The sequence below is a fragment of the Leisingera sp. CC-HEC093 genome (assembly GCF_059429195.1).
Genome location: NZ_JCAIJR010000001.1, coordinates 389,986 through 503,068, shown reverse-complemented (window position 1 = coordinate 503,068; position 113,083 = coordinate 389,986). Strand labels below are relative to the sequence as shown.

99 protein-coding genes, 1 tRNA gene, 1 other RNA gene and 1 riboswitch (2 of these 102 running past the window's edge) are annotated in these 113,083 nt (G+C 65.0%); of the genes, 44 read left to right on the top strand and 57 right to left on the bottom strand.

What is annotated here, in order from left to right; translation table 11 throughout:
* Positions 1-1,394 carry the 3' portion of an ATP-binding protein gene (locus AC5STB_RS02445; RefSeq protein ID WP_495441399.1) on the top strand. 745 nt of this gene lie to the left of the window's left edge, so only the last 1,394 of its 2,139 coding nucleotides appear in the window; the start codon falls outside the window, past its left edge; its stop codon occupies positions 1,392-1,394.
* A gap of 27 nt (positions 1,395-1,421) precedes the next feature.
* Here the strand turns inward: AC5STB_RS02445 and AC5STB_RS02440 are convergent, their stop codons facing one another.
* Positions 1,422-2,309 (bottom strand): LysR substrate-binding domain-containing protein, encoded by an 888-nt coding sequence (locus tag AC5STB_RS02440; protein ID WP_495441398.1) that lies wholly within the window; start codon positions 2,307-2,309, stop codon positions 1,422-1,424.
* Between the two features lie 137 nt (positions 2,310-2,446).
* Between AC5STB_RS02440 and AC5STB_RS02435 the strand changes: the two genes are divergently transcribed.
* Both AC5STB_RS02435 and ltaE read left to right on the top strand, forming a co-directional pair.
* Positions 2,447-3,124 (top strand): hypothetical protein, encoded by a 678-nt coding sequence (locus AC5STB_RS02435; protein WP_495441397.1) that lies wholly within the window; start codon positions 2,447-2,449, stop codon positions 3,122-3,124.
* Entirely contained in the window at positions 3,121-4,170 is a 1,050-nt protein-coding gene (gene ltaE / locus AC5STB_RS02430; RefSeq protein WP_495441396.1) for a low-specificity L-threonine aldolase, read from the top strand. Before AC5STB_RS02435 ends, ltaE begins: the two co-directional genes overlap by 4 nt.
* A gap of 23 nt (positions 4,171-4,193) precedes the next feature.
* On the opposite strand, the gene recR is transcribed toward ltaE, so the two are convergent.
* Positions 4,194-4,793, bottom strand: a complete 600-nt coding sequence (recR, locus tag AC5STB_RS02425) for a recombination mediator RecR (protein WP_495441395.1) — start codon at positions 4,791-4,793, stop codon at positions 4,194-4,196.
* Between the two features lie 135 nt (positions 4,794-4,928).
* Between recR and AC5STB_RS02420 the strand changes: the two genes are divergently transcribed.
* Positions 4,929-5,432, top strand: coding sequence for a GNAT family N-acetyltransferase (locus AC5STB_RS02420; protein ID WP_495441394.1), 504 nt, complete (start codon positions 4,929-4,931; stop codon positions 5,430-5,432).
* Between the two features lie 59 nt (positions 5,433-5,491).
* On the opposite strand, the gene AC5STB_RS02415 is transcribed toward AC5STB_RS02420, so the two are convergent.
* The 3 genes from AC5STB_RS02415 to AC5STB_RS02405 all read right to left on the bottom strand — a co-directional run bounded on the left by AC5STB_RS02415 (position 5,492) and on the right by AC5STB_RS02405 (position 8,011).
* Positions 5,492-5,836, bottom strand: a complete 345-nt coding sequence (locus AC5STB_RS02415; protein ID WP_495441393.1) for a YbaB/EbfC family nucleoid-associated protein — start codon at positions 5,834-5,836, stop codon at positions 5,492-5,494.
* 10 nt (positions 5,837-5,846) lie between these two features.
* Complete coding sequence (locus tag AC5STB_RS02410) at positions 5,847-6,104, bottom strand: hypothetical protein (RefSeq protein ID WP_495441392.1); 258 nt, start codon at positions 6,102-6,104, stop codon at positions 5,847-5,849.
* A gap of 116 nt (positions 6,105-6,220) precedes the next feature.
* Entirely contained in the window at positions 6,221-8,011 is a 1,791-nt protein-coding gene (locus AC5STB_RS02405; protein WP_495441391.1) for a DNA polymerase III subunit gamma/tau, read from the bottom strand.
* 196 nt (positions 8,012-8,207) lie between these two features.
* Between AC5STB_RS02405 and AC5STB_RS02400 the strand changes: the two genes are divergently transcribed.
* Complete coding sequence (locus tag AC5STB_RS02400; RefSeq protein WP_495441390.1) at positions 8,208-8,768, top strand: protein-tyrosine phosphatase family protein; 561 nt, start codon at positions 8,208-8,210, stop codon at positions 8,766-8,768.
* A gap of 97 nt (positions 8,769-8,865) precedes the next feature.
* Here the strand turns inward: AC5STB_RS02400 and AC5STB_RS02395 are convergent, their stop codons facing one another.
* Both AC5STB_RS02395 and AC5STB_RS02390 read right to left on the bottom strand, forming a co-directional pair.
* Positions 8,866-9,270: a hypothetical protein gene (locus AC5STB_RS02395; protein WP_495441389.1), complete on the bottom strand. Its 405-nt coding sequence runs from the start codon at positions 9,268-9,270 to the stop codon at positions 8,866-8,868.
* Between the two features lie 109 nt (positions 9,271-9,379).
* A riboswitch (cobalamin riboswitch) is annotated at positions 9,380-9,597 on the bottom strand.
* Between the two features lie 18 nt (positions 9,598-9,615).
* A complete protein-coding gene (locus AC5STB_RS02390; protein WP_495441388.1) occupies positions 9,616-10,236 on the bottom strand; it encodes a TetR/AcrR family transcriptional regulator in 621 nt (206 codons plus the stop codon).
* A gap of 70 nt (positions 10,237-10,306) precedes the next feature.
* Between AC5STB_RS02390 and AC5STB_RS02385 the strand changes: the two genes are divergently transcribed.
* Positions 10,307-11,185 carry an alpha/beta hydrolase family protein gene (locus AC5STB_RS02385; RefSeq protein WP_495441387.1) on the top strand — a complete coding sequence of 293 codons (879 nt, stop codon included), beginning with the start codon at positions 10,307-10,309 and terminating at the stop codon, positions 11,183-11,185.
* Positions 11,186-11,205: 20 nt separating this feature from the next.
* Here the strand turns inward: AC5STB_RS02385 and AC5STB_RS02380 are convergent, their stop codons facing one another.
* The gene (locus tag AC5STB_RS02380; protein ID WP_495441385.1) at positions 11,206-11,673 is read right to left on the bottom strand and encodes an SRPBCC family protein; all 468 of its coding nucleotides are present in this window, start codon (positions 11,671-11,673) and stop codon (positions 11,206-11,208) included.
* Positions 11,674-11,742: 69 nt separating this feature from the next.
* Positions 11,743-12,726 carry an NAD(+) diphosphatase gene (nudC, locus tag AC5STB_RS02375; RefSeq protein ID WP_495441384.1) on the bottom strand — a complete coding sequence of 328 codons (984 nt, stop codon included), beginning with the start codon at positions 12,724-12,726 and terminating at the stop codon, positions 11,743-11,745.
* Positions 12,727-13,062: 336 nt separating this feature from the next.
* On the opposite strand from nudC, the gene AC5STB_RS02370 reads away from it, so the two are divergent.
* Together AC5STB_RS02370 and ffs are read left to right on the top strand one after the other, a co-directional pair.
* Complete coding sequence (locus tag AC5STB_RS02370) at positions 13,063-14,916, top strand: 5'-nucleotidase C-terminal domain-containing protein (protein WP_495441383.1); 1,854 nt, start codon at positions 13,063-13,065, stop codon at positions 14,914-14,916.
* Positions 14,917-14,979: 63 nt separating this feature from the next.
* Positions 14,980-15,078, top strand: an RNA gene (gene ffs, locus AC5STB_RS02365) — signal recognition particle sRNA small type.
* 179 nt (positions 15,079-15,257) lie between these two features.
* On the opposite strand, the gene AC5STB_RS02360 is transcribed toward ffs, so the two are convergent.
* A complete protein-coding gene (locus AC5STB_RS02360; protein ID WP_495441382.1) occupies positions 15,258-16,091 on the bottom strand; it encodes a prephenate dehydratase in 834 nt (277 codons plus the stop codon).
* A gap of 118 nt (positions 16,092-16,209) precedes the next feature.
* On the opposite strand from AC5STB_RS02360, the gene AC5STB_RS02355 reads away from it, so the two are divergent.
* On the top strand, positions 16,210-16,716 hold the full coding sequence (locus AC5STB_RS02355; RefSeq protein ID WP_495441381.1) for a c-type cytochrome: 507 nt from the start codon (positions 16,210-16,212) through the stop codon (positions 16,714-16,716).
* An 85-nt stretch (positions 16,717-16,801) separates the two neighbouring features.
* Here AC5STB_RS02355 and AC5STB_RS02350 read toward each other — a convergent pair whose 3' ends face one another.
* On the bottom strand, positions 16,802-17,038 hold the full coding sequence (locus tag AC5STB_RS02350; RefSeq protein ID WP_495441380.1) for a putative hemolysin: 237 nt from the start codon (positions 17,036-17,038) through the stop codon (positions 16,802-16,804).
* A 218-nt stretch (positions 17,039-17,256) separates the two neighbouring features.
* Here AC5STB_RS02350 and AC5STB_RS02345 point away from each other — a divergent pair, with 218 nt between their 5' ends.
* The 4 genes from AC5STB_RS02345 to AC5STB_RS02330 all read left to right on the top strand — a co-directional run bounded on the left by AC5STB_RS02345 (position 17,257) and on the right by AC5STB_RS02330 (position 23,125).
* Positions 17,257-19,170 (top strand): extracellular solute-binding protein, encoded by a 1,914-nt coding sequence (locus tag AC5STB_RS02345; RefSeq protein WP_495441379.1) that lies wholly within the window; start codon positions 17,257-17,259, stop codon positions 19,168-19,170.
* A 9-nt stretch (positions 19,171-19,179) separates the two neighbouring features.
* The gene (locus AC5STB_RS02340; RefSeq protein ID WP_495441378.1) at positions 19,180-20,265 is read left to right on the top strand and encodes a microcin C ABC transporter permease YejB; all 1,086 of its coding nucleotides are present in this window, start codon (positions 19,180-19,182) and stop codon (positions 20,263-20,265) included.
* A gap of 3 nt (positions 20,266-20,268) precedes the next feature.
* Entirely contained in the window at positions 20,269-21,375 is a 1,107-nt protein-coding gene (locus AC5STB_RS02335; protein ID WP_495441377.1) for an ABC transporter permease, read from the top strand.
* Positions 21,376-21,535: 160 nt separating this feature from the next.
* Positions 21,536-23,125 (top strand): ABC transporter ATP-binding protein, encoded by a 1,590-nt coding sequence (locus AC5STB_RS02330; RefSeq protein ID WP_495441376.1) that lies wholly within the window; start codon positions 21,536-21,538, stop codon positions 23,123-23,125.
* 223 nt (positions 23,126-23,348) lie between these two features.
* On the opposite strand, the gene hemN is transcribed toward AC5STB_RS02330, so the two are convergent.
* Positions 23,349-24,704 (bottom strand): oxygen-independent coproporphyrinogen III oxidase, encoded by a 1,356-nt coding sequence (hemN, locus tag AC5STB_RS02325; protein ID WP_495441375.1) that lies wholly within the window; start codon positions 24,702-24,704, stop codon positions 23,349-23,351.
* A 62-nt stretch (positions 24,705-24,766) separates the two neighbouring features.
* Here hemN and fnrL point away from each other — a divergent pair, with 62 nt between their 5' ends.
* Entirely contained in the window at positions 24,767-25,507 is a 741-nt protein-coding gene (fnrL, locus tag AC5STB_RS02320) for a transcriptional regulator FnrL (RefSeq protein ID WP_495441374.1), read from the top strand.
* 22 nt (positions 25,508-25,529) lie between these two features.
* Here the strand turns inward: fnrL and AC5STB_RS02315 are convergent, their stop codons facing one another.
* The gene (locus tag AC5STB_RS02315) at positions 25,530-26,402 is read right to left on the bottom strand and encodes a LysR family transcriptional regulator (protein WP_495441373.1); all 873 of its coding nucleotides are present in this window, start codon (positions 26,400-26,402) and stop codon (positions 25,530-25,532) included.
* 117 nt (positions 26,403-26,519) lie between these two features.
* On the opposite strand from AC5STB_RS02315, the gene glyA reads away from it, so the two are divergent.
* The gene (gene glyA, locus AC5STB_RS02310; RefSeq protein ID WP_495441372.1) at positions 26,520-27,839 is read left to right on the top strand and encodes a serine hydroxymethyltransferase; all 1,320 of its coding nucleotides are present in this window, start codon (positions 26,520-26,522) and stop codon (positions 27,837-27,839) included.
* A 228-nt stretch (positions 27,840-28,067) separates the two neighbouring features.
* Entirely contained in the window at positions 28,068-28,325 is a 258-nt protein-coding gene (locus tag AC5STB_RS02305) for a GlsB/YeaQ/YmgE family stress response membrane protein (protein WP_495441371.1), read from the top strand.
* Between the two features lie 69 nt (positions 28,326-28,394).
* Here the strand turns inward: AC5STB_RS02305 and AC5STB_RS02300 are convergent, their stop codons facing one another.
* Positions 28,395-29,234 (bottom strand): universal stress protein, encoded by an 840-nt coding sequence (locus AC5STB_RS02300; protein WP_495441370.1) that lies wholly within the window; start codon positions 29,232-29,234, stop codon positions 28,395-28,397.
* Positions 29,235-29,439: 205 nt separating this feature from the next.
* On the opposite strand from AC5STB_RS02300, the gene ccoN reads away from it, so the two are divergent.
* Genes ccoN through ccoP form a run of 4 tightly spaced genes read left to right on the top strand, consistent with a single transcriptional unit; the run spans position 29,440 to position 32,883 of the window.
* Positions 29,440-31,050 carry a cytochrome-c oxidase, cbb3-type subunit I gene (gene ccoN / locus AC5STB_RS02295; protein WP_495441369.1) on the top strand — a complete coding sequence of 537 codons (1,611 nt, stop codon included), beginning with the start codon at positions 29,440-29,442 and terminating at the stop codon, positions 31,048-31,050.
* A 14-nt stretch (positions 31,051-31,064) separates the two neighbouring features.
* On the top strand, positions 31,065-31,793 hold the full coding sequence (gene ccoO / locus AC5STB_RS02290; protein WP_495441368.1) for a cytochrome-c oxidase, cbb3-type subunit II: 729 nt from the start codon (positions 31,065-31,067) through the stop codon (positions 31,791-31,793).
* Positions 31,794-31,804: 11 nt separating this feature from the next.
* Positions 31,805-32,017: a cbb3-type cytochrome oxidase subunit 3 gene (locus AC5STB_RS02285; protein WP_495441367.1), complete on the top strand. Its 213-nt coding sequence runs from the start codon at positions 31,805-31,807 to the stop codon at positions 32,015-32,017.
* On the top strand, positions 32,014-32,883 hold the full coding sequence (ccoP, locus tag AC5STB_RS02280) for a cytochrome-c oxidase, cbb3-type subunit III (RefSeq protein ID WP_495441366.1): 870 nt from the start codon (positions 32,014-32,016) through the stop codon (positions 32,881-32,883). Before AC5STB_RS02285 ends, ccoP begins: the two co-directional genes overlap by 4 nt.
* A gap of 78 nt (positions 32,884-32,961) precedes the next feature.
* On the opposite strand, the gene AC5STB_RS02275 is transcribed toward ccoP, so the two are convergent.
* From AC5STB_RS02275 to AC5STB_RS02265, 3 genes are all read right to left on the bottom strand, one after another.
* On the bottom strand, positions 32,962-33,525 hold the full coding sequence (locus AC5STB_RS02275; protein ID WP_495441365.1) for an outer membrane protein: 564 nt from the start codon (positions 33,523-33,525) through the stop codon (positions 32,962-32,964).
* A 400-nt stretch (positions 33,526-33,925) separates the two neighbouring features.
* Positions 33,926-34,618 carry a DUF2270 domain-containing protein gene (locus tag AC5STB_RS02270; protein ID WP_495441364.1) on the bottom strand — a complete coding sequence of 231 codons (693 nt, stop codon included), beginning with the start codon at positions 34,616-34,618 and terminating at the stop codon, positions 33,926-33,928.
* A gap of 236 nt (positions 34,619-34,854) precedes the next feature.
* A complete protein-coding gene (locus AC5STB_RS02265; RefSeq protein WP_495441363.1) occupies positions 34,855-35,055 on the bottom strand; it encodes a hypothetical protein in 201 nt (66 codons plus the stop codon).
* A 98-nt stretch (positions 35,056-35,153) separates the two neighbouring features.
* Here AC5STB_RS02265 and AC5STB_RS02260 point away from each other — a divergent pair, with 98 nt between their 5' ends.
* Positions 35,154-36,026 carry a LysR family transcriptional regulator gene (locus tag AC5STB_RS02260; RefSeq protein WP_495441362.1) on the top strand — a complete coding sequence of 291 codons (873 nt, stop codon included), beginning with the start codon at positions 35,154-35,156 and terminating at the stop codon, positions 36,024-36,026.
* 47 nt (positions 36,027-36,073) lie between these two features.
* Here AC5STB_RS02260 and AC5STB_RS02255 read toward each other — a convergent pair.
* The 6 genes from AC5STB_RS02255 to AC5STB_RS02230 all read right to left on the bottom strand — a co-directional run bounded on the left by AC5STB_RS02255 (position 36,074) and on the right by AC5STB_RS02230 (position 45,563).
* A tRNA-Gln gene (locus AC5STB_RS02255) sits at positions 36,074-36,148 on the bottom strand.
* Positions 36,149-36,438: 290 nt separating this feature from the next.
* Positions 36,439-38,370: an acyl CoA:acetate/3-ketoacid CoA transferase gene (locus AC5STB_RS02250; protein ID WP_495441361.1), complete on the bottom strand. Its 1,932-nt coding sequence runs from the start codon at positions 38,368-38,370 to the stop codon at positions 36,439-36,441.
* A 225-nt stretch (positions 38,371-38,595) separates the two neighbouring features.
* Positions 38,596-40,629: a peroxidase family protein gene (locus AC5STB_RS02245; protein ID WP_495441360.1), complete on the bottom strand. Its 2,034-nt coding sequence runs from the start codon at positions 40,627-40,629 to the stop codon at positions 38,596-38,598.
* A 233-nt stretch (positions 40,630-40,862) separates the two neighbouring features.
* On the bottom strand, positions 40,863-43,229 hold the full coding sequence (locus AC5STB_RS02240; RefSeq protein ID WP_495441359.1) for a hybrid sensor histidine kinase/response regulator: 2,367 nt from the start codon (positions 43,227-43,229) through the stop codon (positions 40,863-40,865).
* 25 nt (positions 43,230-43,254) lie between these two features.
* On the bottom strand, positions 43,255-44,256 hold the full coding sequence (locus AC5STB_RS02235; RefSeq protein ID WP_495441358.1) for a cytochrome-c peroxidase: 1,002 nt from the start codon (positions 44,254-44,256) through the stop codon (positions 43,255-43,257).
* A 68-nt stretch (positions 44,257-44,324) separates the two neighbouring features.
* On the bottom strand, positions 44,325-45,563 hold the full coding sequence (locus tag AC5STB_RS02230) for an NnrS family protein (protein WP_495441357.1): 1,239 nt from the start codon (positions 45,561-45,563) through the stop codon (positions 44,325-44,327).
* Positions 45,564-45,809: 246 nt separating this feature from the next.
* On the opposite strand from AC5STB_RS02230, the gene AC5STB_RS02225 reads away from it, so the two are divergent.
* Positions 45,810-46,505, top strand: coding sequence for a Crp/Fnr family transcriptional regulator (locus AC5STB_RS02225; protein ID WP_495441356.1), 696 nt, complete (start codon positions 45,810-45,812; stop codon positions 46,503-46,505).
* 200 nt (positions 46,506-46,705) lie between these two features.
* On the opposite strand, the gene AC5STB_RS02220 is transcribed toward AC5STB_RS02225, so the two are convergent.
* The 4 genes from AC5STB_RS02220 to AC5STB_RS02205 form a co-directional block, all read right to left on the bottom strand.
* Positions 46,706-46,900, bottom strand: a complete 195-nt coding sequence (locus AC5STB_RS02220) for a hypothetical protein (protein WP_495441355.1) — start codon at positions 46,898-46,900, stop codon at positions 46,706-46,708.
* Between the two features lie 108 nt (positions 46,901-47,008).
* Entirely contained in the window at positions 47,009-47,257 is a 249-nt protein-coding gene (locus AC5STB_RS02215; protein ID WP_495441354.1) for a DUF982 domain-containing protein, read from the bottom strand.
* A gap of 141 nt (positions 47,258-47,398) precedes the next feature.
* The gene (locus AC5STB_RS02210) at positions 47,399-47,605 is read right to left on the bottom strand and encodes a cold-shock protein (RefSeq protein WP_495441353.1); all 207 of its coding nucleotides are present in this window, start codon (positions 47,603-47,605) and stop codon (positions 47,399-47,401) included.
* Between the two features lie 174 nt (positions 47,606-47,779).
* Positions 47,780-47,992, bottom strand: coding sequence for a hypothetical protein (locus tag AC5STB_RS02205; RefSeq protein ID WP_495441352.1), 213 nt, complete (start codon positions 47,990-47,992; stop codon positions 47,780-47,782).
* Positions 47,993-48,116: 124 nt separating this feature from the next.
* Between AC5STB_RS02205 and AC5STB_RS02200 the strand changes: the two genes are divergently transcribed.
* Genes AC5STB_RS02200 through AC5STB_RS02175 form a run of 6 tightly spaced genes read left to right on the top strand, consistent with a single transcriptional unit; the run spans position 48,117 to position 53,002 of the window.
* Complete coding sequence (locus tag AC5STB_RS02200; RefSeq protein WP_495441351.1) at positions 48,117-48,569, top strand: c-type cytochrome; 453 nt, start codon at positions 48,117-48,119, stop codon at positions 48,567-48,569.
* A 13-nt stretch (positions 48,570-48,582) separates the two neighbouring features.
* Complete coding sequence (locus AC5STB_RS02195) at positions 48,583-49,926, top strand: cbb3-type cytochrome c oxidase subunit I (RefSeq protein ID WP_495441350.1); 1,344 nt, start codon at positions 48,583-48,585, stop codon at positions 49,924-49,926.
* 3 nt (positions 49,927-49,929) lie between these two features.
* Positions 49,930-50,724, top strand: a complete 795-nt coding sequence (locus AC5STB_RS02190; RefSeq protein WP_495441349.1) for a CbbQ/NirQ/NorQ/GpvN family protein — start codon at positions 49,930-49,932, stop codon at positions 50,722-50,724.
* 4 nt (positions 50,725-50,728) lie between these two features.
* Positions 50,729-52,606 (top strand): nitric oxide reductase activation protein NorD, encoded by a 1,878-nt coding sequence (locus tag AC5STB_RS02185; RefSeq protein WP_495441348.1) that lies wholly within the window; start codon positions 50,729-50,731, stop codon positions 52,604-52,606.
* 1 nt (position 52,607) lies between these two features.
* The gene (locus AC5STB_RS02180; protein ID WP_495441347.1) at positions 52,608-52,781 is read left to right on the top strand and encodes a hypothetical protein; all 174 of its coding nucleotides are present in this window, start codon (positions 52,608-52,610) and stop codon (positions 52,779-52,781) included.
* Complete coding sequence (locus AC5STB_RS02175; RefSeq protein WP_495441346.1) at positions 52,778-53,002, top strand: NnrT protein; 225 nt, start codon at positions 52,778-52,780, stop codon at positions 53,000-53,002. Before AC5STB_RS02180 ends, AC5STB_RS02175 begins: the two co-directional genes overlap by 4 nt.
* 122 nt (positions 53,003-53,124) lie before the next feature.
* On the opposite strand, the gene AC5STB_RS02170 is transcribed toward AC5STB_RS02175, so the two are convergent.
* Positions 53,125-53,373, bottom strand: coding sequence for an EF-hand domain-containing protein (locus AC5STB_RS02170; RefSeq protein WP_495441345.1), 249 nt, complete (start codon positions 53,371-53,373; stop codon positions 53,125-53,127).
* Positions 53,374-53,690: 317 nt separating this feature from the next.
* Here AC5STB_RS02170 and AC5STB_RS02165 point away from each other — a divergent pair, with 317 nt between their 5' ends.
* A complete protein-coding gene (locus tag AC5STB_RS02165) occupies positions 53,691-54,815 on the top strand; it encodes a GNAT family N-acetyltransferase (RefSeq protein WP_495441344.1) in 1,125 nt (374 codons plus the stop codon).
* Between the two features lie 89 nt (positions 54,816-54,904).
* On the opposite strand, the gene AC5STB_RS02160 is transcribed toward AC5STB_RS02165, so the two are convergent.
* The 8 genes from AC5STB_RS02160 to AC5STB_RS02125 all read right to left on the bottom strand — a co-directional run bounded on the left by AC5STB_RS02160 (position 54,905) and on the right by AC5STB_RS02125 (position 62,764).
* On the bottom strand, positions 54,905-56,047 hold the full coding sequence (locus AC5STB_RS02160) for a M56 family metallopeptidase (protein WP_495441343.1): 1,143 nt from the start codon (positions 56,045-56,047) through the stop codon (positions 54,905-54,907).
* Positions 56,037-56,453, bottom strand: coding sequence for a BlaI/MecI/CopY family transcriptional regulator (locus AC5STB_RS02155; protein WP_495441342.1), 417 nt, complete (start codon positions 56,451-56,453; stop codon positions 56,037-56,039). Before AC5STB_RS02155 ends, AC5STB_RS02160 begins: the two co-directional genes overlap by 11 nt.
* Before the next feature lie 298 nt (positions 56,454-56,751).
* Positions 56,752-57,030, bottom strand: a complete 279-nt coding sequence (locus tag AC5STB_RS02150) for a DUF2160 domain-containing protein (RefSeq protein WP_495441341.1) — start codon at positions 57,028-57,030, stop codon at positions 56,752-56,754.
* Positions 57,030-57,827, bottom strand: coding sequence for a carbohydrate ABC transporter permease (locus tag AC5STB_RS02145; RefSeq protein WP_495441340.1), 798 nt, complete (start codon positions 57,825-57,827; stop codon positions 57,030-57,032). The genes AC5STB_RS02150 and AC5STB_RS02145 overlap by 1 nt, the downstream gene beginning before the upstream one ends.
* Before the next feature lie 13 nt (positions 57,828-57,840).
* Positions 57,841-58,704 (bottom strand): carbohydrate ABC transporter permease, encoded by an 864-nt coding sequence (locus AC5STB_RS02140; protein WP_495441339.1) that lies wholly within the window; start codon positions 58,702-58,704, stop codon positions 57,841-57,843.
* Positions 58,704-59,804, bottom strand: coding sequence for an ABC transporter ATP-binding protein (locus AC5STB_RS02135; RefSeq protein ID WP_495441338.1), 1,101 nt, complete (start codon positions 59,802-59,804; stop codon positions 58,704-58,706). The genes AC5STB_RS02140 and AC5STB_RS02135 overlap by 1 nt, the downstream gene beginning before the upstream one ends.
* A gap of 7 nt (positions 59,805-59,811) precedes the next feature.
* A complete protein-coding gene (locus AC5STB_RS02130; RefSeq protein WP_495441337.1) occupies positions 59,812-60,876 on the bottom strand; it encodes an ABC transporter ATP-binding protein in 1,065 nt (354 codons plus the stop codon).
* Positions 60,877-61,030: 154 nt separating this feature from the next.
* The gene (locus AC5STB_RS02125) at positions 61,031-62,764 is read right to left on the bottom strand and encodes an ABC transporter substrate-binding protein (protein ID WP_495441336.1); all 1,734 of its coding nucleotides are present in this window, start codon (positions 62,762-62,764) and stop codon (positions 61,031-61,033) included.
* A 278-nt stretch (positions 62,765-63,042) separates the two neighbouring features.
* Between AC5STB_RS02125 and AC5STB_RS02120 the strand changes: the two genes are divergently transcribed.
* On the top strand, positions 63,043-64,161 hold the full coding sequence (locus AC5STB_RS02120; RefSeq protein ID WP_495441335.1) for a THUMP domain-containing class I SAM-dependent RNA methyltransferase: 1,119 nt from the start codon (positions 63,043-63,045) through the stop codon (positions 64,159-64,161).
* 98 nt (positions 64,162-64,259) lie between these two features.
* Positions 64,260-65,060: a TIGR03084 family metal-binding protein gene (locus tag AC5STB_RS02115; protein WP_495441334.1), complete on the top strand. Its 801-nt coding sequence runs from the start codon at positions 64,260-64,262 to the stop codon at positions 65,058-65,060.
* A 63-nt stretch (positions 65,061-65,123) separates the two neighbouring features.
* Here the strand turns inward: AC5STB_RS02115 and AC5STB_RS02110 are convergent, their stop codons facing one another.
* Positions 65,124-65,972: a 2-dehydro-3-deoxygalactonokinase gene (locus AC5STB_RS02110; protein ID WP_495441333.1), complete on the bottom strand. Its 849-nt coding sequence runs from the start codon at positions 65,970-65,972 to the stop codon at positions 65,124-65,126.
* Positions 65,973-66,751: 779 nt separating this feature from the next.
* On the opposite strand from AC5STB_RS02110, the gene AC5STB_RS02105 reads away from it, so the two are divergent.
* The 3 genes from AC5STB_RS02105 (at position 66,752) to AC5STB_RS02095 (ending at position 69,808) form a co-directional block, all read left to right on the top strand.
* Complete coding sequence (locus tag AC5STB_RS02105; RefSeq protein WP_495441332.1) at positions 66,752-67,453, top strand: sugar transferase; 702 nt, start codon at positions 66,752-66,754, stop codon at positions 67,451-67,453.
* A 158-nt stretch (positions 67,454-67,611) separates the two neighbouring features.
* Complete coding sequence (locus tag AC5STB_RS02100; RefSeq protein WP_495441331.1) at positions 67,612-68,445, top strand: CpsD/CapB family tyrosine-protein kinase; 834 nt, start codon at positions 67,612-67,614, stop codon at positions 68,443-68,445.
* Positions 68,446-68,563: 118 nt separating this feature from the next.
* Positions 68,564-69,808: a GumC domain-containing protein gene (locus AC5STB_RS02095; RefSeq protein ID WP_495441330.1), complete on the top strand. Its 1,245-nt coding sequence runs from the start codon at positions 68,564-68,566 to the stop codon at positions 69,806-69,808.
* 65 nt (positions 69,809-69,873) lie between these two features.
* Here the strand turns inward: AC5STB_RS02095 and AC5STB_RS02090 are convergent, their stop codons facing one another.
* Entirely contained in the window at positions 69,874-71,244 is a 1,371-nt protein-coding gene (locus AC5STB_RS02090) for an oligosaccharide flippase family protein (protein ID WP_495441329.1), read from the bottom strand.
* A gap of 236 nt (positions 71,245-71,480) precedes the next feature.
* On the opposite strand from AC5STB_RS02090, the gene AC5STB_RS02085 reads away from it, so the two are divergent.
* Positions 71,481-72,689 (top strand): glycosyltransferase, encoded by a 1,209-nt coding sequence (locus AC5STB_RS02085; RefSeq protein ID WP_495441328.1) that lies wholly within the window; start codon positions 71,481-71,483, stop codon positions 72,687-72,689.
* A 165-nt stretch (positions 72,690-72,854) separates the two neighbouring features.
* Here the strand turns inward: AC5STB_RS02085 and AC5STB_RS02080 are convergent, their stop codons facing one another.
* From AC5STB_RS02080 to AC5STB_RS02045, 8 genes are all read right to left on the bottom strand, one after another.
* The gene (locus tag AC5STB_RS02080) at positions 72,855-73,691 is read right to left on the bottom strand and encodes a glycosyltransferase family 2 protein (RefSeq protein WP_495441327.1); all 837 of its coding nucleotides are present in this window, start codon (positions 73,689-73,691) and stop codon (positions 72,855-72,857) included.
* A complete protein-coding gene (locus AC5STB_RS02075; RefSeq protein WP_495441326.1) occupies positions 73,688-76,192 on the bottom strand; it encodes a hypothetical protein in 2,505 nt (834 codons plus the stop codon). Before AC5STB_RS02075 ends, AC5STB_RS02080 begins: the two co-directional genes overlap by 4 nt.
* Complete coding sequence (locus AC5STB_RS02070) at positions 76,189-77,127, bottom strand: hypothetical protein (protein ID WP_495441325.1); 939 nt, start codon at positions 77,125-77,127, stop codon at positions 76,189-76,191. The genes AC5STB_RS02075 and AC5STB_RS02070 overlap by 4 nt, the downstream gene beginning before the upstream one ends.
* Complete coding sequence (locus tag AC5STB_RS02065) at positions 77,124-77,813, bottom strand: 4'-phosphopantetheinyl transferase family protein (protein WP_495441324.1); 690 nt, start codon at positions 77,811-77,813, stop codon at positions 77,124-77,126. The genes AC5STB_RS02070 and AC5STB_RS02065 overlap by 4 nt, the downstream gene beginning before the upstream one ends.
* Positions 77,810-82,375, bottom strand: coding sequence for a MupA/Atu3671 family FMN-dependent luciferase-like monooxygenase (locus tag AC5STB_RS02060; RefSeq protein ID WP_495441323.1), 4,566 nt, complete (start codon positions 82,373-82,375; stop codon positions 77,810-77,812). Before AC5STB_RS02060 ends, AC5STB_RS02065 begins: the two co-directional genes overlap by 4 nt.
* The gene (locus tag AC5STB_RS02055) at positions 82,372-83,388 is read right to left on the bottom strand and encodes a glycosyltransferase family 2 protein (RefSeq protein ID WP_495441322.1); all 1,017 of its coding nucleotides are present in this window, start codon (positions 83,386-83,388) and stop codon (positions 82,372-82,374) included. The genes AC5STB_RS02060 and AC5STB_RS02055 overlap by 4 nt, the downstream gene beginning before the upstream one ends.
* Before the next feature lie 5 nt (positions 83,389-83,393).
* Complete coding sequence (locus tag AC5STB_RS02050) at positions 83,394-89,846, bottom strand: type I polyketide synthase (protein WP_495441321.1); 6,453 nt, start codon at positions 89,844-89,846, stop codon at positions 83,394-83,396.
* A gap of 261 nt (positions 89,847-90,107) precedes the next feature.
* The gene (locus AC5STB_RS02045; RefSeq protein WP_495441320.1) at positions 90,108-91,571 is read right to left on the bottom strand and encodes a hypothetical protein; all 1,464 of its coding nucleotides are present in this window, start codon (positions 91,569-91,571) and stop codon (positions 90,108-90,110) included.
* A gap of 192 nt (positions 91,572-91,763) precedes the next feature.
* Between AC5STB_RS02045 and AC5STB_RS02040 the strand changes: the two genes are divergently transcribed.
* On the top strand, positions 91,764-92,516 hold the full coding sequence (locus tag AC5STB_RS02040) for a WecB/TagA/CpsF family glycosyltransferase (RefSeq protein ID WP_495441319.1): 753 nt from the start codon (positions 91,764-91,766) through the stop codon (positions 92,514-92,516).
* Positions 92,517-92,681: 165 nt separating this feature from the next.
* Here AC5STB_RS02040 and AC5STB_RS02035 read toward each other — a convergent pair whose 3' ends face one another.
* The 4 genes from AC5STB_RS02035 to AC5STB_RS02020 form a co-directional block, all read right to left on the bottom strand.
* The gene (locus tag AC5STB_RS02035; protein ID WP_495441318.1) at positions 92,682-93,632 is read right to left on the bottom strand and encodes a glycosyltransferase family 2 protein; all 951 of its coding nucleotides are present in this window, start codon (positions 93,630-93,632) and stop codon (positions 92,682-92,684) included.
* Positions 93,629-94,666: a glycosyltransferase family 2 protein gene (locus AC5STB_RS02030; protein WP_495441317.1), complete on the bottom strand. Its 1,038-nt coding sequence runs from the start codon at positions 94,664-94,666 to the stop codon at positions 93,629-93,631. The genes AC5STB_RS02035 and AC5STB_RS02030 overlap by 4 nt, the downstream gene beginning before the upstream one ends.
* A gap of 91 nt (positions 94,667-94,757) precedes the next feature.
* Entirely contained in the window at positions 94,758-98,384 is a 3,627-nt protein-coding gene (locus tag AC5STB_RS02025; RefSeq protein WP_495441316.1) for a translocation/assembly module TamB domain-containing protein, read from the bottom strand.
* A complete protein-coding gene (locus AC5STB_RS02020) occupies positions 98,381-100,183 on the bottom strand; it encodes an autotransporter assembly complex protein TamA (protein ID WP_495441315.1) in 1,803 nt (600 codons plus the stop codon). The genes AC5STB_RS02025 and AC5STB_RS02020 overlap by 4 nt, the downstream gene beginning before the upstream one ends.
* A gap of 474 nt (positions 100,184-100,657) precedes the next feature.
* Here AC5STB_RS02020 and AC5STB_RS02015 point away from each other — a divergent pair, with 474 nt between their 5' ends.
* Both AC5STB_RS02015 and AC5STB_RS02010 read left to right on the top strand, forming a co-directional pair.
* Positions 100,658-100,924: a hypothetical protein gene (locus AC5STB_RS02015; RefSeq protein WP_495441314.1), complete on the top strand. Its 267-nt coding sequence runs from the start codon at positions 100,658-100,660 to the stop codon at positions 100,922-100,924.
* A 66-nt stretch (positions 100,925-100,990) separates the two neighbouring features.
* The gene (locus AC5STB_RS02010; RefSeq protein WP_495441313.1) at positions 100,991-101,599 is read left to right on the top strand and encodes a hypothetical protein; all 609 of its coding nucleotides are present in this window, start codon (positions 100,991-100,993) and stop codon (positions 101,597-101,599) included.
* 52 nt (positions 101,600-101,651) lie between these two features.
* On the opposite strand, the gene AC5STB_RS02005 is transcribed toward AC5STB_RS02010, so the two are convergent.
* From AC5STB_RS02005 to AC5STB_RS01995, 3 genes are all read right to left on the bottom strand, one after another.
* Positions 101,652-102,635 carry a type I glyceraldehyde-3-phosphate dehydrogenase gene (locus tag AC5STB_RS02005; RefSeq protein WP_495441312.1) on the bottom strand — a complete coding sequence of 328 codons (984 nt, stop codon included), beginning with the start codon at positions 102,633-102,635 and terminating at the stop codon, positions 101,652-101,654.
* A 121-nt stretch (positions 102,636-102,756) separates the two neighbouring features.
* Positions 102,757-103,068: a hypothetical protein gene (locus AC5STB_RS02000; protein WP_495441311.1), complete on the bottom strand. Its 312-nt coding sequence runs from the start codon at positions 103,066-103,068 to the stop codon at positions 102,757-102,759.
* Positions 103,069-103,137: 69 nt separating this feature from the next.
* The gene (locus AC5STB_RS01995; RefSeq protein WP_495441310.1) at positions 103,138-103,914 is read right to left on the bottom strand and encodes an IclR family transcriptional regulator domain-containing protein; all 777 of its coding nucleotides are present in this window, start codon (positions 103,912-103,914) and stop codon (positions 103,138-103,140) included.
* A gap of 213 nt (positions 103,915-104,127) precedes the next feature.
* On the opposite strand from AC5STB_RS01995, the gene AC5STB_RS01990 reads away from it, so the two are divergent.
* From AC5STB_RS01990 to AC5STB_RS01980, 3 genes are all read left to right on the top strand, one after another.
* Positions 104,128-105,576, top strand: a complete 1,449-nt coding sequence (locus AC5STB_RS01990; RefSeq protein ID WP_495441309.1) for a glutamine synthetase family protein — start codon at positions 104,128-104,130, stop codon at positions 105,574-105,576.
* 189 nt (positions 105,577-105,765) lie between these two features.
* Positions 105,766-106,125 carry a glycine cleavage system protein GcvH gene (gcvH, locus tag AC5STB_RS01985; RefSeq protein WP_495441308.1) on the top strand — a complete coding sequence of 120 codons (360 nt, stop codon included), beginning with the start codon at positions 105,766-105,768 and terminating at the stop codon, positions 106,123-106,125.
* Between the two features lie 133 nt (positions 106,126-106,258).
* Positions 106,259-106,975 carry a flavodoxin family protein gene (locus AC5STB_RS01980; protein ID WP_495441307.1) on the top strand — a complete coding sequence of 239 codons (717 nt, stop codon included), beginning with the start codon at positions 106,259-106,261 and terminating at the stop codon, positions 106,973-106,975.
* 12 nt (positions 106,976-106,987) lie between these two features.
* On the opposite strand, the gene AC5STB_RS01975 is transcribed toward AC5STB_RS01980, so the two are convergent.
* The 3 genes from AC5STB_RS01975 to truA all read right to left on the bottom strand — a co-directional run bounded on the left by AC5STB_RS01975 (position 106,988) and on the right by truA (position 109,713).
* The gene (locus tag AC5STB_RS01975; RefSeq protein ID WP_495441306.1) at positions 106,988-107,923 is read right to left on the bottom strand and encodes a 2-hydroxyacid dehydrogenase; all 936 of its coding nucleotides are present in this window, start codon (positions 107,921-107,923) and stop codon (positions 106,988-106,990) included.
* A gap of 80 nt (positions 107,924-108,003) precedes the next feature.
* Positions 108,004-108,738, bottom strand: coding sequence for an NYN domain-containing protein (locus AC5STB_RS01970; RefSeq protein WP_495441305.1), 735 nt, complete (start codon positions 108,736-108,738; stop codon positions 108,004-108,006).
* Positions 108,739-108,945: 207 nt separating this feature from the next.
* The gene (truA, locus tag AC5STB_RS01965) at positions 108,946-109,713 is read right to left on the bottom strand and encodes a tRNA pseudouridine(38-40) synthase TruA (RefSeq protein ID WP_495441304.1); all 768 of its coding nucleotides are present in this window, start codon (positions 109,711-109,713) and stop codon (positions 108,946-108,948) included.
* A gap of 112 nt (positions 109,714-109,825) precedes the next feature.
* Between truA and AC5STB_RS01960 the strand changes: the two genes are divergently transcribed.
* Genes AC5STB_RS01960 through AC5STB_RS01950 form a run of 3 tightly spaced genes read left to right on the top strand, consistent with a single transcriptional unit; the run spans position 109,826 to position 112,679 of the window.
* Complete coding sequence (locus AC5STB_RS01960) at positions 109,826-111,241, top strand: YcjX family GTP-binding protein (RefSeq protein ID WP_495441303.1); 1,416 nt, start codon at positions 109,826-109,828, stop codon at positions 111,239-111,241.
* A complete protein-coding gene (locus tag AC5STB_RS01955; RefSeq protein WP_495441302.1) occupies positions 111,238-111,693 on the top strand; it encodes a GNAT family N-acetyltransferase in 456 nt (151 codons plus the stop codon). Before AC5STB_RS01960 ends, AC5STB_RS01955 begins: the two co-directional genes overlap by 4 nt.
* Positions 111,690-112,679 (top strand): YcjF family protein, encoded by a 990-nt coding sequence (locus AC5STB_RS01950; RefSeq protein ID WP_495441301.1) that lies wholly within the window; start codon positions 111,690-111,692, stop codon positions 112,677-112,679. The genes AC5STB_RS01955 and AC5STB_RS01950 overlap by 4 nt, the downstream gene beginning before the upstream one ends.
* Before the next feature lie 26 nt (positions 112,680-112,705).
* Here AC5STB_RS01950 and AC5STB_RS01945 read toward each other — a convergent pair whose 3' ends face one another.
* Positions 112,706-113,083, bottom strand: the 3' portion of a protein-coding gene (locus tag AC5STB_RS01945) for a group III truncated hemoglobin (RefSeq protein ID WP_495441300.1). Its footprint extends 45 nt past the window's final position; 378 of the gene's 423 nt are visible here — the last part of the coding sequence; its start codon lies beyond the right edge, outside the window; the stop codon is at positions 112,706-112,708.

The window sequence follows — 113,083 nt, the reverse complement described above, 5'->3', positions numbered from 1 at the left end:
AGGGCGAACGGTTTCTGGTGCCGGAGGGGCTGCAGCAGGCGTTTCCCGCGCAGGAGCAGTTCCGCGAACAGGGCCTGCAGTCCTACCTCGGCGTGCCGCTGCGGGATGCTGAGGGGCAGATGATCGGTCATTTCGCGCTGCAGCACAGCCGCGAGATCCGACTGGACCCGGCGGGCAGCAGCTTGCTGGACGTGTTTGCCGAACGGATCGCGCTGGAGCTGCGCCGCCGCAGGGCGGAGCGGCGGCGGCGGCAGGCAGAGCAGGCGCTGCTGCTGCGGCACAAGAGCGAAAGCCTGGGGCTGCTGGCGGGCACCATCGCCCACGAGTTCAACAACCTGCTGGCCTCGATGCAGGGGCGCAGCGAGCTGGCGCTGGCGCAGCTGGGGGCGGCGCATCCGGCGCAGGCGCATGTGGCGGCGGTGGAGGAGGGGCTGCAGGCCTCGGCCCGGCTGATGCGGCAGCTGCTGGGCTATGCCCGGGGCGGCGGCAACCCGCGGCCGGAGGCCTGCGATCTGAACCGCATCGTGCGGGATGCGCTGGCGCTGGTGCCGGTGGAGTGCCGGCTGGGCAAGGCGGTGGTGCTGGACCTGGCGGAGGGCGACCTGACTGCGCAAGTGGACCCGGCGCAGGCGGGCCAGCTGCTGATGCAGGCGGTGCTGAATGCGGTGGAGGCAATCGGCCCGGGTGCGGGCACTGTCACGGTCTCCACCCGGCGCATCAGCCTGACCTCGGCAGATCGGCGGCGTCTGCTGAAGGGACGCAGGATGGCCGCAGGCCCCTGCCTGCTGCTGGAGGTGCGCGATACCGGCGGCGGCATGGGCCGCGAGACACTGGCCCGCATTTTCGATCCCTTCTTCACCACCAAGCCCGGCGGCCGCGGCCTGGGGCTGGCGGCGGCGCTGGGGATTATCAGCCGCCACCGCGGCGGGCTGGCAGTGGAAAGCCGCAAAGGCGGCGGCAGCACTTTCCGGTTCTACTTCCCGGCCTGCCCGGCAGCGGCGGCACCGGCTGCCCGGCCGGCGGCAGTGCCGCGCCGGGACCAGGGGCGGCGCATCCTGGTGGTCGATGACGAGGACACCGTGCGCCGGGCCGTGGCTGGCCTGCTGCAGCTGCGCGGCTGCGAGGTGGCCCAGGCGGACGGCTATGACGCGGCGCTGGCGCTGCTGCAGGCGCAGGGGCCATTTGACGGCGCGGTGATCGACATGAGCATGCCGGGGCGCAGCGGCTGGGAGACGCTGGCGCGGCTATTGGACATGCAGCCGGGCCTGAATGCGGTGATGATGAGCGGCTTTGCCTTCAGCGCCTCTGACGCCGGGTTTCCCGAGCTGGAGGGCGTGCAGGTGCTGGACAAGCCCTTTACCCGCGAAAAGCTGTACAAGGCGTTATTCCGTTAACGGGGCTGGCGCGCGGCGAAGCGGCGCCTATGCGGCGGTCGCCTGTTGCAGCAGCCAGGCCCGGACCCGCTCAATTCGGCTGGTGCCGGCCTTGGCCTGCGGGGTCAGCAGGTAATAGGCGCTGGCGGGGGTGCAGCGGTGCAAATGGGCCAGGGCCAGCGTGCCGTCTGCCAGTTCGCGTTTCACCAGCAGCTCTGGCAGGATGGCAACGCCATGGCCGTATTTCACGGCGTCGATCAGCATTTCGAACTGGCTGAACAGCGGCCCGGCGGGGCGGGCGGGCAGATCCTGCCCCTGATCCTCATACCAGATCTGCCAGCTGAGCGGGCGGGTGCTGTGCTGCAGCGCCGGATGGTCCAGCAGGCCGGCGGCGTCCTGCAGCGGTGCGGCCAGCAGGCTGGGCGCGGCCACCGCCACCAGAGTTTCCGGCATCAGGAGGTCGGCGCGGAAGCCGGGCCAGGGCGGATCGCCCTGCACAATGGCCAGATCCACCAAGCTGGCATCCACCTGCGCATTGTCCAGATAGGTGATGGTGTTGACCGTCAGCCGCGGCAGTGCCTGCGCCAGCTGCGCCAAGCGCGGCATCAGCCAGCGGCTGCCCAGCGTCGGATAGGTGCCGATATTGAGCGCGCCGTAGGGATTGTCGCGGGTGCGCAGCCGGTAAAACGTGGCCTCCAGCGCCTCCAGCTGCGGTGACAGCTCCTGCAGCAGCATCTCTCCCGCGCCGGTCAGCTGCACCCGCTGGCGTTCGCGCTTGAACAGGGTCTGGCCGCTCTGCGCCTCCAGCCCCTGGATCTGGCGGCTGAAGGCGCTTTGCGACAGGTTCATCGCGCGGGCGCCTTGTGCAAAGCTGCCGCAGCGGGCGGCAGCCTCGAAACACAGGAGGGCGGAGATGGGCGGGATCTTGCGGCGCATGGGGGTACTTTGCTGCATGTTGCGTTTTATGCAACATCCATTGCGGAAACCCGGCTTTATTTGCGGCCAGGGGCCTGCAACCATGGCGCTAGATGCATCACCATTCACGATCAGCACGAAATTTGGGAGCACGCGGCATGACATTTGCACCGCAGATCAACGACGCCGATACCAGGGCCGTGACCCGGGCCATGCAAACCATGCCCGACTCGGCTTCGGTGGCGGAGTTTGTGCCCGGGCCGGGCATCCAGCGGTTGGAGCTGAGGTTCGACATCCGGCTGCTGCAGGAGGCGCTGGAGGAATGCCTGCGCCGCGAGGATTTCATGGGCGGCATGCAGGACCAGGGGGTTGCCGCGCTGCCGCTGACCCAGCGCCCGGGGCAGACGGAATGGACCGCCAATGATTTGTCGGGCCGCTACTGGCTGCGCGCGGATGACCGCTATGCCGAGGAGCCGCGCGAGGACCTGGTGCCGGAGGCGGAGTTCTCGGAGTTCAATCCGAAGTTCGCGGGCACCTATTTCGAGCATGTTCATGCACAACTGGCCAAGCGCTTTCCCATCGGGCGCACACGGGTGCTGTCCAAGGGCGTGTACAACTGCAACTCCTGGCACCGCGACCCGGAGCCGCGGCTGCATATCCCGGTGCTCACGAACCCCGGGTCGCTGTTTATCGTGAATCATCACGTCACCCACTTGCCAGCGGACGGATCGGTCTATTTCACTGACACCCGCGGCTACCACACCGCGTTGAACGGCGGCGAAACCCGGCGTGTCCACATCGTGGCGGCGCTGGCTTATGAGCAGGTGACGGAATGAGCCAATACACGGGGCTGGCAGGGGCGGGGGCTGATACGGTCCTCTGCGACCTGCGCAGCGATACAGTGACGCGGCCCGATGCGGGCATGCTGCAGGCGATGGCCGCGGCTGAGCTGGGCGACGACGTCTTTGGCGAAGACCCTTCGGTGAACCGGCTGGAGGCCGTGCTGGCCGAACGTCTGGGCAAGGAGGCGGGCCTGTTTGTGCCCACTGGCACGATGAGCAATTTCACCGCCATGCTGGCCCATTGCCAGCGCGGCGAGGAAGTGATCTGCGGGCGCGGATATCATGTTTACGCCTATGAGGCCGCGGGCGCATCGGTGCTGGGCGGGATTGCGCTGTGCCCGGTGGCGGTGCGGGCGGACGGGGCGCTGGACCCGGCAGAGATCCGGGAGGCGGTGCGCGAGGATGATCCGCATTTGCCAATCAGCCGCCTGTTGTCGCTGGAAAACACCCATAACGGGCTGGCGGTGCCATTGGCGGATATGGCCGCGGCGGCAGAGGCCGGGCGGGCCGCAGGGCTGGCCGTGCATCTGGACGGAGCGCGGTTCTTCAATGCCATTACCGCGCTGGGATGCGCGGAGACCGATCTGGGTGGTCTGGCCGATACGGTCTCGGTCTGCCTGTCCAAGGGGCTGGGCACACCTGCGGGATCAGTGCTGACAGGGCCTGCGGATCTGGTCGCCAAGGCGCGGCGCTGGCGCAAGATGCTGGGCGGCGGCATGCGGCAGGCGGGGGTACTGGCGGCGGCCGGGCTTTACGCGCTGGAGCACAACGCGGGGCGGTTCGCGGAGGATCACGCGCGGGCCGCGGAACTGGCCGGGGTGCTGCGGGGCTTGGGCGCGGGCGGGGTCTCTCAGGCGACCAATATGGTGTTCTTCACGCCGGGCGGCGGGTGCCATGATGACCTGCGGGCGCATCTGGCGGCGCAAGGCGTGGTGATCGGCGGCGGCAGTTCCGGCGCAATCCGTATGGTGCTGCACAAGGATGTGGATGACGCTGCGCTGGCGCGCGCGGTGCAGGGTCTGGAAAGCTTCTTCGGCTGACAGGCTGAGGGAGGGCCGCGCCGTCAGATTTCCTTGCGCGCGCTAAGAGCTGCGGAGATGGTGCCGTCGTCGAGGTAGTCCAGCTCGCCGCCGATCGGCACGCCCTGCGCCAGCGAGGTCAGTTTCACCTGCCCCTGCAGCTGATCGGCGATGTAATGCGCCGTGGTCTGGCCGTCGATAGTGGCATTCAGGGCCAGAATCACCTCGCGGATGCCTTCGGTGGCGACCCGGTCCAACAGCCGCGGAATGCGCAGATCCTCTGGCCCCACCGCGTCCAGCGCCGACAGGGTACCGCCCAGAACGTGGTATCGGCCCTTGAACACGCCCGCGCGTTCCATCGCCCAGAGGTCGGCCACATCCTCGACCACGCACAGCTCGCCGTTGCCGCGCACCTCATCGGTGCAGATCGGGCAGATCTCGCTGGTGCCGACATTGCCGCAGTTGAGGCATTCGCGCGCGGTTGCCGCCACCTCGCCCATCACGTCGGCCAGGGGCGTCAGCAGCAGCGCCCGCTTGCGGATCAGATGCAGCACCGCGCGGCGCGCCGAGCGCGGCCCCAGCCCCGGCAGCTTGGCCATCAGGGCAATCAGGTCTTCGATGTCGGTGGTGGAGTTCTTGATCATGCCCATGGCCCTTTTCTGGCTTTTATATAGGCCATCCGGAACAGGAGAGCGCAAGGGCCGGGCGGCAAAATGTTCGGGGTTTGTTTTGCTGTGCGCACGGGGGTATGGCTTAGCAGGGCCGGAGGAGGGATCGCGATGGAACGCAGCATGGGGCAAGAGGGAAACAGGAACACTCCGCTGCGGTTTGCCCGGCTGACGGAGGTGCCGCTCCTGGAGATTGCCCGCCATATGAGCGACCCGCGGATGGCGGAGCATATGCCGCTGCTGACCGGGAGCTGGGACGCAGCGTCAGCCAGGGATTTTGTCGCGGCCAAGGAAGCCTGCTGGCAGCGCGACGGGCTGGGCCATTGGGCCTTCTTGCGCGGTCAGGAATATCTCGGCTGGGGCGGGTTCCAGAAAGAGGGGAGCGAGTGGGATTTCGGTCTGGTGCTGCGGGCGGACCGCTTCGGCCTTGGCCCTGCCATCGCCCGCAAGGCGCTGGACTTTGCCCGCGCGGACGCACGCATTCCCTATGTCACCTTTCTGCTGCCGCCGACACGGCAGCATCTGCGCCCGCTGAAGCGGCTGGGGGCGGTGCAGACCGGGGAAGTGCAGTACGAGGGGCAGCGTTTCTTGAAGTTCCGGCTGGAAACGGGCTGAGCCGGAAACAAAAAAGGCGGCTCCTGACGGGCCGCCTTTTGCAGGGATCAGCGTGCCGATCAGAACGGCAGCTTGATGTCCTTGGGCAGGCCCATGCTTTCGGTCAGCTTGGCCATTTCTTCCTGTGCCTTCTCTGACGCCTTGGCTTGGGCGTCCTTGATGGCTGCCAGGATCAGGTCCTCAACCACTTCCTTGTCATCGCCGTTGAAGATCGAGGGATCGATGTCCAGGCCCTTGAGGTCGCCCTTGGCGGACGCGGTTGCCTTGACCAGGCCTGCGCCGGCCTCGCCGGTCACCATGACGTTGTGCAGGTCTTCCTGCATCTGCGCCATCTTGGTCTGCAGTTCCTGTGCCGATTTCATCATCTTGGCCATGTCGCCAAGACCGCCGAGGCCTTTGAGCATCTGTATTCTCCTAAGTGCGGGGGCGCAGGGCGCCGTAAGTCATCCCCGCACATATCGCAATTGCAAGCGCGATGAACAAGTGGGGGGAGGCTGTGCAGTCTTCGATTATGCCCAAGGCCTTCTTATCATCAAAGAAAAGCTCATGGTTATCCACGGCGATGACAAACGCCAGCGCGCCCCACAGAGCGCCGGCGATTGCAAGCAGCACGCGCTGTTTGCGGCAAAGCGCGAATCCGGCAAGGGCGAAGAGGGCCAATGCAGCAGGCATGGAGGACAGCCGCAGAAGCACATCCCACGCGTTTTCATAAGTTTCGCCCGTAGCCCCGCAAGTGTTTGCGGATGCGGTTGCCGGCACCGTGAACAGAAGGGCCGTCAGGCCGATCTTTACCCGTCCTCGAACGGGTCCCATTCGTCCTCCACCTCGGGCAGGGCCTCGGCGGCAACTTCGGCGGCCAGTTCCTCGGGCGTGCGGATGCGGGTGATCTTGGCCTTGGGGAAGCTTTCCAGCACCGCCTGCACCAGCGGATGGGCGGTGGCTTTTTCCCGCAGGGCGTTCTCTGCGGCGTTCTCCCGCTCACTGATCGTTTCGCCGCCGCCTTCGCTGACGATGGTGAAAAACCAATTGTGGTGGGTCCAGGCCTTAAGCTGTTCGCTCAGCCGTTTGGTCAGGTCGCGAGGCGCGTCGCTGGTCAATTCAAAGGTAATCTGCCCAGGCTTGTAGGCGGCCAAACGCAGGTAGCTTTTCACGTATTCCAGCAGCAGTCCGTCCCGCTTTTCGCGGATCAGCTCCACCACATACTCGAAGGTCGGATAACGGGCCAGGGCAGGGCTGGTCTGCGGTGCCAGCGCCGCCACCGTGCCGCCCCCGCCATGGGCCACGGGCGCGCCGCCTTGCGGTGCGGCCCCTGCAGAGGCGCCGCTGCCAAGCGCCGGCGCGCCCATGCCCTGCATCGGCATGCCGCCGCCGGAACCGCCCGGACCGGGCGGCGGCGGAGGGGGGGTGTCCTGCAGCTTGCGGATCAATTCCTCAGGGCTTGGCAGGTCGGCCACATGGGTCAGGCGGATCACTGCCATTTCCGCGGCCATCATCGCGTTCGGTGCGGCGGCCACTTCCTCCAGCGCCTTCAGCAGCATCTGCCACATCCGGGTAAGGACGCGCATCGCCAGCGCCTCTGCCATCGCCTGGCCGCGGGCGCGTTCATCCGGGCTGACGGTGGGGTCTTCGGCTGCGTTCGGGGTGATCTTCACGACCGAAACCCAATGGGTGATCTCCGCCAGATCGCGCAGCACAGCCAGCGGATCAGCGCCTTCGGCATACTGGCCGCTGAGTTCGGTGAGGGCTGCCGCCGCATCGCCGCGCAGGATCATGTCCATCAGGTCCAGCACCCGGCCGCGGTCGGCAAGGCCCAGCATGGCGCGAACTTGGTCGGCGGTGGTCTCACCCGCGCCGTGGGAAATCGCCTGGTCCAGCAGCGAGGTCGCATCGCGGGCGGAGCCTTCTGCAGCACGGGTGATGAGCGCCAGCGCGTCCTCGGCGATTTCGGCATTTTCGGCAGTGGCGATCTTGCGGAGGAGGGCGATCATCACCTCCGGCTCGATCCGGCGCAAATCAAAGCGCTGGCAGCGCGACAGCACCGTCACCGGCACCTTGCGGATCTCGGTGGTGGCGAAGATGAACTTCACATGCGCGGGCGGCTCCTCCAGCGTCTTCAGCAGCGCGTTGAACGCGCTGGTCGACAGCATGTGGACCTCGTCGATGATGTAGATCTTGTAGCGGGCCGAGGCGGCGCGGTACTGTACCGAGTCGATGATTTCGCGGATGTCATTGACACCGGTGCGCGAGGCCGCGTCCATTTCCATCACGTCCACATGGCGGCCTTCCATGATCGCCGTGCAATGCTCGCATTTGCCGCAAGGGTCGGTGGTGGGGCCGCCCTGGCCGTCCTCGCCCACGCAGTTCATGCCCTTGGCGATGATCCGGGCGGTGGTGGTCTTACCGGTGCCGCGGATGCCCGTCATGATGAAGGCCTGGGCTATGCGGTCGGCGGCAAAGGCGTTTTTCAGCGTCCGCACCATGGCGTCCTGGCCCACCAGATCGGCAAAGGTCTCGGGCCGGTATTTGCGGGCCAGAACCTGGTATTGGGATTGGGTGGTGCCGCTGGGGGTATCGTTCATGATGTCTCGTGCCGGATTCGATGTGCGGGGCGTCCCGCGTTGCGCGCAGGGTATTGAAGCGCAGCCCGTTCGTCCACCGCAGATGGCAGCATTCCCGGTGCTGCAAAAGCGCTTTGGCTTTGCGCGGTTAGCGGCTAGGCTGAGGGGAGGGGAAAATGCGGGGAAAGTGCAGGAGCGCGGCGGCCAGGGAGGCGGTATGCGGACTGAAGACACTCCGAAGCCTGCCATGCAGGAGACTGCGGTGCAGGCCGGCCTGACCATCCATGCGCTGTCAGCAGGCGGCGGCATTCTGGCGCTGTGCCGGCTGCCGGGCGGCGCGGGCGATTACCGCAACGACCTGATCCAAATCTATCAATGGAAGCCGGGGCTGGTGATTTCGATGACCACGGAGGCCGAACATGTGGCCGCCGGGGCGCCGCGGCTGGGCGTCGATCTCCAAAGCATGGCCTGCCGCTGGCTGCATCTGCCGGTGCCGGACTTTCAGGTGCCGCCGCCGGCGGTGAACGCGAAATGGGCGGCCGCCAGCAAATCGGCGCGGCAGGCGCTGGCGGGCGGCGGCCGGGTGCTGGTGCATTGCCGGGGCGGCTGCGGGCGGTCCGGCATGGCGGTGCTGCGGCTGATGATTGAATGCGGCGAGGATCCGGCAGAGGCGCTGGCGCGGCTGCGGTCGGTGCGCCCCTGCGCGGTGGAGACTGAGGACCAGCTGGACTGGGCCTGTTCGCAGCAGGGCGGCCGCCAGAGAAGCATCAGAGACTAGATATCAGACCGCCCGGCCGGGAGGCCGGTCAGCGCCTGTCCCGCCCCCAAGGGGCGGGCGCTGCCCTCCAGGCGTGCCCGGAACGGCTGATGTCAGATCACAGTGCCAGCATCTGCTCGGCCTTCTGCGCCTCTTCCGTTTTCGGCAGCGCTTCCATCAACGCGCAGGGGCGGGCGTCCAGGCTTGAGGCGGCAAAGCCGGTGCCGCCGCGGCTGAGGATCGCATCGGCAAACCGGTCCAGCCCGTCACGCGGCGCCTCTTCCCCCACGCCGCAGAACAGCCGGATGCGGTCATGGCTGGCTGCGAATTGCGCCGGGCAGCTGCGCGGGCAGCCGTCCAGCGCGGTGGTGCCGGTGATTTCGAAATCTCCCTGGGTCAGCGGTTTGGCCTTGGTCATCGCCTCGGCCAGCTTGGCGATCATCCGCTCTGCCGCGGGGCAGGGCCGCCCCAGGTATTTGCAATCCGTTGCCGCATAGAAATGCGTCTTGTCCGTCCACATCATGTTTGCGCCCTCCGCGCGTGGTGCGGGGGTTTTGGGGACAGGAGTTCGGATGATATGCGGGAGAATCCCGCGGTGCCATCAGACCCTGTCCGGACACCCCGCCCGGGTTCGAGTTTCACGTTCGATGGCAGGTCTCCTGACTTGCGGGTCGCCGCTTTCCCGATCCTTCCCGGCCCATTCGGGCCAGTGGCTCTATCGGGGTCGCTCGCCGCTTACAGTTGCGGGGGCAGTCTCGGACTAGGCCAGCTTGCGCGGGCCGCACCGTGTTCCCTTTTCATCCCGGACACAAGATTCTGTAGCACGGGAACCATCGCCACTAGCGGTAGCGGCTGGGTGCCCGAGTCGTCAATTGTTTTTCTGCACCTGCAAGGCCGCGGGCGCGGGCGCGTGCAACTGCAGGTGCAAGCCCCGGATCACATCTGAATCGCGCCGCACCCGGGCCAGCTGCCAGCCGCCCTGCAAAAGGATATAGAAATTCTCGGCGGCCGCGCGGGCCTCGTGTTCGGGCAGGCCCAGGCGCTGGGCGTGGGCCGCGGTCTCAGTGATCCAGCCTTCGAACAGCCGGGCGGCGTGCTGGTGAAAACTCTCGTTCTCCGGCCCTTCGAACAGGGTGGCAGAGACCGGGCAGCCACTCCACTTGCCTTGCTTGTCGAACAGTTTTGCCAGCTTGAAGCAGACCGTCTTGGCACCTTCGTGGAAGCTGGGCGCGGGGCTGAAGGAGACGGCAAGCAGCTCCAGCATCTGTTCCGAGGCCCACTCTGCCGCGGCCAGGGCCAGGTCGGATTTTCCGTTCGGGAAATGGTGATAGAGCGAGCCTTTGGGCGCCTCCGCCGCGGCCAGCAGTTCCGCCAGCCCGGTGCCGCTGTAGCCCTTGTTGCGGAACAGGCCGGCTGCCGCGCGCAGCAGCCGCTCGCGGGTCGGGGCAGGGCTGTCCGGGCTGGGCTGGGGTGTCGTCACGTCAGTCATGGCGACAGGTTGACAGTATTAGACCGATTGGTCCAGAGGTGGAATAGACCAATCGGTCTAGGAGGGTGCCATGCTCGACAGCCATGCAGGACACACCGCGGATATCCGGGTGCAAGAGCTGCGCTTTGCTGCCGGCGATGCAGAGCTGGCCGGGCGGCTGTACCATCCGGCAGGGCCTGCCAGGGCAGCAGTGGTGCTGAATGGCGCAACCGGGGTGCCGCAGGGCTATTACCGGCATTTCGCACGCTGGCTGGCGGCAGAGCGGCAAATGGCCTGCCTGACCTATGACTATCGGGATTTCGGGGATTCGGCGCGTATGCACCCGCGCCGGTCAAAGGCCTTGATGGCCGACTGGGCGCTGGCGGATCAGCCGGCCGCGCGGAAAGAAATGCAGCGGCGCTATGCGGGCCTGCCGCTGCAGGTGATTGGCCATTCGCTGGGGGCAATGCTGATGCCCCTGCAGGATGGCCTGACGGACGTCGCCCGCATGATCGTGGTTGCGGGCGGCTTGGTGCATCACCACGATCATCCCTGGTCCTACCGCGCGCTGGCGCTGGCCTTCTGGTTCGGCCATGTGCCGGCGCTGGTTCGTGCTTTGGGCTATCTGCCCGGGCGCGCGGTGGGGTTCGGGGCCGACTTGCCGGCGGGTGTCTACTGGCAGTGGCGGCGCTGGTGCACCGTGCCGGGCAGCTACCTGCAGGAAACCGGTCGCGGCCTGCCGCAGCCGCGCTGGGCAGAGACCGGCATCCCGGTAGACCTCTTTGCAATGGCGGATGACGACGTGGTGCCGCCCGCAGCGGTGTGGCGGCTGGGCGATGTCTATGGAAATGTTCCGCAGCAGCGGGTGGTGCTGGATCCGAAACAAACGGGCCTGCGGAAGATCGGCCATCTGGGTGCCTTTGCCCGTGCCAATGCCGCGGTGTGGCCGCGGCTGGTGCCGCAGGCCTAGCCGCGGCCGGAAGGTGCGTTTCAGGCGGGGCGGCTCAGCCGTTCTTCGGTGATGCGGGCGTAATCAGCCAGGCGCAGCCTGAAGCGGCGGTTCAGATTGCTGCGCGCCAGTTTCAGCGATTGCACCATCAGGCGCCCGGTCAGGCTGGTCGGGGCAAGTTTCAGCTGCACCGTCATCCGGGTGCGCTGCGGCGACAGCGCCAGCAAGTCGACCGCCATCTGCCCGTCAAGCCCGCTGCCGCTGCCGGCCAGGATCATTCCGGTGTCCGGCGTGTAAGCGGCCAGCGTCAGCGCGATACTGCGCTGTTTGCCGCGAAAGCTGAAGGACAGATCCCAAGCCAGCCCGCCCGCGGGATCGGCAGCGTCGCCGGTGCGCTGCAATTCGATGCCGCGCCGCAGGGCGGAGCGTTCCAGCGCGCCGAAATCGGAGATCGCCCGGAACACCTCGGCAATCGGGGCCTCGATATCTTCGCTGCTCTGAAATTCCATCTTTGCCTGCCTCACTTGCCGTGCCGGTGCGTTGCCGGGCTGCTGCGCCTTTCGCTGACCATATGCGCCTTAGTCCAGCGTGTCCGCAAGCCAGTTCTTGATCAAAAACTGCGCAATTGCCCCTTCGCGCGCGGGCTTCAGGACCGGGTGCTCTCCGGCAAAGACCGTCATCATCTCCTGCCGGCTGACCCACAGCGCGTCTTCGATCTCTGCCGGGTCGACGGTGATCTCGCGGCTCAGCGCCTCGCCGGCGCAGCCGAACATCAGCGACATCGGAAAGGCCCAGGGCTGGCTCGACAGGTAGCTGACCGCGCCGACCTCAACGCCGGTTTCCTCCTGCACCTCGCGGCGCACTGCGGCCTCCAGCGTCTCGCCGGGCTCCACGAACCCCGCAAGCAGCGAATACATACCCTCCGGCCAGCCGGGGGAGCGGCCCATCAGAACGCTGTCGCCATGGGTGACCAGCATGATCACCACCGGATCGGTGCGCGGGAAATGCGGGGCCTTGCAGGACGGGCAAACCCGCTGCCAGCCTGCCTGCACCATATTGCTGGGCGCACCGCAGCAGGCGCAGAACCGGTGGCTGCGGTGCCAGGCCAGCATGGCCTTGGCGGTGGCGGCCATCTCCGCCTCCAGCGGGGTGAGGCGGGTCATCACCCGGCGCAGCTCGGCAAACACATGGTCTTGCGGCAGGTCCGGATGCTGCTGCTCGCTGGCGTCGGCAAAACTGTTGAGCGCGTCCTGGTCCAGGCCCTCAGGCTGCCAGCCGCTGATATCGCAGGCAAAGCAGGGCGCGCCGCCGGCGCCAAGACCCAGAAACAGCGCCTCCTCTCTGCGGGGGGCAGCCAGCGGATGCGCCGGACCGGTCCAGGCCAGGCCGCAAGGAAGGCCCGCGTCGGTTTCGCGCCGGGTCAGCGGCTTGCCGCGCCACAGCAGCAGCACTTGGGCCTCAGGGCTGGACCAAGCGGTGTCCAGTGCAGCTGCGTCGCTGCGCAGCTGCGCGGCCCGCTCCAGCCCGCCGCCGCCGAAGGTCACCTGTTCTGCGCGTTTCATGGCAGCTCTCCTATGGCTGGCGGCCGGGCGGCCGGGCTCAATGCTTGGTCTGGGGCAATGCATGACAGTGTGCCGCAGCCGTTGCCAGCAACCGGCCGCGATCCGCACTTGCCTGTCGCTGCGCGGCCACACCTGCGCCGCTGCGCCGCGGTCATTTTACAGCAGAACAGGGGCGAAGCAGGGCTTGGCCTGTTCCGCTCTGCGAAAAAGTTAAGACGCAGCGAAAAGGGTTCTTTGCAAATCGTTAAAACGCTGATTCAAATGGCTGCAACAAAGAATGGCGCTGAATGGCGCCGGAGGGAGTGGCGGGCAGGCGGTGGCAGCTGAAATTCGGACATGACCGGCGGGGCAGGGATCTCGGAGCCACGGGCGGCCGGGGCAGTGCATGTGCTGGCCACCACGGACCTGCACTGCAATCTGCTGAGCTATGATTACTACGCCAACCGGCCGGACCCGGCTATCGGGCTGTCGCGGGTCGCAACCCTGATCGCGCAGGCACGCGGCCATGCGGCGCGCGAGGGGGCCGCGGCGCTGCTGGTCGACAATGGCGACGGCTTCCTGGGGGCGCCGCTGGGGGACATCCTGCCGGGCGCGGCGGGGCTGCATCCGCTGGTGCGTGCCTTTCAGGTTCTGAAATATGATGCGGCGGGCCTCGGCAACCATGACTTTGATTTCGGACTGAAGGCGCTGGCAGAGGTGCTGCAGCACTCACCCTGTCCGGTGCTGTGCTCCAACCTGACGGCGGCGCAGCCCGGGCTGCAGCTGCCGTTTGCGCCTGCCGCGGTGCTGGAACGGCAGATTCCGGCCTGCCCGGACCTGCCGCCGGTGCGGATCGGGCTGCTTTCGGTGCTGCCGCCGCAGACGCTGACCTGGAGCCGCCGGGTGCTGGCGGGGCAGCTGCAGGCGGCGGGCATCGTCGAGGCGGCGGCAGCGCAGGCGCGGCAGCTGAAGGCGCAGGGCTGCGACCTGGTGCTGGCTCTGGCGCATACCGGGCTGGCGGCCGCGGGCGGGGAGAGCAGCGAGAATGCGCTGGATCAGCTGGACGCGCTGGAAGATATCGATGCCCTGATCGGCGGCCACACCCATCTGACTCTGCCGGATCCGCAGCATGACTTTGCCAAGCCTGTCGTGATGCCGGGGGCGCATGGTTCGCATCTGGGGGTGATCCGGCTGGAGCTGGAGTACCGCGGCAGCGCCTGGCACCCGGCCGGCGGCCGCGCCAGCCTGCTGCCAGTGGCGCTGCACACCCCGTCCGGTGATGTGCAGCCGCTGGCGGCTGAGGACCCGGCCCTGACCGCGGCGCTGGCAGAGGATCACACGCGCACGCTTGCGAGAATGGAGGAGCCCGCGGGCAGCAGCCTGGTGGCGATGCATTCCTATTTCACCTTCTTTGCGCCGGACCGCGGCCTGGCGCTGGTCGGCAGCGCCCAGGCCGCAGCGGCGCGGGTGCTGCTGCAGGGGACCGCAGCGGAAGGGCTGCCGCTCTTGTCGGCGGCGGCCCCCTGCAAGTTCGGCGGCCGCTCCGGCCCTCATTTCTATACCGACATTGCCGCCGGAGGGCTGTGCAACCGCAACATCGCCGATCTGCAGATCTTTCCCAACGAACTGCGGGTGGTCCTGGTGACCGGCGCGCAGCTGCGGGACTGGCTGGAAATGTCTGCCGGGCTGTTCAACCGGATCCTGCCAGGCAGTTCCGGCCGGCCGCTGGCCGACCCGCAGCGGGCCGGGCATAATTTCGACGTGATCTTCGGCCTCCGCTACCAGATCGACCTGACCCGGCCGCCGCGGTTCTCAGCCTCCGGAGAGCGGCTCAGCCCGGAGGCCTGCCGGATCGCAGACCTCAGCTGGAACGGCAAGCCAGTCGCGCCGGATGACCGCTTTGCGGTTGCGGTCAACAGCTACCGGGCCAGCGGCGGCGGCCGGTTCCGGATGCTGGAGGCAGCAAAAGAGCTGCCGCTGCCGCCCGTTCGCATCCGTCAGGCGATCCGCGATTACATCGCCGGACGGCTGCCGCCGGAGCCGCTGGCAGAGATGCCGTACCCGTGGCAGCTGGCACCGGTGCCAGGGGCCAGCGCGGTGGCCGTGACAGGCCCCGGCGCGGCCGGGCACATGGCAGAGCTGCCCGCGGGGCTGGCGACACCCCGCGGCTTCAGCAGCGGCGGGTTCTGGGAACTGGACTTGCAGCTTTGATCATCTGAAGACTGTGCCGGAGCGGCCCTTGCCAATCCCGGCAGCGGTCCTTATATCGGGATTCGAGAGGTTGGCGCGGGCAGGCGCCTCGCCAACCTGGTCAGGTCCGGAAGGAAGCAGCCACAACGAGCCCCGCTTGGGTCGATGTCCAGCCTCTCACTTAACTCCCCGCCGAACAGAACAAAAACGGGATGTCTCCCGCCCGCTTCGGCGCATTCAAAGAATGCACCGCGCCGTTGGGCCGCGCGGCGGGGGGCCGATCTTCATCTGGCTGAAAATATCCTGGGGTGAATTGGCCGCAAGGCCAAGAGGGGCAACGCCCCTTCCTGCCTGTGTCCGGTTCAGAACCGGCCGTTGTCCGCGGGGTAGACGCCGAGGATTTCGACATTGGTGGTGAAATAGCTCAGTTCATCCATCGCCAGCTGCACATTGGCGTCGTCCGGGTGGCCCTCGATGTCGGCATAGAACTGGGTCGCGGTGAACGAGCCGTCCACCATATAGCTTTCCAGCTTGGTCATGTTGATGCCGTTGGTGGCAAACCCGCCCATCGCCTTATACAGCGCGGCGGGGATGTTGCGCACCTGAAAGACAAAGCTGGTGATCATGTTGTGGGCGCCGCGGCGGGTGTAATCGGGTTCCTGAGCCATGATCAGGAAGCGGGTGGTGTTGTCGCCGTTGTCCTCAATATGGCGGGCCAGCACCTCCAGCCCGTAGATCTCGCCCGCCAGCTCGCTGGCCAGCGCAGCGGAGTGGATGTCGCCCGCTTCGGCCACATCCCGCGCGGCGCGGGCGTTGTCGGGGCTGACGCGGCCGCGGATGCCGTGCTCGCGCAGGAAGGTGCCGCATTGCGGCAGCAGCACCAGGTGCGAATGCGCCTCGCGGATGTCTTCCAGTTTCGCCCCCGGCACCGCCAAGAGGTTGATATGCACCCGCACAAACGCTTCGTCGATGATGTGCAGCCCGCTGTGCGGCAGCAGCCGGTGGCTGTCGGCCACACGCCCGTAGGTGGAGTTCTCCACCGGCAGCATCGCCTGCTCCGCCGCGCCGCTGCGCACCGCCTCCAGAATGTCCTCGAACGTGCGGCAGGCCAGCACCTCCAGGCCGGGGCGGGCGATGCGGCAGGCCTCGTGGCTGTAGGAGCCGAGCTCCCCCTGAATGGCGATTTTGCGGCTCATGGGTGTGTTCCCCGTGCAAAACTTCAAGAAATGGGCGTTTCGTCGCGCTGTCTATACCTTGCCACTTGGGAGGGGAAGCCTTAGACACCCCGTCAGACAGCTAAATGGACTCGCGATCATGTTTGACACGATGACCCTCACCAAAGCGACCGCAGGCCTCTGCGGCGCGTTCCTGGTATTCCTTCTGGGCAAATGGGGCGCAGAAGTACTGTATCACATGGACAGCCACGGTGAGGCTTCCTATGTGATCGAAGTCGCCTCGGCCGACGCCGCCGCCAGCGACGAGCCGGAAGTCAGCTTCGAAGAGCTGATGGCCTCCGCCGACGCCGCCAAAGGCGCCAAAGTATTCAAGAAGTGCTCTGCCTGCCACAAGCTGGAAGACGGCGCCAACGCCACCGGCCCGTACCTGTACGGCGTGGTTGGCCGGGACATCGCCGCTGCACCTGGCTTTGGTTATTCCGGTGCGCTGACCGGCCTGGAAGGCAACTGGACCCCGGAAGAGCTGGACGCCTTCCTGACCAAGCCGTCGGCCTATGCGTCGGGCACCACCATGTCGTTCGCCGGTCTGAAAAAGCAGAAGGACCGGGTGAACCTCATCGCCTATCTGGACAGCCTGGACAACTAAGCCCGGCCGCTGTCCCAGCTATCCAACTGAAAAAGCCGCTGCGATATGCAGCGGCTTTTTTGATGTTCGCATGAGCGGTCCCGGGTCAGGCCGGGTTGTTCTCGCGGTAATAGGCCAGCGCATCGCGCTCTGTGCCGTCGGGCAGGATGCAGACGCCGATGGTGCCCGCCTTGCCGCTGCGCAGCACGTAGCTGCCGCCGGTTTGCACGCAGTAGGCCTCTTCCGGGCTGGTGTAGACCACTTCCTCTTCCTGCTGGGCGCAGGCGCTGAGCGCGGCGGCCCCGGCAACCGCAAGAACGGCAAATTTCATTGACTTCAGCATCGGCAGACTCCCTCGTTTTATAACGCAATAGTGATCTGAGGCTTGCAGGTAACTTAATTTCGCGCAAGCGCGGCTGTGTGCAGGCCTTTGTTTCGGCTGCTTTATGCCCAGATCGGGCGGCTGATCACCCAATCTCAACTTGAATGTTACCGCCCCCGGACATTAGCTTGGGGCCGGATAACCCGGGCCACAGTTCCGGGCATAGGAGGTCATGGCAGATGAACACCGTCAAAGCTGCGGCGCGCGTGCGCGCGAAGGACAGAGTGAACCCGCTGCAGGCCGCCGCCGCGCTGGCCCTGGGGCTGATCCTGGCGCTGGCCGCCGCGACGCTGGCAAGGGCGGAAGAGACCATCATCAAGGCGCATGGCTTTGCCGAATTCGGGGAGCTGAAATACCCCGAAGGCTTTGCCCGTTTCGATTACGTGAACCCGGAGGCGCCCAAGGGCGGCGAGCTGTCGATTTCCGCGGTCGGCACCTTTGACAGCATGAACCCCTATACGCGCAAGGGCCGCGCAGGGGCGCTGTCCTCGGCCCAGTTCGAAAGCTTGCTGGTGGAATCCTATGACGAGCCGGGCTCCTACTACGGCCTGATTGCCGAAAGCTTGGAGTACCCCGAAAGCCAGGACTGGGTGATCTTCAACCTGCGCCCGGAGGCGAAGTTTTCCGACGGCAGCCCGGTCACCGCCGAGGATGTGGTGTTCTCCCACAACATCCTGCTGGAGCAGGGGCTGAAATCCTATGCTGAGGCCGTGCGCAAACGCATCCCCAAGGCAGAGGCGCTGGGGCCGCATCGGGTTAAATTTTACTTCTCGCCCGATTTCCCGCGCCGCGCGATGATCACCCAGGTCGGCGGCACCTCGGTGTTTTCCAAGGCCTGGTTCGAGGCCGACCCCGAAAACCGCCGCATCGACCAGCCCCGCTTGGATCCGGGCATCGGCTCCGGGCCTTATGTGCTGGAAAGCGCTGATGTGAACCAGCGCATCGTCTACAAGCGCAACCCGGACTACTGGGGCAAGGACCTGAACGTGAACATCGGCCGCCACAACTATGACCGCATCCGGGTTGAGTATTTCGGCGATGATGTTGCCGCGATGGAGGGCTTCAAGGCAGGGGTCTACACTCTGCGCCCCGAAAACAACTCCAAGAACTGGGCCACAAATTATGAATTCGCCGCGGTCGAAAAGGGCCAGGTGATCAAGGGCGAATTTCCCGACGGCAACGTCCCGGCCGCCAGCGGCTTTGTGATGAACCTGCTGAAACCCAAGTTTCAGGACATCCGCGTGCGCGAGGCGATGCAGCTGGCGTTCAATTTCGAATGGACCAACGAAAGCCTGCAGTACGGGTTGTTCCGGCATCGCTCCTCCTTCTGGCAGGATTCGCCGCTGGCTGCCGAAGGCTTGCCCGAGGGGCTGGAAAAGGAGGTGCTGGAGGCGCTGGGAGACCAGATCGATCCGTCGATCCTGACGTCAGAACCGGTGATGGCACATGCCTCCAAGGCGTCGCGCCCCGGCGACCGCAAGAACCTGCGCCGGGCGATGAAGCTCTTGGACGAGGCCGGCTGGGCCGTGGGCGATGACGGCATGCGCCGGAACGCGGACGGTGAGCCGCTGAAGATCGAGTTCCTGGCCGACAGCCCGACCATCGAACGCATTGTGCAGCCCTACGCCGCCAACCTGCGCACTATGGGGGTTGATGCGGTGCTGAACCGGGTCGACTACGCCCAGTACACCAGCCGCCGCCGCGAGAAGGAGTTCGACATGATCTCCTCCGCCTATCCGATGTCGCTGGAACCTTCGACCGGGCTTTACCAGTACTTTGGCTCCGAGGCGCATGAATATTCGGTGTTCAACCCGGCAGGCCTGGCTGATCCGGCGGTGGATGCGCTGATCGGCAATATCGTCGATGTCAAGACCCAGGAAGAACTGCGCGCCAACGCGCGCGCGCTTGACCGGGTGCTGCGGGCCAAGCGCTTTGTGGTGCCGACCTGGTATCTGGATGTGAACTGGATTGCCTATTGGGACATGTACCGCCAGCCCGACAACCTGCCGCCGTATGACACCGGTCTTCTGGACCTGTGGTGGATTGATGCTGAGCGCGAGGCGGAGCTCAAATCCGCCGGCGCGCTGCGGTAAGGAACGGACATGGCAGCCTATATCTTCCGGCGCCTGCTGCTGGTAATCCCGACGCTGTTCGGCATTCTGGTGGTGAATTTTGCCCTGGTGCAGTTTGTGCCCGGCGGCCCCGTCGAACAGATCATCGCCCAGCTTGAGGGCGGCGGCGACGTGTTCGAGGGCTTTGCCGGCGGCGGCGGCGACACCGGCACCGAGGCGATCAGCGCCAATGAGAATTACGCCGGCCGCCAGGGCCTGCCGCCGGAGCTGATCAAGGAGCTGGAACAGCAGTTCGGCCTCGACAAGCCGCCCCTGGAACGCTTTCTGACCATGCTCGGCAACTACGCCCGCTTTGATTTCGGTGAGAGCTATTTCCGCAAGATCGATGTCACCGATCTGGTGCTGGAAAAGATGCCGGTTTCGATCTCGCTCGGCCTGTGGTCAACGCTGATCGCCTATCTGATCTCGATCCCGATGGGCATCCGCAAGGCGATGCGCGACGGCTCGCCCTTTGACACCTGGACCAGCGGCGTGATCATCGCCGCCTATGCGATCCCCGGCTTCCTCTTTGCCATCATGCTTCTGGTGCTCTTTGCCGGCGGCTCTTACTGGCAGATATTCCCCTTGCGCGGCCTGACCTCGGACAACTGGGAAAGCCTCAGCCTGTTCGGCAAGATCATGGACTATTTCTGGCACATCGCCCTGCCGGTCACCGCTTCCACCATCGCGGCCTTTGCGACCCTGACGCTGCTGACCAAGAACTCCTTCCTCGACGAGATCAAGAAGCAATACGTGATGACCGCCCGCGCCAAGGGCCTCAGCGAGAACCGCGTGCTCTACGGCCATGTGTTCCGCAACGCGATGCTGATCGTGATTGCGGGCTTCCCGGCGGTGTTCATCGGCGTGTTCTTCGCAGGCTCCCTGATCATCGAGACGATCTTCTCGCTCGACGGCCTGGGGCGTCTGGGGTTTGAGGCTGCAGTGGCGCGCGATTACCCGGTGATGTTCGGCACCATGTATATCTTCGGCCTGATGGGGCTGGTGGTCGGCATCATCTCCGACCTGATGTATGTGGCGGTGGATCCGCGCATCGACTTTGAAAAGCGGGAGGGCTGATCCATGGCGCTCTCCCCCTTGAACCAGCGCCGCTGGCGCAACTTCTGCCGCAACCGCCGCGCCTTCTGGTCGCTGTGGATCTTCGCGGTGCTGTTCGGCCTGTCGCTGTTTGCCGAGTTCATTGCCAACGACAAGCCGATCCTGGTCAGCTACCGCGGCGAACTCCACGCGCCAGTGTTCAACTTCTATCCTGAGACCGCCTTTGGCGGCGATTTCCAGACAGAGGCAGTCTATAGCGACCCGGAGGTCGAATGCCTGATCCGTTCCGGCGGAGTGGAAGACTGCTTTGACGAGCCGGACACCATCCTGGAAGAGATCGCCGCAGGCACCTATGCGGCGGAGGGTTTCCAGGAAGGCTGGACCCTGTGGCCGCCGATCCCCTACAGCTTTGACAGCACCGTGGACCGTCCCGGTGCGGCGCCGCTGCCGCCCGGCGGGCTGAACCTTCTGGGCACCGATGATACCAAGCGCGACGTGCTGGCGCGGGTGATCTACGGCTTCCGCCTATCGATCCTGTTCACCCTGATGGTGACCGGCGCTGCCAGCCTGATCGGCATTCTGGCAGGTGCGGTGCAGGGCTATTTCGGCGGCCTGACGGACCTTGTCTTCCAGCGGGTGATTGAGGTCTGGGGTTCGGTGAACTCGCTCTATGTCATCATCATCATGTTTGCGATCCTGGGCCGCAGCTTCTGGCTGTTGGTGTTCCTGATGGTGCTGTTCGGCTGGACCGCGCTGGTCGGCGTGGTCAGGGCTGAGTTCCTGCGCGCCCGCAACCTGGAGTACGTCCGCGCCGCCAAGGCGCTGGGGGTCGGCAACCTGACGATCATGTTCCGCCACATGCTGCCCAATGCAATGGTGGCGACGCTGACCATGCTGCCGTTCATCATCACCGGCACCATCGGTCTGCTGGCGGGCTTGGACTTCCTCGGCTTCGGCCTGCCGTCCTCGGCGCCAAGCTTGGGGGAGCTGACGCTGCAGGCCAAGCAGAACCTGGAGGCACCGTGGCTTGCCTTTACCGCCTTTTTCACCTTTGCCATCATGCTGTCGCTCTTGATCTTCATCTTTGAGGGCGTGCGCGATGCCTTTGACCCGCGGAAGACGTTTTCATGAGGATGTCCGATTATACTGAGGCATACCGCCCGGCGGAACGCCGGGCAGTGCCCGTCCGCCCCCACGGGCGGGCACTTCGTTTCCGCCCCCACGGGCGGGCACTTCGTTTCCGCCCTCGGACGGGCTCTGCCCTAATCGTAGTGTCGCTAGGGGAAGAATAATGACCAAAACCTCCCCCCTCCTGAACGTCCAGAACCTCCGCGTCTCCTTCCGCCAGGACGGCAAGGTGACAGAGGCCGTGCGCGGCGTCTCCTTCTCCGTCGGCCGCGGTGAAACCGTGGCACTGGTGGGCGAGTCCGGCTCCGGCAAATCGGTCTCGGCGCTCTCCACCGTGTCCCTTCTCGGCGACAGCGCCATGGTTGAGGGTTCGGTCACCTATGACGGCACCGAAATGGTCGGCGCCAGCGAGCGCCACCTGATGCAGGTGCGCGGCAATGACATCAGCTTCATCTTCCAGGAGCCGATGACCTCGCTCAATCCGCTGCACACCATCGAACGGCAGCTGGAGGAATCCCTGGCGCTGCACCAGGGGCTGACCGGCAAGGCCGCCCGCGCGCGCATCCTGGAACTGATGGAGAAGGTCGGCATCCGCGATGCGGAAAACCGGCTCACCTCCTATCCGCATCAGCTTTCGGGCGGACAGCGGCAGCGGGTGATGATCGCCATGGCGCTGGCCAACAAACCTGACATCCTGATTGCCGATGAGCCGACAACCGCGCTGGACGTGACCATCCAGGCGCAGATCCTCGACCTTCTGGCGGAGCTCAAGGAAAGCGAGGGCATGGGGCTGTTGTTCATCACCCATGACCTCGGCATCGTGCGCCGCATCGCCGACCGGGTCTGCGTGATGAAAAGCGGCGAGATCGTCGAGGAAGGCCCGGCGGCAGAAATCTTTGCCAACCCGCAGCACCCCTATACGCAGAAACTGCTGGCGGCAGAGCCGTCCGGCCAGCCGCAGCCGGTGCCGGAAAATGCAGAGGAATTGGTCTCGGCCAGGGACCTTAAGGTCTGGTTCCCGATCCAGCGCGGCCTGCTGAAACGCACCGTCGGGTATGTGAAGGCGGTGAACCCGATGTCGGTCTCCGTGCGGGCAGGCGAAACCCTGGGCATTGTGGGCGAGAGCGGTTCCGGCAAGACCACGCTGGCGCTGGCCATCATGCGGCTGATCGCGTCTGAGGGCGCGGTCACATTTCAGGGCCAGGACCTGCGCAAATGGTCCACCCGCGACCTGCGCGCTTTGCGCAAGGATATGCAGATCGTGTTCCAGGATCCGTTCGGCTCGCTCAGTCCGCGGATGACATGCGCCCAGATCATCTCGGAGGGGCTGGCGATCCACAAGGTCGACCAGCACCGCGATACCCGCGAACTGGTGGCAGAGGTGATGATGGAAGTGGGCCTGGACCCCGCGGCCATGGACCGCTACCCGCATGAGTTCTCAGGCGGCCAGCGCCAGCGCATCGCCATCGCCCGCGCCATGGTGCTGCGCCCCAAGCTGGTGGTGCTGGATGAGCCGACCTCGGCACTGGACATGACGGTGCAGGTGCAGATTGTCGAGCTGCTGCGCGATCTGCAGACGCGCTATGGCCTTGCCTATCTGTTCATCAGCCACGACCTCAACGTGGTGCGGGCGATGTCGCACAAGGTGGTGGTGATGAACCAGGGCGACGTGGTGGAAACCGGCGCGGCAGAGGACCTGTTCGCCAATCCGCAACAGGACTACACCCGCAGGCTGCTGGCCGCGGCGGGTTAGACTGTCCTGGGTTAACCCTCTGGCAGGCTTTGCAGCATCTATGCGTCCGCAGCCTGCGCAACGCCCAGAAGTTGCGGCAGCCAGTTTGACCAAATGTTTCGCGCGCGAAACATTGCGGCAGAGGTGCTGACCTATTCTCCTTTGGCCGGAAAACAGCGGAACGCTCCCGCGCCCGCAGGTGCCCCGCCCAACGGGAGAGTTCCGCCGCCGCCGCTAAGACGTGTCAGATCGCGGTGCTGTGGCCTGCCTGACTGAGGTCATAGGCATCAAAGCTGCGGGCGATCATCCGGGTCAGCGGGCGCGCCTCTTCGCGGATGTCCAGCCCTTTGGCGGTAACCGACAGCATGCCGGGGAAGGCGGCGTCCGCCTTGGCGAACATCTGCTGCAGCTGGTCTTCGGTCACGGCAAAACGCGACAGGATTTCCTCGCGGCAGATCCGGAAATCGCACATCAGCGCCTCGATCAGCCGCGCCCGCAGCAGGTCCTGGCCGCCAAAAGCATGGCCGCGGGCGGTAGCGAAATGGCCATCGCGGATGGCACGGACATAGGCTGAGGTGGCGGGCGCGTTCTGCGCGTACCCTTGCGGGAATCGCGAGATTGCCGAGGCGCCGATGCCGATCAGCACCTTTGCCGGATCATCGGTGTAGCCCTGGAAATTGCGCCGCAGGCGCCCGGTCTGCTGCGCCACTGCCAGCCCGTCGTGGGGCCGCGCGAAATGGTCGATGCCAATCTCCCGGTAGCCGTCCCACAGGAACAGCTGGCGGGCGGTCTCGAACAGCTCTAGCCGCGCCTCCGGGGTGGGCAGCGCAGCGGAGCGGATCATGGTTTGCCGCCCAGCCATCCAGGGCACATGGGCATAGCCATAGACCGCCACCCGGTCCGGTGTCAGCGACAACAGCTTCTGCACGCTTTCGGTCATGATGGGGGGCGTCTGATGCGGCAGGCCGTAGAGAATATCGGCATTGAGGCTGGTGATCCCATGCGCGCGCAGCTGGTCAATGGCGGTGCGCGTGGTCTCGAAGCTCTGGATGCGGCCGATTGCCTGCTGGATGGTGCTGTCGAAATCCTGCACCCCGACCGAGGCGCGGTTCATGCCGGCCTCTGCCAGCGCATCCAGCCTCCGGTCCCCGATCTCGTTCGGGTCGATCTCAACTGAGAACTCCGCCCGCGGCGCCAGCGGTATGGCTTCTGTGATTGCGCCCGCCAGATCGCGGATCAGATCCGCGCTCAGCAGGGTCGGAGTGCCGCCGCCCCAATGCAGGCGGGACAGGGTGATGCCCTCGGGCAGCTGTGCCTTCAGCACTGCAATCTCGGCCTTCAGAACCTGGACATAGGCCTCCACCGGTGCGTCGGAATGGGTGCCTTGCGTGCGGCAGGCGCAGAACCAGCACAATCTGCGGCAGAAAGGCACATGCATATAGAGCGAGATGCGGCTGCCGGGGGAAATCTTTGAAATCCAACTGGAAAACTGCGCGGAATCAGTCTCTTTGCCAAAGTGCGGCGCGGCGGGATAGCTGGTATAGCGCGGCACTTTGGCGTCAAACAAACCCAGTTCGGCCAATTGAGCTTTCTGTTCCATTCAATTAGCGTTATGGGAACCCGCGAACCTGAGCCTTGACCCAGATCAAACCGGACCAACCAATGAACGCCCCCGTACTATCCCATTCCAGATGCGGTGATTGCCCGATCCGCCACCGGGCTGTCTGTGCGCGCTGCAACGCGGACGAGCTGGAAGAGCTGGACGCGATCAAATACTACCGCACTTATGAGGCGGGCCAGCCGATCATCTGGTCCGGCGATGTGATGAATTTCGTGGGTTCCGTGGTCTCGGGCATCGCCTCCCTGACCCAAACGATGGAGGACGGGCGCACCCAGATGGTGGGCCTCTTGCTGCCCAGTGATTTTGTCGGCCGCCCGGGCCGCGAGGGCGCGGCCTATGATGTTGCGGCGACCACCGACGTGGTGATGTGCTGCTTCCGCAAGAAGCCGTTTGAAGAGCTGATGGAGCGCACACCGCATATCGCGCACCGTTTGCTGGAAATGACCCTGGATGAGCTGGACGCGGCGCGCGAGTGGATGCTGGTGCTGGGCCGCAAGACCGCGCGCGAGAAGATCGCCAGCCTGCTGGTCATCATTGCCCGCCGCGATGCCACGCTGACGCCGGGCGGGGCCACCAACCGGATGGTGTTCGACCTGCCGCTGACGCGGGAGGCAATGGCCGACTATCTGGGCCTGACGCTGGAAACCGTGAGCCGCCAGATCTCGGCGCTCAGGCGGGACGGCATCATTGAGCTGGAAGGCAAGCGGCATGTGACCGTGCCTGACATGCGCCGCCTGATGGAAGAGGCCGGCGACGACAGCGACGGCGGCTTCCTGGGCTGAGCCCGCCGTTCACCTGCGCCAGCTAACTGTTTTCTGCCAGCCAGCGCGCCACCCGCGCGGCCGGGCTGCGCGGGCCGGAGGGGCGCAGGCTCCACAGCCGCAATGCACGTGGCAGGCTGGCCTTCTGTGCAAATGGCGCCACAAGCCTGCCGCTGGCCAGCAAGGGCGCAATCAGCGCCTGATGGCCGATCAGCACGCCTGCACCGTTGACGGCTTCCTCCACCGCCAGCGAGTAAAGCGAGTATTCCGGCCCCCTCAAATGCAGGGGTGAGCCGGGGTAGGCGGCCTGCAGCCAATGCTCCCAATCCTGCGCCCAGACCGCGTCTGACAGGCAGGGCACATTCTGCAGGTCTGCGGGCGTGTGCAGCTGCTCTGCCAACGCGGGCGCGCAGACCGGGAAGATCACGTCCTGCTCAATCACATCTCCCTGCTCGCCGCCGTAAAAAAGGCACAGGTCATAGGGCGTGCGCTTGAGGTTCGGCGGGGCCTCCGCGGCGGTGACCGACACCACCATCTCCGGCATTGCGGCGCGTAAGCCGGGCAGGCGGGGCGACAGCCAGAACTGCGCAATCGCGGGCAGGGTGGCGATATGGACGGTGCTGGGCTGGGCCTCTTCCCGCAGGAGGCGGGTGGCGGCGTTGATCTGGTCAAAGGCCGCGGTGAACTCCGGCAGCACCCGCGCGCCAAGCGCCGTCAGCGTCACCTGTTTCGGGCGGCGGACAAACAGCGGTGCCTGCAGCGCGTCCTCCAGCGATTTGATCTGGGCAGAGACCGCGCCGGGGGTGACCCCCAGTTCCTGCGCGGCAGCGGCAAAGCCGCCGAGCCGGGCGGCGGCCTCGAACGCGCGCAAGGCGGTGAGCGGCAGGGATTGGGCAGGGGGCGGGGAAACAGCCATGGTTTAGCCTTAATTTTTCTAGCCCTAGTTTTCTGGAAAACTGGTTTGCGGGCAAGGGGGCATCAGCGCTTTGATGGGGGCAGAGAGAAACCCGCCACCGCGTGAAGGAGACAGACCATGACAGAGCTTGCCCGCCGCAATTGGGTGCCCGCCGCCTGCGAGGACTACGTGCAGACCGTGGCCGCCAGAACAGCCGGTGCCGCCAGCGCGGAAACCGCCGCGCGGCTGACCGCGCTGGCAGAGCGCAACGCGGAAATCCATGACCGCGACTGTTTCAACCTGAACCCGGCCACCAATGTGATGAACCCGGCGGCAGAGGCGCTCTTGGCCACCGGTCTCGGCAGCCGCCCGTCGCTGGGTTATCCCGGCGACAAGTACGAGATGGGGCTGGAGGCCATCGAGGAGATCGAGGTGATCGCAGCGGAGCTGGCCGCCAAAGTGTTCAAGGCGCGCTATGCGGAGATCCGGGTGGGCTCGGGTGCGCTGGCGAACCTTTACGGCTTTATGGCGCTGGCCAAGCCGGGGGATGCCATCATCGCGCCGCCTGCGGCGGTGGGCGGCCACGTCACCCATCACGCGGGCGGCTGTGCGGGTCTTTACGGGCTGCGGACCCATCCGGCACCGGTGGACGGCGATGGCTATACGGTCGATCTGGACGCTTTGCGTGAACTGGCGCTCAAGGTTCGGCCCAAGCTGATCACCATCGGCGGCAGCCTCAACCTGTTTCCGCACCCGGTGGCAGAGGTGCGCGCGATTGCCGATGAGGCCGGGGCTAAGGTGCTGTTCGACGCCGCCCACCAGTGCGGCATGATCGCGGGCGGCCACTGGGCCAATCCGCTGGAACAGGGCGCGCATCTGATGACGATGAGCACCTACAAGAGCCTGGGCGGCCCGGCGGGCGGGCTGATCGTTACCAATGACGCAGGAATAGCCGAGCGCCTGGATGCCATCGCCTTTCCCGGAATGACTGCGAACTTTGATGCGGCGAAATCGGCGGCGCTGGCGATGAGCCTGCTGGACTGGGTGGAGCACGGCGCGGACTATGCCCGCGCGATGGCGGATCTGTCGCTTGCGCTGGCGCAGGAACTGGCGGGGCAGGGGCTGCCGGTCTTTGCGGCCGCAAGGGGCATGACCCAGTCGCATCAGTTTGCGCTGGAGGCTGCGGAGTTTGGCGGCGGCCAGGCAGCGTCGAAACATCTGCGCAAGGCGGGCTTCCTGGCCTGCGGCATCGGCCTGCCCATTGCTGAGGTCCCGGGCGACATGAACGGGCTGCGCATCGGCACCCCTGAGCTGGTGCGCCGCGGTGTCACGGTGGCACATGCGCCCAAACTGGCGGATCTGATCGCCCGCGCCTTGCGGGCGGAGGACCCGGCGGCGATGGCGGCAGAGACCGCGGCGTTCCGCGCTGGCTTCCAGGGCATGCACTACGTCCGCTGAGGAAAAGGGGTGCTCCCGCACCCGCGCGTTCCCGGCTGTGCCGGACCCGCTGGCGGCTTTGGGCCAGGCTCGGCGCGCAGCGCCGAGCCTGGCCCAACGGGAGGAGGTCTTTCGCAGGAAAGGCTGGCGACGGGCGGGAGCCGCCTTGCTTGCGGAACCTGACGGCAGCGGGTGACCCGGCGCTGCAGCTGTGCTCTATTGGTGCTGTCAAAACAATCGGAGGCGGCAATGCAGTTTGGAAGTCTGATCGGGATGCTGATCATCGGGGCGCTGGCCGGGTGGCTGTCGGGCAAGATCATGCAGGGGCGCGGCTTTGGCATCCTTGGCAATATCATCGTCGGCGTGGTGGGCGCCTTTCTGGCAGGTATGATCTTTCCGGCGCTGGGGTTTGCTGCGGGCGGCGGTTTCTTCTGGTCGCTGATCCACGCCACCATCGGCGCGGTGATTCTGCTGTTCCTGATCGGGCTGATCCGCAAGGCTGGCTGAGGCCCGGCCCGCTGGCATGAAAAAGGCGCCCCGAGGGGCGCCTTTTTTGATCGGCAAGCCTGGCTGTGCCTAGTGGGCCATCAGTACCGGCACAGCGGCCTGTTCCAGCATATTGCGGGTGGCACCGCCGAGAATGGCCTCGCGGAAGCGGGAGTGGCCGTAGGCCCCCATCACGATCATGTCGGCGGCGGTGTCGGCAGCGTGGCGGTTCAGCACGTCCGACACCCGGGTCAGGGTCTTGCTGAGAACGTCGATTTCGCAATTCACCCCGTGGCGGGCCAGCATCTGCGCCAGCATGCCGCCGGGATCCGAGCGTTCGGGCCCGTGCTGCGGCGGGTCGATCACCGCAATGCGGACCAGATCGGCACCGGTCAGGAAGGGCATCGCGCGGCGGATTGCCGTCATCGCTTCGATGCTTTCGTTCCAGGCCACCAGCACGGTCTGGGGCTGCTTAAGCGGCGCAGCCTTGTCCGGCACCACCAGCACCGGCGCGCGGCCTTCGAACAATGCGGCTTCGACGATCGGTTCCGCCTCGGCGCGCTTGCCTGCCCCATAGGGCTGGCCCAGCACGACCAGGTCGGAGAACCGCGCCTGGCGCGCCACGTGGCGGCCGATGTCGGCAATCTGCGCAACGCCGCTGTCGGTGCCATAGGTCACGCCCGCCTGCTTCAGGGTCTCTTCGGCCCGGGCTTGGACCGCTTCTGCCTCTTCCTGCGCGCGGGCCAAAGTTTCCTGCAGCACCATGGCATTGGCACCGGCATAGTAGTATCCTGTCTGGGTGCGGTCGACACCAAGGCAGAGCGCATCGGCATGGGCGCTGAATGCCTCTGACAGGGCCGCAATTTGCGCCAAAGGCGCCGCTGCGGTGTCCGCAGCTGTCAGGACGGTAAGCAAGGACTTGTAGGACATTGACACCTCTCGGCGGAAAGCGCACCGCAGGCCCGGACGGCAAGGATGCTTTGAGTTTCACTGCACGGGAAGAAGTGTCACATGTTGCCGGGATTTGTCTTGATGCAGATCAAGGCAGCGAAGAGGCGCGTTTTGCATGAAGGGCGCGGTCTAATAACGTCCCCGTATCCGCAGGATTCGCGGGGGCATGGCAAAGGGACGCAAGATGTCTAATTATATCAAGCTGATAGCGCTTGGTCTGGTCACGCTGTTTGCGATGATCGGCACCAACTACGCGCGGGATCTGGCTTACCAGGTACACGCGATCATCGTGATGATCGTGGCTGGCGGCCTGTTCCTGTACACTTTGCGCGGCACCGGCGAGCCAAAACGGGCAGTCGCCGGTGTGGAAAATGAGTATTTTGACAGCGTGATCCGCGCTGGCGCAATCGCAACCGCCTTCTGGGGTGTGGTGGGGTTCCTGGCGGGGACCTTCATCGCGTTTCAGCTGGCGTTTCCGGTGCTGAATTTCGAATGGGCTCAGGGTCTTGCCAATTTCGGCCGCCTGCGCCCGCTGCATACCTCGGCGGTGATTTTTGCCTTTGGCGGCAACGCGCTGATCGCCACCTCCTTCTACGTGGTGCAGCGGACCTCTGCGGCGCGCCTGTGGGGCGGCAACCTGGCATGGTTCGTGTTCTGGGGCTATCAGCTGTTCATCGTGCTGGCGGCAACCGGTTACCTCTTCGGCTCGACCCAGTCCAAGGAATACGCGGAGCCGGAATGGCATGTTGATCTGTGGCTGACCATTGTCTGGGTCGCCTATCTGGCCGTGTTCCTGGGCACCGTGATCAAGCGCAAGGAGCCGCATATCTATGTGGCGAACTGGTTCTACCTGTCCTTCATCGTCACCGTGGCGATGCTGCATCTGGTCAACAACATGACCATTCCGGTCTCCATTTGGGGCTCCAAATCGGTCATCGTGTGGCCGGGCGTGCAGGATGCGATGATCCAGTGGTGGTACGGCCACAACGCTGTGGGCTTCTTCCTGACCGCGGGCTTCCTGGGCATGATGTACTACTTCATCCCCAAGCAGGCCGAGCGTCCGGTGTTCTCTTACAAGCTGTCGATCATCCACTTCTGGGCGCTGATCTTCCTGTATATCTGGGCCGGTCCGCACCACCTGCACTACACCGCGCTGCCTGACTGGGCCTCGACCCTGGGCATGGTGATGTCGGTGATCCTGTGGATGCCGTCCTGGGGCGGCATGATCAACGGCCTGATGACCCTGTCGGGCGCCTGGGACAAGCTGCGCACCGACCCGGTGATCCGGATGATGGTGATCTCTGTCGGCTTCTACGGCATGTCCACCTTTGAGGGCCCGATGATGTCGATCCGCGCAGTGAACTCGCTGTCGCACTACACTGACTGGACCATTGGCCACGTGCACTCCGGCGCGCTCGGCTGGAACGGCATGATCACCTTTGGTGCGCTGTATTATCTGGTGCCGGTGCTGTGGAAGCGGGAACGCCTGTATTCGCTGTCGCTGGTGTCCTGGCACTTCTGGCTCGCCACCATCGGTATCGTGCTTTATGCCGCGTCGATGTGGGTGACCGGCATCATGGAGGGCCTGATGTGGCGTGAAGTGGATGCCAACGGCTTCCTGGTGAACTCCTTTGCCGACACCGTGGCAGCGAAGTTCCCGATGTATGTTGTGCGCGGTCTAGGCGGGGTGATGTTCCTCACCGGCTCGATCATCATGTGCTACAACCTGTGGATGACTGTCCGTAAGGCGCCGGCCAAAGAAGCCAGCCTGACGGTCCCGGTCCCGGCTGAATAAGGAGCCAGGCAGCTATGTCTATTCTCGACAAACATAAGATCCTCGAGACCAACGCGACCCTGCTGCTGATCTGCAGTTTCCTGGTCGTGACCATCGGCGGCCTGGTGCAGATCGCACCGCTGTTCTACCTGGAAAACACCATCGAGAAGGTTGAGGGCATGCGTCCCTACACCCCGCTCGAGATGACGGGCCGCGAGGTCTACATCCGGGAAGGCTGCTATGTCTGCCACAGCCAGATGATCCGCCCGATGCGCGACGAGGTGGAGCGGTACGGCCATTACTCGCTGGCGGCGGAGTCGATGTATGACCGCCCGTTCCAGTGGGGGTCCAAGCGGACCGGGCCGGATCTGGCCCGTGTCGGCGGCCGCTACTCGGACGAGTGGCACGCAGACCACCTGCGCGATCCGCAGTCGGTGGTGCCGGAATCGGTGATGCCGAAATACGGCTTCCTCGAAGACAAGATGATCGACGGCAAGTATATCGGCGACATCATGGCCACCAACGCGCTGCTGGGCACGCCCTACACGGAGGGCATGATCGAGGCCGCCCAGGCTGACTTCCGCGCCCAGGCCGATCCGGACAGCGACTATGACGGTCTGCTGGAACGCTATGGCGAGGACATCAACGTGCGCAACTTCGACGGCAATCCGGGCATCTCCGAGGCCGACGCGCTGATCGCCTATCTGCAGATGCTGGGCACGCTGGTCGACTTTTCGACCTTCACCCCGGACGCGAGCCGCTGAGGGAGGCAGAGATGGAATTCTATACACTCCTCAGAGAGTTCGCGGACAGCTGGATGCTGCTGTTCCTGTTTACCTTCTTCATCGGTGTTGTGGTCTGGGCGTTCCGCCCGGGCAGCACCAAGGTTTACAAGGACACCGCAAACATCCCGTTCCGGCATGATGACGCACCCGCGCCCAGCAAGGGCGCCGGCCAACCCGCCGCGGATAAGGAGGCGAGGGCATGAGCAAGAAATCGCAAAAGTTCGAGAACGATCCCAACACCACCGGCCATGAGTGGGACGGGATTGAGGAATTCGACAACCCGATGCCGCGCTGGTGGCTGTGGACCTTCTATGCCACCATCATCTGGGGCGTGCTGTACACCATCGCCTATCCGGCCTGGCCGCTGATCAACGGCGCCACCGCCGGGGTGCTGGGCTGGTCGACCCGTGCCGATGTGGCGGCTGAGATCACCGCGGTCGAAGAAGCCAATGCGCCCGTCAACGCCAAGCTGGAAGCGGCCGAGCTGACCGCCATTGCGGAAGACCCGGAGCTGGGTTCCTACGCGGTGTCCGCCGGTTCCGCTGTGTTCAAGACCTGGTGCGCCCAGTGCCACGGGTCCGGTGCGGCCGGCGCCAAGGGCTATCCCAACCTGCTGGACGACGACTGGCTCTGGGGCGGCTCGGTGGAGGATATCCACGCGACCATCGCCCATGGCATCCGCAACGAGGACAGCGACGAAGCGCGCTATTCCGAGATGCCTGCCTTTGGCCGCGACGAGCTGCTTGAGAAGGAAGAAATTTCCCAAGTGGTCAACTACGTGATGTCGCTGTCGGGCGAGGCGCAGGATGCCTCACAGGTTGAAGCGGGGTCCGTGGTCTTTGCCGACAACTGCGTCTCCTGCCACGCTGAGGACGGCACCGGCGACCGCGCCCAGGGCGCGCCGAACCTGGCCGATGCGATCTGGCTGTATGGCGGAGATTACGCGACGCTGACCGAGACGGTGACCAATTCGCGCTATGGCGTGATGCCGGCCTGGAACACCCGCCTGACTGAGGCAGAGATCCGTGCGGTGTCCTCCTATGTCCACCAGCTGGGCGGCGGCGAATAAGCTTCGGATAACCTGAAACAGCAAAGGGGCCGCGGTGTGCGGCCCCTTTACGTCTGACCATGTTCGCGCCCTGGGGGGTCAGAACCTGAACATGGCCCGGACATGCAAGGTGCCGAAATCGACATCGTTGCCATCGATGCCGAAGTCGTCAAACTTGTGGTACTGGTATTCGCCGCCGATCACCCACTGGTCGTTGATCTGGTGGTCGTAGCCGAAACCGATGACATAGCCGGGGTCATCGAAGTCGATGTCGTCCACGCCTGACAGCCCGTCAAAGTTGGTGTAGGCAAAGCCGAGGCTTCCGTAGAGCAGCCCATTGCCCAGATCATAACCGGCACGGAGTTTCAGCCGGGCAATCCCGTCGAAGTCGCCGGAGGCGCCGCCGGATTCAATCGACAGGTCGGAGAAGTCGTATTGCAGTTCGGGGCCGATCGCCCATTCGCCCACTTCCCACAAATAGCCGATTGTGAAACCGCCCACAGCGCCATCGGTGTCGAGATCTGTGAGAGTGTCGAGATCGATGTCCCCGGAGCCGTAACCGATCTGGCCGCCCACATAGGCGCCTTCCCAGTCGCCGGCAAACGCGGACGTTGCCATGGCGGCGGACAGGACGAACAAGGCGGAGAAACATTTGCACTTCATAACACAGATACCTTTCAACAGAAGGAGCCGGAGAGCAGGCCGCGGCACTCGTAAAACAAGATAACTCAGCTTCTGCACAGGAAAGGGCTGAGGGGGCAGAGAGCGGTTTATCCGCTTGCGGCAGGCGGTGTTTTGCCGTTCGGCAGCAGGGATGCGCTGTTTTCCGCTCAATCCGCCCTTTGACTGTCCCGCAGCGGGCAGGGGGCGCAGGTTTTCCGCGCCGGGCCTGCCGCAACCAGGGGGCGGCCTTGCGGAGTGGATATTTCGCCTCGCGCCTCTTGAAGCCGGAGGTGGTGCGATCTCATTTCCGTGGCGGACGCGCCTGTTGCAGCTTGCGGCCCGGTTCTGGCCGGCCGGGCGGGGCGGCTCGCAGGCCTGAGCAGCCCCGGGGCTGCGGGCTTCAGCCCATCGAAGTCATTGAGGTGCGCTTGCGGGCGCGGGCGGCGTCCGTTGTGGCGCTCCACCAGGCGATGCCGCCCCACAGCGCCACGTAGAAGGCGCCGGTTGCCAGCACCAGCTCGCCGGGGAAGGGACCGATGTCGGCCCGGTCCAGGGCCTGCTGCCAGCTGGCCACGCCGGTTGGATGCACCGCCAGCTTACCCCCATAGGCCATCGACTGGATCAGCAGGATCCAGAAGTAGTTGCGCCGGATCCGCCGCCCGACCGCGGTCATCACGCCGACATGGTATTCCGGGCGCAGGTAATCGGCGGCCAGCACGTCCTGCCAGTGTTCTTCCAGATGCAGGTCGCCCTCAACCAGCATGGGGGTGTAAAAATGCGTCTCCAGCCAGCGGGCGCGGGCGCGGAACACGTTGAAATAGCGGTAGCGCCGGGCCTCCAGCATCAGGAAGAAGATGATCAGCACCCCGACCAGGATCAGCGGCAGCGGCGAGGCCTCGGGCGAGGAGTAAGAGATGGATAGCGCCACCCCCAGTGTCACAACCGACCAGTTGGTGGTGGTGTCGAGCCGGGTGCGCCAGACCGTGCTGCGGTAAATTTCGCCGCGGTAGAGATGCGCAAGCGCGCCGACTTCCTCCGCCGTCAGCGGCGCGCGGGCGCTGCCTGCAGTCTGTTCGCGCTGGGGTATGTCCATGGGATGAGCGTAGGTTTTTTCCCGCATCCGGGCAAATTATTTACGCAAGTTTGATCCGCATCAAATTTTGCCGCCGGCAGGCAGGGTAATACTGCAGAGGAAAGAGTTTGCTGCTTAGCCAATACCCCCTCCTGGGCAGCAAGAAATCCCGCGAGGCCGACGTGCAGGCCGGACGGGCCATGCGCCGGTTTTCCGATCTGTTCGCGCGTTTCATGGAAAACCGGCGCTTTTTTCCGTCAAATCTTCTGCGGGTCGATGCAGCGGGTCCGCGGCGGCCGGCTGCGCAGCCAGGCGGCGAGCCTGGCCAGCAGTCCCGGTTTGCGGAATGGCGCCTGATAGGCGCGCGGCAGCGGTTTGGCCGGCGGCAAATCGCGCAGCCGCACGCAGTCCTGCCGGGCTGCGGTCACCATTGAGCGGGCATAGATGTCAATCAGCATGTCGGGGCCTCCTGTTCTGGCGTGTGATGCAGACTGTTGCCCGATGACGCGATTCCTGCGAGTTAATTAGAATTGGATTGTGTAAGGCAGAGTAACATATGGATTGGTTGCACATGCCGCCGCTTGCGGCGCTGAGGGCTTTTTCTGCTTTCGCAGAAACAGGCGGTGTGGTGCAAGCGGGGAAAGCGCTGAATGTCAGTCACGCTGCCATTAGCCAGCAATTGAGAGCGCTGGAGGCGTATTTGGGCGCGGCCCTTCTGGACCGCAGCGGCCGGGCACTGGCGCTGACGCTTGAGGGAGAACGGCTGGCACGGGCGCTGCATCTCGGGTTCGGCGCGATAGAACAGGCGGTGCAGGAGATTTCCGGCACCGGTGCAGCCCGGCCGCTGCATGTGTCCTGCACCCCGGCCTTTGCCGCCCACTGGCTGATGCCGCGGCTGCCGCAGTTTCAGATGGAGCATCCGGGGCTGGCAATGGTGCTGGACCCGTCAGCAGCCCTTGTCGAGCTGAAGCCAGGCGGTGTTGATTTGGCGCTGCGCTACGGAGACGGCAATTGGCCGGGGCTGGACGCGGAAATGCTGTTGCAATCGCCCAGGGTGGTGATCGCCGCCCCCAGCCTGCTGCAGCGGCGGGTGGTGGCGGCACCGGAGGATTTGCTGGATTTGCCCTGGCTGGAGGAGCTGGGGACCACTGAGGCAACCAGCTGGCTGCAGTCGCGCGGTGTGCAGGAGGGCATGACAGGGCCGCGCAGCCAGCTGCCCGGCAACCTGCTGATGCAGGCGGTGCGCGAAGGCCAGGGGGTGGCGATGACTGTGCGCGAGTTCGTGCTGGAGGACTTACGCAGCGGCAGGCTTCAGCAGCTGTTCGCAGAGCAGGACGCCCGCGGCTACTATATCGTGACCCGGCCTGAACAGCTGCGCCCGGATGCCCGGCGCTTTGCCGCTTGGCTGCAGCGGCAGGTCAGAGAGTGACGCTTTGCCAGTCCGAAGGCGATCGGTTGAATGTTGTGAAAGGCCGATGGCTGGGGTGGTAGGATTCGAACCTACGGTACACGGTACCAAAAACCGCTGCCTTACCACTTGGCTACACCCCATCGGTGAGGCGCTGTCTAAAGTTTGTTGCGGGGGGGTGCAAGAGGGTTTTTGAAAAAAAATGCAGTTCTTCTTACAGCGGCCCCGGAATTCCTCCCGCGCCGCCTGCCGGGGAGGCGGGAAGGGTGCCGGGTCACGACGAAAAACGACGCTGTTTCAATATGATGACCGGTTCAGGAGGCGGTTCTTACGGGGGGCGGGGAGGCCCGGAAATGCGCCGCCTAAGGGGAGGCAGATGGCCGCTGGGAAGGCGCGGAACGGCGGCGCGGGGCCGGCCATTCCGGTGCCGGTTTCAGGAACCCCATATCGCCTGATGCGCTTCCTCGCCGCTTTCGAAGATGTGCGGCTGCACACTGCGGCTGGCAAGCTCGCCCTGCATCTTCAGGCGCATGAAGGCACTGGTGGTGTAATGGGCGATCGAGGCCGAGTACGTTTCCAGCGTCCGGCCGACTGAGGCAGCGTAATCGTCCTGCAGGTCCTCGGCGATGCGGAAGCCGTTCTGGTTCATTACCATGCTGACGTCACGGCCGCTTCGGGCAAAGGCCTCCCGCAGCACACGGTCCAGATCCTCGACGTCCTGTTTCTTGCGGACGCTCCAGCCCTCGAGGTTGAGGAACATGGTGTGGCGGGCGGAGTCATAGGTGACCCGTTCGGAGAGGTTCAAATTCAACAGGTCGTTCATCAGTCCCATCGGCTCATCCCGGAAGATGCGCGCGTCCATCAGGGCGACGTTTTCGATGATCGGCTTGAACTCCATCTGGTCGAGGATGTCGCGCTGCAGGTCGATGCCCGGGGCGATTTCGATCAGCTCCAGCCCCTTGGGTGTCAGCTGCAGCACGCAGCGTTCGGTCACGTAAAGCACCGGTTGCGAGCGCTGCGAGGCGTAGGGGCCGGAGAAGGTGATCTGCTCGATGAGGCGGACAAACTTCTTGTTGCGGCCCTCCTGAACGATGCGCAGCTCGCCGTTTTCCACTGCCACTTTCAGCCCTCCTGCGGTGAAAGTGCCGGCAAAGACCACGGCGCGGGAGTTCTGGGAGATGTTGATAAAGCCGCCGCAGCCATTGAGGCGGCCGCCGAAGCGGGATGCGTTAACGCTGCCTTCGGCGTCGCATTCGGCCATGCCGAGGCAGGTGAGGTCCAGCCCGCCGCCGTCGTAGAAATCGAACATCTGGTTTTGGTCAATGATGGCATCTGCGTTGGCGGAGGAGCCGAAGCTGGAGCCGCCTGCCAGCACCCCGCCGACCGCTCCAGCCTCGGTGGTGAGGGTGATGTAGGGGGTGGCCTTTTCCTCGTTTGCTACCGCCGCGACGCCGTCGGGCGCGCCGACGCCGAGGTTCACAGCGCCGTTGGGCGGCAGCTCAAATGCGGCGCGGCGGGCGATGATCTTGCGCTGGTCCAGCGGCATCTTGGCGATGCCCTCCACTGGCACCCGGATTTCGCCGGAGAGTGCGGGATTGTGCTGCACGCCATAGTTCATCCGGTGCATTTCCGGATCGTTCGCCAGGCAGACGCAATCCACCAGCAGGCCGGGGATTTTCACGTCCTTGGGTTTGATCGAGCCGTCCTCGACGATCCGCTCCACCTGGGCGATCACGATGCCGCCGTTGTTATGGGCCGCCATCGCCTGGGCCAGGCAGTCCAGCGTCAGCGCCTCGCGCTCCATGCTGATGTTGCCGGAGCGGTCGGCGCTGGTGCCGCGGATAAAGGCGACATCGATCTTGGTGGCCTTGTAGAACAGCCATTCCTCGCCATCGACCTCGTGATAGCGGACGATGTCCTCCTCCGTCACCTTGTTGACCTTGCCGCCGCCGTGGCGCGGGTCGACATAGGTGTGCAGGCCGACCTTAGAGAACAGGCCGGGCTGGCCTGCTGCACAGGCGCGGTAGAGCTGTGAGATCACCCCCTGGGGCAGGTTGTAGCCGCAGATCTTATTCTCCTGCGCTGCCTGGGCGACCTTGGGCATACGGCCGAAATTGCCGGCGATCACCCGTCGCAACAAGCCATCGTGGTGCAGCCGCCCGGTGCCCAGCCCCTTGCTGTCGCCGGCGCCTGCGCACATGATCAGGGTGAGGTCACGGGGCGCGCCTTCGGCCAGAAAGCGTTTCTCCAGCGCCGCGTGCAGCATTTCCGGGATACAGCTTTGAACAAAGCCGGTGGTGGTCACCACGTCACCGTCGCGGATCAGCGCCATCGCCTGTTCGGTGGTGGTTGTCTTGTCTTTCATGGCGGCGCGTCCTCCCCGATGCCTCTCGCCTTCCGCGCCGCCGTGCAACTGCGCGGATATCTGGTCGGGAATTTTAGGCGCGCGCCCGGGGGGCGCAGTCCTTTGATTGCGTCAGCGGACCGGGGAGTTACGACATCACGGCAGGGAGGCCGACTGCGAAGTTTCCGATTGGCGGCGGCGTTTTCCGCGCCGGGCGTGAGTGTATGCCGCCGCCGGCTGAAACGGTCAGAAAAAGCTTGCGCCGGAGTCGAGCCAATCGTCCAGGGTGATGCCCTCGAAGGTGACGGAACAGTCGTTTCCGAAAGCAATCCTCAGGCCGTCTTCCGTGTCATGCGCTTGCGCGGTGAAGTCGTGCGGGCCGATGATCTTGGTGAAATCGGTGCCAAGCTCGAAGTCGGAAATGGTATCGTCGCAGCCCTGCTGCGTGTTGAACACGAAACAGTCGGCCCCCGCACCGCCGGTGAGGTAGTCGTCGCCCATGCCGCCCTTGAGCGTGTCCCGGCCTGCGCCGCCGTCCAGGGTGTCATTACCGCGGTTGCCAAGCAGGCGGTCCCTGCCGCCGCCGCCTGACAGCTCGTCCCAGCCTTTGCCGCCAGCGAGCCTGTCAGCCGCGGCGCCGCCATCCAGGCAATCCGCCCCGTTGCCGCCCTTCAGGCTGTCGCGGCCGCCGCCGCCTTGCAGGTCGTCGCTGCCGCCCCTGCCGGAGAGGGTGTCATCGCCCCTGCGGCCAAAGATGAAGTCCTGTCCGCTGCCGCCGGCCAGCCTGTCGTCTTCGCCGGTGCCGGCAATCCGGGTCATCGCCGCAAAGACGTCTTTTTGCAGCGCCTGCACATCAGTGTTCCGCAGGATGACGTCAGACAGGCTGATGTCCCAGAGCGCTTTTAACTCCTCTGCGGGGATGCCCTCGCGTCCTTCGCTCCAGAACGGGTCGCCGTCGCGCAGGCGGGTGAACTGGCCGATCATGACAAGGGTGAAGGTCTCGCCCAGAAGTCCGGTGCCAAAGGCATCCTCGGCCAGGCCGCCGATCCAGGCGTCCACCAGATCGGTGCTGCCATAGGCCTGCTCCAGCTTGGCGGCCAGCGCCGCGTCGGAGGTAATGTCGGAGAAGCTTTCGGCGCGGGACAGGCCCAAGGCTTCGCGCAGGTCGTTGTAGCTGGCCACGCCCATGTCGCGGCCGCGCTGGATATTCAGCGCCGCCAGATCCAGCCCGCCGGCACCCGGCGGCCCGAACAGGAAGGAGCGAACGTCCTCCACCACCTTGGTGTCGATGGCTTCGGATGTCTGGGTGGCCGCCCCGCGCAGGACATTTTCGATCATGCTGTCCTGGCTGACCAGATGCGGCTGGAAAAACGCATCGCGCAGAGCCAGAGGGTCCAGCTGGGTGCCATTTTCGGTGACCCGTTGCAGGTTGGCTGACAGCAGCGTATGCCCCAGCCGGTAGACCGCGCCGGAGAATTCGATCGCGATCCCCGGGTTCACATCCGCGTCGTAGCCCTGATAGCTGGCGAAGGCGTTATCACCGAGCAGGACCGGCAAAAACTCCTTGAAGGTGATCGCTTGCACCAGCGCCTCGACGCGGGCACGGGCGGCTTCGAACAGCGCGTCATCCGTCAGCGATGGATCTCTTGCTGCCAGCTCGTCGACCAGACGGTTGTGCTCGCGGGTGAACAGTGTGTGCATGGACGTCAGCGCGACATTTTCGGCGGCGCGGATGTCGCCGGTCAGAAACCCGTCGCCTTCGAGGTTCAGGAATTGATCTTCCGTCATTTTCAGCTTGCCGCCGTCGTCCCGCATTGCTGCGACCATCTCAGAGGTTGAGCCGTAAATCATCGAGGCGTCGATGTAGGCGGTGATCTCGTTGAGAAACTCACCCTCGTGCTGTTCCACACGGGTGAACGGAACAATGGCTTCGCCAGTTCCGAAGGGATCAAAGAACGGATCGCCGGACGGAACTTCAATATTTGCTTCGACACCGCTTTCGGTGCCAGTCAACGACAGGTCGTGATCCAGAAACTGGCCCCAGATCCACAGAAAATCGGATGCGGCAGCGGCATTGACCGTTTCCCCGTCCTGCATCGACAAAAGGTTGGACAACTCGCGCGCGTTCGGCCTGTCCGAACCCGCCATTTCGCCTTCCGCCCCCAGCCCGCTGCCGGCCAACCGCAGCAGTTCAGCGCCGGTTGCGCCCCAATCGGGATTGTCTGGATTCGCGGACGTGCCATCGGAGGGCCGTGCGGCCCCTATCTGTAAACTGGACATGTGATCCCCCAATCACTCGTAAAAATGCCACCGGAAATGCCATCGCGCGGACCGGAAACGCCACAGCTTTCCGTGCCGGCAAATACCCTGATCCCCCGCAGATGCAGCCGTGCCAGGGCTGCAATCTCACAGGTAGTGCTTCACGATTTCGTGTCAAACCGTGTGCTTTCGTGAATATGCTGGTTTGCAAAGGGCACTGGCCCCGCGCCAGAGACCGCACAAAGGCGGAAAACTCAGGCCGGCCGGGCCTGCTGTTCAGCCGGGACCGCCGTCCAATAGGAAATATGTTCCAGCAGTTCCGTCTTGCGCACGGGTTTTGACAGGAACCCTGTCATTCCGGCTGCGCGGCAGGCTGCCTCATCCGTGCTCAGCACATTTGCGGTAAGGGCTAGAACCGGGCAGGGGGCGTGGCCGTTTTCCTGTTCCCAGGCCCGCAGGCGGCGCGTGGCCTCAAGCCCGTCCATCACCGGCATCGACATGTCCATCAGCACGAGATCGAAGGTCTCGGCTGCAAACGTGCTGACCGCCTCCTGGCCGTTGCGGCAGATGGTCAGCTGGATGCCGGCGGGCGCCAGCATTTTCTGAAGAACCAGCTGGTTTGTCCTGTTGTCCTCTGCCGCCAGCACCCGCAAATGGCTGAGGCTGCCCGGCACCTGCGCTGCATTGGACCGCAATGGGGCAGCCGGCTGCGCCGCGCCGGGGCCCATCGCCTCCTGCAGGGCCTGCAGCAGCAGCCGGTTGCGGGCAGGCTTCATCAGCACATGCACGGTCCTACAGCTTCTGAGTGCCTGGTAATCCGCCAGCAGCTGGCTGCCGGTACAGAACACAATGGGCAGCTCCCGGCATCCCGGCAGCGCGTGAAGGCGCTGGCAAAAGTCCCGGGCGCGTTCCAGCGGCAGGCTGGTTTCCACCAATACTAGATCCGGCCGCCGCTGCTGTGCTGTCATCGCCTGCATCTGCGACAGCAGCTCTGGCAGCCCGTCCGGGGTGATCGTATCTGCCCCCCAGTGGTCAAGCTGGCGCAGCCGCACGCCGCGGGAAAAGCTGAGGTCCGAGACCACGGCCACCAGTTTTCCGGCCAGCGGCAGTGAGCGGGCCGCGGCCGGAGCGGCAACCGGCAGGGGCAGGCAGATCGTGAAACAGGAGCCCTTGCCCGGTTCGGAAACCACGTCGATCCGCCCGCCCATGGCCTTGGCCAGACGCGCAGAGATGGCCAGCCCCAGCCCAGTGCCTTCAAACCGCCGGGCAGTGGTGCTTTCGACCTGTTCGAACGCTTGGAAGATCTGGCTGATGCTGTCTTGGGGGATGCCGACACCAGTGTCGCGCACATCGACGCACAGCGGAATGCCATGGCTGGTGTCATAGTTGAGTGTGATGCTGACATGGCCCGTCAGAGTGAATTTGACGGCATTGCCTACCAGGTTCATCAGGATCTGCCGCACCCGGCCGCTGTCGCCGGTAAAGACCGCCGGAGTGCCCTCGGGGATGTCGAAGCAGACTTCCACGCCTTTGGCGGTGGCGCTGGGCGACATCAGCGTTGCCACGTCATAAATCACATCCCGCAGATTGAACGGCTGCTCCAGCATCTGCGTCTTGCCGGCCTCCAGCTTGGAGAAGTCCAGGATGTCGTTGACGATGCGCAGAAGCGCCTCGGACGAGGCCAGAATGGTGCCGGCGCAGGACTGCTGCTCAGGTGTCAGGCTGGTATCATTCAGCACTTCCGCCATCCCCAGAACGCCATTGATCGGGGTGCGGATCTCGTGGCTCATGGTGGCCAGAAAGCGGGATTTCGTTTCGGTGGCGGCTTCGGCCCTGGCCTTTTCCTGGAGCAGCCTGTCAGCGATCCGTTTCTTTTCCTCCAGGCTGGTCGACAGCGTGTCGAGCGCGGCAAAGATGGCAGCAATTTCGTTGTCGCCTTCCGGAACTTCCGGCTGTTCGCGGGTGGCCAGCCGCCGGAGCCTGAGGGCGGCCAGCTGTATCGCGGCAGAAAAGCCCCGAGCCTTGCGCATTGCGAACATCAGTGCCGCGGCCATCAGAAGCGTGGTTCCGGACAGCCCCAGCACCAGGATACGGGTCAGTGTTTCCTTTGCTTCTGCGGCTGCTGTTTCCGCATGCTGCGCGGCCAGAGCGGTAACGGCAGCCGCCTGCTGGGTCACTGTCTCGCTGCTCATGGCCAGAGAGCTGAGAGTCGGGATGTGCTGCGCGGATTTGATGCCAAGCAGCACAACTGCCTTTATGCACCAATTGGACAGGGCGGTGTCCAGTGCCACGACCTGCGACCGCAGCGGCGGGGTCAGCGGCAGCCGGACAAGTGCTGCAAGATCTTCGTTGATCTGATGCAGATACGCTTGGAACTCGCGCGCGACCTCCTCCTGCGGGACCAGCCGGGTCATTGCCAGAACATCCTGGGCATAAACCTCGGCGGCGGTGATCCCGGCGGTGACGCTGCTGGTCCGGCGGGTGACCTCCAGCGAAGCCTCAAGCACAGCATCTTTGCGGGCTGAGGCAAAGAATGCCATGCCGCCGACCAGAACTGCCGCAAGCAGAGCCGCGACTGCGATCACCAGGACAGGCAGCACGATGGCGCGTTTAATGCTCATGTCAGGAAACTTTCAGCCGTGCGCATCAATTGGCCGGCAGAATAGGGGTTGGCACGTCGGTCTCATTGTCGGTCAAGGTTTCGAGAAAGGCGGTCAGGTCCGAAATCTCCTGCTCAGAGATGGCAAAACCCGCGATTTCGGGAGCCCGGCTGCCTGCCAGCACACCGCCGTCGGCATAGTGGCGGATGACCTCCCGCAGCGAAGACAGCGAGCCGTCGTGCATATAAGGCGCCCGCAGTGCAATATTACGCAGACCGGGGGTTTTGAACCGGAAGTTCATGTCGGGATCCCGCGGCACCAGCCCGCCTGCACCCAAGTCGTTGCTTTGCAGCCCGATGTCATGCAGCTGGTTGTCCGTGAACATCCAGCCGGAATGGCAGGACACGCACTTTGCACGCCCTGTGAACAGCGCAAAACCGCGTTTGGCAGCGTCGTCCACGGCGGTTTCGTCGCCGTCCGCCCAGCGGTCGAAACTTGCAACGCCGCTGACAATGGTGCGCTGATAGGTGGCCAAGGCGGTCAGGATGGTCTCTTCGCCAATGCCGCGGCCGGGGAACAGACGTTCGAACCAGGACTTGTATTCATCGACGGCCGTCAGACGAGCGGTGATGCCTTCGAAGGTGGCATTCATTTCATCCGGTGCGGTGATCGGCCCGACGGCCTGCTTTTCCAGGCTGCCGGCGCGCCCGTCCCAGTACAATGGGGTGATCCAGGCGGCGTTGAGGAGCGTTGGCGCATGGCGGCCCACGGGCGTATTGGCGGCGCCGATCGCCTTGGGCACCGGTGCTTCCCAGCCGAAAGACGGGTTGTGGCAGCTGGAGCAGCTGATGTTCTGCCCGCCTGACAGGCGCGGGTCGAAGAACAGCATTTTACCAAGGGTGGCGATTTCGCGGTTATAGGGGGCCTCAGCCGGGAACGGGACAGTGTCCGGCCGCCGGAACATGTCGAGCCTGGCCGGCCCGGCCAGGCTTTGAGCGGTCCAAAGCAGCAGCGGTAGCACGGCAGCGGCAGCAGCTTTCCACCGCATTCAGGACCTCCTCTTGCATTCCAGGCCTTTGTTAACCGGAATATCACTGTCTGAGAAGGCCGTTAAATTTACGTAAGCGGCGCCACCTTTGACGTATCTTTGGCAGCCGCCTGAGCCCGTGCCTTTGAAGCCTTCTTGGGGCCAAGCCGCGGGGTGACAAGCCAAGGTCCGGTTTTCAGCACCATCAGAGCAAAGCCTGCGGTCCACAGGGCGGCGGAGGCCGTGATTCCGTCGACGCCCGCAGCCAGTTCGGTAATGTCCGCGACACGTGCTGCTGCGGCGGCCAGCAGCATCATGAAGGCAACGGTCAGCGCGGGGCCTGCAACCAGCGGGCGGCCGCTGTGGCCCATGGTGGCGCGCATCATCACCGCCAGTGTCATGCCGCCAACGGCACCGATGCCCAGGATATGCGCCGCGGCAGCGGGTTCCAGCAGGCCGAAGGGGACACTCCCCGCTGCGATCAGCCCCGCAGGCACCAGCGCATAGGCCAAGTGCAGCATCAGCAGCAGCGGGTCCGGCAGGGTGGCGAGGCCGCGCCAGCGCGCCAGCCGCACCGCGTGCAGCAGGCCGGCACCCAGCAGCAACGCGCCGCTGACGGTGGCCCAGGGCGCCGCGGTCCAGGCCAGCAGCGCCGCCGCGCCAAAAGCCAGCGTTACCGCGTCGAACTTGCCAAAAGGCACCGGCATTTTCTCAGCCCTTTGCTTGGCCAGCCAGTTGCGGGTGAAGCTGGGGATGATCCGGCCGCCGATAAGCATGATCAGGAAGATCAGCACCGCAATGCCCAGGCGGCGCGAGACATCCGCTGCGCCCTCGGTCATCGCCTCGACGTGGAAACAGGCGTTGGCCAGGCCCAGCAGGGTGACCGGCACCAGAACCTTGAGGTTGCGCCAGTTTTCACCGGCGATGATTTCCCGCGCGATCATGACGATCACCGCGGCCAGAAAGGCGCAGTCGGCAACCATCACCCCCAGCGCGGGCAGCCCCAACCAGCCCGCTGCCGCTAGCCGCCCCAGCAGCCACAGGCCGGACAGCAGCGCCAGCGGCCAGCCGCGCGCAGGCATCCGCCCGGTCCAGTTTGGCACTGCAGTGAACAGGAAGCCCGCGACCACGGCGGCGCCATAGCCGAAGATCATCTCGTGTATGTGCCAGTCAGTTGGCAGGAACGGGCCTGTATACTCCAGATCGCCGCGCCATATCAGCAGCCATGCGGGAATGGCCAGCAGGGCAAACAGGCAGGCGCCCAGGAAGAACGGCCTGAAGCCGAAAGAAAAGAGAACAGGTCCGGTGTATTCGGTTCGCGCAGCCATGACGGCCTCCATGCGTCCAGGCAATTGAATGACGGGCAGCACTGGTCAGGTGCCGCCCGCCGGTTTAGCGCAAGGGACGCAATCTTTCGCCAAACCCCGTGGATCAGCGCCGGCGGGCAGGAAGGAGGGAGGGAGGGCCTCCGGTTCTGGTTTCCCGTTTTTTCCCGCACGGTTGTTTCCTCTGGCGTCACTATGCGATAACGGCGGGGCGATCTCTTTGTCCTTCAGCAAACTTGCGGTGCATTCTTGTCCAAGCTCGACGAAAGCCTTCTGACCGGGCTGCCGCCCTTCAGCCTCCTGGAGCGCAGCCAGGTCCGCGAGATCCTCGATCAGGCGCTGCCCAAGCGCTATGACGAAGGTGCGGAGATTTTTCACGAAGGACATGACGCCGAACGCTTTCACCTGCTTCTGGATGGCTACATCCGGGTGGTGAAAACCACCGAGGGCGGCGAGCAGATCATCGCGCTGCATATTTCGCCGGGCCAGCTGTTCGGCATTGCGCCAGCGCTGAACCGCGACACCTATCCGGCCACTGCGGTGGCTGCTTCGGAATCGCTGGCGCTGTCCTGGCCGGTGCGCCTGTGGGGGGAGTTCACTGCAAAGTACCAGGGATTCGCCACCGAGAGCTACAGCACCCTGGGCCAGCGGCTGGGGGAGATGCAGACCCGGATCACCGAACTGGCCACGCAGGCGGTGGAGCAACGGGTGGCGGCGGCGCTATTGCGGATGGTGACCCAGTCGGGCCGCAAGGTGGAAGAGGGGATTGAGATCGCATTTCCTGTGACCCGCCGGAATATTTCGGAGATGACCGGCACCACGCTGCACACAGTCAGCCGCTTGCTGTCGGCCTGGGAGAAGGACGGCATCGTGCACTCCACCCGCAAGCATATTGTGGTGACCGATCCGCATAGGCTGGTGGTGCTGAGCGGGGCGCAGGGATAGGGGCTTTGGGCTGGTTGTCTTCTGCCGGCCGGCCGCGTGATTTGAAGTCAGGAAACAGGTAAGCAGAAACGGCGAAGGCTTCCTGATTGTTCAGGCAGGCATTTCCGGCCGCCGCTGCAGAGCTTGTTCGCTGTGAACGCCACTCAGGCCGGCACTGCCGAATCTTCAGTTCGAATTGCCAGTCCTCGCCGGCAACACGTTTACTGAGGATCTTTAGAGCGTTGATTGCCTTGCTCGTACTGGAGCCGTGACCGTTTCAAGCGCTCGATTTTAGAGCGCCGGAGTTCGTTTTCGTCCTCCAGGATTTCCCGCGCTGCCCGCGTGGTTTTTTCTATCGCAGTTTCCTTGCGAGACAAACCGGCCAGTCCCAAACCTTCGATATTAAGCTTTGTCATCTTCTTACTCCTTCGAGACTGGGGGCAGGGGTTTCTTAACCGGAAAAATTCAGATCAGGTCTTCTGAGCACTAGGTGGCCGACAGAAAAAACAGTGCTGTGATTGCCTTCAGGCTGGGGCGGCAGTGCAAGCAGCTTCAGGCCTGTCCGCCTGAAATCCGGCGGCGGTGACTGCGGAGAGGAACGCTTCACGGGCGGCATCAACCGGTGCGAGGCAGTCCATAACGGCGTCAATTTTCTCAAGTGCAACGTCTCTGTGGTGATCGGAGACTGGCCAGGCTTTACGAAGCCAGAAGTGGGCTTGCTCGATTGTCGTGATTTTTTGTGTCCGGCCTTCGTCGGGCACGAATATTGTCATGGGGGTGCCCCAAGTGATTTCTATCAAGTTTTTTCTTTCAGTATTATTGGAAAATACCGCGTCTGAGGGGCAGAACCGGCAGATGCGGGAAGCGGGAGCATTTCAGGAATGCTCCCGCTGAAATTTCAAGCCTGCAGAGGCTTAGGCAAGTGCGAGGTTGGTGGCGGACTCGCGTCCGTCGCGGCCGCTCTCGATGTCGAAAGTCACGGCCTGGCCATCGTCAAGCTGCTGAATGCCAGCGCGTTCCAGAGCGGAAATGTGGACAAATACGTCCCGCGATCCTTGCTCGGGAGCGATAAAACCAAAACCTTTTTGAGAGTTGAACCATTTCACGGTGCCATTGGCCATCGTGTCGTCTCCTTTGAAAATGCCATCCGCAACACGCGACAGCCCGGCCCAGTGTCAACATAGGAACAACTGGGGCCGTGAGGAAACAGAAGGTCGTAGGAAGAAGCTTTGCCTGACCAACTTGGGGTACGTGGCAGGTGATTGCAAGTGGAAGGCTGAGATATCATAAATTTTTTAGACACCGCCTATCGCCCCCCTCAGCCTTTCCCTGAATTCCATCTCCGCCAGCCCGTATTCTTCGCAAGCGTCGATCAGTGTGTGAAAGGGGGCAATCGGGCAGCCGGGGCAGAGCATCTGGCGGTTCATGAACTCGCCTGCGCAGGCGGGCCAGTGGTGGAACAGTTCTGAAAGGGGCAGGTCGGGATCGTCGAAATCGGGCCGTCGCATGGCGTCTCCTCCTTTTCCTGCATTTTGCGTGCAGCAATGCGCGCGGTCTTTGCGCTTGGACAACATCCCTTGCGGTGCGCGGGTTTAGGCAGATGCCATCCGCAACTGTACTCAGGACCGCGATATGTCAGAGATACTTACCAAGTCGCGGGCCAGGAACGTGTTCTACGGGGGCTCCTTGTTCTTCGTCGTCGTGTTCGTGGCCATGACCGCGCACAGCCACCGCTATATCACCCAGACATCCACCGCTGGCATGGAGCTGACCGATGAGGTGCGCCAGGGCAAGCACGTGTGGGAGCGCCACTCTTGCATCAACTGCCACACGCTGCACGGCGAGGGCGCCTATTTCGCACCGGAAGTGGGCAACGTCATGACACGCTGGGGCGTGCTGGACGACCCGGACGGCGCCTATGAAATGCTCGACGGCTGGATGAAGTCGCAGCCTTCCGGGGTCGAAGGCCGCCGCCAGATGCCTTTCTTTGAGCTGACAGACGAAGAGACCAAGGCCTTGTCCGAATTCCTGCGCTGGGCGGACCAGACCGATACCCAGAACTGGCCGCCGAACGACGCCGGCTGAGGGGAGAGAAACAATGAAATATCAATCTCAAAAAGTGGCCTATGCCTACTTCATGGTGGCAATGGGCCTGTTCGCCATTCAGGTTCTGGGCGGTCTGCTGGCCGGCTGGATCTATGTCTGGCCCAACACGCTGAGCGAGCTTCTGCCGTTCAACATCGTGCGGATGCTGCACACTAACGCGCTGATCGTCTGGCTGCTCTTGGGCTTCTTCGGGGCTGCGTATTATCTGGTGCCGGAAGAATCCGAGCGTGAGCTGTTCTCGGTGAAACTCGCCTATATCCAGCTGGCCATTCTTGTCGTTGGTACCCTGGGCGCGGTCGGTTCCTACCTTGTGGGCATCCACGGCGGGCGGGAGTTCCTGGAACAGCCCCTGTGGGTCAAGTTCGGCATTCTTGTCGCGGCGGTGATCTTCCTCGTGAACATCTCCCTGACCGTGCTGGCAGGCCGCAAGACCGCAATTACCAACATCCTGCTGATGGGCCTGTGGCTGCTGTCGCTTTTGTGGATCTTTGCCTTCATCAACCCGGACAACCTGTCGCTCGACAAGATGTACTGGTGGTTCGTTGTCCACCTGTGGGTGGAAGCCACCTGGGAGCTGGTGATGGCCGCGATCCTTGGCTACCTGATGCTGAAGCTGACCGGTGTTGACCGCGAGGTGGTGGAGAAATGGCTTTATGTCATCGTTGCCCTGGCGCTGTTCTCCGGCATCCTCGGCACCGGCCACCACTTCCTCTGGATCGGTACCCCCGGTTACTGGCAGTGGGTCGGCTCGATCTTCTCGACCCTGGAAGTGATCCCGTTCTTCGCAATGATGAGCTTTGCCTTCGTCATGGTCTGGAAAGGCCGTAAGAACCACCCGAACAAGGCGGCACTGCTTTGGTCGCTGGGTGCCTCCACTGTGGCCTTCTTCGGCGCCGGCGTCTGGGGCTTCCTGCACACGCTGCACGGGGTGAACTACTATACCCACGGCACCCAGATCACCGCCGCCCACGGGCACCTGGCTTTCTACGGCGCCTATGTGGCGATGAACCTGGCGATGTTCACCTATGCGATGCCGCATCTGCGCAACCGCGATCCCTACAACCAGGTGCTGAACATGGCGTCCTTCTGGCTGATGACCGGTGGCATGGCCTTCATGACCTTCGTGCTGACCTTTGCCGGCACCATCCAGACCCACATGCAGCGCATTGTCGGCGACTACTACATGGACGTGCAGGACCAGCTGGGACTGTTCTACCTGATGCGCCTCGGTTCTGGCGCGGTGGTTGTGCTGGGGGCGCTCCTGTTCATCTATGCAACCGTCGTGGTTCGCCGCGAAGTCATCAAACCCGGCCCCGCGGCCGTACCGGGAGAGTAAGCCATGAACGCAATGAACATGCCTTCCGTTCCCTTCTACCGTCCCGCAGGCGATGAATGCACCGTCTTCGAGATGGCCCAAGCCAACGGTCTGCCCCTTCTTTTGAAGGGGCCCACCGGCTGCGGCAAGACGCGGTTCGTGGAACATATGGCAGCCCGGCTCGGGCTGCCCCTCCACACCGTTGCCTGCCATGACGACCTGTCGGCCGCCGACCTGATCGGGCGCTACCTGCTGAAAGGCGGCGAGACGGTCTGGGTGGATGGCCCGTTGACCCGCGCGGTGCGCGAGGGCGGCATCTGCTACCTCGACGAAGTGGTCGAGGCCAGGAAGGACGTGGCCGTGGTGCTGCACCCGCTGACCGACGACCGCCGCCGCTTGGTCATTGACCGCACGGGTGAGGAACTAACCGCGCCCAAGCCCTTCATGCTGGTGGCCAGCTACAACCCCGGCTACCAGAACATCCTGAAAAAGCTGAAGCCCTCGACCCGTCAGCGTTTCCTGTCCATCGGTTTCGATTTCCCGGAGGCTTCCGCAGAGACCGCGGTGGTCGCGTCTGAGAGCGGGCTGGATGAGGATCGCTCCGCCGCGCTGGTGCGGCTGGCGGGCCATATCCGCAAGCTCTCTGGCATGGACCTGGAGGAAGGTGTCTCGACCCGCCTGCTGATCTATGCCGCCACGCTGATTGCCAAGGGCATGGGCGTGGAGCGCGCAGTAGAGGCCGCCATCATCGAACCTCTCAGCGACGAGGGTGACGTGCAGCAGGCGCTGCGCGACCTTGCCGCCAGCGTCTACGGGTGATGCCATGATCCACGCTTTCGACCTTCTGGAACCCGAAGAAACGGTTGGCAACCTGTGGCATGGCATGGCCACACGGATCGGCGCCGCCGGGGACGAAGCGGAACACACCGTCCGGTTCGAGGACATGCGCGCCAGCGTGGCGGCCTTGTTCCGTGCGCTGGGCGGGGCCGGGGGCGTGGAAATACAGGTGGCGCCTGCGGTGCTGTCGGACCACCGTCCGGACCGGTTGCGCCGTATCGGCACCCCGCGGGAAATGGTGCATCTGGCCAGTTTCGACGGCGAACGACTGCGCCTGCCGCCGGAAATGGCAGATTTTCCCAACCCCGAACTGAACCGCAAGGCTTACCTGTGGCTGGCCGCGATGGCCGCTATGATCGAATTGCCGGACCGCAATGAGGACCGCTATCAGGCCGACCAGCTGGAGATCGCCGCCAACGCCCGCGCAGCGGACAAGGTGTTTGCTGCCTGTCCTGGGCTGCGCTCTGCCTATGGCGCGTTTTGTTCTCATATCGCGGGGGCGCGCAAGCGTAACGGCCTGCCGCGGTTCGAGTCGCGGATCGAACGGATGGTGCTGGATCAGATCGGCACCGACTGCCGCGTTGCCGAACCCTGCGCCTGCACCGCGCCGCGTGGTTATCGGAGCTTTCAGCCGGTGCCGTTCTGGCTGCGCCTGCCGGTGCCGCAAGCGGGCAGGGGGGCAGCACCTGAGGCCGAGGAAATGAAAACGCCGGGCCTTGCCGTCTCTACCCGCAAAACGGCAAAGCGGCAGGATCAGGACCAGACCACCCGCAAGGACAGTTTCATCGTTCACCGGTTCGAATCCATCCTGTCCTGGGCCGAAAGCCTGAACATCAACCGGATGGTAGATGACGACGACAACGAGAACGCCCAGAAGGCGGCGGAGGATCAGGACAACCTGACCCTCTCGCAGCACATGAAGCGGGCGGCGTCGCGGCTGCGGATTTCGCTGGACCTGTCGCCGCAGGATGCCGAACACGAACGGCTGGCGGGCCAGTTCACCTATCCCGAATGGAACCACAAGCTGGGCAAGCACATGCCCGCCCATACTTGTGTGCTGGAGGCCGAAGGCAAGCCCGCCGACAGCTTCCATCCCGATCCAAAGCTCGTCGCCCGCGTGCGCCGCCAGTTCGCACCGCTGCACCCGCGCCGGGTGATGCTGCCGCGTCAGCTGGACGGTGAAGAGCTGGATCTGGAAGCGGTGGTGAAATCCCATGTCGATCTGGCATGCGGCCAGCAGGGCAGCGACCGGGTCTGGCAGGCCAGCCGCCCGATGGCCCGCGACCTGAGTGTGGCGGTGCTGATGGACTGCTCGCGCTCCACCGAGGCCACCGTCGGCGACCGCCCGGTCATCGAAACCGCCCGCGAATCCCTGGCAGCGCTTGCCGGCGGTATCGCCACTGCGGGCGACCGGCTTGGCATCTGGGGCTTCTCCTCGCTGCGCCGCGACCGGGTATTCCTGACCCGCGCCAAAGGCTTCGAAGATCCGATGTCAGAGGCGGTCACCGCCCGCATCGGCGGCTTCAAGCCCGGCCACTACACCCGGCTCGGCGCGGCAATCCGTCATGCCTCTGCCCAGCTGGCCGAGGAAGGATCAGAACGCCGCCTGCTTTTGGTGCTGACCGATGGCAAGCCCAACGATCTGGACCACTACGAAGGCGTGCATGGCATCGAAGACAGCCGCATGGCGGTGCGCGAGGCGCGTGCCCTGGGCCAGTCGGTGCACGGCGTTGTGATCGACGCCGACGGGCAGGACTGGTTTGCCCGTATCTTTGGCCGCGCGGGATTTACCCTGCTGCCCGACCCGGACCGGCTGCCGCGTGCGCTGCCGGAAATTTATCAATCCCTGACCATGGAGCACTGAGATGAAACGTATCCTCGCTCTGGCCCTGCTGGCACCCTCCAGCGTGGTTGCCGCCACCTTTGAAAGGCCGATCCCGCAGCCGCAGACCGAAACTGCGGAGTTCTGGTTCCTGATAGGCTCCATCGCCCTGATCGTCAGCTTGGGGTTTGTCCAATACCTGGTGAGCCGCCGATGACACCGCAGCCCCCCTGGCGGTTGCTGGCGGCGCTTTACCCGTTCGGGGCTGGCGCGGCGGCCATCAATATCTTCTTTGCCTCGCTGATTGGCAGCTGGATCGGCTGGCGGGTGCTGAGCCCCTATGAATCGGTGGCTTGGGGGCTGTTGCTGGGGCTGCCCGCCACTTATGTTTTCGCCCGCCACATCGAGCGGCTGAAGCGGCAGGCGGACGGCGATTGATCCACGCGGCCGGAAAATGAAACGAGGCCTTGCAATGCAGGGCCCCGCTTGGTTTCCCGCTGGGGGAAAGCAGAAGTGGCAAGGCGGCTGGTTTTGTTGGGGGGAGCCGCCTTGCCGCGGGATCAGCCAGCCGCTGCCAGCAGGCCGGCTTCCTCCGCTGCCTTTACCTCGGCCAGGTCCGCCTCGCCATCGGCATCGGCGTCGATGGTTGCAAAGGTCTCCTCTGTAAGTTCGGGAAACACGGCCTGCAGCTCTTCCAGCGAATAGGTGCCATTGCCGTCGGTATCGGCCTCGGTGATGGTATCCATTGCCGCCAGCGGCGAAGCGGTCAGGACTGCAAGGGCGGCCGCGGTCAGCGCAAATTTGTTCATGTGAGACACTCCATTCAATTGCTTTGATCTTCCTGAGGCCACGGGTTCCCGCAAGCCATGGCCAGTGCTAGGCCGCCGCAGCGCCCGCATCCATGCTCTTGCCGCGGGGCCGCAATTTCCGGCGCGGGGCTGCCGGATTGGCTCGGTCAGTTCGGCGCTTTGCCGCCCCGGAAACGACCTGATCCTTTCTCCGCCCACTTGCAGGCGCGGTTCTTGCAGTAATCTGCCTGCGCTGGCACTGAAAGTTCCGCTTAGCGCGTGGAAAATGACCGCCAGCCGCCTAGATTTTCAGATGTGTGCTGGGGAGCGCGGATGCAGTGGCTGCAAGGACAGAGATCATTACCAAACTTGATGCGCTGGAAGCGCTGCAACCTGCCTGGACAGAGCTGCATGGCGCCTCTGGCGGCGGCCCGTTTTCGTCGATGGATTGGATATTGGCCTGGACTGCAGCCTTTGGCAGCGAAGCCGTGCCGCGGATCGGCTGTGTGTGGCGCGATGGGCAGTTGACGGCGGCGCTGCCGCTGGGATTGACGCGCGAACCGCTGTGGCGGGGCGGGCCGCGCCTGCGCAAACTGTCGATGCTGTGCAGCAACCGGGCCGGTTTTCACGACGCGCTAGCCTTTCCGGGCCATGAGGCAGATGCCGCAGCGCTGCTGGAGGAGATGCTGGCTGCCAGGGATTGCGATGTCGCGGATCTGGCCCCGATGCGGGCCGCGGGCGCCTTTGGGCAGATCGCCGGTGCGAACGGCACCTGCAAATTGCGCAGCCGCCAGCGCCAGGAAATCCGTGCAGCGCTCTGCCGCCATGATGATGGGTTGGATGCCTGCCTGGCGCGGCGCAGCAGGAAGTTCCGCCGCCTGCTGCGCGCCGGGCACCGGGCGCTGCAGCAAAGGGATCACGAGATTCTGACCGCAGACAGCCCGGGCGGCAGCGCAGGGCGCATTCTCGACGGGGTGCTGGCCCTGTCGGCGCGCAAGGCCCGGCTGGGCACCGGCGGCGGCGCCAGCCAGCGCCCCCGCGTTTTCTTTGAGGAGCTTTGGCGGCGGATGTCGGCCCGAGGCAGGATGGTGCTGCATCTGCTGACCATTGACGGCCGCCCTGCGGCCAGCAGCCTGTGCGCCGAAGCGGGCAGTATTTCCTACAGGCTGACCCTGGATTTCGACGTGACCCATGGCCGGGTTTCCCCCGGCCGGATCATAGCTTGGCGGGGGATTGAAACTGCCATTGAACGCGGGCTCAAGGCCTCCAACACCCTGCGCTCCACACAGTTTCTAGACCACTTGGGCGACAGTTACGAGACTTTCCACCGGCTGCGCGTCTGCCGCCGCTACCGCCAGGCCGACCTGTGGCTGGCAGTGCGGGAACTGCTGCGGCCGGTGGGGCAGAAAGCCCGCAACCTGCAGCAACTGGCCCCCGGCAAGCGCTCTGCTTTTGTTGGCTGAAAATGCAGGAAGCAGGGCGACGCGGCCTCTTCGCCCGACGGGCAGGGATAAACGCAGGCCGGTCTGGACAGGTCAATACGGCGGCAGGTTTATTGCGACGGAACGGCAAAGCCGCCGTTGAGCGCGCTGACCGCAAGGTCCGGGGTGCTGTTGCGGGTCGCCATGCGCTCTAGGTTGACAATCGTCGACAGCATGATGCGGTCATGGCTCCAGTCGCTGGGGCGCTGCAGCAGCATTGCCGTCGCCAGCACCATCCCTGCCATCGTCAAAGAGACCAGACCCCAGCCAAGCGAGTTCGGCCCCCGCGGCTGAACCGCCGTCACCGCGATGATCCGCCGCTGCAAGGAGGCGCCGCGGCGGGTTTCGCGGCGGTCGACCAGCGCCACCGCCGGACTGCGGCGGGTGAACAGCGCCGGGCCGCGGGCGGCATGGGCGCAGGCCCGGATCAGGCATTCGCAATAGGCGCGCACGTCGAAATCCGGCCGTGCCATCAGCGCCTGATCGCAGGCAAATTCGCGCAGCAGCCGCACCTCGCGCCGCCACAGGTAAAAGGCCGGGTTCCAGAACAGCAGCGGGCGCAGCATCTCCAGCAGAAACTCGCATTCGATGTCGCGCTGACGGAAGTGCTGCAATTCATGCGCGATGGTCAGTCGCAGGTCGCGCGGGTCATTCAGCAGCGACGAGGGCAGCACAACATAGCGGCAAAACAGCCCGCGGGTGGAATAGGCCACGCGGATATCATCGGACACCATCAGCTGCACCCGGCCGATGCGTTTCCAGATGAAGGCGCCGCCCAAGTTCTGGCGCAGGCGGAAAACAGAAACGGCCACATGGGTTAGGCAGATCAGCGCACCGGCGGCAAACGCCGCGGCAAGGGCCTGTGCCCACATCGGCTGCAGGCTGGTGAGGCCGCGCACCGCGTCCTCGCGCAGGCCCAGGGTTGCCTCGAACGCACCGGCGCTCATGCTGACGTTACCCTGCAGGTATTGTGAAACCAGCATATCGGAGAAATTCGGCGGATGGGCGATGACGAACCGGGTGAAGGCCAGGATCAGCAGAGGCGAGGCTGCCAGCAGGACTGTCATCCCATTCAGCAACCGCAGCTGCGGCTGGTAGGCGCGCCCCAATTTGCTGCGCGTCAGCAGCTTGTGCGCGGCAAGCCACAAAACCGTGCCCGCCAGCAGCAGAATGTTGAGATCAATGTAGGCGTTCAGCAGAACCTCAGTTGGCATTGTCCCCCAGCCTTTCCTCCAAGAGCGCCCGCATCTCCTCGAGCATCTCGTCGGTCACATCCTCATCATCGACCAGCCGCGCCACCAATGCGGCGGGCGCGCCGTTGAAAAGCTTGCTCGAAAGGTTTTTCAGAGATGTTTTCTGATACTCTGCCTTGGGAACAGCGGGGCGGTAAACCAAAGAGCGGTCCTTGCGCTCGCTGGTGAGAAAGCCCTTTTGTTCCATGATCTTGAGAACCGTGGCCACCGAAGTATAGGCGCGTTCCTGCATCTTGTTCAGCTCGGCCAGGATATCGCGCACGGTGCCGCCGCCCATGTCCCAGACGACGGTCATGAATTCCAGCTCAACCTCGGTCAGCAGGGAAGTGTCGTGTTTCTTGCGCATCGCCTCGGCAGTCCGGCTCATTTGATCGTTCCAGTCATGCTAGGGGAAGCAGGCTTCCGTGAAAACTATTTTTTTAGAAGATGCGCAGCGGCAGAGGGTTTGTTGTCAAACTGTGCGCTGCCGCGCGAGTCTTCTCAGCAAGTTGCGGGGTGATGGGCCAGTCTTAACGGCAGTGTCTGACGCATCGGTTTAAGGTTTTGGCTGAGAAGGCCTTGAAGGGCAGGTTTGCCTTCAAGGCCTGTCCCGATTGTGTTTGGGGCTGCGCGTCAAGGGCAAGCCGCCTGCGGCGGGGCCTTCGGCCCCCTTGACCCGCAGCGCATCAGACCTTCCAGAAGCAGAAGATGCCCCAGGCGACCGACAGGCCCAATGGCCACCACAAGGGCATCCCCACCAAGCCCAGCCAGGCCAGGAAGATGTAGGAGGTGCCCAAGAGGCTGATGAACAGCCGGTCGCCGCGAGTGGTGGTGAGGCCGAGCACGCCCTTGCGGGCCGCGCCGCCGGGGTGGCGGATTTCAGCGAGGATCAGCACGCCGATGGCGCTGAAAATGCCGATAAACAACAGGGCAGTGGGCCAGGTCCAGGCCATCCATGAAAGCATTACACCCTCCCCATCGCGAAACCCTTCGCGATGTAGTTGCGGACAAACCAGATCACGATGGCGCCCGGAATAATTGTCAGAGTTCCCGCAGCCGCCAGCAGCCCCAGTTCATAGCCCGCGCTGGAGGCGGTCTTGGTCATGGTGGCGGCAATCGGCTTGGCGGCGACGGCGGTCAGGGTCTTGGCCAGCAACAGCTCCACCCAGGAGAACATGAAGCAGAAGAAAGCCGCCACACCCACGCCCGCCTTGATCGACGGGATGAAGATCGTCGCAAAGAAGCGCGGGAAGGAATAGCCGTCGACGAATGCGGTTTCGTCCAGCTCCTTAGGGATGCCACCCATGAAGCCCTCGAGGATCCAGACCGCCAGCGGGATGTTGAACAGGCAGTGCGCCAGCGCAACGGCCAGATGGGTGTCGAACAGTTCCACCGCGGAATAGAGCTGGAAGAACGGCAGGGCGAACACGGCAGCCGGTGCCATCCGGTTGGTCAAGAGCCAGAAGAACAGCTGTTTGTCGCCCAGGAACCGGTAGCGGCTGAAGGCATAAGCCGCCGGCAGCGCCACCGCGATGGAGATCACCGTGTTGATCGAAACATAGAGGATCGAGTTGATGTAGCCCCAGTACCAGCTGGGATCGGTGAAAATGGTCTTGTAGTTGTCCAGCGTGAAAGTCTGCGGGAACAGCGAGAAGCCCGACAGAATTTCATTGGTCGTCTTGAAGCTCATCGCCACCAGCCAGTAAATCGGCAGCATGAGGAACAGGATATAGACGATGGGGACAATGGATCGTTTCTGCATGTTGATCCCTCCCTTAGTTCAGATCGTCCTTGGTCATCAGCGTGTAGAACAGCCAGGAGACCAGGAGCGTGATTGCAAAATAGATGAGCGACATGGCTGCGGCGGGGCCGAGGTCGAACTGGCCAAGCGCGATTTTCACCAGGTCGATCGACAGCAGGGTGGTGGAGTTGCCGGGACCGCCGCCAGTCAGAACAAACGGCTCGGTGTAGATGTTGAAGCTGTCCATGAAGCGCAAGAGGATGGCGATGGTCAGCACCGTCTTCATCTTCGGCAGCTGGATGAACCGGAACACCGCCCAGTTGGAGGCGCCGTCGATCTTGGCCGCCTGGTAATAGGCATCGGGGATCGAGACCAGGCCCGCATAGCTCAGCAGCACCACCAGCGAAGTCCAGTGCCAGACATCCATGGTGACAATGGTCACCCAGGCCGCAATGGGATCCTGCGTCATGTCATAATTGATGCCCAGCACGTGGTTCAGGAAGTAGCCCAGCAGGCCGATGTCGGGCAGTGTGAAGATATTCCACATCGCACCGACCACGTTCCACGGGATCAGCATCGGAAGCGCCATCAGCACCAGGCACACCGGCACCCAGAAGCCCTTGCGCGGCATCGACAGCGCAATGGCAATGCCCAGCGGCACCTCGATGATCAGGATCAGGAAGGTGAACATGAACTGGCGGCCAAGCGCCGCGTGGAACCGGTCGGAGCGCAGGATCTGCTGGAACCAGTCCAGCCCCTGCCAGAAGAACACATTGTCGCCAAAGGTCTCCTGCACCGAGTAATTGACCACCGTCATCATCGGAATGAGCGCGTTGAAGGCGACCAGCGCCAGCACCGGCAGGACAAAGAGCCAGGCTTTCTGGTTTTCGGTTTTCATCAGGCTGCTCCTTGTTCGCCGGTGGCATTGGCGGGGGCGGTGGCAAGCCAGCCGTCCACATAAAGCCGGGTCATGTCCTGGCGGAAGGCCAGGTGCACAGCGCTGCCTTTTGCCGGGGCGGTTCCTTCGGTGACGGCGTTGATGCGCTGGCCGCCGGCCTCGCATTCCACCACGGTATGGCGGCCGATGTCAGAGACCTTGGTGACAGTGGCGGGCAGGCCGTGGTCCGTCAGTGAGACGAACTCCGGGCGGATACCGATTTCGGTTTGACCGTCTGCAGCGCCTTGGATGGGGCCTTCCAGGGCAATCTGCTGGCCTGCGAACACGGCGGCACCGTGCTGCACTTCGCAGGGCAGGATGTTCATTCCGGGCGAGCCGATGAAATGGCCGACAAACGTATGCGCAGGGCGCTCGAACAGCTCCACCGGTGTGCCGATCTGCACAACCTCGCCCAGCTGCATCACCACCACCTGATCGGCAAAGGTCAGCGCTTCGGTCTGGTCGTGGGTGACGTAGATCATCGTCGCCTTCACCCGCTGGTGCAGTTCTTTCAGCTTGGAGCGCAGCTTCCACTTCAGATGCGGGTCGATCACGGTCAGCGGCTCGTCGAACATCACCACGTTGACGTCCTCGCGCACCAGGCCGCGGCCCATGGAGATCTTCTGCTTGTTGTCCGGGCTGAGGCCAGCCGCCTTCTGCTCCAGCATTTCGGTGACTTCGAGCATCTCGGCAATCGCCATCACCCGCTGGTGCACGGTGGCCTCGTCCCGGCCGCGGTTGCGCAGCGGGAAGGCCAGGTTGTCGTAAACCGTCATGGTGTCGTAGATCACCGGGAACTGGAACACCTGGGCGATGTTGCGCTGGTCCGGGGGCAGGGCGGTTACGTCCTGACCGTCAAACAGGATCTGGCCCTCAGAGGGCACCAGCAGGCCTGAGATGATGTTGAGAAGAGTGGATTTGCCGCAGCCCGAGGGGCCGAGCAGCGCATAGGCGCCGCCATCGGTCCAGTCGAGGTCGATTTCCTTCAGCGCGTAGTCCGAGTCGGACTTCGGCGTCGAAAGATAGCTGTGGCGCAGTTTGGAGAGAGTTATTTTTGCCATTGATGCCTCACGCCGCGCGGCTGCCGTCGGGGGCAAAGAAATATGCCTGCGCGGGGTCCATGTAGAAGTCGTGCAGCTCACCCACCTGATAGGGGTGAACGCCGTGGGCCAGCGAAACCCAGCTGCCGGAGCCCATTTCGAAATGGGCGGAACTTTCGGAGCCGGAGAGCTCAGTCACCTGCACCTGGCCTGACAGCTGCACATGGGCGCCGTTTTTCGCCACAGGCAATACGTGGTGCGGCCGGATGGCGATTGTATAGGTCCCATCGGCCAGCCCGGCGGCAGCGCCCGCCAGCTCCCAGGTGACACCAGCGCCAAGGCGGGCCATGCTGCCTTGCTTGGTGATCTCGGCGGTGTTGATCGGCGGGTCGGAGAACACCCGCGCCGCATCGACATTGCCGGGGTTGCGGTAGATCTCCGCGGTGGGGCCGAACTGGGTCACCCGGCCATCGCGCATCAGCGCGGTCTGGCCGCCCAGAAGCAGCGCTTCTTCGGGTTCGGAGGTGGCGTAGACCACAACCGCGCCGCGGCCGGCGAACAGCTCTGGCAGCTGGTCACGCAACTCTTCGCGCAGCTTGTAGTCGAGGTTGGCCAGCGGTTCGTCCAGGAATACCGCGCGGCTTTCTTTAGCAATCGCACGGGCCAGGGCGCAGCGCTGCTGCTGGCCGCCGGACAGCTCATGCGGGCGGCGGTGCAGCATCGGCTTCAGCTGCAGGATCGCTGCGGCCTCTTCGACGCGGCCTTCGATCTCCGACTTCGCCATCCCGGCCACCTTCAGCGGCGAGGCGATGTTGTCATATACCGTCATATGCGGGTAGTTGATGAAGAACTGATGCACCAGGCTGATGTTGCGCTTCTGGGTGCTGAGACGGCTGACATCCTCGCCATCCATAAGCACTTGGCCGCTGGCCATCGGGTCGAGGCCCGCCATCAGTTTAATGAGTGAGGTCTTTCCGGAGCCTGTGGCGCCGAGGAGAACGTTGAAGTGACCGGGCTTCAGCAGCAGGGAAGTTTCCTTGATGTGCTGAATGGCGCCGACGCGCTTGGTCACACCCTTGAGTTCGAGTGCCATCTTGCTTTGACTTTCTGGCAGGCGGCCTGTTCGCGCGCGGGGCAAGGCGCGCTCTGATCTTGGGGAAGAAGGCCCCGGATGACGGGAAAGGGTCTCCGGGGCCTGGATAGCCCGGCCAGATGATGGGGATCGCTGGCCGGACCGGGAGGAGGCCTTAGTTGGTTGCCCAGCGGGCCACCAGCTCGTCATAGTTGACGGTCTGGCCCTGCGGCTTCTCGTTCTCCAGCGGAGCTTTGGCACCGCCATTGGCGTACCACCACTCCGCGTCTTTCTCTTCATTCAGACGCGGGCCGCAGCCGCCATAGACATTAGCCTGCTCGTCTGCGCGCTGCATCCGGCCCATGGTGATGTCCATTTCCTCGGCCAGGCGGTCCATCGCTTCCTGCGGCGTGAAGGCGCCGGAGTTCACGTCACCGATCTGCTGCCACCAGATCTGGGCCAGCTTCGGGTAATCCGGAACGTTGATGCCGGTCGGCGACCATGCGACACGGTCAGGCGAGCGGTAGAATTCGACCAGGCCGCCCAGTTTGGGTGCGCGCTCGGTGAAGCTTTCGTGGTTCACGGAGGAGTCGCGGATAAAGGTCAGGCCAACATGCGACTTCTTCACGTCGACGGTCTTGGACACCACGAACTGGGCATAGAGCCAGGCTGCCTGTGCGCGGTCCAGCGGGGTGGACTTGAGGAAGGTCCAGGAGCCCACGTCCTGATAGCCAACCTTCTGGCCTTCTTCCCAGTAGGGGCCGTGCGGGCTGGGCGCCATCCGCCACAGCGGGTTGCCGTCGCCGTCAACAGTGTTGTTGCCTTCGGATTGCGGCTTCACCATGTCGGCGGTGAAGGCGGTGTACCAGAAGATCTGCTGCGCCACGTTGCCTTGCGCCAGTGCCGGCAGCGACTGGTAGAAGTCATAGGACGCTGCACCCGGAGGCGCGTATTTGCGCAGCCATTCGTCCCACTTGCGGATCGCATAGACCGCTGCCGGGCCGTTTGCCGCGCCGCCGCGGGTCACGCTGGCACCGGCCGGGTTGCAGGAGCCCTCTTCCATGCGGATGCCCCATTCGTCGATCGGCACGCCGTTCGGCTCGCCCTTCGAACCTGCACCGGCCATCGACAGCCAGGCGTCGGTCATCCGCCAGCCAAGGTCCGGCGCGCGCTTGCCGTAATCCATGTGGCCATAGATTGCTTTGCCGTCGACTTCCTTCACGTGCTCACTGAAGAATTCGGCGATGTCCTCATACGCGGACCAGTTGACCGGAACGCCCAGGTCATAGCCGTATTTCTCTTTGAACGCTGCCTGCAGGTCGTCGCGGTCGAACCAATCCTTGCGGAACCAGTAAAGGTTCGCGAATTGCTGGTCGGGCAGCTGGTACAGGTCGCCATCCGGGCCGGTGGTGAACTGGGTGCCCATGAAGTCATCCAGGTCGAGACCGGGGTTGGTCACGTCCTTGAACTCACCCGCCATCATGTCGGTCAGGTTGTAGGCCAGCTGCAGGCGCGAGTGGGTGCCGATCAGGTCGGAGTCATTGACATAGGCGTCATAGAGGTTCCGCTTGGTCTGCATCTGGGTCTGCACGGCCTGAACGACCTCGCCTTCACCCAGAATCTGGTGGTTCACCTTGATGCCGGTGATTTCCTCGAAGGCCTTGGTCAGCACTTCGCTTTCGTAGCTGTGCGTGGGAATGCCCTCAGACAGCACGTTGATTTCCATGCCTTTGTAGGGCTCGGCCGCGTTGATGAACCACTGCAGCTCGGACAGCTGTTCATCCTTGGTCAAAACCGACGGCTGGAATTCTTCATCAATCCATTTTTTGGCCGCCATTTCGTCGGCATAGCCAATTGATCCCGCAACCACCGCGCAAACGGCTGCTGCGGAAAGAAGATACTTACGCATCTCTTCCTCCCTGAAAGTCTCTTGAGGCCAGCTGCACGTTGGCTGCACCTGACTGGCATAGAGCTTTCATAGGTTGGATTATGTTGTCAAACTAATTTTTTAGTAACTGGTAAGTGTATGAAAATCATTGATAAAAATTGAACTCTATAGGCGCTAACTCCCTGTCTTTGCCATGCCGCAATGCAGCATTTCTGGTTGTAACGCAACGGTAGGTTCTCCTTGGGCGGGGCAGGAAAAAACAGTCGCCGCGGATGGGCTTTGCGTCTAAGGAGGGCAGCATGACGCAAGACAACACATTCGAGATCTTCCTGACCGCTCCGCCGGGTCTGGAGCAGGCGCTGCTGGTTGAGGCCAAGGAGCTGGGTTTTGCCGCCCCCAAGGCAGTGCCGGGCGGAGTTACGGTACAGGGCAATTGGGCCGAAGTCTGGCGCGCCAACCTGTGCTTGCGCGGCGCGGCGCGGGTGCTGGCGCGGATCGGCGAATTCCGCGCTTTCCACCTGGCCCAGCTCGACAAGCGGTCGCGCAAGTTTCCCTGGGATGAGGTGCTGCGCCCGGATGTGCCGGTGAAGGTGGAGGTTTCCACCAACAAGAAGTCCAAAATCTACCACGCCGGCGCTGCTGCCCAGCGGGTGGAAAAGGCGATTGCCGAGACCCTTGGCGCCCCCGTCACCAAGGACGCGGAGCTGACGGTGAAACTGCGGATCGAGGACAACCTCTGCGTCTTCAGCGTCGATACCTCGGGCGAGGGGCTGCACAAGCGCGGCCACAAATCTGCCGTCGGCAAGGCGCCGATGCGGGAAAACCTCGCGGCACTGTTCCTGCGTGAATGCGGCTTTGACGGGGCTGAGCCGGTGGTGGATCCAATGTGCGGCTCGGGCACTTTTGTGATCGAGGCGGCAGAGATCGCCAAGGGGCTGCTGCCCGGCCGCAGCCGCAGCTTCGCCTTTGAAAAGCTTACCACTTTTGATGCGGATGCCTGGGCAGAGATGAAGCAGCAGGGCGAGGCGCGCGAAACCGATCTGCTGTTCCACGGCTCCGACCGCAATGCCGGCGCCGTGGAGATGGCCGCTGCCAACGCTGACCGGGCCGGTGTGGCGGGCTTCACCCGTTTTGCCCAGGCCGCGGTCAGCGATCTGCAGCGACCCGATGGCCCGCCCGGCCTGGTCATCGTCAACCCGCCCTATGGCGCCCGGATCGGCAACAAAAAACTGCTCTATGCCCTTTACGGCGCTCTGGGTCAGGTGCTGAAGGAGCGTTTCTCCGGCTGGCGCGTGGGTATCGTCACCTCGGAAACCAGCCTGGCCAAGGCGACCAATCTGCCGTTCCTGCCGTTCGGCGCGCCGGTGGCACACGGCGGGCTGAAAATCCGCCTGTTCAAGACCGATCCTCTGCCCTGAGCCCGCCGCCCCCGCGGCTCAATTTGTGACGTTTGGTCCCTGTTTCCGGCCTGCACCCGGCCCGGCTATCCTGCTGGGCGGGACAAAAGGGGAGAGCCATGCAACAGGCCGAAGATTTCAGAGCGGAAAGCCGCGCCTTGGCGGCCATCCTTGAGGATCTGCCAGAGGCGGAGTTCCACCGCGAAACCCAGTTCAAGGGCTGGACCATTGATCATGTGCTGGGGCACCTGCATCTGTTCAACGCCGCGGCAGAGGCGTCGCTGCAGGGCGCGGAAGCCTTTGCCGCCTTCATCGCGCCGGTTCTGCGGGACATGCAGGCGGGCCGTTCCATCCTCGAATGCCAGTTTCCTTGGCTGGACGGCCTCAGCGGCCGGGCGCTGTTTGCGGTCTGGCGGGACGGGGCGGAGCGCTGCGCCGACGCATTTGCCGCGGCAGATCCCAAGGCGCGGCTGCAATGGATCGGGCCGGACATGAGCGCGCTAAGCTCCTGTACTGCCCGGCAGATGGAGACCTGGGCGCATGGGCAGGAAGTTTTCGATCTGTTGGGGCATGAGTGGCAGGAGCACGACCGCATCCGCAACATCGCGCATTTGGGTGTTGTGACCTATGGCTGGAGCTTCCGAAACCGCGCGCTGGAGGTGCCGGAACCGGCGCCCTTTGTACAGCTCACCGGGCCGTCGGGTGCGGTCTGGGAATGGAATACCCCGCAAGATGAGAGCTGTATCAAAGGCGCAGCAGTCGAATTCGCCCGGGTGGTCACCCAAGTGCGCAATTTCGAGGACACCCGGCTGCAAATCTCCGGCGCGGCAGCGGAGAACTGGATGCGCATCGCCCAGTGCTTTGCAGGCCCGCCGGAAACTCCGCCGGGCAAGGGGACGCGTTCCAGGGCAGGCGGCTGAAGCTTCGGGTCCGCGGGTTCTGGAAACCCCGAATAATGCCTGCGCCGCAGACCGGAGCCGTGATCAGTTACCAGCCCAGGCCCGGCTCAGCCCTTCCAGCGTCATGCGCTGCGCGTCTGCCACTGTGACCGGCAGCCCTTGGGCCTCCAATGCGGCGGTATAAAGCGGCTGCAGCGGCACCTCAGCCAGCAGCGCCACATTCTGGCCCAGCCAATAGGGCCGGGCTGCAGCCAGTTCCGCACCCAATAAAAACCCCCAGAGCCTGCCGCGCACGGTGTCCGCCTGCACGTGCCCCAGCGCGGTATCTGCCTGCAGTGCCGCCAGCCGGGCCGCCAGCAATTGCGGCTTGGCGATGCCGTCCACTGCCGCATCAGTGAGCGCTACCTTACAGCAGTCGCCGGTGGCTGCCAGCGACATCGGCTGCGCCACCGCTGCCGCAATCTGTCCGGTCAGCGCGCTTTGGAAGCTGACAGCTTCCTTGGCACTGACCTGCACCCAATGGGTCACGCCGGTGCCCGGCAGGCAGACCACCCCGTCCCAATCCGGGTTCAGCTGCAAAAAACCGCGGAGCCGGGCCGCCGCCCCCAGTATCAGCCCGGTTGGGCCAGACTGGCTCAGCCCCGGCAGGGCATGGATGGTCAGCTCTTCGTGCGGGATCGCAGTCAAAGACTGTTCCGCGGGCACCACGGGTACTGCCTGCGGTGCCACCAGCCCGCTGCCGCCCAGCACAACAGGCTTCGCCGCACCTGCCAGCATCTCGCGCAATCCGGCAGCCAGCGTTGCAGGACGGTTGTCTGGCAGCTCCAGCACATGTGCTGGGCTTGCGGTGCCGCCGGTTTTGGTCCAGGCGGTCAGTGTGTTTCCGTCAAGATTGGCGGCCAGCCAGCTGGCGCCGCTGCCGTGAGGCTGCATGATGCTCTCACTTTCTCTGCCGTCGACTTGGCTGGCTTATGCCGGTGTTTCGGGGCACCGGCAAGTCTGCGGCAGGCAGTCTGCCGCCTCAGCGCAGCCTTTTCGTCCGGGGGCAGGTCATGAGGCTGGCGACCTGCTGAGCGGCGGTCTACCGCGTGCCGCATTCGGTGAACTGCGCAAACCCGGGGCAGTGCGCAACCGGGCAGCGCGTTAATTGCCGGCAATGCTCCGCTCCCGTTCCGGTGCCGTATTATGACGTGCAATTGGGACACCCTGCATTCGAATTCTATTCGGAGATGCCGTGGCACGGGAGTAAAACCTGCCGGCCGGGCGCCTTGATTCCGCCATAACTTTTTCTGGGCGCTGAACAAGTCTGGCCAAATCACCGCACTGTTTCCGGTTTGGCCTTGTTAAAGCTCCGAATTCCGGTGATTTTCCAGAGAAATCCAATTTTCACATGCAATTGTCTAAATTTGTCTTAATTAGGGCAGGGTGCAGCAATGCACCGCCGCCGGGGGATTGGCGGCTGCTGAAAAACAACGCGGGCGCGTGGGGGCGTGCCCCGTTTCGAACCTGAAAATCAGTAACGGCAATCTGCGGTCTTTGGCTTGCGGAATGCCAGGTTGAGTATTGAGCGTCTGCCGCCACTGGCGGCGGCCCGGCCCTTAATAGCGGCCGGATTGAGGGGAAATGAAATGAGAAATGCGGTTCCCGGAGGGGCGGGGCTGACTTTTGCTGGGGGTAAGGCAGATGGGGGTCCAGCTGCCGGAACTGTTTTTATGTTCACTCCTCTGCGCATGCATCCGGCAAACATGAACACCGCGCTCAAGAGCCTTGCTCCGGTGCAGCAGCCCGCACAGGGGGCAGGCAGCAGGGCATATGCCGCGGGCGGTAAGCGTGTCCTGGATTTGCTTCTGGTTCTGCTGAGCCTGCCTATTGTACTGCCTGTCATCGCGCTGTGCGCCGCGGCGCTGTGGCTGGAAGGCGGGCGGCCGTTCTACACTCAGGCGCGGCTTGGCCGCGGCGGTCAGGTGTTCCGCATTCTGAAACTGCGTACCATGGTGCGTGACGCCGATCAGCTGCTGCAGCATTATTTAGATAAGGATCCGGCGCTGCGCCGGGAATGGGATGAGACCCAGAAACTCAAGAACGATCCGCGGATCACTCCGGTCGGCCGGCTTCTTCGCGCTACCTCGCTGGATGAGCTGCCGCAGCTGTGGAATGTAGTCACGGGCGACATGAGCCTGGTCGGGCCGCGTCCGATGATGCCGGAGCAATTGCCGATTTACGGTGACGCAGCCGCCTACTTCGATCTGCGCCCGGGGATCACCGGCCTCTGGCAGGTGTCTGTCCGTAACGAGGGCAGCTTTGCCTGCCGCGCGCAGGCGGATGCGGAGTACCGGCGCCGGCTGACGCTGGGCGGTGATCTGGGGCTGATCTGGCGGACTGGCAGAGTGGTGCTGAAGGGGACGGGATATTAACGCCTTTGTGGTCTGCTGTCCCGGCGCCTCAGGCGCAGGCAGCAGATCCGCCGGCCATTGCAGGGGGAACGGTTGTGAAGCATTTTAGCGTATCAGGGGCCGTTGCCGCCAGCAGGGTGCACGGCCCGCAGCCCATACGGGAGGTTGATGAGAACGGCATGAGCGAACAAGGCTTCAAGCGGTTCCGCCGCCGCCGTGCCCCGGCGGCTGCCCCGGCATCTTCTGCCGGCGCGGACGCGTGCCGTCCATTGCCCGCGCCTGCCTCAGTTCAGCTGCCTGCAACCCTGCCTGAACCTTGGGAGCGGATCCAGCAGGTTCCGTTCAACTCCGGCACCCAGAAAGAGCTGCGCCTGCCGCTGGTCAGCCGCTTTCGCACCGCACCTGCAGCCAAATCCTTTGACCTTTTGCGCACCCGGCTGTTGCACACCCTCAAGGCGCGCGGCTGGAAGCGGGTTGCCGTGACTGCGCCGTCTGCGGGCTGCGGCACCACGTTTTCGGCGGTCAATCTGGCGCTCAGCCTGGCCCGGGTTCCGGGCAGCCGCACTGTGCTGATGGACATGAATTTCCGCCGCCCCGGGCTGGCGCAGGCGATGGGGCTGCAGGCGCCGGGGGATCTGTCCGGTCTCTTGTCCGGCGCCGCCGCGATGGAGGATCATCTGCTGCGGCCGCTGCCGTCGCTGGCGGTCGGACTGAACGCTGTGGCGGGGCAAGATGCAGCCGAGATCCTGCATGGCCGCTGCTGCGCCGAGGCCCTGGACGACCTGATGCTGCGCAGCGGTGCCGATACCGCGCTGTTCGACCTGCCGCCGGTGCTGGAACATGACGACACCGCCGCCTTTCTGCCGCAGGTGGATGGCGTGCTGCTGGTTTCCGACGGCAGCAGCACAACCGCCGCGCAACTGGCCGCCTGCGAGAAGATGCTGGCTGGCCACACCCAGCTTCTGGGCGTGGTGCTGAACCGGGCGCGCGCATCGGACAGCCCGCTGAACTGAGTGTTGAAACGCCATAGTTTCGCCCGGTTGCTATGGTGTAAGACCGGGGGGCGGTGCCTTTTTGCGGCCGGCTGAAGTTGGGAAAGGCCGGGCAAACCGGCAGGTTGAGAGCAGACAGATGGGGCCGATCTATACGCTGGGCGATTTTCTCGACATGGTGCGGCGCAGGCTGTTCACCATTGCCTGCGTGTTTGTCCTTGGCTGCCTGCTGTCGCTGTGGTTTGCCGCCAGCCAGCAGCATGAATACGAAACCGCCGAAGTGCTGCAGATCACCCAGCCTCAGATTGCCGGCGAGCTGGCCAAATCCACTGTCGAAGGCTCTTCTGCCCGGCGCATGCAGCTGATCGAGCAGCGCCTTATGGCGCGGGGCACGTTGCTGGAGATCATCGAAAAATTCGGTCTCTATGCCGATCAGGGGGCGCTGACCGAATTGCAAAAGGTGGTGCTGCTGCGGACCGCGGTGCAGATCACCGGTGTTGCCGCCGCCCGCGAAGGCTTTGCCGATGACGGCACCATCTCGGTGCTGACCATCACCGCCCGGATGCCCTCGGCGGAACAGGCGCAGCAGGTCGCCAGCGAATTCGGCCGCCGCACCATCGAACTCAGCATCGCCACCCGCATCGATCAGGCCCGCGAGACCCTCAGCTTCTTTGCTGAAAAGGAAGCTGCCCTGGCGGATCAGGTCGCGGCGCTGGAGGATGAGATCGCCGCATACCGCAATGAAAACGATGTGACCCTGCCCGGCACCATCGAATTCCGCCGGGCGGAGATCGCCGCCATGAACGAAGGCCTGCTGGAAATCGCCCGCGAACGGATCGAGATCCGACGCGCGGCCGACCAGGCCCAGGCCACCGAACGCCCCGCCACCGCCCGCCGCCTGCAGGAGGAGGCGGAGCAGCGGCTGGCCACACTGGACGCTCAGGAGGCGTTGCTGACCCAGCGCAAGACTGGGCTTGAAACTTCCCTCCAAACCACCCCTGAGGTAGAGCGACAGCTCGGTGCCTTTGACCGCCGGCTGGAGCAGTTGCAGGGAGAACTGGCGCAGATGACGGCGCGCCGCAACGAGGCCGAGGTCGGCTTCCGGCTGGAAACCAGCCGTCAGGCCGAGCGGCTGACGGTGATTGAACCGGCGCCGCTGCCGGATTACCCGGTGACCGGCGCCCGCAAGACCAAGGCACTGATGGGCGCAGCCGCCAGTGCCATTCTGGCACTGTTGGCCGCCTTCCTGCAGGAGCTGCGCCACCCGGTGCTGCGCACCGCAGCGCAGATGGAACGGGAAACCGGCCTGGTGCCGGTGGTCTCCATCCCGGTGATGGACACCCGCCCGCCGCGCCGCGGGCTGTTCCGGCGCAGGGGGGCTTAGTTCTGGATCTCGGCTGACCGGGACAGGTGCTGCCCTCTGACACCGACGAACTTGAGCAATTTGCTTCAGTGGCCTCCCAGCGCCGCCGTCATGCCTGCAATCGCCGTCCAATGCCAGTGCAGCGCCGCCCCGCCTGCCGCAACGGTCAAAAGCGCATATCCGGCATCATGCAGCGGGTCCCAAACGTGATGCCTGCGCGCCAGCCGCACCAGCACTGGATAGGCTGCCAGCATCGCCAGCCCCAGCGCTGCAATGCCGCCTGCCAGTCCGAACCAAGCCACACCGCCCAAAAACAGCCCCGTCTGCAGGCAGGCGCGGGCAGCGGAAAACACAAAGAAGCCGCGGCTGTCGCCTGCCGCCAGCGCCGCCTGATCATAGGTCATGGTGATCACCGCAGGCGCCAGCGCCAGCGCGATCAGCACGATCATCGGTCCGGCCTGCAGGTAGCGGTCATCATACAGCAACTGCACCAGCCACGGTCCGGCCCAGGCCATCAGCAGCAGCAGTGTCAGGATGCCGCCAGTCAGCCCGCAACGCAACTGCCGCTGCCGCCGCAGGTTCTCTGGCGCTTCGCGTGCGGGCTTGTCGCGGTAAACCGGGATCATCAGCCGCTGGTTCACCGCATGGCCCAGAAGCATCGGAAAGCTCGCCAGGAAATAGCCGATGTTGTAGATCCCCAGCACGTCCAGAGAGACGAATTTCCCGAGGATCGCCCGGTCCCCCTGCGAGGTCAGGAACCAGAAGGCGGTGGACAGGAAAATCCACTTGCCGAAGTGGATCAGTTCCCGCGCCGCCGCGTTCTCCCAGCGGAAGCGGTTGGCTGCTCCCGGCAGGCCGTAGTGGCACAGGGCAAGCTTGGCCGCAGTCTGAATGACCCCGCCCAGCACCAGCGCGATCACCGACTGCGTCGCCAGCGCCAGCACAATCATCGCCGCCAGCCCGATGGCCTGGCCTGCCAGATCCAGCACCGTGACCCGCCCCGCCAGCAGATGCCGGTGCGCGGTCTCGATCCGGGTGGGGTTGAAGCCGGCGACTGCCAGCCCGGCACCGGCAATGGGCAAATACAGCAGCAGCTCCGGCGCGCCATAGAACGCAGCCGCGGGCCAGGCCAGCAGCGCCGTCAGCGCCCACAACCCAAAGCCGCGGATCACCTGGATCGTCCAGGCGGTGTCCAGGAACGCCGGATCGTCGCCGCGCTTGTTCTGCGCAATAGACGGCCCGATGCCCACATCCGAGAACAGCGACAGCCCCACCGTCACCACCGTGACCAGCGCCATCAGGCCAAAGGCCTCGGGGAACAGAATGCGGGTCAGGATCAGGTTGGAGGCCAGCCGCAGCGCCTGGCTGCCGCCATATCCGATCATCAGCCAGGAGGCCGAGCGCAGCACCCGCGCCATCATCCCCTGGCCGGCAAAAAGCGTAGCAACCCGCTGCATGTCCGTGCAATTCCCAAAACTCCGGTGCTGCAGGCTAGGCGGGCCGGGCAGGGGCGTCAATTGCGCTGGCGCCCGCGGCGGTGCCAGGCTGCGCAAGCAGCAGAAATGCCTCAACAATCCGAACGTCTGTGCTGCATTCTCCACGCCTGCGGGACAAGCGGAGCCAGGCGCTGGGCAAGCTGCTAAACCGCCGCTAACCTGCCGCGGATACATGCCTTTGCCGGGAAGCCGCTGCGTTGAAAATCGCTTATGTCCTGAACACCTATCCGCAGCCCTCGCACAGCTTCATCCGCCGTGAGCTGCAAGCGCTTGAACAGCAGGGCGTGGACATCCTGCGCCTGGCGATGCGCCCGTCTGGTTCCAAGCTGGCCGATCCCGGCGACCAGGCCGAGGCAGCGCGTACCGAATATGTTCTGCAGGCCGGGGCAGGGCGGCTGCTGGCGGCACTGGCACGGGAGGCGATGGTGGCGCCGGGCCGTTTTGCAAAGACGCTGTCGCTGACGCTGAAACTGGCACGCGCCTCGGACAACGGCGTGTTGCGGCATCTGATCTACTTGGGCGAAGCGGCCCATGTGAAACAGCGCTGCGCGGCGGAAGGCGTGCAGCACATGCACGCGCATTTCGGCACCAATTCTGCGGCAGTGGCGATGCTGGCGCATGCCTTGGGCGGCCCGGCCTACAGTTTCACCGTGCACGGGCCGGAAGAATTCGACGCCCCCCATGCGCTGTCGCTGGGCGGGAAGATCAGCCGCGCCGCCTTTACCGTGGCGGTCAGCAGTTTCGGCAAGAGCCAGCTGAGCCGCTGGGCGCCCTTTGGCAAGTGGGACAGCCTGAAAGTGGTGCATTGCGGCATTGAGCCGGACCGTTTCGCGGCTCCCGCGCCGCTGCCTCAGGGGCCGTTGCGGCTGACGGCCATCGGGCGTTTCGTCGAGCAGAAAGGCCAGATGGTGCTGGTCCGCGCCATGGCGCAGCTGGTGCAGAAAGTCCCGGACGTGCATCTGGCGCTGATCGGCGACGGCGCGATGCGCCCGGAACTGGAGGCGGCGATTGCGGACCTCGGGCTGCAGCAGAACATCACCCTCACCGGCTGGCTGGCTGAGGACGGCGTGCGCCGGGAACTGGCCCGCGCCCATGCGCTGGTGATGCCCTCCTTTGCCGAGGGTCTGCCGATGGTGGTGATGGAGGCAATGGCTGCTGCCCGCCCGGTGGTTGCCACCTATATCGCCGGCACGCCGGAACTGGTGGTACCAGGTCAGACCGGATGGCTGGTGCCTGCAGGGGATGAAACGGCGCTGGCAGAGGCGGTTCTGGAGCTGGCGGAAACTCCGCAGGAACAGCTTGCCGCCATGGGGCAGGCCGGCCGCGCCCGGGTGCTGGAACGGCACGACAGCGCCAAGGAAGCTGCGCGGCTGGCCGCGCATATCCGCAAAGCCATTGCCGGGTAACAGCCGCGGCACTCCCGCCCGTCGCCGGCACATCAGCAGATGCTCCGCTCCCGTTGGGCGTGGCCCGGCGCCGTGGCGCCGGGCCACGCCCAAGGCCGCCAAAGGTGTTCTGGCGCAGCCAGGGCATCCTGCGGGCGCGGGAGCGTTTCGGCCAGTGGGGGCCTGTCAGCGGCCACGGGTCCAACGGTTCTGCGAGCCAAACAGCGGTGATTTCACCACCAGCGCAACCGCAGCGTAGGCCAGGAACCCGGGCGGATCGCGCAGCAGCAGGCGCAGCGCCGTGCCGGCACCCGCCTGCGGGGTGTCCTCGTTTCGCATCAGCTCCGGGTATCTGGCGGCCACCTCCGTCACCCCGGCATTTTGCCGCCGCCGCACTTTCACCAGGTTGCGGAAACCCTCTACCAAGGGCCAGCTGTAAGACGCCGCCACTTGCACCCGTTCCCCGGGCGCAAAATTCAGCCGGGCAAAGATGTCATCGGCAATGATGTCCGGCCATTCGCCCCAGCGCTGCCGCCCGGCGCGGGTCATCGCAAAGATGCCAAACCCCGGCACGCCGCTGGAAAAGAATGGCAGCCGCATCCACAGCCGCGCATAGGCCCGGGTCACCGCGCTGCGGGCCGGGGCGACCTGCGGGCGGCCGCTGGCATAGCGCGGAGCGTCCAGAGGCAAGGCTGCGGCAAGTTTCGGGATCAGGTCAGGCGACACCCGCACGTCGGCATCCAGGTAGATCAGGATATCCCCGCGTGCCGCCGCATCGCCAGTATTCAGCGCGCCCAGCTTGCCGCCCGCAGGAAGTTCCAGCACCTTCAGGCCCCAGCCGTCGGGCGGCAGGACATCCCGGGCCAGCGCCGCGGTTGCGTCGGTGCAGCCATTGGCCAGCACCAGCACCTCTGCCGTCATGCCCGCGGGCAGCGGGTCCGAGGCAAAGACCGCCTGCAGGCAGCCACCGATGTAGTCTGCCTCATTATGGGCCGGGATCAGCACAGAAACCTGCGGGCTCACTTCACCGCCTCCAGCGCATCCCAGCGCGGGTTCTGGTCGCTGAGGGTGCGTAAGGCCCCCCAGCTGCCCCATTTCCCGGGCGACCCTACATCAGCATAGGCGGTGAACAGCTTGCCGCCGAGCGCCTGCCAGCCTGCCAGCAGCTCGTGATAAAGCGCGCCCATCTCGGCGCTGTAGTTGAAATGGGTGAAAAAGGCGGCCAGCGCCTCGTCCTCAACCATGGGCCCGATACCCACTACATGACTGCCGCCCTCATACATAATCAGTTCCAGCCCGTGCTTTTGCGCGACCCCGGCGTGATAGGGCAGCACCCGGCCAAGCAGATCCGGCAGCGTGTCGGCAGCATCACCAGAAATCAGCCCGTCGCGCAGCTCTGCCCCGGCCTGGGCGCTTGCGGCATCGAACTGGTGCCGCGCGGTAAATTCAGCAGCGGCAGCGCCTGTCAGCCCGCGCTCCGCGGCGATGGCCTGCGCCTGGTCCCGGCTGCCTGCGATCCATGCACGGACCTGTGCGGCGCGCTCTTTCAATCCCAGAACGCCGCCGAAATAGCCGGTCACCGCATAGGCATCGAAATAGGCCGCAGGCGCCAGCCGCTCCGGCTGCTCTGCTTGCCACAGCGGCGCTGTCAGCACCTGCTCTTCCAGCCCCAGCCAGCCGGTCTGCGAGGAGATCACCCGCACCAATCGCCCGCTGTCCTCGCCAAAGACCTGCGCCCAGATTTGCGCCACCTCCGCGGCGCGGCCGCCGTAAAACTGCATCCACAGTCCTTCACCGCCCCAGCGCGCCTGCGCTTGGCGCTCGGCCCAGGCGGCCTGCTGGAACTGCCAGTTCCAGACCTCGTTTGAATACTCCACATAAGCGCGCAGCGTTTCGTCCAGGCCGTTTTCTGCAAGACGGGCGAACTGGCGGACATAGGCGTCATCCGCCATATGCGGCATGGTGAACCAAGGATCTGCACCCAGCCTGTTGGCCAGCGCCAGCATCACTTCGACAGGAACCCCTTTCAGCGCCCAGGTGTAGCCGGAGGGCAGGGGCCGGTCCTCCCACCCTGTCTGGGCGGAATTGTTGGTGGCCATCCAATCCATGAACCGCAGCGCAGCGAAACCCTTCAGGCGGTCCAGCCACAGCGGGTTGAACAGGGCACCATTCTCGTAGGCGGCCAGATGCTCTTCTTTCACCACAGTGATGTTGCGCACATAGCCGCCGCGGCGGCCCATCCGCTGGATGCGGATCTCCACGGGGCCGGGGCCGGGAGTGAAGTCGAACCGCACCTCGCCTTTGCCATAGCGGACATTGCTGGCCCGCCCCAGAACCTCGACAATGCCCTCTCCCTCATACCGCAGAACATAACGGCCTTTCAGTGACACCGCTGCTTCCGGCAGATCGGTCAGGATCACCGTGCCGATCGAGCTCAGCTCCGGCGGGATGGCGGTGGGCCAGCCTGCCGGATCCAGATAGCCGGCGGCCAGAAGGTCGCCATGGTCCGCGCCGCCCCATTGCCCGGGCAAGTGGCCGATCCAGGGCCGCGCGGTCTTGAAATGATCCAGGAACGGCGCCTGGGTGCTCCAATCAGCAATGGCTGCCAGGTTGATGGCGACGGGCTGGCGAACCGCTGTCCTGTTCAGCGCCGGAACGTCCTCCAGCACTGGTGCGTTCAGCTTGGGCAGCGGCGGATCCTGGGGCAGCGGATCAGGGTCCGCGGGCAAGGCCACTGTTCCAACGCTCTCTCCTTGAGCGGACGCCCAAGCTATTTCCTGCAGCCGCGCTGCTACTTCCGGCGAGGGCGCGGGATAAGGCTTGCCCCAGCGGTCTGTCAGCCGGTGCGGCAAGCCAGCCGGGGTGTTGCCAGTCAGAACCGCGTACTGCAGCAGCGCAAGGAAGTAGAAACCGGTCGCGTTGGGATGGATATCGTCGGCAAAGACATCGCGGATACTGGCCAGCCCCGGCACCGTGCCAGCTTGGATCGCTTCATCCAGCCGCGCCATCGCCTGGCCTGCGGGCAGCAGTTTCACAGTGCCGCCTGTGGCGGCGTTCACGTCCGCCACCACCGCCTGCCAGCGCGGCAGGTCCTGCTGCAGCCGCTGCCGCCAAGGCACATCCGCACCATCGTCAAACGGCACAGCGGCGCCGGTGCCGCTGTCCAGGCTGTGCCAGGTTTCCTGCAGGTAAAACGCCACATCCGGATTTGCCGCGCGTGCCAGCTCGTAGAATTGAGTGACCGCTTGCTCCGTGCCGCTCCATTTCAGGTGGTTGGCCAGCGGAATCGCCTCGGTCACGATCACCGCATCGGCAGGCCGGGTCAGCCTTTCACGTGAATCAACCCCCTCGGCGCGGCCGCTGTGCTGCCAGTTATAGCTGAGCGGCGCGCCATTGATGATCTGCGCTTCGACCGCGGCCTCTGCCTGCGTGTCCAATAGCTGCTCCAGCATCTGCGGGTTGTCATGCCCGAACAGCGAATGGCCGATCATCACAACCGAGGTGATCAGCGCCTCCAGCTTCATGCTGGCGCTCCCGCGGCGGAAATTCCGGTGCGGGGCAGGGCGCGCACGGTGTCCCAGACAATTTGCTGCACCTTGGCCGCGGCGCCGGTGCTGAATGCTTCAGCCGGGGTGCCATCTGCACGGCTTAGCTGATGCGGCAGGCCCATGGGCGCACGCTGGTACAGCACCGCGAAATGGGTCAGCGCAATCACATAGGCCCCCAGATCGTTGATATGGATGGTGTCCAGATCACCCTCAGGCGTGCGGGCAAACAGCGATTCACGTGAAGCCAGCCCCGGGATCTCCCCGGCCTCTGCCGCACGCGCGACCGCTGCCAGCACCTGACCGCCGGGGATCAGATAAACCGGGTGTTGCGGACTCCGGCGGCTGTCGGGCCCCAGCAGCTGACGCGTCCAAAGCGCCTCCAGATCGGCCTCAATCCGCTGCAGCCAGCCGTCCGGGTCATCCAGCCTGTGCCAGGTTTCATACAGATACAGGCGCGTGCCCCCAGACGCCTTACGTGCCAGATTCGCCCATTTTTCAAGATACTCGGCCGCATCGAAATACTTGATCGCATCACGCAGCTCGACCATCTCAGTCAGCACCACAGCGCTGTATTCGCCTGAGGCGATTGCCTCCTTTGCGTCGCGGTAAGCAGGCGCGTGGTTGGCGGTTTCAAAGTCGAGAATGTCCTCGCCCGGTTCCCAATGCGCCCTGAGCGAGGTGCCCGATCCCAGCTGGCTGTTATAACCATGCCCCGTGGGCGCCAGCTGCACCAGCATGTGCGGCATGTCCGGGCCGACCAGCGAATGGCCAAGGTGAAACACCTTCAGCGGTCCCTGCGGCGGGGCCAGCGGCGGCGGCACCGGCACAGGCCGGCTGCGGGTTGCAAACGCCATCAGGCCCAGCGTCGCAACCGCCGCGCCCGCGGCCAGAAGCCCGCGCCGCCCCATCATCCGCGCCCCCGGATTTCCGCCGTGGTCATGATCAGGCCCGCACCAATGGCAAAGCGCCCGCCAACCGCTTCGCCGCGCGCAAACGGCGGCCGGTCGGCGGTGAAAAACGCCTGATAGGCACCCGCGGCCATATCAAATTCCAGCTCCATTCCGTCAAAGCCATAAAACGCCCGGCTCATCGTGTACTGGGCCTTGTACGCCGCTTCCTTGGCGGAGAAGATCACCTTGGCCATCTGCCCCGGATTGCCCTGCCGCTTCAGCCAGGCCTGTTCCCTGTCTGAGCAGATTGCGGGCAGCAGCTCGTCCTTTAGCGGCGTGTCTTCCTCGACGTCGATGCCCAGCCCCTGAACCTCGCCCGCGCGGGCCAGCACTGCCATTGCGCAGCTCTTGGTGTGGGTGATCGAGCCGACCAGCCCCGCGGGCCAGACCGGCGCCCGGTCGCTGCCGACCTGCACCGGGGCAGGGGGCACGCCAAGATGCTGCATCGCCTGATGCACGGCGTCGCGGCCGGCGGCAAATTCATTGCGCCGTTTCTCCACCGCGTTGGGCGACAGCCCCGCGGCTTCCTTTGCCAGCGGTGCCGGAGGCGTGCCCAGGGGATCCGCCCCGGCCAACGCCACATCGGTTGCAAACAGCGGCCGGACCAGGGCCAGCCGCTCTGCCAGTTTGCTGTTGGAGTCTGTCATCCAGTCCTTGCCCTGCGGTTCGCCCGCATCGCCCGCCGTTTCGACATCATGCCGCTCCGGTCCGGCTCTGCGGCTGCCTCAGGCTGTTGTTCCGTATTTGCCGGGGTGCCTGCAAGCCCTTCAATGTGGGCGGCCAGCCCGGCAAGGGTCGGAAAGCGGAAGATGTCGGTGATCGACAGGGCAGTGGTGCCCAGTTCCGTGCGCAGCTCCCGGTGCGCCTGCACCGCCAGCAGCGAATGGCCGCCCAAGGCAAAGAAATTGTCCTGCGCGCCGATTCCGCTGACGCCGAGGATACGGCTCCAGACCGTCGCGATCCGAGCCTGCGCGCCAGCCGCCACCGCCACCGCCGGGGCGGCCTCAGCCAGCGCAGGCTGCGGGTCCGGCAGTGCCTTACGGTCGATTTTCTTGTTCGGTGTCAGCGGGAAAGCGTCCAGGGTGACGATATGCGCCGGCACCATGACCTCGGCCAGCCGGGCCGCCAGAGACTGTTTCAGGGCCTCCCCGGAGACAGCAGCAGAGGCCGTGATGTATCCAACCAGCTGCTCCGCTCCAGTTTCGCCGCGCGGTACCACCACCGCGCCGGTGACACCAGGCTGCGCTGCCAGCGCCGCCTCGATTTCGCCCAGCTCAATCCGCTGGCCGCGGATCTTGACCTGATGGTCGCTGCGGCCCAGGAAGGCGAGGCTGCCATCCGCCGTCCAGCGCACCAGATCGCCGGTGCGGTACAGGGGCGTTGCAGCGAACGGTGCATTCACAAACCGTTCAGAGGTCAGCTCCGGCCGTTGCCAGTAGCCCGCCGCTACACCCGCGCCGCCGATATATAATTCACCGGGAGCCCCTGCCGGGACAGGCAATTGTTCCTCGTCCAGCACGTAAACCTGCGTATTGGCAATCGGCGTGCCGATCCCGGCTGTCCCCGCAGGGACAGCGCTGATTTTCTCCACCGTGGACCAGATCGTCGTTTCGGTCGGCCCGTACATGTTGTGAATCTCCGCGCAGGTGGCCGCACGCATCACCTGCACCAGATCACCCGGCAGCGCCTCGCCGCCCAACAGCAGTTGCTGCAACTGGCCCAGGCAGGCGCTGGCATCCGCGTCTGCGGCAATCATCCGGGCCATCGACGGCGTGCACTGCATGTGGCTGACTCCATACCGCACGATCTGCGCCGCCAGCGAGAAGTCATCCGCCGCCAGTTCCTGCGGCGCATTGGACAGGCGCAGCACCTCGGCCAGCGGTTTCAGCCCTTCCAGCACCACCTCCGGCGCGATGCCGTAGTCGATCAGACAAGCGATTTCATCGACGCCGATGCGCTTCAACTGCTCCACCCGCTGGCAGGCGTCCTGGATGGTGCCGAACAGGCCGGAGTCCTCGAAGTAGCGCTCGAAGGCGAAGTCGAGGATTGCTTCCAGCTCCTCCTCCGACAGCATGCCCAGATCCATCTCGAACGGGTTGTTCACACCCTCGGGTTTCTTGAAGGCGGGGAAGGCCCAGGCGTATTGCTTGATCAGCCCGGCGGCGGAGCGCAGGTAATCCTTCATCGGCTCCCGCGCCACCCGGCGGGCCTCCTCGCGGGTCTCCGCCAGATAGCTGTGCAGCATCAGGGTGACCTTAAAGTCCGCCGGATCATGGCCGGCGTCGCGCAGGGCCGCGTGATAGATGCGGATCTTGCCAGCAACCTCCTCGATGCTCTGGCCCAAGAGGTGGGTCAGCACGTTGGCCCCGATCTGTCCGGCCTCGCGCCAGGTCTCCGGGTTGCCCGCGGTGGTGACCCAGACCGGCAACTCCTGCGAAACCGGACGGGGCTGGGTGATCACGGCGTGTTCGCCGCCGTCCTTTCGGGGGAAGGCCACTTCCTCACCGCGCCACAGCTTGCGCACGGTTTCAATGGTTTCGAACATCGCCGGCTTGTTGGCGGGCGGTGTGTTTTCGGGGCGCAGGATGAAATCATCCGGTTGCCAGCCGGAGGCAAATCCGATGCCTGCGCGGCCTGCGGTCAAGTTGTCGATCACCGCCCATTCCTCGGCAATCCGCGCCGGATGGTGCAAGGGTGCAACGCAAGAGCCGGATCGCACGCCGATGTTCCGTGTCACCGCCGCAACCGCAGCGCCGGTGACCGACGGGTTCGGATAAGGCCCGCCAAAGGCGTGGAAGTGCCGCTCCGGTGTCCAGACCGCGTTGAACCCGTGCTGATCGGCGAACTTGGCGCCCTCCAGCAGCAGGTGGTACTTTTGCGGCCCCGGCCCGTCGTCATTGCCCCAGTAGAACAGGTTGAAATCCATCTTGCGGTCCGAAAGGGTCACTGGCCCCTTGGACAGTTCCAGCCGGCTTTCGTCGCTCGACAGCACCAGCTTGAACCCGCGCGACAGAGTCCAGAACAGCTCCAGCACCGAAATGTCAAAGCTCAGGCTGGTGACCGCCAGCCAAGTATCCCCGGGCTGGTGCGGGATGCGGGCGTCCATGCCGGTGAAAAAATTCGCAACATTTGCGTGGGTGACCATCACGCCCTTGGGCAGGCCAGTGGAGCCAGAGGTGTAGATCAGATAGGCCAGATCGCTGCCCGTGGCACCGCCGGCAGTGTCTTCTGTGATCGGTGCTGCAAGAACCGTTGCAATGTCCAGCACCCGCGCATCCGAGGCAGGCAGGCTGGCGGCCAGCCCCTCTTGTGTCACGATTACCTGCGCCTGGCTGTCGCTGATGTAATGCGCAATGCGGCCGGCGGGGTAGGCGGGATCCAGCGGCACATAGGCGCCGCCGGCCTTCAGAACCCCAAGCACGGCGAACACCAGCTCGGGCGTGCGGCTGATGTGGACGCCCACGTGCACACCCGGTTTTACGTTCAATTCACGCAAACGCCCGGCGACCGCGTTGGCGCGGGTGTTTACCTCGGCGTAGGTAAAGCTCTGGTCCTCGAACACCAGCGCGGTGGCCGCCGGGGTCCGGGCCGCCTGCGCCTCAAACGCTGCGTGGATGGTCTGTTCCGCGGGGTAGTCCGCGGCGGTCTGGTTCCAGTCTTCCAGCAACAGCTTGCGCTCGGACTCAGGCAGGACCGGCAGCGCTGCAACCAGGCGGCTGCTATCCTCTGCAAAGGCGGTCAGCACCAGTTCCAGCCGCGCGGCGAGCAGGGCAGCGGCGTCTGGTGTCAGGGCGGCGCTGTCGCAGTGCAGCGCCATTGCGCCTTCGGCCAGGGATACCGTGGCAGCGCAGCCATCAACCGCCGCATCGCCCCCCAGCATCAGGCCGATGCCAGGCATCGGTTGCGCTGAAACCTCCGGCGCACGCGCCGCCAGGTCTTCGGCAAAGCCGCCGTATTTCCGTGCCTTGCCAATGTCTTGTGCGGTGCGTTCCAGCAGTTCGGCGAGGCTGTCCTGCCGATGCGCCTGCAGGGGCACCCAAGAGGAGATCAGACCGGGCAGGCCCTCCATCCCTGCCACCGACAGCGCCGCATCGCCGGCCTCCGCACCGCTGCTGAGCAGGGCGAAAGCGAGGATGGCCGCCGCCGCTTGCTCTTCGCTGAGACCTGCAGGCAGGGCAATGTCCCGGCGGATGACACCACTGCCGCCAGTGCGGGCGGAGAGCGGCACCTGCAACGGCTGCATTGCTGCCAGCCGCCGCCGCCAATGGCTTTCGCCTCCTTGGACCGCAGCGAGACGGGCGGTGAGTGTCTCCGCCTCAGCTGCGGTCAGGGAGGGAACCGTGTCTCCGGGTTTGGCGAGTTGCGAAACATCCAGCGGTTGGCCCGCGGGGGTGGTCAGGCGGGAAAGCGCGAGGGCACCATCGCCTGCGGCGATCGTGAGGCTGTCCCTGGCACACTCCAAGACGGTGCCGGGCGCGCTGTTGCCGTCGGCAATTTCTGCTTTGCCAACCAGCAGAACTGTCTCACCAATGCGTAGCTTGGCCGCGCACATCGGGTTCCAGTAGCCGCCGGTATCCAGCGCCCGCACCAGCCGGGACAGCTCCGCCGCAGGCCGGGTGAAATCCAGCATTCCACCAGCCGCGGGACGGTCGGATTTTCTGAACAGACGGCGCTGGCTCAGATCTTGTTTCTGGCGCTTGAGTTCGCCGGTTTCCAGCTGGGTGATGACCTCGCCAAAGCTGTCCATAGCCGCCGCGTAGCATTTGGAGTTGAGGCTGAAAGCCGTCTCATCTCCGGCCACATCAAACAGCCGCTGGGCCAGGATATCGCCCTCATCCACACCACCCTCGATCAGGTGCCAGGTGATGCCGTGCTGCGTCTCGCCGTTGATCAGCGCCCAGTTCGGGGTGTTGAGACCCGCGTAGTGGGGCAGCGGCCCGTCATGGAAATTGACCGCGCCCTTGGCAGCCTGCGCCAGCACCTCATCCGGGATCACTGCTAGGTTGGCAATTGACAGCAGCCAGTCGAAGCCGTCGGACAGATCGCGCTGATTGTCCAGTAAAGTCAGATTCTTATCCGCCGCCCAGGCGCGGATGTCCGCATCCTGGGACACCACCGCCCGGATTTGGTGGCCGCGCGCCAGCAGCGCATCGGCGCAACCGATCAGAAGAGACTCATTGCCGATCAGGGCACAGGTGAAGGCGGTCATTTCTGCTCCTTTGCAAGCGGAGAAGGGAGGCGCGTTTCCGAAGAGGGTGAGCGGCGCGGCGCAATGAGCGCGCGCAGGCTATGCAGGCAGAGATCGCGCAGAAAATGCGGTGGATCCGCCTGCGGCTTGTTCTGGATCAGACGGCGCAGGCCATAAAGCAGGCTGCCGCTGATGCGGGCCAATGTGGCAGCGACGGCATAGGCGCGGCCGTGGTTCTTGACGAAATAGTGCAGGCGCGAGTCGAACCAGTAGCCGGGCGTGCGCTGCCAGTCCTTCATGCCGGTGGAGGCGGAGCCGATATGCGCCACTTCACTGGCCGGCACGTAATGGGTGCGCCAGCCTGCACGGGCAGCGCGGCGGCAAAGGTCGGTTTCCTCGAAATAGAGGAAGAAAGTTTCGTCAAAACCACCCACGGCTTCGACCGCCTCGCGGCGGATCATCAGGCTGGCGCCGGCGGTCCAGTCGGCCTGGACTTCTGCCTGCGGCAGCTCCATGGCGACGACCCAGGGTTTCAGCAGCCGGGTGAAGATGCCGGTGCGCACGCTGGCCTCGAACTCGCCCGCGATGGAGGGGAAACGGAAGGCGGTGCGGTGCGGCGTCCCGTCCGTGCCGCGCACAAAGGATCCCGCCAGCCCGGCACCGGGATGGTCCAGCAGGAAATCCCGCAGGGTGCGGATGGTACTGCCCTGCACAAAGGCGTCGGAATTCAGGAGATAGTAGAACTCTGGCGCGCTGCCATCCGCGAGGCCGGTGTTCAGGCCGATATTCATGCCTGCGCCAAAGCCGCCGTTCACCGGCGAGGCGATCACCCGCACCCGGTTGCTGTCCAGCCAGCCGCGGGTTTCCGCTTCCGCCCGGATCTGGTCATAGGAGCCGTCGCCGGAGCCATTGTCGATGATCAGCAGCTCCCCCGGCAGGTCCTCCAATTCGCGCAGCGCCGCTTCGGCGGATTGCAGGGTCATTTCCGGCGTGCGGAAATTCAGAAGGATGATGAGGATGCGTTGCTGGGACATGCCGGTCACTCCGCCGCCCGGATGATGCGCGACGGGCCGGAGGCCGCCGCACGGTCGGCGGCGTCCAGACGTGCCTTGACGCCTGCCGCCAGCACGCTGACGTTCGGCACCAGCACCATGCTGTCATGATCGCCCGGCACCTCGGCCACCTCAACGGCGGGCGCCCAGCGGGTCCAGTCGTTGTCGTGGAACACATACTCGCGTTCGCGGCTGACCCAGTTGCCGCCGCTCACCTGCCAATTGCGGTCCAGCGGCGGGCGGAACAGGGTCAGCGGGCCGTCCCAGGGCCGCAGGGCGTAAGCCGCGACCGCGGCGCGGAAGGCCAGTTCGATCTTGCGGTTATTGAACTCCGGCAGGAGGCCGGTTTCCGCGGGCTTGGCGCGGCGCTTCTCGAACTCCCATGCAATACGGTTTCTGGCCCATTCGCCAAGGTAGCTCATCCCTTTGCTGCGCAGTTCGGCCAGCTTGATCAGCGCCTTATCCCGCCGGTTCAGGGGCGGGCGCACCGGCAGCGGCGTGTCCAGCAGGACCAGCGCGGCGGTGTCCTGGCCCTGGTCCTTCAACTGCTGCGCCATCTCATAGGCGGTGATGCCGCCGCCGGAAAAGCCGCCCAGCAGATAGGGTCCGTCGGGCTGGACCTGGCGGATTTCATGCAGGCAGCTGCGGGCGGCGTCTTTGATCCGGTCATGCGGCGCGTCTTCACCCATCAGCCCCTTTGCCTGCAGGCCATAAACCGGGCGGTCCTTGCCCACCAATAGCGCCAGGTGCCGCAGGTTCAGCACATTGCCGAACATACCCGCCACCAGGAAGAAAGGCCGCCGCCCGGTGCCGTCGCCGGGGTGCAGCTGCACCAGATGGGTGAACTGCGGCTGTTCCTCCGCCGTGTGCGGGCTGTCCCCCGGCTCCGCGGCAATGCCGCCGCCGGTGCGTTCTATGATCCGTTCCGCCAGTGCGGCGGCGCTGGGGGCCTCGAACAGGACCGACAGCGGGAATTCCACGCCAAAGGCGCGTTTCACCTGGGCAAACAGCCGCACCGCAATCAGGGAATGGCCGCCAAGATCAAAGAAACTGTCTTCTATCCCCACCTGGCTGACACCAAGGAGGGAGGCAAACAGTACGGCCAGTTGCTCCTCCACCGGGTTGCGCGGTGCCACGTAATCGGTGTCGAGCTGCGGCCGGTCAAAGGTTTGGGCCTCTGACTCGGCCGACGCGCCTTGGTCCGCCTGGGCGATCAGCGCGGGCAGGTCGAGCGAGGAGACCACCACTTGTGGCAGGCCGGCTCCCAGTGCGCGGACCAGCGCCTCGCCGCCATCGCTGGCCTTGATGCCGTTTGAAATGTTCAGCTGCAGGCGCCGTTCCTCCGGTGTCAGCGGCTGCGGGCTGGCAGCAGGCTCCAGACCCAGCTGGGCACCGGTGGCGTCCGCTTCGATTGGCTCCCCAGTAGCGTCGAACCCTCCGGCCAGCCGTTGCAACCGGAAGCCCTCGATCTCCACCAGCACGGTGCCGTTCTGGTCCGTCAGGGTTACGTCGAACGCGGCAGAGCTGCCATCCGGGCTGCCGGACAGCCGAACATGGCTGAAGATGGATTGGGTCAGCGGCGCGAATACCCGGATTGTCCCATAGGATACCGGTACCCAAAGCGCCTTGCCCTCGTATCCGGGGATCAGTTTCATGGCCCAGCCGGTGGCCAGGTCCAGCAGGCCGGGGTGCAGCAGGCAGCCGTCTTGCGCCGCAGCTTCTGGCAGCGACAGAGATGCCAGGCCTTCGCCATCGCCAAGCGCGGCACGGTCCAGCACATGCCAGCGCGGGCCGAAGTTCAGATGCGCCTCTTGCGGGGAACGCAGGCGCCCGTCAACAGGCGCCTGCTCCTCCGGGCATTGGGTGAAAATCTTCTGTAGGTTGAGCGCGGCGGGGCGTTCTGCCGCCGCCGCATAGGCCAGCATAGCCTGACAGTTCAGACGGTAACCATTTGTAAACTTCGAGTAAACAAAGAGTTCATAACCATTTTCATTAGCTTCAAGCTTAACCAGCGCATCGCGCGGACTGCCTTCGTCCGCAATCAGAGGGCGCAGGAAGTAGAGGTCGCGGATTTCGAATGGGCCGTCGGCGCCGGTTGCCGACAGTGCCTCGGCGGCCATCTCGATATAGCCGGTGCCGGGCATCAGGGCGGTGCCGTCGGCGGTGCGGTGCTCATCCAGCAGCCAGTCTGCGGTGCTGAAGCGGGGGGTGAAGATACGGTTGCCGGACGCGTCATACCCCTGCTGCTGCAGCAGCGGCTGCGGGCAGGGCTCCGGCGCGCTGGCGCCTGCGTTTGTATTGCGGCTGGCCATAGCGTCGGCGGCCATTCCGGCATCTGCCCAGACGCCCCAGTCCACCGCCGCCACACGGGTCCGGCCGCCCGCGCGGTGCTTGGCCCAGGCGTTGAGGTATTCGTTGGCGGCGATGTAATCCACTTGGCCTGCGGGCCGGGTCACGGCGGAGGAGGAGGAGAACAGCACCATCAGTTCCAGGCTGCCGTCCGGAAACACCGCGTCAAGCGCGCGCAGGCCGCTGACCTTGGGGGCCAGGACCCTGGCGATCTGGTCCTCGTCCTTGGCCAGCAGCGGTCCGTCATTGATAACGCCGGCGCCGTGGATCACGCCGGTAACGGGGCCAAAGGCGTTCTCAGCCTGCGCGCGTGCCTTGCGCAAATCACCGCTGTTGCAAACATCGGCAGCCAGCGGCAGCACCTGACCCGAGCCGGCCGCCTCCAGTGCCTTCACAGCGCGGATGCGCTGGGCCGTACGGTTCGCAGGGCTGTGGCTGCTTAGATAGCGGTCCCAGGTCTCGCGCGGCGGCAGGCCGTCGCGGGAGATCAGCGACACCCTGGCATCGAATTCCCGCATCAGGTGGCCCGCGATGGTCAGGCCGATGCCGCCATAGCCGCCGGTGATCAGGTAGTGGCCGCCCTGTTTGAAGGGCGGGGTTTCCGGTTCGGGCAAAGGCTGCGGGCGCCAGCGGAGTTCAAACCGCTTCTCCCCGCGCCAGGCAGCGGAAAGGTTTTCGGGCTCCGCCAGCAGCTCTTCCAGCAGGCGGGGGGTGATATCGTCCTGCACAGGACTGCGGCGGGCAAAGAGACCTCGCGGCGCCTGCGGCAGTTCGATGTCCACGGCGGCGCAGGTCAGCCCCGGCAGCTCACGCGGGATAACCCCCAGGGGCCCTGCGATCATCGCCTTTTCCGGGTGGGGCAGCGCCTCGCCACGGACCTGCGCGGCACCGGTGGTAAAAACCGTCAGATGCGCCGGGCCTGGCAGATCAGCATTGCCCAGTTCCTGCGCCAGCGCGGTCAGGGAGTGGAATCCCATCTCCAGATTGCGGTCAAAGAAGGAAGAGCCGGGGCGGAAGGTTTCCTGTTCCGTCACCAGCCAAAAATGCGCGATGCGGTCCGGCAGCAGCCCGGCCGCTGCCAGATCAGCCAGCAGCGCGCCATAGGCCGCGCGGCCCTGCTCCGGCGGCAGCACATATGCGTTGGGCGCAAGCTGCGCATAGGTATCGCCTGCACGGACACGCGCAACGCTGTGACCCGCGTCCTCGAGCCGCTCCGCCACTCGGGCGGCGTGGCCGCAGTCATCTTCGAAAATCAGCCAGGTATGCGGTTCCTGATCCAGCTCCTGGGTTACGTCCAGCGTGCAATCCGCCAGCCGCGGGCGCCAGGCGGGGCGGTAGCCCCATTTGCTCAGGTCGTCATGGCGGGCCGGGGGGGCGGCCTCTTCCGCGGCCGCAGGCGTCCCGGGCTCGATAAAGTAACGGCTGCGCTGAAAGGCATAGCCGGGCAAGGGCAGGCGGTTGCGGCGGGCCTCGCCCCAGATCTGTTCCCAATCGGCCTCCACCCCGCAGGCCCAGAGCCGGCCGATGACGCCGAAGAAGTAACTGTCATCCATCACCTGCTGATCGGGGTGCCGCAGCGAGCTGAGCACCTGGCCGGGTTTCACCGCTGGCGACATCTGCGCCAGCGCGCTGAGCGCCTTGCCGGGGCCGACCTCCAGAAACACCCGGTCCGGGGTCTTGGCGAGGGTTTCCATGCAATCGGCATAGCGCACGGTGTTGCGCAACTGGCTGGTCCAATAGTCGGCACTGGTCGCCTGTTCGGCGGTCAGGGCCGTGCCGGTGCGGTTGGAGATCACCGGCAGTTTGGGCGCCGACAGTTTCAAGGAACGGATGAAATCGCGGTAGTCCTGCAGGATGCCGTCCAGCATCCGGGAATGGGCGGCAATGTCGATCTGGATGCGCTGGTGGTCCACCTCGCGGGCGGCGAGGTCTGCGGCCAGGCGGTCCAGCGCCTCTTGCGGGCCGGACACGGCGGTGAGCGCGGGCGCATTGACGCTGGCAATGTCCAGATCATCACCGATGATCGCCTCAACCTCTGCGAGGGGCAGGGCAATCGACAGCATGCCGCCTGCAGGCACCGTGTCGAACAGGCGCCCGCGCAGCAGGACCAGATCAATGCAGTCCTCAAAAGCCATGACACCCGCCAGGCAGGCCGCTGTATTCTCGCCCATCGAATGGCCCGCCAGCGCGGCAGGCCTCACGCCCCAGCTGATCCATAGCTGCGCCAGCGCGTATTCCACGATCATGATCAGCGGCAGCTGCACCGAGGGCTGCTGAAGCTTGGCATTCGCCGCGCCCTCCGCGCCCTCATCGGGCAGCCAGATGGCGCGGATATCGTAGTCGAGGCTTTGTTGCAGGTGATCCAGACCGCGGTCCATCCACTCGGCAAAGACCGGTTCGGTCTCATAAAGGTCGCGCGCCATGCCAGCGTATTGTGCTCCGCCGCCGGGGAACATGAAGACCACCTCCGGGCTGGTGCCCAGCCGGTCATGGGTGAAGACCTTTCGGCTGTCGTCTTCTTCAATCAGCTGGGCGGCTTCGGCAGTCGTCTCAGCCACCAATACGCGGCGTTTGGCAAAGCCGCGGCGGCCTTCCTTGAGGGTGAAGGCCACATCGGCGAGATCGGCCTCAGGATTGGCTTTCAGATACTCCGCCAGCGCCTGGGTGTTGGCGTCCAGTGCCGCCTTGGACTGGCCCGACACACAAAGGATTTGGAACGGGAAGTCGCTTTCCTCCGAGGGCGCGCGCGCCGGTGCCTCTTCCAGGATCACATGCGCATTGGTGCCGCCCACGCCGAGCGAGTTGATGCCAGCCCGGCGCGGCCCCTTGTGCGGTGTCCACGGGGTGAGGGCGGCGTTCACGCGGAACGGCGAGGTTTCAAAATCAATCGCCGGGTTCGGCGCCTCAAACCCCAGCGAGGGCGGAATTTCCCGGTGGTGCAGTGCCAATGCGGTCTTGGTCAGGCTGGCAACGCCCGCTGCAGTGTCCAGATGGCCGATGTTGGTCTTGACTGAGCCGATGCGGCAATAGCCGGAATCCTGCGTGGTGGCGCGATAGGCATCGGTGAGCGCCGAAACCTCGATCGGATCGCCCAGATAGGTGCCGGTGCCGTGGCATTCGACATAATCGATTGTGTCTGCCGGGGTGTCCGCGGCCGCCAGTGCTGCCCGCACCGCCGCCGACTGGCCGCCGACCGAAGGCGCCAGATAGCCTGCCTTGTCCGCGCCGTCGTTGTTGATGGCAGAGCCTTTGATGACCGCCCAGATATGGTCGCCATCGGCAATCGCATCCTCCAGCCGCCTGAGCGCCACAACCCCGGCACCGGAGCCGAAAACTGTGCCCTGCGCCCGGTGGTCGAAGGCGTGGCAGTGGCCGTCCGGGCTGAGGATCTCGTTTTCCTTATAGAGATACCCGCGGCCCTGCGGCAGTTCGATGGTGACACCGCCCGCCAGCGCCATACCGCACTCCCCCTCGCGCAGGGCTTTGCAGGCGTAATGCACCGCCACCAGCGAGGTCGAGCAGGCGGTCTGCACGTTGACCGAAGGCCCTTTGAGGTCGAACACATGGCTGACGCGGGTCGACAGGAAATCCTTGTCGTTGCCGGTATGGCGCAACAGGAACATTCCCACGTCATCGACCAGGGCGGGGTTGGAGCAGATGTTGAAGTAGAAATAGCTGCCCATGCCGCAGCCCGCGTAGACGCCGATAGGGCCATTGATGCTTTCCGGCGGGTGGCCCGCGTTTTCCATCGCACCCCAGGCGACTTCCAGGAACTTCCTGTGCTGCGGGTCGAGTATGGCCGCTTCCTTGGGGCTGAAGCCGAAAAATTCGGCGTCGAACTCATCAAATCCCTGCAACCGGGCGGCGGCGGGCACATAGTTCGGGTCGGCAAGGGCTGCGGCGCGTTCGCCATTTGCCAGCAACGCCTCGCGGTCCAGAACCTCGATGGATTCGATGCCGCCGCGCAGGTTCTGCCAGAACGCTTCAGCTGAGCCAGCGCCCGGCACCGTTACCGACAGACCGACAATGGCAATATCGCCGGTTGCCGTCCGTTTTGCAGCGCCCCCCGCTGCGGATGTCCAATCCTGCATCGTCAATACCTGACCCCACTGGCCCTTCGCAAACAGCCCGGCACGCCGCTGCCAGTCCGCTTTGCGAAAGTGGCAGGGCCTGCCGGACAGGTTTATCTTCGGCTGCCAGGGTTCTCCCTGGCGTTTGGCCCGGCCTTGCGGCATGGATCCCCATCTGTTCCGCGGGGCCGGGTGAATTCAAATTTACTTTCGTCAATCCATGCGGCTGTCCTAAGGACGTATTGTGTCAATTCTGGCCGGAAAAGCGGAAAGATTGCGGCATCACAGGATGCTGCGCCGCTCTGGCCCGGCGGTGTCAGGCATCAGCGCCTGCGCGCCGCCAAATAGTGCAGGTTTTGAGCGGAACAAGCCCGGGTAAAGCAGCCGCTCAGCATAGCCCAGGACCGATCCGGCGCACATCCAAGTGATCGGGATCAGTGTTGCGTTCAGCAGCATGTCCACCATGGTGGCCGCCAGGATCAGCGCAACCGGGGCGGCGTAAGGCGACACGCTGCCCCGCGGCGCGCGTGCAGCGGCATAGGCCAGCAGCACCAGCGGCGCCGCCAGAAGGCCCATCTCGGCGATATACCCCAGCCAGCCGAAGGTGCCGAAGACGATGATCCAGCGCCCGTCCGGGATCGACAGGATCTGCCCGGTTTCCGCGTGCCGCACCAGATTGCGGCCCCAGCCTCCCCAGCCGAACCAGGGCTTTTCGGCGGCGCGCGCCAAAAGCTGTGCCTCGTTCTCAAAGCGGTAGTTCAGCGAATGCGCCCGCTCGGCGCTGATCGCGCTGGCCTGGGCCACCAGTTCCTCGGTTGGTACCAGCCCGGTGTTGCGCAGCATCGGGTAGACAACGGCGACCAGGCCCAGCAGCAGCGCCGCGCGCAGCTGCCAGCGCAGCGGCGCCAGCGCCACCACCGGAGTAAAGGCCAGCGCATAGGCCAGCGAAGCGAGGCTCTTGCACAGCACCAGCACCGCAAACAGGTAGGCTGCGGACAGCGCCAGCCGGATGCGCGCCCCGCCTGCGGCGGTGCGGGCCAGCGCGGTGGCTGCCAGCAGCGCCGACATCATGAAGAAGGCCAGCCACAGCGCATGCGGCAGGAACACGATGGGGCGGAAGCCGCCCTGCCGCATCATCTGGCTGAAATCATGCTGAAAAAAGCCGTAGACCCAGACATTGATCTGCGGGCTGAAGCGGATCTCGATAAGCGCCGGAACGCTGTAGGCCAGCGCGGCGATCATCAGCGCCATCAGCAATTCGCGCTGGGCCTCCGGGGTGGACAGATACCGGCGTGCCAGCAGGAAGGGGATCAGCACGATCACCTGGTTGATGATCACGGAGCCGAGGTCGCGCCAGCGCAGCCCCGGCAGCTGATCGGTCAGAAAAATGATCGGGTCGGAATTGGCGATCTGGCGGAACAGGATCGGCTCACCGTTGGTCAGCACGGTGGGGATGACCCCGAACACGAACAGCAGAACCAGCACCCGCACGGCCGGGTGCCGCGGCAACAGCGGCACTGGCCTGCGCAGCAGGAAGACGCAGAGCACAAAGGCCATCACTGAGGGGATTGCGAACTTGTCCATGTCCGGCACCAGCGGCAGGTCGAACTCAGCCAGCGGCGGCAGCAGCAGGTAGCCCGCGATGATGCACCACAGGAGTGCCCGCTCCAGCGGCAGGCGCCGGAACAGGATCAGGCTGGCCAGCGGCCAGGCCAGCAGCATCAGATAGGCCAAAGCGTTGGGCAAAGCCCCGTGTCCCCTCAATTCCCCGGTATTTGCGTCAAACTTTACCTGTTGCGCGCGGCGCTGTCGCGCGGATTTGCAACAACGGGTTAACACTGTGCAGCTTTGCCACGCTCCCGCACCGCCGCGTCCAGCGGGCTGGCACGGCTGCGGCGCTGCCGGTATCACTGGACGGAACGGCACCGGGGGAGCCTCATGTATTTCGAATGCCAAGGCCGCCGGATTCCGGTGAACATGCCCAACCGCACTCGGCTGGAGGCCGAAATCAATGCCCGCTTCCGGGCGGGGCTGGGGTTTGCGCTGGCGACGCTGAACCTGGACCACCTGGTCAAGATGGAGGCCTCTGCGGCGTTCCTCTCTGCCTACCAGGCGCAGGATCTGGTGGTGGCGGACGGACGTCCCATCGTCTGGCTGTCACGGATTGCGCGGCGCCCGGTGACGCTGATGCCGGGGTCGGATATGGTGCTGCCGCTGTGCCGCCTGGCGGCTGAGGCCGGGGTGCCGGCAGTGCTGGCGGGCAGCACGGAGGAGGCGCTGCAGGATGCCGAAGCCGCACTGACGGCGGAGGTGCCTGGGCTGGAGATTGCCTGGACCCATGCGCCCGCGGTTCGTTTTGATCCCGACAGCGATGAGGCGGATCAGATCCTGCACCGGCTGCATGAAACCGGCCCCTGCCTGTGCTTCCTGGCGCTGGGCGCGCCCAAGCAGGAGCGGTTTGCCCAGCGCGGGCGCAAACTGGCGCCCGCAGCGGGCTTCGCTTCTGTCGGTGCCGGGCTGGATTTCCTGGGCGGCCACCAGAAACGCGCCCCGGCCTGGGTCCGCGCGATAGCGATGGAATGGCTGTGGCGGGCGCTGTCCAGCCCAGCCCGGCTGCTGCCGCGCTACGCGAAATGCCTGGCTATTCTGCCCGGGCTTGCCCGAAAGGCCTGGCGCATCCGGGCGCGGTGAGGGCCGGCCCGGCGGCCTGGCTGCAGGCCATATGCGAGGCTCTGCCTCGCGCTCCGGGATATTTGAGGCCAGAAAAAAAAGGGATCCAGTCTTCTTCTGGCTGGAAATATCCTGGGGTGAATTGGCCGTCAGGCCAAAAGGGGCAAAGCCCCTGTAGGGTCCGGACTATTTGTACTCCAGTATGCTGCGTGCCGCCCCGTGCCAGCGGCGCCAGTAGTATTCCAGCGCACCCGCGGCCTCAGGAAATTTTCCAAGCACCGAGAACAGCGCCTGCTCATATCCCATACGGCGGGACAACCGCAGCACCTGGGCGGGGTAGACCAGCGCCGCCAGCAGGAGATGGGGGCTGAGCAGCCCGGCAATGGCAATGGCGGCGGGTAGGGCGGCCCCCCACAGCAGGGCACGGCGGGTCTCGGCAACCCAGTGACGCTCCACCCCCGTGCCATGCAGCGCGGCGCCCTCGGCAAAGGCATGGCCTGCGCGGCGGCTGCGGGTCCACCATTGGCCAAAGCGCATTATCTGCGCGTCATGCAGGGTCATTTCCGCATCCAGCCGCCAAACCTGCCAGCCCGCGCAGCGCAGCCGCAGGCATAGTTCCGGCTCCTCCCCGGCGATCAGCTCCTCGCGGTAGCCGCCCGCGGTATAGACCGCCGCGACCCGCATCAGCGCGTCACCGCCGCAGGCCTTGGTCTCGCCTGCGGGCGTGTCCCACTCCGCATCGCACAGGCGGTTGTAGATGGACGCCTCCGGAAACCGTTCCCGCCGCCGCCCGCAGGCCACCGCCGCCTTGGGGTGCGACTGCAGGAATGCTGCCGCGGCAGCGATCCAGTCCGAGGCCGCTTCGCAGTCGCCGTCCACGAATTGCACGTATTCGATCCCGGCCTCCAGCACCGCCAGCCCGGCATTGCGGGCGCGGGCAGCGGTGAACGGCTGGCTAAGGTCCAGATCCACCACCTCGGCTCCGAGGTCCCGGGCTGCAGCCGCCGATCCGTCGGTGGACCCGCTGTCCACATAGACCAGCTGCCGCACCTGCCCTTGCAGGGAGCGCAGGCAGCGGATCAGCCGCTCGCCTTCGTTGCGGCCGATGACCACGGCGGCGATGGCGGCGGCGCTCATGCGGCGTCCCCGGTAAGATAGGCCCGGTATCGCGGCGACCAGCGGAGAAAACCCTGGCGCTGCAGCGCCGCGATCCCGGCGTCCTCAACCGCGTCCCCAGACCACAGGCTGAGGTCCGGCTGCGCCCGCATCACGCCGCTGCGCTGGCGGTCCTCACCGTGTTCCGACACGGTCTCTGCCTGGATCTGCAGATCCCGCGCGAGGCTGTCGCCGGCGAATTTGTAGTGTCGGATCAGCCCTTCCATATCTGCCAACCGCACCCCGGCTGAGACATGCGGATGCACCGCCGCCTGCACGCCTGGTCCGTTGAACACCAGGGGATGTTTGCTGATACAGCAGTTTTCGCCAAAGACCTTGCCTCGCACGCCGCCGAACAGCATCTGCGCGCCGCCGGGCGGCGGGCTGTTCTGGCGCAGGAAATAGGAAAAACCGGTCTGCTCCGAGGCATAGTCCACCGCCCGCACCGCGCTGATGTCAGAAAAGCGGAAGCTGCGGACCGCCTCGGCATAGCTGAGCCTGCGGGCCTCTGCCAGCGGGCATTGCGGGAACATTTCCAGCATTTCGGCCTGCAGGGCGGTATAGCCTTGCTGCGTCAGATAGCCGGTCAGCCCGGCCATGCCGGCAGTTTCGCTGCCTTCGAAATCAAACAGCTCATCCATGTCGGCAAACAGGCACCAGCGGTCCTGGCCGTAACGGTCTGCGGCATAGGCGCGAAAGGTGTTCTCAAAACTCAGCCAGGGCAGGGGGGACTGCAGCACCGCGGTGCCTGGCTCCTGCCGGATGCGCTCGATTGTGCCGTCGCCAGAGCCGTTGTCAAAGAACACGAAGGCCGAAACACCAAGGCGCCGGTAATGTTCAAAAAACACGTCGAGGTAATAGGCGCCATCGCGCACCAGGGCGATCAGCACCACCTGATCCGGGGCGGCAAAGCGGCGCGCAGGCCCGTGCAGATGGCGCAGCGAGGCGCGGAACCGGGCGCGGTGCGCTGTGCGGCTGGCGCGGTCTGCCAGTCTTTGGGTGATTGTTCTGCCCACTGCGCCCCCGTCCTGCGCTTGCCCGGTTTTCTGCTGGCAGCTTGCCGGCTTATTCTCTTCGCTGCAAGTTCTGCCTGCGCAGCTCTGCCTGTCAGTAATCCCTCTTGAAAAACAGGCCCAGGCCGGTTTCCCCTTCGCTGTCCACCGTGCCCTGAACCGTCAGGCTTTTGGTGATATCCAGATTGATGCTCAGCTCGCTGTCGCCCTGGGTGTTGACGTTGAAATCGGTATAGACGTTTTCCGCCACATAGCCGCCCAGCCCAAGCTGCCCGGCGCCCAGATTGTCGGTGCCGATATCGACAGTGTCGGCACCGGTGGCCTCGCGCAGCTTGCTTTGGGTGCCGCCGCCGCGGCCGCTGAGGGTCAGGGCCGAGCCTGCCAGCCGGGCCAGCGCCAGCGGTGAGATATCCCCGATGTTGTCGCCGAACAGCAGCAGCGCCAGGGCTTCCTCACTGGGCCGCGGCGGATCGGAGGTCACCTTGATCTCCGGCGCATCGACCCGGCCGGAAATCTCCAGCGTCGCCGTGCCCTGCTCCGTCGCCGCAGTGGATCTAAACTCCAGATAGGGTTTCAAATCGCCCAGCAGGGTGATCCGCCCCTCATCCAGCTCCAGCCGCCGGCCCAAAATGTCGAAGGTGCCGCGGACCAGGCTGATCTGGCCGGAGGGCGAGGGCCGCGCGGTGGTGCCGCGCAGGCGGATCTGGCCGCCCAGCTCAGCGCGCAGGCCGCGGCCGCGGGCAAAGATCCTGGACGGCGCGTCGATCAGGATGTCCAGCGCGGTCCTGACAGAGCCGCCGCCGCCGCTGCTGCTGCCGGTCAGCCCGGCACGGGCCAGTGTCTGGCGCACATCGCGCGGGGCGCCGGCATGGCGCACTGGCGGGATCGGCGCGGATGAAACCGAACCGCCCGCTGTGTTCAGATTGATATTCGTCTCACCCACATTGATCCGGCCAGCCACCTTGTTGTTGCCGGCCATGGCGCCGGACATCGAAAGGCTGCCGTTCAGCAGGGTCTCATAGGACAGATGGTCGGTCACCACGACATCGCCGATGGCAATCTCCAGGTTCCCGTTGAACGGCGGCAGCAGACCGACCGGGCCGCTGATCCGCACCGTGCCGCCGTCGCGCGGACGGGCAGAAAGCTGCAGCCGGGCTCTGGAGCTGGCGATGGAAACCGTGGCGTTGATGTCATCCACCCGCTGGGCTGCCGCCGGAACCGCCAGCGAGGCGCCAGGGACCGAGATGGTGCCGCTGACCCCGTCCAGCGCCGGCACCCCGCGCAAGGCCATGTCAAAGTTTGCGGGTCCCTGTATCAGGTTGGGGGAGATGAACGGATTCAGGCCTTCGAGCCGCAGTGTGCCCTTGGCGGTCACATCGGCGGTGCCCTTGGCCTCGTTCCAGCTGCCTTTGATGCGGCTGTCGATGCCGGCCGGGCCGCGGGCGGTGCTGTCCACTGTCCAGGTCCCGTCGCGCCGGGTGGCGGTACCGGCGGCGGCCAGCCGGCCGGGCAGGTCAGGCACCAGACGCTGCAGCTCTGCCATCACCGCGTCGAACTTCAGATCGGTGCTGCCGTTGCTTTCGGTAAAGCGCGCCTCGGTCTCGACTGTAATCCCGGCAGGCCCCGTGGCTGTGCCGGCAACCTGCCACTCGCCATTGCGCCGCTCCGCCGTGCCTTCGGCGTTCAGCGCGCCTGCCAATTGCGGCACAAAGCGTTCCAGCTCGTTCCAGGCCGCCGCAAAAGCCAGATCGGCGTCGCCTTCCAGCGTGACCGACCCGTCCAGCCTGGCGCTGGAGGAGTGCGGCCCCTTCAGCTCCGCGGCACCGCTGAAAGTACCGCCTGTGCGGTTCAGGGTGGTGGCCAGTTCCAGCGTGCCGGGCGCCTGCGGCAGCAGCACCTCCAGCCGGTTCAGCCGGGCGTTAATGTCCATTTGCCCGGCCTGATTGTTCAGCGTGCCGGCGGCAGTGGCCTCCAGCGCGCTGCCCGCCAGCTGGAACCGGTCGATGGCTATGCCGTTTTCATCCCGGGCGGCCTTCAGCTCCAATGTGGTTGTGCCTGCCAGCAGCTCATCCACCTGGGCGATGCCCGCCGACAGATCCTGCGCCTGCAGCGAAAGGTCGGTGTCAAACCCGCCTGTCAGCGGCGTGTAGGACCCCCTGGCCTTCGCCTCTACCGCGCCGCCCAGCGGGCGGCCTGCCAGATCAGAGAACCGGCCCAGGTCCTCTGCCCCGGCGGTCAGGTCGCCGCTGACCTTCAGGCCTTCTTCCAGCCCGTCAAAGGCGACATTGCCGTTGGCCCGGTAATCGCCGCCGCGCAGTTCCATATCCGTGATATGCAGCGCCCCGGGCCCATCGGTGCTGAGGGTGCCCTCAAAGCGGATTTCGTTGCCTGTGGCCTTGGCCAGCGCCGGATCGCGGGGCTGAAAACCGCTGAGACCGGCGGTGACCCGCCCTTCCAGTTTAAGACCGCTGGCCTGATCCAATGTGCCGCGGCCGGAGATCTCGGCCGTATCCACCAGCGCGCTGGGATGGCTCAGCTGGTTCAGAACCCCGTCCAGCACCCAGCGGCCGTCGAGGGTTTTCTGCAGCTGCAGGTCCGCCTTGCCCAGGGTCGTCTGCCCGCCGCCAAAAGGCAGCGCGGCAGCGGTCTGGCCTGCGGGCGGGGTGATCGCGGTCTTCAGATTGGCGGCGGCCAGTTTGCCGCCGGCATCCAGCGCTGCGGCGCCGGTGATCCGCAAGGCGCTGGTATGCAGCACCAGCGTGTCCAGCGCCAGCGCGCCGCTGCCTTCGCGCAGCCCCTTGACGTTGAGCCGCAGGCCCGGGCCAAAGAACGGCCGGTGCACCGGCGGCAGCAGCACGTCGATATTGCCGCCGAGGTCAGCGGAAAATGCGATGTCGCGCGGCGTCTCCGGCGCGGCATCCTGGGGCAGGGGCCGGGCCGCCAGCACCACCTGGCCGCCCAGCCGCTCAGTACCATCGGTGCTGAAGGTGATATCGGCCGTGAAATCCGTGACCGGACCGCTGCCCTTGGCGGTCAGCTGCAGATCGGGGTCGCCGGGCAGGTCCAGCCCGCGCGAAATCAGCCCGCCGGGCGATTCATCCACCGACAGGTCCAGGGTGATCTGCTGGGTTTCATTGGCATAGCCCGCCTCCAGCCGCAGGTGGTCGCCGGGCTTATCCAGCCGTGCGGCCTCCAGCTTGGTGTCCAGCGCGCCATCCGCCAGTTTCAGCGAGCCCTCGACGCGCAGGCTGGCCGCGGCTCCGGCCAGCGCCTCGCCCAGCTCGATCCGCTCTGCCTTGATCTCGCCCAGTTCGATGGCAACCGGCAGTTCCGGCAGCGCAAAAGGCGTGGTTTCCGCCTCTGGCAGCTCCGGGTCCGGCGGCAGCGGTTCCGGCGCGCGCGCCACCTCAATGCGTTCCGCCGACAGCTCGTTGACAGAGAACCGCCCGCGCAACAGGTCGAGCCGGTTCCAGTCCAGCACCGCGCCCTCGACGGTCAGCCAGATGCCTGTCTCATCGGCGACTGTGATCTTCTTGATCTTGGCTTCAGAGGAAAACGCGCCCTCCAGCCCCGACACGCTGATATAGCGGCTGTCGCCTGACAGGGTGTCCTCCAGGAAATCGACCAGCAGCCCGCCGGCATCCTCCTTGGTGGTTTCCTGTGCCGCAGCAGGCAGCGCCGTCAGGCCCAGTGCGAGGGTATAACCAAGAACCTGTTTCAAAACGCCTGTCCTATCCCGATATAGAATTGCAGCCCGTCCTCGCTGCCGCCGTCCACCGGGTACGCCAGGTCCAGCCGGATCGGCCCGATCCCGGCGACGTCATAGCGCAGGCCGATGCCCGCACCGGCATGGCGCGCAGAGGAGCCGGAAACGAAACTGTCTGCATCAACAAACCCGAGGTCGTAAAAGCCAACCAGCGAAATCTTGTCGGTGACCTTGCCCCGCACCTCGGCAGACAAGGCCGCAAAGCTGCGCCCGCCTGCGGTGCCGCCGTTTGCCGGCACGCCCAGCGACTGGAATTCATGGCCGCGCACGGTGCCCGCACCGCCAGAGAAGAACAGCAGTGTCGGGGAAATCTCGCTGAGCGATGGCCCGACCACAGAGCCCAGCTGCACGCGGCCTGCCAGCACGATCCTGTCCTCCGCGCCCAGGCCGTAGTATGCGCGCCCGTCGCCTTTCAGCTGCAGGCCGGAATCGCTGCCGTCAAAACCGATGAAAGGCGATGCGCTGCCCTGCAGGAAATAACCGCTGGCGGGGTTCACCCGGCTGTCGCGGGCGTCGTATTCGGCACGGAACCTGCCAGCCACGTATTTAAAGCGGCGCTTGCCGAACACGTCCTCTGCCAGGATGGAGGACACTCCCAGCGCAGCCTCAACAAAGAAGGTCTCCGAATACGTCCGCCGCGCGCCGATGGCACCAAAGACGCGGGTGGCGGTGTAATGCTCCTCGTCCAGCCGCTCTGCCTCTGCCAGATAGAAAATGCTGTCATCCGGCCCCAGCTTGGCAGGCCGGTCCAGCCGCACCGCGATACGCCCGTCGATGTCATTGCTGCTGCCGATGCCGCTGAGCCGCGCCTCAATCCGCAGCTTCTCGGCGGCGCCGAACAGGTTGCGGTGCATCCAGCTGCCCGACAGCTCCAGACCGTCAGAAGAACTGATCTCGGCACCAAAGGTCAGGCGGCGCGGCGGCAGGTCTTCGACCTGGGCCACGAAATCAAGGGTGCCATCCGGGTTCGGCTGCTCTGCCTCGCGCAGCACCACAGAGGAAAAAGTGCCGGTGCGCCGCAGCCGGGTGGCGGATTTTGCGGCCAGGTCAGGGTGGAACGCCTCGCCCTCCGGGAAGCCCGCGATGCGGCGGATGGCCCCCCTGCGCACCTTGGTGTCGCCGGTGATCCGCATCTGTCCGAACCGCAGCTTCGGTCCCGGTGCCAGCCGCAGTTCGGCGTCCAGACGCGCCTGCAGGTGATTTGCGGTGATATTCTGCTCCGCCACCTCGGCCTTGGCGTGGCCGCTGCGGCGCCAGGCCCGCACGCCGGCAATGGCCGCATCGCGGATCACCCCGGTGCCGGCCGGCTTGCCGGGGGCAAAGCCTTCGGGAATCACCACATCGCTGTTTTCCGGAAAGGGCGCCAGCTTTGCCTTGCCAAAGGCGAAAAGAGGGCCGGGTTTAACGGTGATCTCAAGCTTGCGAACGTTCTTTGGCGGGTTGAGCGGCTGGATCTGCGCCGCTTCCTGCCCGTCCAGGCGGATGTTCACCACCGGCGAAAAATGCCCGGCGTCATAAAGCACCTGCACCAGTGTCCGGTAGTCCGACAGCGCCGCAGCCAGCAGTTCCTGCACATTGGTCTCGCCGCTGGCGGCAACCGAGGCCGAGGCCCCGCGCAGCCGCTCCGCAAGGTCGTCATCCGCTCCGGGCGCGCGCAGCACCGTTTCCGCAGCGGATACCGGGAACGGCAGCAGCGCCATGAGGCTGAAGGCCATGGCAATAGCCAAGCCGTTTGGGCGGATGGAAAAATTCATGTCTGCTCCCGGCAGCGGGCTTAAAATATCGGGCCCGGAACCACGGCAGGCCTCCGGCGCTTGGTGCAAGCCTAACACGGGAAAAATACAGGATGGAACCAGCAAAGCAGCGGCATTCCGCCGGCGGCGCACAGCGGCGGATCGCCGCGCATCAGCCTGCCGGGGGTTTCCCGCGGGCAATGACCATTTGAAAGAGGGGCAAACTATGTACTAGTTTAAACCAGCTCCGGCAGAATTGTCCGCCGGAGCTGCCACTGTTTAACCAAAGCACTTATTTAACGTCAGGCGCAGCCACCACTCACAAAGCAGCCTGCCTGGCGGGAATGATACCACGCATGATTTTACTGTCCATATAATTGTCAGTTTGATAATGTTGCGTGGTATCATTTCGTTCTGGCCTCGCCGGGGCAGCAGAATTGATAATCCGGGAGAACGGTTTTGGACCGGTTGAAACCAATTTTCGAACTTCGCGATATGCTTCACCAGATGGAGCGCGACATGGGGCTCGACCGGCTGAGCCGGGCAGAGCGGGACGTGCTGCTGGCCGCCGATGCGCTGACCGAAGCGCCGGGCGACGCGGTGAAGTCAGAGCAGATCCGCAGCCACCGGCTGGTCAAGGGGATTGCCCAGGCCACTTTTCACCGCACGCTGAAGTCGCTGCTGGATCTGGGGTTGATCCGTCGGGCCGGCGGCAGCAAGGCCAAACATTACGTGGTCTGTTTCGATCCCGCGGTAAAGTGACAGCGCCGCTTAGGCTATACATTCAAATGATTGCAGGTTTCGCCGCGCCCGTTTACACGGGGTGATATGATGCGAGTTTTTCAGCAGTTGGCTGGCCTTCAGAGTTTTGCGGTAATCACCGCCGTTTATGTAATCTGCCACGGGCTGACCGCCTGGGTGGTGACGCCTGTGCAGGGCCTGTTCCTGCCGCAGGTGACAGTCTTTGCCAGCCTGGCCTACCTGCCGCATGGCGTGCGGGTGCTGGCGGTCTGGCTGCTCGGCTGGCGGGCTGTTCTGCCTCTGGCCGCAGGCGCCTTCCTGTCGGAGCTGATGTTCACCGCCGCAGATGTGCGCCAGTTGATGGAGCCGGTGCTGCTGGAGTCCATTGCCGTCGGCGCGGCCTCGGCCTTTGCCGCCTTTGAGATTGCCCGGCTGTTCGGCTGGAACCTCTACGCAGGCCAGTCGCGCCGGGTGCCCTGGACCGGGTTGCTGGCCGTTGGCGCTCTGGCCTCGATCATCAATTCGGCGGCCCAGTCGCTGGTGTTTTCCGGCCTGATCTTTCCCGGCGATCAGCTGCCGGTGATGGCGGTCTATGCCGCAGGCGACCTGATCGGCCTTGCGGTCTGCATGCTGACCCTGACGCTGATCTTCCGCTGGCTGCGCCTGGCCCGAAACAGGCAGAGGCCGCAGGAATAGCGTTTCCCGCCGGCGGCGGGCTTGCAGACAGTGCAGTGGAAAGCTGCGGGGTTTACCCCGCCATCAGCCGCGCCACATCCAGCATCCGGGCGGAAAAGCCCCATTCGTTGTCGTACCAGCCGAACACCCGCACCTGGGCGTCCCCGGCCATGCGCGTTTCCGGACCGGCGATCACCAGCGATTCCGGCCGCGCCCGCAGGTCAGAGGACACCAGCGGAATCCCGGTCCAGCCCAGCACCTTAGACGCGGCAACGCCCTCGCGCAGGGCGGCGGTGAACCCTGCCTCGCTCATTGGCGTTTTCAGCTGCGCAACCAGATCCACGGCAGAAACACTGGCGGTTGGCACCCGCACCGCAGCCCCGCTCACACGGCCCTTCAGATGCGGCAGAATCTCGTCAACCAGATGCATCGCCGACGTTGTGGTGGGGACCATCGACAGGGCACCGGCGCGCGAGCGTGCAAAATCGCCGCGCGGCGCGTCCACCATCGGCTGCGAGTTGGTGTAGCAGTGAATGGTGGTCATATGGGCGGTGTCGATGCCGGCGATGCCGTCCAGCAGCTTGACCAGCGGCGTCAGCGCGTTGGTGGTGCAGGAGGCATTGGAGACAATCCGCGCATTGCCCAGTGTTTCCTCATTCGCCCCCAGCACCACGGTCAGCTCGGCGGCCGGAGAGGGACCGGCGATCAGCACCTTGCCAGCCCCGGCCTTGATCCCGCGCTGTGCCACGTCAGAGGTCCGCGCGATGCCGGTGCATTCCAGCACCAGATCAACGCCCGACAGGTCCACCTTGGTCAGGTCGGGCTCATGGCTGACCGGAATGGACCGGTCCATCACCTGCAGCACGCCATCGCCATGCTCCACCGGATGGGCAAAGGGGCCAAAGGTGCTGTCGTACTGGAATAGATAGGCGCACATGTCCAAGGGTGCGATATCATTGATCCGCACCACGTCGATGCCGTCTCCGCGCGGGGTGGTCAGAATCTGGCGCAGGATGGCGCGGCCAATGCGGCCGAATCCGTTGATAGCAAGTTTCATGCGCAATCTATGGCAGGCGCGCCGGCGCCGCTCAATCCGCACGGCGTGGGAAAATGATCACATTTCCCAAGAGGATGTTTCAGAAAAACGCTGCTAAACCGGGCAAACGTCAGACGCGTGCCTATTTGCGGCAGATCACCTGCGCGTAGTAGGTGCCGGTGATAGTGCGCACCATCGTGTCCAGGTTGACGCTGCAGCCGGTGGCCGCGCGAATGGCGCGGACCGCCTGGCGCGCAGTCAGCACCGCCGGCGGGCGGAACGCCAGATGCTCCAGATTCAACCGCGTGGCGCTGTACCGGCCCGGCGTGTCCGCCACAGGTGCCACCACCCAGTCGCGGCCCAGCACCGGCACTTGCCTGCCTTCCACACCCTTGGCCTGAACAGCCGGGGCCAGCGCGGCGCAAAGGGCCGCTGCCATTGCAGTCTGTTTCATCATCGAAATGCTCCTGCGGAAATGCCTGGGTACAGCCTAGCGCAGGCCCGGCGCAAAGCAAGACGCAGCTTACAAGTGGTCTACGGCTTCCGCCTGGCGCAACTCTGCCGCGCACAGCTGCAGTCCGCGCAGCAGCCGCTCGGCATCCGCTTCCGGCTGCGACCCGCGCGGTGCAGAACAGCCCGCCACAATCGGTGTCTGACCGGGCCGCGACACCGGCACCGCATAGCCGGTGATCCCGGCCTCGAACTCGCTGTCGGTTAGGCAGTAACCCTGCTGCCGCGCCTCGGCGACGCGCCCCAGGATGGCGGCCGCCTCCGTCAGCGACTGGCCGGTATGGCGCGGGATCTCTGCCTCTGCCAGCACCGCTGCGGCCTCTTCCTCCGGCAGCGCGGCCAGCAGCATCCGTCCCAGGCTGGTGTGGGCCAGCGGGATATTGGATCCGGCGGTGAAGCCATAGGTGATATGGCCGTGGTCCACCGTCGATTGCGCCAGCAGCAGAACCCGGCCCTGGTCCAGCATTGCCAGCGTCACCTCGATCTGCATCTGCCGCGCGTGGCGGTTCAAGACCGGCTGCACCCGGCGGCCGAACTGGTTCGCCTGCAAAAAGCCGCCCGCCAGCGCCAGCACCCGCGGGGTCAGCGACAGCATCCGCCCGTCCTGGCGCAGATACCCCGCCTGCACCAGCGTCAGCGCCCCTCGTCGCGCGGTGGCGCGGTCTTGGCCGCTGCGCCGGGCAATCTCGGCCAGGGTCATGCTGGGGGTTTCCGCGTCAAACACCGCCAGAACCGCCAGCCCCTTGGCAAAGCTCGACGAAATATTCCGGTCCTGTTCTGCTGCTGTCATCCCGAAGCCGCCCTGTCCTGATCCTGAAAACGCCGCTGGCCGCAGCGAATATGTGCGAATACTTGCATCAATGTTCGCTTTGCGAACGCTGTCAAGGCGCAAACCCACCGCAATATCCAGATTGCGCAACGGGTTGCGGCAAATAATGCCGCAGGCTGGACGGCGGGCCATTTCCGGTGCAATTTCAATTAGCTCCGCATCAAGAGGCCGCCCATGGCACAAGATTTCACATCCGGCAAACTGGCCCGCTTGGGGCTGCTGACCCCCGAGGACTGCCGCAGGGCGGCGGAGATCACCTCGCGCGCCCAGTTCGACGGGATTGAGACGGTGCGGGTGCTGTTTCCTGATCAGCACGGACTGCTGCGCGGCAAGACAGTGATGGCAGAGGCCTTCGCCAGCGTCTTTGACCGCGGCTTGAACGTGCCCGCAACCCTGCTGCTCAAGGACACCTCCCACCGCACCGCCTTTCCGGTGTGGGAGGACGGCACGGATCTGAATAGCCCGATGCAAGGCGCCGGCGACGTTCTGCTGGTGCCGCGCCCGGAGACCTGGCGCGCACTGCCCTGGTCCGGTCATTCCGCTTGGATCTTCTGCACCCCGGTCTACCCGGACGGGCGGCCCGTCCCCTTTGCCCCCTGCGCGGTGCTTCAACGGCAAGTGGAAATGCTGGCGGGGCAGGGGATGGCGGCCACCTTCGGGCTGGAGGTGGAGTTCCACCTGTTTGAGCTGGCGGACCAATCCGCCGCCCACGCCCAGGCCACCCGTCCCGGCGTGCCGGTCCAGACCCGCAACCTGACACAAGGGTATCAGTATCTGACCGAAACCCGGTACGGCGAGGCCGAGGGGATCCTGGACCTGTTACGCCGCAACGCCCAGAAACTGGGCCTGCCGGTGCGCTCCGTGGAAATCGAGATGGGTCCCAGCCAGGTCGAATTTACCTTTGCCCCGGACGGCGCCATGGCCCAGGCCGACGCGATGGTGATGTTCCGCACCATGGTCAAGGAGGTCTGCGCCAGGAACGGCCTGCACGCCAGCTTCATGGCCAAGCCGCGGCTGGACAATGCCATGGCCAACGGCTGGCACGTCCACCAGTCGCTGCAGGACCTGGCCACCGGGCGCAACCTGTTCATGCCGGAAACCGCCGGAATGCTGGCACCGCCTGCCAGCGCCTGGATGGCGGGCCTGTTGAAATACGCCTCGGAAACCTCGCTGCTGATCGCCCCCACGGTGAACAGCTACAAACGCTACCTGCCGTTCCAGCTCGCGCCCAGCCGCATCAGCTGGGGTAAGGACAACCGCGGCGCCATGCTGCGGGCGCTGATGCAGCCGGGCGACCCGGCCAGCCGGATCGAAAACCGCGCGCCGGACAGTTCCGCCAACCCCTATTACGCGCTGGCGGCCCAGATCATTGCAGGCGCCGCCGGGATCAGCGAGGGGCTGGAGGCGCCCAAGCCCACCCTGTCGCCCTACAGCGAGGACGCCGAACGCTTGCCGCGCTCGCTCGGTCAGGCGCTGGAAGGCTTCGCAGGTTCTGCCCTCTGCCGCGATGCCCTGGGCGCGGACACCGCGGACTACCTGCTGCAGCTCAAGACCTTCGAATGGGAGCGCTACCTCGACACTGTCAGCGAATGGGAGCAGGCAGAGTATTTCAACCTGTTCTGAGCCCCCGCGGGGCGGCGGCACGATGCGCAAAAAAAACCATCTGCTGCGGGATTTGCCGTCTTGATCGCCCGCCTCGCCCATTGATACCGTATACCCGCGTATGCGAGGGGCCGCCCTTGCCATCCGCGGCGCCATTTCCGGCGGCCTGAGACATTGAAACCCCACGCCTCTTCGAAGGATAAAACCCCCATGAAATACACCGAGGAACACGAGTGGCTGCTGCCCGAGGGCGACCTGATCACCGTCGGCATCACCGCCCACGCCGCTGAGCAGCTGGGCGAGGTGGTCTATGTTGAATTGCCCGAGCCGGGCACCGAGGTCTCCAAGGATGATGAAATCGTGGTGATTGAATCGGTCAAGGCGGCCTCCGACATCCTGGCACCGCTCGACGGCGAAATCGTCGAGGTGAACGAGACCCTGGCCGACAACCCCGGCAAGGTGAACGAGGACGCCGAAGGCGATGCATGGTTCTTCAAGATCAAGCCTTCGGACCTGTCGCCGATGGATGATTACATGGATGAGGCCGGCTACAAGGACTTCATCGGCTGACCCGGCGACCCTGCCGTGCAGGCGCGCGCAGGGCAATCCGCACAGATGGTCACAATCCCGCCAGCACGCTGTACGGCTGCTGGCGGTGCTCTACACTCCGGGCGGAACCCGCAGCCTGGACAGGAGCAGTTGAATGACCAATTTCTCAGGCCTCAAGGCCCTTTTCATCAATACCTCACTCAAAAAAGACGGCGGCAAAAGCCACACCCGCCTGCTGATGGAGGCCTCCTCTGCCATCATGGAAAAGAACGGGGTGGAGGTGGAGCATCTGCACATGCTCGACCATACCGTGCCGCCCGGTGTCTACCCGGACATGACAAAGCACGGTTGGCCGCAGGACGACTGGCCCAAGCTGTGGCAGCAGGTGCTGGCAGCGCAGATTGTGGTCGTCGGCACCCCGATCTGGCTGGGCGAGGAAAGCTCTGTCTGCCGCATCCTGATTGAGCGTCTATACGGCATGAGCGGTGAGCTAAACGGCAAGGGGCAGTCGGTTTTCTACAATAAGGTGGGCGGCACCGTCATCACCGGCAACGAGGACGGCATCAAGCACACCGCGATGACGCTGTGCTATGCGCTCAGCCACCTTGGCTTCACCATTCCGCCGCAGGCCGATTGCGGCTGGATCGGCGAGGCCGGGCCGGGGCCGTCTTATGGCGACAATGTGGACGGCAAGCCCGCGGGGTTCGAAAACGAATTCACCCAGCGCAACACCACCATCATGACCTGGAACCTGATGCATCTGGCGGCCATGCTGCGCGATGCGGGCGGTTACCCGAACGAGGGCAATGACCGCAATGCCTGGTCCGCCGGCTGCCGCTTTGATTATGAGAACCCGGATTACCGGTCCTAATCTGACGGGCGTTCAGTAGCCGCGCTCACGGTCCACTTCGTGCAGCAGCGCCTCCCCGGCCTCCAGCCGCCGCAGATTATCCGCCACGTCCTTCAGCGCATCGCCCAGGTGCCAGCCAGAGACGTGCGGGGTGATGGTGACCTGCGGATGCGCCCACAGCGGGTTGTCCGCAGGCAGCGGCTCCTTGCTCACCACATCCAGAACCGCATGGCCGGGCGTGCCTTGATCCAGCGCCGCCAGCAGCGCGGCTTCCTCCACCAGGTCGCCGCGGCCCGCGTTGATCAGCACCGCTCCCGGCTTCATTGCCGCCAGCGTTTGTGCATTCATCAGCCCGCGGGTGGCGGCGGTGGAGGGCAGGATCGCACAGACATAATCGCATTCCCCCAGCATCTGCGGCAGCGCCGCTTCGCCGTGGCGGCAGTCCACGCCGTCGATCGCTTTGGGTGAGCGGCTCCAGCCCAGAACCCGGAACCGCATGTCGCGCATCAGCCGGGCAGTCATGCCGCCGATATGCCCCAGCCCCAGCACCCCCACGGTGGTCTCTGCCGGGGGCTTCGGCGCCAGCGGCTCCCAGGCGCTGCGGGATTGCGAGGCTGCGTGCGCCGCCATGTTGCGCTGGCCGCGCAGCACATAGGCCAGGCAGTACTCCGCGATCTCATGCGCCGGTTCCAGCGGCTTCAGCCGGGCGACGCGCACCTGCGGTGCCAGGTCGGGGTGTGCCACGATGGTATCCACCCCGGCGCCCAGTTTCTGCACCAGCTTCAGGTTCGGCAGCTGTTCAGGCAAATTGCCCTTTAGCGCGGAAACCGCCAGCACGGTAATGTCCGCCAGATCGCCTGGGGCAGAGAGGGGACGGATATCGGCGCCAGGGGCCATCGCCCGCAGTTCTTCCGCCAGCTGTTCCTCGGTATACCAGCCATCGTGGCCGATGCTGATCAGCATTGCCATGCGCGTTCCTCCCCCTGCCGCGTTCCGTTTTCGGGACTAAGCCACGGTTTGCACCAAAGGGAAAGACCGTGCCCGCCGCCTCAGTCCAGCCGCCGCACCAGGATTTGATTGCCCTCGCCGCGCTTGGTTTCAAACAGTTTCAGCGACGCGATCAGGTCGCTCAGCTTGCGCTTGCCATAGCTGCGGGTGTCGAAATCCGGAAATGCCGCGGTGATATACTGACCGATCTGGCCCAGCGTGAACCATTCGTCCTCCTGGCCGATGGCATCCATCGCCCGCACCACCATCTTGGCCGGGTCCTGCAGCTCGGACGGGGCGTTTTCGTTGCCGTCATCCTTCTTGGGTTTTGCCTTGGCCTTGGCCGGCTCCTCCAGCAGGTTCTCCACGTAGATAAACCGCTTGCAGGCTTTCACAAAGGCGGCGGGCGTCTTGCGCATTCCCATGCCGTAGACGTCCAGCCCCTGCTCCCGGATGCGGCTGGCCAGACGGGTGAAATCGCTGTCCGAGGAAATCAGCACAAATCCGTCAAAGCGCCCCGAATGCAGGATGTCCATCGCGTCGATCACCAGCGCGATGTCAGAGGCATTCTTGCCGGTGGTATTGGCAAACTGCTGATGCGGCACAATCGCCATTGCTGCCAGTTTCTCCTTGTTCCAGCCCTGCGGCCCGCCGCCGGCAAAATCGCCGTAGATACGCCGGATGCTGGCTTCGCCAAAGGAGGCGATCTCCTCGAACATTGCCTCGGCAAATTTGGCGGAGATATTGTCGGCGTCGATCAGGACGGCCAGAAGCGGTGGTTTGGTGGGGGCTGCCATTCGGGGTCTCTTCTTGTTGTTTTTTATTCAGGGCAGCGGCGCAGGGGGCGCCGCAGGGACACGGCCGGTGCGATCCGGAAACCTGGGGGTGAGTATGGACAGCTGCTGCCGTGATGCAAGGGCGGGGTGGTGCGGCGGCTCTCCGGCGTACAGGGGATGCACAGGTGGTGCACAGGGGGTGTACGGATGGCACCCCCCATTTTTGGCTCAGATGAAGGGATCGTCCGGGTAGCCCACCCGCGCCAGATACAGGCCGTGGCCCGGGCAAACGGGCCCGCAGGCAGCCCGGTCGCGGGCCTCCAGCGCGGCCTTCACGTCCGCCGGGTCCCAGGCGCCGGCGCCGGCCCGCTCCAGCGTGCCGACAAAGCTCCTGACCTGATTGTGCAGGAAGCTGCGGGCGCGGACATGGAAGTGAATTTCCGGCCCGGAAAACCCCTGCACGCGCTCAATCCGCAGCTCATCCAGTGTCTTGACCGGGCTGGCAGCCTGGCAGATCGAAGATCGGAAGGTCGTGAAATCATGGTTTCCGATCAAATGGTTGGCAGCTTCCTGCATGACGTCTGCGTCCAGATCGTGGCTCAGCTGCCAGACCTGGCCCGCGTCATGGGTGGCAGGCGCGCGGCGGATCAGGATGCGAAAAAGATACTGCCGCTCCACCGCCGAAAACCGCGCATGCCAGTCACCCTCTACCCGGGCGCAATCAACGATGGCCACGGGATCTGGTTTCAAGTGGTAATTCAGCGCCTCCGACAGCCGGAACGGGTCCCAGTCCTTGGCCATATCGCAATGGGCCACCTGTCCCAGCGCATGCACACCGGTGTCGGTGCGCCCGGCGGCGGCGATGGTGTGCTCCCCCGGCTCCAGCCGCGCCAGCGCAGCCTCTATCGCACCCTGCACGGACGGCAGGTCCTTCTGCCTTTGCCAGCCGGCAAAAGGCTTTCCGTGGTATTCGACTTTCAAAGCAAAACGCGGCATGGCCGGGCAAGTAGCAACAGGGCCGGGCCGGGGCAAGCCCCGCGTGCGCTCTGGTATCCTGGCGGGATGCTGCCTATCTTGTCAGCAGCAAGAACAGAGCAGGATCAGGGCCTTGGTGATAACCTCCCTTGCAGACGGGGTGATGAGCGGAGTGGAGAGCGTCGCAAGCGGCCTCTCCTCGGCGTTGTTCGACCGGCCCATCCGGCTGGGCGTCACCGGGCTGGCGCGCTCCGGCAAGACGGTGTTCATCACCTCGCTGGTCGCCAACCTGATGGACCGGGGCCGGATGCTGCAGCTCAGCGCTGCGCGCGAAGGGCGGATTGAGGCGGCCTTTCTGCAGCCCCAGCCCGACGACACCGTGCCGCGGTTCGATTATGAAAACCACCTTGCGGCGCTGACCGGGCCGTCACCCCATTGGCCGGACAGCACACGGGCGGTTTCCGAGCTGCGTCTCAGCCTGAAGGTGCGGCCCGCCGGCTTGCTGGCAGGTCTTCAGGGGCCGCGCACGCTGCATCTGGACATTGTCGACTACCCGGGCGAGTGGCTGCTGGACCTGGCTTTGCTGGACAAAAGCTATGCGGAGTGGTCTGCGGATGTGCTTTCCCGCATAGCCAGCCGCCCGCAGGCGGAAGGCTTTGTGGCGGAGCAATCCAAGGTTGACCCCGCAAGCGCTCATGATGAGCCGCAGGCACAGGCGCTGGCCGCAGCCTTCACCGGGTATCTGACAGCCGCGCGCACTGCCGGATTTTACGACTGCACTCCGGGCCGTTTCCTGTTGCCGGGCGATCTGGAAGGCTCCCCGGTGCTGACCTTTGCGCCGCTGCCGCCGGGCAGCAGCCCGCCGCGCGGCAGCCTGTGGCGCGAAATGGAACGGCGGTACGAGGCCTATAAATCGAAGGTCGTCAAACCCTTCTTTCGCGACCACTTCGCCCGCATCGACCGGCAGGTGGTGCTGGTGGATGCACTGTCGGCGATCCACTCCGGCCCGCAGGCGGTGGAGGATCTGCGCCACGCGATGACCGATATCCTCAGCGCCTTCAAACCGGGCCGTAACCATTTCCTGACCCGGCTTTTGGGCGGCAAGCGGGTGGAAAAGATCCTGTTTGCCGCCACCAAGGCCGACCACCTGCACCACGCCCAGCACCCGCAGATGACCGCCATCATCGAGGCGCTGACCCGCGAGGCGCAGGACCGGGCGCGTTTTGCCGGGGCGGAGACCGCGGCGCTGGCGCTGGCCTCCCTGCGCACCACCACTGAGGAAATGCGCAGCCACGGCGGCAGTGAACTGTCTTGCGTGCGCGGCACCTTGCTGGAGACCGGCAAGCAGGCGGCCTTTTACCCCGGCGCGCTGCCGCAGGACCCGGCGCAACTGCTGACCCCGGCGCGGCAGGGGGCAGAACGTTGGCTGGAGGGCGATTACCAGTCAATGGCCTTTGCCCCTGCGCCACTCACCCTGAAACACGGCAGCGGGCCGCCGCATATCCGCCTGGACCGCGCCGCAGAGTTCCTGATCGGAGACGCCCTGTGACCCTGTCCCTGCGCCCCGCGACGCCATTGGATGCCGGAACGGTTGGGGAAATTCTCTACCGGTTCCAGCAGGATACTGCGTGGATGCCAAATCTCTACACCTCGGCTGAGGTGATATCCTTTTGCGGCACCATGATCGACCGCGGCTGGGTCACCGTGGCAGAGAGGCGCGGGTGCGTCGAAGGTTTTCTTGCCCGCGACAAGACCGAGGTTTGCGCGCTCTACCTGGCGCCCGCTGCCTGCGGCCTGGGCACAGGCAAGGCGCTGCTGGATGCCGCCAAGGCTGCCGCGCCGCAGCTGACCCTGCGCACCTTTGCAGCCAATGCCAGAGCGCAAAGCTTTTACCGGCGCGAGGGTTTCATTGAAACCGGCCGGGGAGACGGCTCCGGCAATGAGGAAGGCCTGCCCGACATCGCTTATGCATGGCGCGCAGCACAGGAGGCGGCGGCATGAGCAAGAAGCCGGTTCTGTTTGACCTGGAGGAGGACGAGCAGGCGCCGCCAGTGGCGGAGGCGCCGCCTGTGCCCGATCCGGCCCCGCCGGCGGCACCGCCAACTGCGATGGAGCAGGCCGCCCGCATCGCTGCCCGGCGTCCTTCGCGGCTGGCGCGCTGGTTCTGGGCGCTGCTGGTTGCGGTCTTCGGCGCCATGGCCTCAGTCGCGGCCTGGGATTTTGCCGCCGGGCTGATTGACCGGCTGCCGGTGCTGGGCTGGATGGTCGCCGCCGGGCTGGGCCTGCTTGTGCTGCTGGCGCTGGCGATGGCACTGCGCGAACTGGCGGCGCTTTCGCGGCTGCGCCGCGTTGACGCGCTGAGCCATCAGGCGGCGGAGGCCGCGGATCTGGCTCTGGCCCGCGCCTTCACTGCCCGGCTGGAAGCGTTTTACCACGGGCGCGAGGATCTCAGCTGGCACCGGGCCCGTCTGGCAGAGCGTCAGGCTGACGTGATGGACGGCGATGCGCTCCTGTTGCTGGCAGAGGAGGAACTGCTGGTGCCGCTGGACGCGCTGGCCCTGCGCGAGGTGGAGGCCGCCGCCCGGCAGGTCGCCACGGTGACCGCGCTGGTGCCAATGGCGCTGGCGGACATTCTGACGGCGCTGGTCTCTTCGCTCAGGATGATCCGCCGGGTGGCGGGGATCTATGGCGGCCGTCCCGGTTTCTTCAGCTCCTGGCGGCTGACCCGCGCGGTGCTGGCCCATCTGGCCGCAACCGGCGCGGTGGCCGCAGGCGATGACCTGCTGGAGCCGGTGCTGGGCGGTTCGGTGCTGTCGAAACTCTCCCGCCGCTTTGGCGAAGGGCTGGTCAACGGGGCGCTGTCCGCCCGCGTTGGCATTGCCGCGATGGAGGTTTGCCGCCCGATGCCGTTTTCCCCGCAGCATAAACCCAGCACCCGCAAGGTGATCCAGCGGGCGCTGACGGGATTGTTTTCCAAGGAGAAATAGGCGCGGGAGTGTCCCGGCTGAAGGTGTCAGAACAGTTTCGGCGGCTGGTCCTTGGGCTGGCGCATGGCCACGATGCCGGTGCGGAAGCCCTCGCCGATGCGGTCGGCCAGGGCGCCCCATTGCAGCGCGGTGCGCTCCGGCAGCTCGGCGCGCAGCACCTGATGGAACAAGCCCAGCCACAGCGGGAAATGCTCTGCCTTCACATCGGGGCGGCTCACGTGCACCCGCATCGGATTGCCGCTGTAGCTGCGCTCGCGCAGGATTGCATTGCGCCAGAACCCCGCGATCTTCTCCTCATGCTCCGGCCAGTCGGTGACGTGGGCGGCAAACACCGGCCCCAGCACATCGTCCGCACGCACCTGCATGTAAAACACGGCAACCACGCGGGAGATGTCCTCCGCGGT

Coding starts and splice junctions, on each gene's coding strand:
- AC5STB_RS02440 (WP_495441398.1), bottom strand. CDS start 2,309: ATGCGCCGCAAGATCCCGCCCATCTCCGCCCTCCTGTGTTTCGAGGCT.
- AC5STB_RS02435 (WP_495441397.1), top strand. CDS start 2,447: ATGACATTTGCACCGCAGATCAACGACGCCGATACCAGGGCCGTGACC.
- ltaE (WP_495441396.1), top strand. CDS start 3,121: ATGAGCCAATACACGGGGCTGGCAGGGGCGGGGGCTGATACGGTCCTC.
- recR (WP_495441395.1), bottom strand. CDS start 4,793: ATGATCAAGAACTCCACCACCGACATCGAAGACCTGATTGCCCTGATG.
- AC5STB_RS02420 (WP_495441394.1), top strand. CDS start 4,929: ATGGAACGCAGCATGGGGCAAGAGGGAAACAGGAACACTCCGCTGCGG.
- AC5STB_RS02415 (WP_495441393.1), bottom strand. CDS start 5,836: ATGCTCAAAGGCCTCGGCGGTCTTGGCGACATGGCCAAGATGATGAAA.
- AC5STB_RS02410 (WP_495441392.1), bottom strand. CDS start 6,104: ATGCCTGCTGCATTGGCCCTCTTCGCCCTTGCCGGATTCGCGCTTTGC.
- AC5STB_RS02405 (WP_495441391.1), bottom strand. CDS start 8,011: ATGAACGATACCCCCAGCGGCACCACCCAATCCCAATACCAGGTTCTG.
- AC5STB_RS02400 (WP_495441390.1), top strand. CDS start 8,208: ATGCGGACTGAAGACACTCCGAAGCCTGCCATGCAGGAGACTGCGGTG.
- AC5STB_RS02395 (WP_495441389.1), bottom strand. CDS start 9,270: ATGATGTGGACGGACAAGACGCATTTCTATGCGGCAACGGATTGCAAA.
- AC5STB_RS02390 (WP_495441388.1), bottom strand. CDS start 10,236: ATGACTGACGTGACGACACCCCAGCCCAGCCCGGACAGCCCTGCCCCG.
- AC5STB_RS02385 (WP_495441387.1), top strand. CDS start 10,307: ATGCTCGACAGCCATGCAGGACACACCGCGGATATCCGGGTGCAAGAG.
- AC5STB_RS02380 (WP_495441385.1), bottom strand. CDS start 11,673: ATGGAATTTCAGAGCAGCGAAGATATCGAGGCCCCGATTGCCGAGGTG.
- nudC (WP_495441384.1), bottom strand. CDS start 12,726: ATGAAACGCGCAGAACAGGTGACCTTCGGCGGCGGCGGGCTGGAGCGG.
- AC5STB_RS02370 (WP_495441383.1), top strand. CDS start 13,063: ATGACCGGCGGGGCAGGGATCTCGGAGCCACGGGCGGCCGGGGCAGTG.
- AC5STB_RS02360 (WP_495441382.1), bottom strand. CDS start 16,091: ATGAGCCGCAAAATCGCCATTCAGGGGGAGCTCGGCTCCTACAGCCAC.
- AC5STB_RS02355 (WP_495441381.1), top strand. CDS start 16,210: ATGTTTGACACGATGACCCTCACCAAAGCGACCGCAGGCCTCTGCGGC.
- AC5STB_RS02350 (WP_495441380.1), bottom strand. CDS start 17,038: ATGCTGAAGTCAATGAAATTTGCCGTTCTTGCGGTTGCCGGGGCCGCC.
- AC5STB_RS02345 (WP_495441379.1), top strand. CDS start 17,257: ATGAACACCGTCAAAGCTGCGGCGCGCGTGCGCGCGAAGGACAGAGTG.
- AC5STB_RS02340 (WP_495441378.1), top strand. CDS start 19,180: ATGGCAGCCTATATCTTCCGGCGCCTGCTGCTGGTAATCCCGACGCTG.
- AC5STB_RS02335 (WP_495441377.1), top strand. CDS start 20,269: ATGGCGCTCTCCCCCTTGAACCAGCGCCGCTGGCGCAACTTCTGCCGC.
- AC5STB_RS02330 (WP_495441376.1), top strand. CDS start 21,536: ATGACCAAAACCTCCCCCCTCCTGAACGTCCAGAACCTCCGCGTCTCC.
- hemN (WP_495441375.1), bottom strand. CDS start 24,704: ATGGAACAGAAAGCTCAATTGGCCGAACTGGGTTTGTTTGACGCCAAA.
- fnrL (WP_495441374.1), top strand. CDS start 24,767: ATGAACGCCCCCGTACTATCCCATTCCAGATGCGGTGATTGCCCGATC.
- AC5STB_RS02315 (WP_495441373.1), bottom strand. CDS start 26,402: ATGGCTGTTTCCCCGCCCCCTGCCCAATCCCTGCCGCTCACCGCCTTG.
- glyA (WP_495441372.1), top strand. CDS start 26,520: ATGACAGAGCTTGCCCGCCGCAATTGGGTGCCCGCCGCCTGCGAGGAC.
- AC5STB_RS02305 (WP_495441371.1), top strand. CDS start 28,068: ATGCAGTTTGGAAGTCTGATCGGGATGCTGATCATCGGGGCGCTGGCC.
- AC5STB_RS02300 (WP_495441370.1), bottom strand. CDS start 29,234: ATGTCCTACAAGTCCTTGCTTACCGTCCTGACAGCTGCGGACACCGCA.
- ccoN (WP_495441369.1), top strand. CDS start 29,440: ATGTCTAATTATATCAAGCTGATAGCGCTTGGTCTGGTCACGCTGTTT.
- ccoO (WP_495441368.1), top strand. CDS start 31,065: ATGTCTATTCTCGACAAACATAAGATCCTCGAGACCAACGCGACCCTG.
- AC5STB_RS02285 (WP_495441367.1), top strand. CDS start 31,805: ATGGAATTCTATACACTCCTCAGAGAGTTCGCGGACAGCTGGATGCTG.
- ccoP (WP_495441366.1), top strand. CDS start 32,014: ATGAGCAAGAAATCGCAAAAGTTCGAGAACGATCCCAACACCACCGGC.
- AC5STB_RS02275 (WP_495441365.1), bottom strand. CDS start 33,525: ATGAAGTGCAAATGTTTCTCCGCCTTGTTCGTCCTGTCCGCCGCCATG.
- AC5STB_RS02270 (WP_495441364.1), bottom strand. CDS start 34,618: ATGGACATACCCCAGCGCGAACAGACTGCAGGCAGCGCCCGCGCGCCG.
- AC5STB_RS02265 (WP_495441363.1), bottom strand. CDS start 35,055: ATGCTGATTGACATCTATGCCCGCTCAATGGTGACCGCAGCCCGGCAG.
- AC5STB_RS02260 (WP_495441362.1), top strand. CDS start 35,154: ATGGATTGGTTGCACATGCCGCCGCTTGCGGCGCTGAGGGCTTTTTCT.
- AC5STB_RS02250 (WP_495441361.1), bottom strand. CDS start 38,370: ATGAAAGACAAGACAACCACCACCGAACAGGCGATGGCGCTGATCCGC.
- AC5STB_RS02245 (WP_495441360.1), bottom strand. CDS start 40,629: ATGTCCAGTTTACAGATAGGGGCCGCACGGCCCTCCGATGGCACGTCC.
- AC5STB_RS02240 (WP_495441359.1), bottom strand. CDS start 43,229: ATGAGCATTAAACGCGCCATCGTGCTGCCTGTCCTGGTGATCGCAGTC.
- AC5STB_RS02235 (WP_495441358.1), bottom strand. CDS start 44,256: ATGCGGTGGAAAGCTGCTGCCGCTGCCGTGCTACCGCTGCTGCTTTGG.
- AC5STB_RS02230 (WP_495441357.1), bottom strand. CDS start 45,563: ATGGCTGCGCGAACCGAATACACCGGACCTGTTCTCTTTTCTTTCGGC.
- AC5STB_RS02220 (WP_495441355.1), bottom strand. CDS start 46,900: ATGACAAAGCTTAATATCGAAGGTTTGGGACTGGCCGGTTTGTCTCGC.
- AC5STB_RS02215 (WP_495441354.1), bottom strand. CDS start 47,257: ATGACAATATTCGTGCCCGACGAAGGCCGGACACAAAAAATCACGACA.
- AC5STB_RS02210 (WP_495441353.1), bottom strand. CDS start 47,605: ATGGCCAATGGCACCGTGAAATGGTTCAACTCTCAAAAAGGTTTTGGT.
- AC5STB_RS02205 (WP_495441352.1), bottom strand. CDS start 47,992: ATGCGACGGCCCGATTTCGACGATCCCGACCTGCCCCTTTCAGAACTG.
- AC5STB_RS02200 (WP_495441351.1), top strand. CDS start 48,117: ATGTCAGAGATACTTACCAAGTCGCGGGCCAGGAACGTGTTCTACGGG.
- AC5STB_RS02195 (WP_495441350.1), top strand. CDS start 48,583: ATGAAATATCAATCTCAAAAAGTGGCCTATGCCTACTTCATGGTGGCA.
- AC5STB_RS02190 (WP_495441349.1), top strand. CDS start 49,930: ATGAACGCAATGAACATGCCTTCCGTTCCCTTCTACCGTCCCGCAGGC.
- AC5STB_RS02185 (WP_495441348.1), top strand. CDS start 50,729: ATGATCCACGCTTTCGACCTTCTGGAACCCGAAGAAACGGTTGGCAAC.
- AC5STB_RS02180 (WP_495441347.1), top strand. CDS start 52,608: ATGAAACGTATCCTCGCTCTGGCCCTGCTGGCACCCTCCAGCGTGGTT.
- AC5STB_RS02175 (WP_495441346.1), top strand. CDS start 52,778: ATGACACCGCAGCCCCCCTGGCGGTTGCTGGCGGCGCTTTACCCGTTC.
- AC5STB_RS02170 (WP_495441345.1), bottom strand. CDS start 53,373: ATGAACAAATTTGCGCTGACCGCGGCCGCCCTTGCAGTCCTGACCGCT.
- AC5STB_RS02160 (WP_495441343.1), bottom strand. CDS start 56,047: ATGCCAACTGAGGTTCTGCTGAACGCCTACATTGATCTCAACATTCTG.
- AC5STB_RS02155 (WP_495441342.1), bottom strand. CDS start 56,453: ATGAGCCGGACTGCCGAGGCGATGCGCAAGAAACACGACACTTCCCTG.
- AC5STB_RS02150 (WP_495441341.1), bottom strand. CDS start 57,030: ATGCTTTCATGGATGGCCTGGACCTGGCCCACTGCCCTGTTGTTTATC.
- AC5STB_RS02145 (WP_495441340.1), bottom strand. CDS start 57,827: ATGCAGAAACGATCCATTGTCCCCATCGTCTATATCCTGTTCCTCATG.
- AC5STB_RS02140 (WP_495441339.1), bottom strand. CDS start 58,704: ATGAAAACCGAAAACCAGAAAGCCTGGCTCTTTGTCCTGCCGGTGCTG.
- AC5STB_RS02135 (WP_495441338.1), bottom strand. CDS start 59,804: ATGGCAAAAATAACTCTCTCCAAACTGCGCCACAGCTATCTTTCGACG.
- AC5STB_RS02130 (WP_495441337.1), bottom strand. CDS start 60,876: ATGGCACTCGAACTCAAGGGTGTGACCAAGCGCGTCGGCGCCATTCAG.
- AC5STB_RS02125 (WP_495441336.1), bottom strand. CDS start 62,764: ATGCGTAAGTATCTTCTTTCCGCAGCAGCCGTTTGCGCGGTGGTTGCG.
- AC5STB_RS02120 (WP_495441335.1), top strand. CDS start 63,043: ATGACGCAAGACAACACATTCGAGATCTTCCTGACCGCTCCGCCGGGT.
- AC5STB_RS02115 (WP_495441334.1), top strand. CDS start 64,260: ATGCAACAGGCCGAAGATTTCAGAGCGGAAAGCCGCGCCTTGGCGGCC.
- AC5STB_RS02110 (WP_495441333.1), bottom strand. CDS start 65,972: ATGCAGCCTCACGGCAGCGGCGCCAGCTGGCTGGCCGCCAATCTTGAC.
- AC5STB_RS02105 (WP_495441332.1), top strand. CDS start 66,752: ATGTTCACTCCTCTGCGCATGCATCCGGCAAACATGAACACCGCGCTC.
- AC5STB_RS02100 (WP_495441331.1), top strand. CDS start 67,612: ATGAGCGAACAAGGCTTCAAGCGGTTCCGCCGCCGCCGTGCCCCGGCG.
- AC5STB_RS02095 (WP_495441330.1), top strand. CDS start 68,564: ATGGGGCCGATCTATACGCTGGGCGATTTTCTCGACATGGTGCGGCGC.
- AC5STB_RS02090 (WP_495441329.1), bottom strand. CDS start 71,244: ATGCAGCGGGTTGCTACGCTTTTTGCCGGCCAGGGGATGATGGCGCGG.
- AC5STB_RS02075 (WP_495441326.1), bottom strand. CDS start 76,192: ATGAAGCTGGAGGCGCTGATCACCTCGGTTGTGATGATCGGCCATTCG.
- AC5STB_RS02070 (WP_495441325.1), bottom strand. CDS start 77,127: ATGATGGGGCGGCGCGGGCTTCTGGCCGCGGGCGCGGCGGTTGCGACG.
- AC5STB_RS02065 (WP_495441324.1), bottom strand. CDS start 77,813: ATGACAGACTCCAACAGCAAACTGGCAGAGCGGCTGGCCCTGGTCCGG.
- AC5STB_RS02060 (WP_495441323.1), bottom strand. CDS start 82,375: ATGACCGCCTTCACCTGTGCCCTGATCGGCAATGAGTCTCTTCTGATC.
- AC5STB_RS02055 (WP_495441322.1), bottom strand. CDS start 83,388: ATGTCCCAGCAACGCATCCTCATCATCCTTCTGAATTTCCGCACGCCG.
- AC5STB_RS02050 (WP_495441321.1), bottom strand. CDS start 89,846: ATGCAGGATTGGACATCCGCAGCGGGGGGCGCTGCAAAACGGACGGCA.
- AC5STB_RS02040 (WP_495441319.1), top strand. CDS start 91,764: ATGTATTTCGAATGCCAAGGCCGCCGGATTCCGGTGAACATGCCCAAC.
- AC5STB_RS02035 (WP_495441318.1), bottom strand. CDS start 93,632: ATGAGCGCCGCCGCCATCGCCGCCGTGGTCATCGGCCGCAACGAAGGC.
- AC5STB_RS02020 (WP_495441315.1), bottom strand. CDS start 100,183: ATGAATTTTTCCATCCGCCCAAACGGCTTGGCTATTGCCATGGCCTTC.
- AC5STB_RS02015 (WP_495441314.1), top strand. CDS start 100,658: ATGCTTCACCAGATGGAGCGCGACATGGGGCTCGACCGGCTGAGCCGG.
- AC5STB_RS02010 (WP_495441313.1), top strand. CDS start 100,991: ATGATGCGAGTTTTTCAGCAGTTGGCTGGCCTTCAGAGTTTTGCGGTA.
- AC5STB_RS02005 (WP_495441312.1), bottom strand. CDS start 102,635: ATGAAACTTGCTATCAACGGATTCGGCCGCATTGGCCGCGCCATCCTG.
- AC5STB_RS02000 (WP_495441311.1), bottom strand. CDS start 103,068: ATGAAACAGACTGCAATGGCAGCGGCCCTTTGCGCCGCGCTGGCCCCG.
- AC5STB_RS01995 (WP_495441310.1), bottom strand. CDS start 103,914: ATGACAGCAGCAGAACAGGACCGGAATATTTCGTCGAGCTTTGCCAAG.
- AC5STB_RS01990 (WP_495441309.1), top strand. CDS start 104,128: ATGGCACAAGATTTCACATCCGGCAAACTGGCCCGCTTGGGGCTGCTG.
- gcvH (WP_495441308.1), top strand. CDS start 105,766: ATGAAATACACCGAGGAACACGAGTGGCTGCTGCCCGAGGGCGACCTG.
- AC5STB_RS01980 (WP_495441307.1), top strand. CDS start 106,259: ATGACCAATTTCTCAGGCCTCAAGGCCCTTTTCATCAATACCTCACTC.
- AC5STB_RS01975 (WP_495441306.1), bottom strand. CDS start 107,923: ATGGCAATGCTGATCAGCATCGGCCACGATGGCTGGTATACCGAGGAA.
- AC5STB_RS01970 (WP_495441305.1), bottom strand. CDS start 108,738: ATGGCAGCCCCCACCAAACCACCGCTTCTGGCCGTCCTGATCGACGCC.
- truA (WP_495441304.1), bottom strand. CDS start 109,713: ATGCCGCGTTTTGCTTTGAAAGTCGAATACCACGGAAAGCCTTTTGCC.
- AC5STB_RS01950 (WP_495441301.1), top strand. CDS start 111,690: ATGAGCAAGAAGCCGGTTCTGTTTGACCTGGAGGAGGACGAGCAGGCG.